The organism is Sulfurovum lithotrophicum (genome assembly GCF_000987835.1).
Lineage (GTDB): Bacteria > Campylobacterota > Campylobacteria > Campylobacterales > Sulfurovaceae > Sulfurovum > Sulfurovum lithotrophicum.
In genome coordinates this window covers 1-115,343 of record NZ_CP011308.1, presented here as the reverse complement: position 1 = coordinate 115,343, position 115,343 = coordinate 1, and the positions used below count along the sequence as shown (strand labels likewise).

The 115,343-nt window shown below is 45.2% G+C and carries 111 protein-coding genes, 5 tRNA genes and 3 rRNA genes (1 of these 119 running past the window's edge); 36 read left to right on the top strand and 83 right to left on the bottom strand.

Annotation, left to right across the window (positions count from 1 at the left end; genetic code table 11):
• Nucleotides 1-207 carry the 5' portion of a phosphoglycerate kinase gene (locus YH65_RS00595; RefSeq protein WP_046550179.1) on the bottom strand. It extends 990 nt beyond the left edge of the window, so 207 of the gene's 1,197 nt are visible here — the first part of the coding sequence; it begins with the start codon at nt 205-207; the stop codon falls past the left edge of the window.
• A 13-nt stretch (nt 208-220) separates the two neighbouring features.
• Nucleotides 221-1,216 (bottom strand): type I glyceraldehyde-3-phosphate dehydrogenase, encoded by a 996-nt coding sequence (gap, locus tag YH65_RS00590; RefSeq protein ID WP_046550178.1) that lies wholly within the window; start codon nt 1,214-1,216, stop codon nt 221-223.
• Nucleotides 1,217-1,289: 73 nt separating this feature from the next.
• Between gap and nadD the strand changes: the two genes are divergently transcribed.
• Both nadD and rsfS read left to right on the top strand, forming a co-directional pair.
• Entirely contained in the window at nt 1,290-1,856 is a 567-nt protein-coding gene (gene nadD, locus YH65_RS00585; protein ID WP_046550177.1) for a nicotinate (nicotinamide) nucleotide adenylyltransferase, read from the top strand.
• Entirely contained in the window at nt 1,853-2,200 is a 348-nt protein-coding gene (gene rsfS, locus YH65_RS00580) for a ribosome silencing factor (RefSeq protein WP_046550176.1), read from the top strand. The genes nadD and rsfS overlap by 4 nt, the downstream gene beginning before the upstream one ends.
• A 22-nt stretch (nt 2,201-2,222) precedes the next feature.
• Here the strand turns inward: rsfS and YH65_RS00575 are convergent, their stop codons facing one another.
• From YH65_RS00575 to YH65_RS00520, 10 genes are all read right to left on the bottom strand, one after another.
• Complete coding sequence (locus YH65_RS00575; RefSeq protein ID WP_012083980.1) at nt 2,223-2,567, bottom strand: hypothetical protein; 345 nt, start codon at nt 2,565-2,567, stop codon at nt 2,223-2,225.
• A gap of 21 nt (nt 2,568-2,588) precedes the next feature.
• Nucleotides 2,589-4,286, bottom strand: coding sequence for an arginine--tRNA ligase (argS, locus tag YH65_RS00570; protein ID WP_046550175.1), 1,698 nt, complete (start codon nt 4,284-4,286; stop codon nt 2,589-2,591).
• Between the two features lie 101 nt (nt 4,287-4,387).
• Nucleotides 4,388-4,615: a twin-arginine translocase TatA/TatE family subunit gene (locus YH65_RS00565; protein WP_046550174.1), complete on the bottom strand. Its 228-nt coding sequence runs from the start codon at nt 4,613-4,615 to the stop codon at nt 4,388-4,390.
• Between the two features lie 98 nt (nt 4,616-4,713).
• Nucleotides 4,714-5,325 carry a guanylate kinase gene (gmk, locus tag YH65_RS00560; protein ID WP_084721984.1) on the bottom strand — a complete coding sequence of 204 codons (612 nt, stop codon included), beginning with the start codon at nt 5,323-5,325 and terminating at the stop codon, nt 4,714-4,716.
• Nucleotides 5,325-6,203, bottom strand: a complete 879-nt coding sequence (locus YH65_RS11150) for a hypothetical protein (protein WP_052746032.1) — start codon at nt 6,201-6,203, stop codon at nt 5,325-5,327. Before YH65_RS11150 ends, gmk begins: the two co-directional genes overlap by 1 nt.
• Nucleotides 6,204-6,398: 195 nt before the next feature.
• Nucleotides 6,399-6,475 (bottom strand) — tRNA-Arg (locus YH65_RS00540).
• Between the two features lie 38 nt (nt 6,476-6,513).
• Entirely contained in the window at nt 6,514-7,215 is a 702-nt protein-coding gene (locus YH65_RS00535) for a uracil-DNA glycosylase family protein (RefSeq protein WP_046550169.1), read from the bottom strand.
• The gene (locus tag YH65_RS00530) at nt 7,205-7,525 is read right to left on the bottom strand and encodes a response regulator transcription factor (RefSeq protein WP_046550168.1); all 321 of its coding nucleotides are present in this window, start codon (nt 7,523-7,525) and stop codon (nt 7,205-7,207) included. Before YH65_RS00530 ends, YH65_RS00535 begins: the two co-directional genes overlap by 11 nt.
• On the bottom strand, nt 7,526-8,416 hold the full coding sequence (gene mqnP, locus YH65_RS00525) for a menaquinone biosynthesis prenyltransferase MqnP (protein ID WP_046550167.1): 891 nt from the start codon (nt 8,414-8,416) through the stop codon (nt 7,526-7,528).
• A 16-nt stretch (nt 8,417-8,432) separates the two neighbouring features.
• Nucleotides 8,433-8,990: a CDP-alcohol phosphatidyltransferase family protein gene (locus YH65_RS00520; protein ID WP_046550166.1), complete on the bottom strand. Its 558-nt coding sequence runs from the start codon at nt 8,988-8,990 to the stop codon at nt 8,433-8,435.
• Nucleotides 8,991-9,067: 77 nt separating this feature from the next.
• On the opposite strand from YH65_RS00520, the gene miaA reads away from it, so the two are divergent.
• Complete coding sequence (miaA, locus tag YH65_RS00515; RefSeq protein ID WP_046550165.1) at nt 9,068-9,964, top strand: tRNA (adenosine(37)-N6)-dimethylallyltransferase MiaA; 897 nt, start codon at nt 9,068-9,070, stop codon at nt 9,962-9,964.
• Nucleotides 9,965-10,022: 58 nt separating this feature from the next.
• Here the strand turns inward: miaA and nuoN are convergent, their stop codons facing one another.
• Genes nuoN through YH65_RS00440 form a run of 15 tightly spaced genes read right to left on the bottom strand, consistent with a single transcriptional unit; the run spans nt 10,023 to nt 27,738 of the window.
• Entirely contained in the window at nt 10,023-11,513 is a 1,491-nt protein-coding gene (gene nuoN / locus YH65_RS00510; RefSeq protein WP_046550164.1) for an NADH-quinone oxidoreductase subunit NuoN, read from the bottom strand.
• A complete protein-coding gene (locus YH65_RS00505) occupies nt 11,513-13,045 on the bottom strand; it encodes an NADH-quinone oxidoreductase subunit M (protein ID WP_046550163.1) in 1,533 nt (510 codons plus the stop codon). Before YH65_RS00505 ends, nuoN begins: the two co-directional genes overlap by 1 nt.
• A gap of 11 nt (nt 13,046-13,056) precedes the next feature.
• Complete coding sequence (nuoL, locus tag YH65_RS00500) at nt 13,057-14,952, bottom strand: NADH-quinone oxidoreductase subunit L (protein ID WP_046550162.1); 1,896 nt, start codon at nt 14,950-14,952, stop codon at nt 13,057-13,059.
• Nucleotides 14,953-14,954: 2 nt separating this feature from the next.
• Complete coding sequence (gene nuoK, locus YH65_RS00495; RefSeq protein WP_012083995.1) at nt 14,955-15,257, bottom strand: NADH-quinone oxidoreductase subunit NuoK; 303 nt, start codon at nt 15,255-15,257, stop codon at nt 14,955-14,957.
• A complete protein-coding gene (locus YH65_RS00490; protein WP_012083996.1) occupies nt 15,254-15,817 on the bottom strand; it encodes an NADH-quinone oxidoreductase subunit J in 564 nt (187 codons plus the stop codon). The genes nuoK and YH65_RS00490 overlap by 4 nt, the downstream gene beginning before the upstream one ends.
• An 11-nt stretch (nt 15,818-15,828) precedes the next feature.
• The gene (gene nuoI, locus YH65_RS00485) at nt 15,829-16,452 is read right to left on the bottom strand and encodes an NADH-quinone oxidoreductase subunit NuoI (protein ID WP_046550161.1); all 624 of its coding nucleotides are present in this window, start codon (nt 16,450-16,452) and stop codon (nt 15,829-15,831) included.
• Between the two features lie 9 nt (nt 16,453-16,461).
• On the bottom strand, nt 16,462-17,493 hold the full coding sequence (gene nuoH, locus YH65_RS00480) for an NADH-quinone oxidoreductase subunit NuoH (RefSeq protein ID WP_012083999.1): 1,032 nt from the start codon (nt 17,491-17,493) through the stop codon (nt 16,462-16,464).
• A gap of 1 nt (nt 17,494) precedes the next feature.
• The gene (locus YH65_RS00475; protein ID WP_046550160.1) at nt 17,495-19,957 is read right to left on the bottom strand and encodes an NADH-quinone oxidoreductase subunit G; all 2,463 of its coding nucleotides are present in this window, start codon (nt 19,955-19,957) and stop codon (nt 17,495-17,497) included.
• Between the two features lies 1 nt (nt 19,958).
• Nucleotides 19,959-22,217 (bottom strand): 2Fe-2S iron-sulfur cluster-binding protein, encoded by a 2,259-nt coding sequence (locus YH65_RS00470; RefSeq protein ID WP_245609201.1) that lies wholly within the window; start codon nt 22,215-22,217, stop codon nt 19,959-19,961.
• A 1-nt stretch (nt 22,218) separates the two neighbouring features.
• Nucleotides 22,219-24,228, bottom strand: coding sequence for an FAD-dependent oxidoreductase (locus tag YH65_RS00465; protein ID WP_046550159.1), 2,010 nt, complete (start codon nt 24,226-24,228; stop codon nt 22,219-22,221).
• On the bottom strand, nt 24,228-24,812 hold the full coding sequence (locus YH65_RS11600; protein WP_046550158.1) for an NADH-ubiquinone oxidoreductase subunit E family protein: 585 nt from the start codon (nt 24,810-24,812) through the stop codon (nt 24,228-24,230). Before YH65_RS11600 ends, YH65_RS00465 begins: the two co-directional genes overlap by 1 nt.
• A 12-nt stretch (nt 24,813-24,824) precedes the next feature.
• Nucleotides 24,825-26,054 (bottom strand): NADH dehydrogenase (quinone) subunit D, encoded by a 1,230-nt coding sequence (gene nuoD, locus YH65_RS00455; protein ID WP_046550157.1) that lies wholly within the window; start codon nt 26,052-26,054, stop codon nt 24,825-24,827.
• A gap of 9 nt (nt 26,055-26,063) precedes the next feature.
• Complete coding sequence (locus YH65_RS00450; RefSeq protein WP_046550156.1) at nt 26,064-26,849, bottom strand: NADH-quinone oxidoreductase subunit C; 786 nt, start codon at nt 26,847-26,849, stop codon at nt 26,064-26,066.
• Nucleotides 26,849-27,367 carry a NuoB/complex I 20 kDa subunit family protein gene (locus YH65_RS00445; RefSeq protein ID WP_012084008.1) on the bottom strand — a complete coding sequence of 173 codons (519 nt, stop codon included), beginning with the start codon at nt 27,365-27,367 and terminating at the stop codon, nt 26,849-26,851. Before YH65_RS00445 ends, YH65_RS00450 begins: the two co-directional genes overlap by 1 nt.
• Nucleotides 27,349-27,738 (bottom strand): NAD(P)H-quinone oxidoreductase subunit 3, encoded by a 390-nt coding sequence (locus YH65_RS00440; protein ID WP_012084010.1) that lies wholly within the window; start codon nt 27,736-27,738, stop codon nt 27,349-27,351. The genes YH65_RS00445 and YH65_RS00440 overlap by 19 nt, the downstream gene beginning before the upstream one ends.
• Before the next feature lie 195 nt (nt 27,739-27,933).
• Between YH65_RS00440 and YH65_RS00435 the strand changes: the two genes are divergently transcribed.
• Complete coding sequence (locus YH65_RS00435) at nt 27,934-28,338, top strand: rhodanese-like domain-containing protein (RefSeq protein WP_084721983.1); 405 nt, start codon at nt 27,934-27,936, stop codon at nt 28,336-28,338.
• An 80-nt stretch (nt 28,339-28,418) separates the two neighbouring features.
• Here YH65_RS00435 and YH65_RS00430 read toward each other — a convergent pair whose 3' ends face one another.
• A complete protein-coding gene (locus YH65_RS00430) occupies nt 28,419-29,594 on the bottom strand; it encodes a hypothetical protein (protein ID WP_046550155.1) in 1,176 nt (391 codons plus the stop codon).
• A gap of 213 nt (nt 29,595-29,807) precedes the next feature.
• Complete coding sequence (locus YH65_RS00425; protein ID WP_046550154.1) at nt 29,808-31,541, bottom strand: ATP-binding protein; 1,734 nt, start codon at nt 31,539-31,541, stop codon at nt 29,808-29,810.
• A 78-nt stretch (nt 31,542-31,619) separates the two neighbouring features.
• Here YH65_RS00425 and YH65_RS11140 point away from each other — a divergent pair, with 78 nt between their 5' ends.
• From YH65_RS11140 to YH65_RS00410, 3 genes are read left to right on the top strand one after another with little or no spacing between them, the layout of a single operon-like run.
• A complete protein-coding gene (locus YH65_RS11140; RefSeq protein WP_052746031.1) occupies nt 31,620-32,033 on the top strand; it encodes an Lcl C-terminal domain-containing protein in 414 nt (137 codons plus the stop codon).
• 3 nt (nt 32,034-32,036) lie between these two features.
• Entirely contained in the window at nt 32,037-33,863 is a 1,827-nt protein-coding gene (locus tag YH65_RS00415; RefSeq protein ID WP_046550153.1) for an HPr family phosphocarrier protein, read from the top strand.
• Nucleotides 33,856-35,244, top strand: coding sequence for a PTS transporter subunit EIIC (locus tag YH65_RS00410; protein WP_046550152.1), 1,389 nt, complete (start codon nt 33,856-33,858; stop codon nt 35,242-35,244). The genes YH65_RS00415 and YH65_RS00410 overlap by 8 nt, the downstream gene beginning before the upstream one ends.
• Before the next feature lie 120 nt (nt 35,245-35,364).
• Here the strand turns inward: YH65_RS00410 and YH65_RS00405 are convergent, their stop codons facing one another.
• The 7 genes from YH65_RS00405 to YH65_RS00375 form a co-directional block, all read right to left on the bottom strand.
• Nucleotides 35,365-35,835: a PTS sugar transporter subunit IIA gene (locus YH65_RS00405; protein ID WP_046550151.1), complete on the bottom strand. Its 471-nt coding sequence runs from the start codon at nt 35,833-35,835 to the stop codon at nt 35,365-35,367.
• A 2-nt stretch (nt 35,836-35,837) separates the two neighbouring features.
• A complete protein-coding gene (gene nagA, locus YH65_RS00400) occupies nt 35,838-36,962 on the bottom strand; it encodes an N-acetylglucosamine-6-phosphate deacetylase (RefSeq protein WP_046550150.1) in 1,125 nt (374 codons plus the stop codon).
• Nucleotides 36,963-38,510: a fatty acid--CoA ligase gene (locus YH65_RS00395; protein ID WP_046550149.1), complete on the bottom strand. Its 1,548-nt coding sequence runs from the start codon at nt 38,508-38,510 to the stop codon at nt 36,963-36,965.
• Nucleotide 38,511: 1 nt separating this feature from the next.
• Complete coding sequence (locus YH65_RS00390) at nt 38,512-39,732, bottom strand: OmpP1/FadL family transporter (RefSeq protein ID WP_046550148.1); 1,221 nt, start codon at nt 39,730-39,732, stop codon at nt 38,512-38,514.
• 10 nt (nt 39,733-39,742) lie between these two features.
• Nucleotides 39,743-40,996, bottom strand: coding sequence for an alpha/beta hydrolase family protein (locus YH65_RS00385; RefSeq protein WP_046550147.1), 1,254 nt, complete (start codon nt 40,994-40,996; stop codon nt 39,743-39,745).
• A gap of 85 nt (nt 40,997-41,081) precedes the next feature.
• On the bottom strand, nt 41,082-41,972 hold the full coding sequence (nfo, locus tag YH65_RS00380) for a deoxyribonuclease IV (protein ID WP_046550146.1): 891 nt from the start codon (nt 41,970-41,972) through the stop codon (nt 41,082-41,084).
• Nucleotides 41,969-42,454, bottom strand: coding sequence for a hypothetical protein (locus YH65_RS00375; protein ID WP_046550145.1), 486 nt, complete (start codon nt 42,452-42,454; stop codon nt 41,969-41,971). The genes nfo and YH65_RS00375 overlap by 4 nt, the downstream gene beginning before the upstream one ends.
• 87 nt (nt 42,455-42,541) lie before the next feature.
• Here YH65_RS00375 and YH65_RS00370 point away from each other — a divergent pair.
• Nucleotides 42,542-42,616, top strand: a tRNA-Glu gene (locus tag YH65_RS00370).
• Nucleotides 42,617-42,648: 32 nt separating this feature from the next.
• Nucleotides 42,649-42,723, top strand: a tRNA-Glu gene (locus YH65_RS00365).
• Nucleotides 42,724-42,785: 62 nt separating this feature from the next.
• Here YH65_RS00365 and YH65_RS11135 read toward each other — a convergent pair.
• The 7 genes from YH65_RS11135 to dnaG all read right to left on the bottom strand — a co-directional run bounded on the left by YH65_RS11135 (nt 42,786) and on the right by dnaG (nt 52,141).
• Nucleotides 42,786-46,214, bottom strand: coding sequence for a response regulator (locus tag YH65_RS11135; RefSeq protein WP_052746030.1), 3,429 nt, complete (start codon nt 46,212-46,214; stop codon nt 42,786-42,788).
• 20 nt (nt 46,215-46,234) lie between these two features.
• Nucleotides 46,235-47,122, bottom strand: coding sequence for a GGDEF domain-containing response regulator (locus YH65_RS00355; RefSeq protein ID WP_046550144.1), 888 nt, complete (start codon nt 47,120-47,122; stop codon nt 46,235-46,237).
• A 449-nt stretch (nt 47,123-47,571) separates the two neighbouring features.
• Entirely contained in the window at nt 47,572-49,575 is a 2,004-nt protein-coding gene (locus tag YH65_RS11130) for a trypsin-like peptidase domain-containing protein (protein WP_052746029.1), read from the bottom strand.
• 129 nt (nt 49,576-49,704) lie between these two features.
• Complete coding sequence (locus tag YH65_RS11450; RefSeq protein ID WP_154806451.1) at nt 49,705-49,866, bottom strand: hypothetical protein; 162 nt, start codon at nt 49,864-49,866, stop codon at nt 49,705-49,707.
• Nucleotides 49,867-49,988: 122 nt separating this feature from the next.
• A tRNA-Ala gene (locus tag YH65_RS00345) sits at nt 49,989-50,064 on the bottom strand.
• 62 nt (nt 50,065-50,126) lie between these two features.
• Entirely contained in the window at nt 50,127-50,408 is a 282-nt protein-coding gene (locus YH65_RS00340) for a peptidylprolyl isomerase (RefSeq protein WP_046550143.1), read from the bottom strand.
• An 80-nt stretch (nt 50,409-50,488) separates the two neighbouring features.
• Complete coding sequence (gene dnaG / locus YH65_RS00335; protein WP_046550142.1) at nt 50,489-52,141, bottom strand: DNA primase; 1,653 nt, start codon at nt 52,139-52,141, stop codon at nt 50,489-50,491.
• Nucleotides 52,142-52,265: 124 nt separating this feature from the next.
• On the opposite strand from dnaG, the gene YH65_RS00330 reads away from it, so the two are divergent.
• The 5 genes from YH65_RS00330 to YH65_RS00310 are packed head-to-tail and all read left to right on the top strand — an operon-like array spanning nt 52,266 to nt 56,821.
• A complete protein-coding gene (locus YH65_RS00330; protein WP_046550141.1) occupies nt 52,266-53,309 on the top strand; it encodes a tetratricopeptide repeat protein in 1,044 nt (347 codons plus the stop codon).
• On the top strand, nt 53,269-53,733 hold the full coding sequence (gene rnhA, locus YH65_RS00325; RefSeq protein ID WP_046550140.1) for a ribonuclease HI: 465 nt from the start codon (nt 53,269-53,271) through the stop codon (nt 53,731-53,733). The genes YH65_RS00330 and rnhA overlap by 41 nt, the downstream gene beginning before the upstream one ends.
• Nucleotides 53,730-54,401, top strand: a complete 672-nt coding sequence (rnc, locus tag YH65_RS00320; protein WP_046550139.1) for a ribonuclease III — start codon at nt 53,730-53,732, stop codon at nt 54,399-54,401. Before rnhA ends, rnc begins: the two co-directional genes overlap by 4 nt.
• 3 nt (nt 54,402-54,404) lie before the next feature.
• A complete protein-coding gene (gene aroC / locus YH65_RS00315; protein ID WP_046550138.1) occupies nt 54,405-55,496 on the top strand; it encodes a chorismate synthase in 1,092 nt (363 codons plus the stop codon).
• Nucleotides 55,493-56,821 (top strand): YdgA family protein, encoded by a 1,329-nt coding sequence (locus tag YH65_RS00310; protein WP_046550137.1) that lies wholly within the window; start codon nt 55,493-55,495, stop codon nt 56,819-56,821. Before aroC ends, YH65_RS00310 begins: the two co-directional genes overlap by 4 nt.
• On the opposite strand, the gene YH65_RS00305 is transcribed toward YH65_RS00310, so the two are convergent.
• The 7 genes from YH65_RS00305 to YH65_RS00275 form a co-directional block, all read right to left on the bottom strand.
• On the bottom strand, nt 56,818-57,384 hold the full coding sequence (locus YH65_RS00305) for a ribonuclease HII (protein WP_046550136.1): 567 nt from the start codon (nt 57,382-57,384) through the stop codon (nt 56,818-56,820). The genes YH65_RS00310 and YH65_RS00305 overlap by 4 nt on opposite strands.
• 127 nt (nt 57,385-57,511) lie before the next feature.
• Nucleotides 57,512-59,290, bottom strand: a complete 1,779-nt coding sequence (gene recQ, locus YH65_RS00300) for a DNA helicase RecQ (RefSeq protein ID WP_046550135.1) — start codon at nt 59,288-59,290, stop codon at nt 57,512-57,514.
• A 71-nt stretch (nt 59,291-59,361) separates the two neighbouring features.
• A complete protein-coding gene (locus tag YH65_RS00295; protein WP_046550134.1) occupies nt 59,362-60,048 on the bottom strand; it encodes a response regulator transcription factor in 687 nt (228 codons plus the stop codon).
• Nucleotides 60,049-60,227: 179 nt separating this feature from the next.
• On the bottom strand, nt 60,228-61,772 hold the full coding sequence (locus tag YH65_RS00290) for an inorganic phosphate transporter (protein WP_046550133.1): 1,545 nt from the start codon (nt 61,770-61,772) through the stop codon (nt 60,228-60,230).
• A 94-nt stretch (nt 61,773-61,866) separates the two neighbouring features.
• Nucleotides 61,867-63,018 (bottom strand): putative porin, encoded by a 1,152-nt coding sequence (locus tag YH65_RS00285; protein WP_046550132.1) that lies wholly within the window; start codon nt 63,016-63,018, stop codon nt 61,867-61,869.
• A 172-nt stretch (nt 63,019-63,190) separates the two neighbouring features.
• Nucleotides 63,191-64,528: a hypothetical protein gene (locus YH65_RS00280; protein ID WP_046550131.1), complete on the bottom strand. Its 1,338-nt coding sequence runs from the start codon at nt 64,526-64,528 to the stop codon at nt 63,191-63,193.
• A 122-nt stretch (nt 64,529-64,650) separates the two neighbouring features.
• Complete coding sequence (locus tag YH65_RS00275) at nt 64,651-65,184, bottom strand: ankyrin repeat domain-containing protein (protein WP_046550130.1); 534 nt, start codon at nt 65,182-65,184, stop codon at nt 64,651-64,653.
• Nucleotides 65,185-65,273: 89 nt separating this feature from the next.
• Here YH65_RS00275 and YH65_RS11680 point away from each other — a divergent pair, with 89 nt between their 5' ends.
• Nucleotides 65,274-65,402, top strand: coding sequence for a hypothetical protein (locus YH65_RS11680; RefSeq protein ID WP_281175040.1), 129 nt, complete (start codon nt 65,274-65,276; stop codon nt 65,400-65,402).
• A 13-nt stretch (nt 65,403-65,415) separates the two neighbouring features.
• On the opposite strand, the gene YH65_RS00270 is transcribed toward YH65_RS11680, so the two are convergent.
• From YH65_RS00270 to YH65_RS00260, 3 genes are all read right to left on the bottom strand, one after another.
• A complete protein-coding gene (locus tag YH65_RS00270) occupies nt 65,416-65,727 on the bottom strand; it encodes a YbaB/EbfC family nucleoid-associated protein (protein WP_046550129.1) in 312 nt (103 codons plus the stop codon).
• A gap of 3 nt (nt 65,728-65,730) precedes the next feature.
• Nucleotides 65,731-66,099, bottom strand: a complete 369-nt coding sequence (gene panD / locus YH65_RS00265; RefSeq protein WP_046550128.1) for an aspartate 1-decarboxylase — start codon at nt 66,097-66,099, stop codon at nt 65,731-65,733.
• A gap of 156 nt (nt 66,100-66,255) precedes the next feature.
• On the bottom strand, nt 66,256-66,633 hold the full coding sequence (locus YH65_RS00260) for a (2Fe-2S) ferredoxin domain-containing protein (RefSeq protein ID WP_046550127.1): 378 nt from the start codon (nt 66,631-66,633) through the stop codon (nt 66,256-66,258).
• Nucleotides 66,634-66,838: 205 nt separating this feature from the next.
• On the opposite strand from YH65_RS00260, the gene YH65_RS00255 reads away from it, so the two are divergent.
• The 4 genes from YH65_RS00255 to YH65_RS00240 are packed head-to-tail and all read left to right on the top strand — an operon-like array spanning nt 66,839 to nt 69,433.
• On the top strand, nt 66,839-67,447 hold the full coding sequence (locus YH65_RS00255; protein ID WP_046550126.1) for a hypothetical protein: 609 nt from the start codon (nt 66,839-66,841) through the stop codon (nt 67,445-67,447).
• 4 nt (nt 67,448-67,451) lie between these two features.
• Entirely contained in the window at nt 67,452-67,892 is a 441-nt protein-coding gene (locus YH65_RS00250) for a hemerythrin domain-containing protein (protein WP_012084060.1), read from the top strand.
• A 1-nt stretch (nt 67,893) separates the two neighbouring features.
• Nucleotides 67,894-68,154, top strand: coding sequence for a DUF2249 domain-containing protein (locus YH65_RS00245; protein ID WP_046550125.1), 261 nt, complete (start codon nt 67,894-67,896; stop codon nt 68,152-68,154).
• Nucleotides 68,147-69,433 (top strand): hypothetical protein, encoded by a 1,287-nt coding sequence (locus YH65_RS00240; protein WP_046550124.1) that lies wholly within the window; start codon nt 68,147-68,149, stop codon nt 69,431-69,433. The genes YH65_RS00245 and YH65_RS00240 overlap by 8 nt, the downstream gene beginning before the upstream one ends.
• Before the next feature lie 237 nt (nt 69,434-69,670).
• Here YH65_RS00240 and YH65_RS00235 read toward each other — a convergent pair whose 3' ends face one another.
• From YH65_RS00235 to YH65_RS00205, 7 genes are all read right to left on the bottom strand, one after another.
• A complete protein-coding gene (locus tag YH65_RS00235; RefSeq protein ID WP_046550123.1) occupies nt 69,671-70,969 on the bottom strand; it encodes a UDP-N-acetylmuramoyl-L-alanyl-D-glutamate--2,6-diaminopimelate ligase in 1,299 nt (432 codons plus the stop codon).
• Nucleotides 70,966-71,547 carry a hypothetical protein gene (locus YH65_RS00230; protein WP_046550122.1) on the bottom strand — a complete coding sequence of 194 codons (582 nt, stop codon included), beginning with the start codon at nt 71,545-71,547 and terminating at the stop codon, nt 70,966-70,968. Before YH65_RS00230 ends, YH65_RS00235 begins: the two co-directional genes overlap by 4 nt.
• A gap of 1 nt (nt 71,548) precedes the next feature.
• The gene (locus tag YH65_RS00225) at nt 71,549-71,827 is read right to left on the bottom strand and encodes a NifU family protein (RefSeq protein ID WP_046550121.1); all 279 of its coding nucleotides are present in this window, start codon (nt 71,825-71,827) and stop codon (nt 71,549-71,551) included.
• Between the two features lie 437 nt (nt 71,828-72,264).
• A 5S ribosomal RNA gene (rrf, locus tag YH65_RS00220) occupies nt 72,265-72,380 on the bottom strand.
• A gap of 166 nt (nt 72,381-72,546) precedes the next feature.
• Nucleotides 72,547-75,425: ribosomal RNA gene (locus YH65_RS00215) — 23S ribosomal RNA — on the bottom strand.
• Between the two features lie 437 nt (nt 75,426-75,862).
• Nucleotides 75,863-75,938, bottom strand: a tRNA-Ala gene (locus tag YH65_RS00210).
• A gap of 126 nt (nt 75,939-76,064) precedes the next feature.
• Nucleotides 76,065-77,575 (bottom strand): 16S ribosomal RNA (locus YH65_RS00205).
• The 16S, 23S and 5S rRNA genes sit together here with 1 tRNA gene alongside, the layout of an rRNA operon.
• Before the next feature lie 416 nt (nt 77,576-77,991).
• On the opposite strand from YH65_RS00205, the gene YH65_RS00200 reads away from it, so the two are divergent.
• Nucleotides 77,992-78,678, top strand: a complete 687-nt coding sequence (locus YH65_RS00200; RefSeq protein WP_046550120.1) for a Bax inhibitor-1/YccA family protein — start codon at nt 77,992-77,994, stop codon at nt 78,676-78,678.
• Between the two features lie 43 nt (nt 78,679-78,721).
• On the opposite strand, the gene YH65_RS00195 is transcribed toward YH65_RS00200, so the two are convergent.
• Nucleotides 78,722-79,474, bottom strand: coding sequence for a methyltransferase domain-containing protein (locus YH65_RS00195; protein ID WP_245609200.1), 753 nt, complete (start codon nt 79,472-79,474; stop codon nt 78,722-78,724).
• Between the two features lie 82 nt (nt 79,475-79,556).
• Here YH65_RS00195 and secG point away from each other — a divergent pair, with 82 nt between their 5' ends.
• The 3 genes from secG to pyrE all read left to right on the top strand — a co-directional run bounded on the left by secG (nt 79,557) and on the right by pyrE (nt 81,220).
• Nucleotides 79,557-79,907: a preprotein translocase subunit SecG gene (secG, locus tag YH65_RS00190; RefSeq protein ID WP_046550119.1), complete on the top strand. Its 351-nt coding sequence runs from the start codon at nt 79,557-79,559 to the stop codon at nt 79,905-79,907.
• 147 nt (nt 79,908-80,054) lie between these two features.
• On the top strand, nt 80,055-80,612 hold the full coding sequence (gene frr, locus YH65_RS00185) for a ribosome recycling factor (RefSeq protein ID WP_046550118.1): 558 nt from the start codon (nt 80,055-80,057) through the stop codon (nt 80,610-80,612).
• Between the two features lie 2 nt (nt 80,613-80,614).
• Nucleotides 80,615-81,220 carry an orotate phosphoribosyltransferase gene (gene pyrE, locus YH65_RS00180; RefSeq protein WP_046550117.1) on the top strand — a complete coding sequence of 202 codons (606 nt, stop codon included), beginning with the start codon at nt 80,615-80,617 and terminating at the stop codon, nt 81,218-81,220.
• A gap of 21 nt (nt 81,221-81,241) precedes the next feature.
• On the opposite strand, the gene YH65_RS00175 is transcribed toward pyrE, so the two are convergent.
• The 10 genes from YH65_RS00175 to YH65_RS00130 form a co-directional block, all read right to left on the bottom strand.
• Nucleotides 81,242-81,751, bottom strand: coding sequence for a PAS domain-containing protein (locus tag YH65_RS00175; RefSeq protein WP_052746027.1), 510 nt, complete (start codon nt 81,749-81,751; stop codon nt 81,242-81,244).
• Nucleotides 81,752-81,838: 87 nt separating this feature from the next.
• On the bottom strand, nt 81,839-84,172 hold the full coding sequence (locus YH65_RS00170) for an ATP-binding protein (RefSeq protein ID WP_046550116.1): 2,334 nt from the start codon (nt 84,170-84,172) through the stop codon (nt 81,839-81,841).
• Between the two features lie 53 nt (nt 84,173-84,225).
• Nucleotides 84,226-84,837: a type II secretion system protein gene (locus tag YH65_RS00165; protein ID WP_046550115.1), complete on the bottom strand. Its 612-nt coding sequence runs from the start codon at nt 84,835-84,837 to the stop codon at nt 84,226-84,228.
• Nucleotides 84,830-86,341 (bottom strand): GspE/PulE family protein, encoded by a 1,512-nt coding sequence (locus tag YH65_RS00160; protein WP_046550114.1) that lies wholly within the window; start codon nt 86,339-86,341, stop codon nt 84,830-84,832. Before YH65_RS00160 ends, YH65_RS00165 begins: the two co-directional genes overlap by 8 nt.
• Nucleotides 86,341-88,377: a type II secretion system secretin GspD gene (gene gspD, locus YH65_RS00155; RefSeq protein WP_046550113.1), complete on the bottom strand. Its 2,037-nt coding sequence runs from the start codon at nt 88,375-88,377 to the stop codon at nt 86,341-86,343. Before gspD ends, YH65_RS00160 begins: the two co-directional genes overlap by 1 nt.
• The gene (locus tag YH65_RS00150) at nt 88,364-89,206 is read right to left on the bottom strand and encodes a PDZ domain-containing protein (protein WP_046550112.1); all 843 of its coding nucleotides are present in this window, start codon (nt 89,204-89,206) and stop codon (nt 88,364-88,366) included. The genes gspD and YH65_RS00150 overlap by 14 nt, the downstream gene beginning before the upstream one ends.
• Nucleotides 89,190-89,705, bottom strand: coding sequence for a hypothetical protein (locus tag YH65_RS00145; RefSeq protein WP_046550111.1), 516 nt, complete (start codon nt 89,703-89,705; stop codon nt 89,190-89,192). The genes YH65_RS00150 and YH65_RS00145 overlap by 17 nt, the downstream gene beginning before the upstream one ends.
• Nucleotides 89,693-90,094, bottom strand: a complete 402-nt coding sequence (locus tag YH65_RS00140; RefSeq protein WP_046550110.1) for a hypothetical protein — start codon at nt 90,092-90,094, stop codon at nt 89,693-89,695. The genes YH65_RS00145 and YH65_RS00140 overlap by 13 nt, the downstream gene beginning before the upstream one ends.
• Nucleotides 90,091-91,023 carry a hypothetical protein gene (locus YH65_RS00135; RefSeq protein ID WP_046550109.1) on the bottom strand — a complete coding sequence of 311 codons (933 nt, stop codon included), beginning with the start codon at nt 91,021-91,023 and terminating at the stop codon, nt 90,091-90,093. Before YH65_RS00135 ends, YH65_RS00140 begins: the two co-directional genes overlap by 4 nt.
• Nucleotides 91,001-91,915: a hypothetical protein gene (locus YH65_RS00130; RefSeq protein WP_046550108.1), complete on the bottom strand. Its 915-nt coding sequence runs from the start codon at nt 91,913-91,915 to the stop codon at nt 91,001-91,003. The genes YH65_RS00135 and YH65_RS00130 overlap by 23 nt, the downstream gene beginning before the upstream one ends.
• Nucleotides 91,916-91,975: 60 nt before the next feature.
• Between YH65_RS00130 and gspG the strand changes: the two genes are divergently transcribed.
• From gspG to YH65_RS00115, 3 genes are read left to right on the top strand one after another with little or no spacing between them, the layout of a single operon-like run.
• On the top strand, nt 91,976-92,419 hold the full coding sequence (gene gspG, locus YH65_RS00125) for a type II secretion system major pseudopilin GspG (RefSeq protein ID WP_046550107.1): 444 nt from the start codon (nt 91,976-91,978) through the stop codon (nt 92,417-92,419).
• 8 nt (nt 92,420-92,427) lie between these two features.
• Nucleotides 92,428-92,976: a type II secretion system protein gene (locus tag YH65_RS00120; protein ID WP_046550106.1), complete on the top strand. Its 549-nt coding sequence runs from the start codon at nt 92,428-92,430 to the stop codon at nt 92,974-92,976.
• Nucleotides 92,973-93,401, top strand: a complete 429-nt coding sequence (locus YH65_RS00115; protein WP_046550105.1) for a prepilin-type N-terminal cleavage/methylation domain-containing protein — start codon at nt 92,973-92,975, stop codon at nt 93,399-93,401. Before YH65_RS00120 ends, YH65_RS00115 begins: the two co-directional genes overlap by 4 nt.
• Here YH65_RS00115 and YH65_RS00110 read toward each other — a convergent pair.
• On the bottom strand, nt 93,388-93,870 hold the full coding sequence (locus YH65_RS00110) for an exosortase/archaeosortase family protein (RefSeq protein ID WP_046550104.1): 483 nt from the start codon (nt 93,868-93,870) through the stop codon (nt 93,388-93,390). The two genes, YH65_RS00115 and YH65_RS00110, sit on opposite strands and share 14 nt — an antisense overlap.
• 75 nt (nt 93,871-93,945) lie before the next feature.
• Here YH65_RS00110 and YH65_RS00105 point away from each other — a divergent pair, with 75 nt between their 5' ends.
• Genes YH65_RS00105 through mobA form a run of 5 tightly spaced genes read left to right on the top strand, consistent with a single transcriptional unit; the run spans nt 93,946 to nt 98,157 of the window.
• Nucleotides 93,946-95,160, top strand: coding sequence for a type II secretion system F family protein (locus tag YH65_RS00105; protein WP_046550103.1), 1,215 nt, complete (start codon nt 93,946-93,948; stop codon nt 95,158-95,160).
• A 36-nt stretch (nt 95,161-95,196) separates the two neighbouring features.
• Nucleotides 95,197-95,979, top strand: a complete 783-nt coding sequence (locus tag YH65_RS00100) for a TIGR04219 family outer membrane beta-barrel protein (RefSeq protein WP_046550102.1) — start codon at nt 95,197-95,199, stop codon at nt 95,977-95,979.
• A complete protein-coding gene (locus YH65_RS00095; RefSeq protein ID WP_046550101.1) occupies nt 95,979-96,476 on the top strand; it encodes an RDD family protein in 498 nt (165 codons plus the stop codon). The genes YH65_RS00100 and YH65_RS00095 overlap by 1 nt, the downstream gene beginning before the upstream one ends.
• Complete coding sequence (locus YH65_RS00090; RefSeq protein ID WP_052746026.1) at nt 96,473-97,594, top strand: MFS transporter; 1,122 nt, start codon at nt 96,473-96,475, stop codon at nt 97,592-97,594. The genes YH65_RS00095 and YH65_RS00090 overlap by 4 nt, the downstream gene beginning before the upstream one ends.
• Nucleotides 97,591-98,157, top strand: a complete 567-nt coding sequence (gene mobA / locus YH65_RS00085; protein ID WP_046550100.1) for a molybdenum cofactor guanylyltransferase MobA — start codon at nt 97,591-97,593, stop codon at nt 98,155-98,157. Before YH65_RS00090 ends, mobA begins: the two co-directional genes overlap by 4 nt.
• Here the strand turns inward: mobA and YH65_RS00080 are convergent, their stop codons facing one another.
• Nucleotides 98,158-99,063, bottom strand: a complete 906-nt coding sequence (locus YH65_RS00080; RefSeq protein ID WP_046550099.1) for a LysR family transcriptional regulator — start codon at nt 99,061-99,063, stop codon at nt 98,158-98,160.
• Between the two features lie 123 nt (nt 99,064-99,186).
• Here YH65_RS00080 and YH65_RS00075 point away from each other — a divergent pair, with 123 nt between their 5' ends.
• On the top strand, nt 99,187-100,254 hold the full coding sequence (locus YH65_RS00075) for a YeiH family protein (RefSeq protein ID WP_046550098.1): 1,068 nt from the start codon (nt 99,187-99,189) through the stop codon (nt 100,252-100,254).
• Nucleotides 100,255-100,300: 46 nt separating this feature from the next.
• On the opposite strand, the gene YH65_RS00070 is transcribed toward YH65_RS00075, so the two are convergent.
• From YH65_RS00070 to tig, 4 genes are all read right to left on the bottom strand, one after another.
• A complete protein-coding gene (locus tag YH65_RS00070) occupies nt 100,301-101,887 on the bottom strand; it encodes a YifB family Mg chelatase-like AAA ATPase (RefSeq protein WP_084721981.1) in 1,587 nt (528 codons plus the stop codon).
• Between the two features lie 84 nt (nt 101,888-101,971).
• Nucleotides 101,972-102,493: a peptide deformylase gene (gene def, locus YH65_RS00065; RefSeq protein WP_046550097.1), complete on the bottom strand. Its 522-nt coding sequence runs from the start codon at nt 102,491-102,493 to the stop codon at nt 101,972-101,974.
• A gap of 8 nt (nt 102,494-102,501) precedes the next feature.
• Entirely contained in the window at nt 102,502-103,089 is a 588-nt protein-coding gene (gene clpP, locus YH65_RS00060; RefSeq protein WP_046550096.1) for an ATP-dependent Clp endopeptidase proteolytic subunit ClpP, read from the bottom strand.
• Nucleotides 103,090-103,208: 119 nt separating this feature from the next.
• A complete protein-coding gene (gene tig, locus YH65_RS00055; RefSeq protein WP_046550095.1) occupies nt 103,209-104,501 on the bottom strand; it encodes a trigger factor in 1,293 nt (430 codons plus the stop codon).
• 76 nt (nt 104,502-104,577) lie between these two features.
• On the opposite strand from tig, the gene YH65_RS00050 reads away from it, so the two are divergent.
• Both YH65_RS00050 and folE read left to right on the top strand, forming a co-directional pair.
• Nucleotides 104,578-105,540, top strand: a complete 963-nt coding sequence (locus tag YH65_RS00050; RefSeq protein WP_046550094.1) for an A/G-specific adenine glycosylase — start codon at nt 104,578-104,580, stop codon at nt 105,538-105,540.
• 43 nt (nt 105,541-105,583) lie between these two features.
• Entirely contained in the window at nt 105,584-106,162 is a 579-nt protein-coding gene (folE, locus tag YH65_RS00045; RefSeq protein WP_046550093.1) for a GTP cyclohydrolase I FolE, read from the top strand.
• A gap of 1 nt (nt 106,163) precedes the next feature.
• Here the strand turns inward: folE and YH65_RS00040 are convergent, their stop codons facing one another.
• Nucleotides 106,164-106,550 (bottom strand): SpoIIAA family protein, encoded by a 387-nt coding sequence (locus YH65_RS00040; protein ID WP_046550092.1) that lies wholly within the window; start codon nt 106,548-106,550, stop codon nt 106,164-106,166.
• Between the two features lie 314 nt (nt 106,551-106,864).
• Between YH65_RS00040 and YH65_RS00035 the strand changes: the two genes are divergently transcribed.
• Both YH65_RS00035 and YH65_RS00030 read left to right on the top strand, forming a co-directional pair.
• Nucleotides 106,865-108,067: a NifS family cysteine desulfurase gene (locus YH65_RS00035; RefSeq protein ID WP_046550091.1), complete on the top strand. Its 1,203-nt coding sequence runs from the start codon at nt 106,865-106,867 to the stop codon at nt 108,065-108,067.
• A gap of 83 nt (nt 108,068-108,150) precedes the next feature.
• Nucleotides 108,151-109,125 (top strand): iron-sulfur cluster assembly scaffold protein NifU, encoded by a 975-nt coding sequence (locus YH65_RS00030; RefSeq protein ID WP_046550090.1) that lies wholly within the window; start codon nt 108,151-108,153, stop codon nt 109,123-109,125.
• Nucleotides 109,126-109,258: 133 nt separating this feature from the next.
• Here the strand turns inward: YH65_RS00030 and YH65_RS00025 are convergent, their stop codons facing one another.
• The 5 genes from YH65_RS00025 to dnaA form a co-directional block, all read right to left on the bottom strand.
• The gene (locus YH65_RS00025) at nt 109,259-109,465 is read right to left on the bottom strand and encodes a hypothetical protein (protein WP_046550089.1); all 207 of its coding nucleotides are present in this window, start codon (nt 109,463-109,465) and stop codon (nt 109,259-109,261) included.
• A gap of 2 nt (nt 109,466-109,467) precedes the next feature.
• Complete coding sequence (gene recJ / locus YH65_RS00020; protein ID WP_046550088.1) at nt 109,468-111,051, bottom strand: single-stranded-DNA-specific exonuclease RecJ; 1,584 nt, start codon at nt 111,049-111,051, stop codon at nt 109,468-109,470.
• Entirely contained in the window at nt 111,052-112,683 is a 1,632-nt protein-coding gene (locus YH65_RS00015; RefSeq protein WP_046550087.1) for a CTP synthase, read from the bottom strand.
• 11 nt (nt 112,684-112,694) lie between these two features.
• Nucleotides 112,695-113,762 (bottom strand): DNA polymerase III subunit beta, encoded by a 1,068-nt coding sequence (dnaN, locus tag YH65_RS00010; protein WP_046550086.1) that lies wholly within the window; start codon nt 113,760-113,762, stop codon nt 112,695-112,697.
• 189 nt (nt 113,763-113,951) lie between these two features.
• Nucleotides 113,952-115,280, bottom strand: a complete 1,329-nt coding sequence (dnaA, locus tag YH65_RS00005; RefSeq protein ID WP_046550085.1) for a chromosomal replication initiator protein DnaA — start codon at nt 115,278-115,280, stop codon at nt 113,952-113,954.
• Nucleotides 115,281-115,343 lie beyond the last annotated feature (63 nt).

Below are 115,343 nucleotides of genomic sequence, written 5' to 3'. Positions count from 1 at the left end.
TTCATATTTTCCCGGTTCCGGTCGTTCATAATGGGAAGCAAGAATAATCTTGCATCCCCTGTCAATACAGTAGCGGATCGTATGCAGAGCAGAGCGGATACGTCTATCATCCGTAATATTTCCAAATTCATCTTTCGGTACGTTAAAGTCACAGCGTATAAATACTCTTTTCTCGTCAATCTCGATATCTTTGATTGTTCTTAGCATAAATTCCCCAATATTATTTTTTACTGATGTGTACAGCCATATCTACGAGTCTACAGGAATAGCCCCACTCATTGTCGTACCAGGAAAGTACTTTGACCATATTCCCGCCGATCACCTGAATGGTATCGAGTGCAACAACACTGCTGAGTTCCTCTCCGACAAAGTCCTGAGAAACCCTGTACTCTTCATCTACACCAAGGATGCCCTTATGCGAACCTTCGCTGGCTATTTTAAAGGCTGCCTTGACCTCATCAAGGATCACCTCTTCTCTTAGTGTTACGGTCAGGTCCACCATAGAAACATCGGGTGTCGGTACCCTGATCGCCTGTCCGTTGAGTTTACCCTCAAGGTTTGGCAGTACTTTGGATATTGCTTTGGCCGCACCTGTAGTAGTCGGCAGGATATTCACAGCACCTGCACGTCCCTTTCTCGGATCTTTCTTGTGTTTCGCATCGAGGATCGGCTGGGAGGAAGTATAGGAGTGAATGGTTGTCATCAGACCTTTCTGTATGCCAAAGGCATCGTCGAGAACTTTGGCGACCGGCGCCAGGCCGTTCGTGGTACAGCTTGCATTGGAAACCACAGCCTGCCCGTCATACTCGTCTGCATTGGCACCCAGTACGAATGTGGCCGTATCATCCTTCGCAGGTGCGGAGAAGAGCACTTTTTTGATCCCGTTATCGAGATAGGGCTGTACGCTCTCCTCTGTGAGGAATGCTCCTGTACACTCAAGCACGATCTCTGCACCGCAGGAAGCAAAATCGATCTTTTCAAGTTCACGTTCTGCAAAGATCTTTGCTTTTGTCGTTCCGATATTGACATAACCATCAGCAACTTTGACATCGCTGCGTTTTCCGTGGACAGAGTCAAATTTGAGATTGTACTCAAGCATATCTTCCGTACCGCTCGCATTCACGGCAACCAGCTCTATATCATTCCTGTCCGCAATGATTCGCGCTACACATCTGCCAATTCGTCCCAATCCGTTTATCGCTACTTTTATTGCCATTTCCCATCCTTAATTTTCATAGGGGTAAAACTATGTTAAAATTGCGTAATTTTACAGTAAATGAGGTTAGCATTTGGTTAATCAGTCCAAGCCTGAAGTTGCAATATTCGGGGGGAGTTTCGACCCGCCGCACAAAGGACATCAACAAATCATCCGGAAGGCTGTCCAGATTCTGGACATCGATAAACTTATTGTGCTTCCTGCCTACCTGAACCCTTTCAAGAACGTTTCTCTGGCAAGTCCGGAAAAACGCCTGGAGTGGTGCCATCAGCTTTTTGATGAGTTACCAGGGGTGGTCGTCGATGATTATGAGATCAGACAGAACAAAAGTGTACGAACCTCACAAAGTGTAAAACATTTCAATAATGCATACAGTGTAAAGTATCTTATTATCGGTTCTGACAACCTGTCAACATTGACAAAATGGCATGAATTCGAGTGGCTCAACGACCATATTACCTGGGTGATCGTTACAAGAAAAGGGCACCCCGTACAAACAGAGGGGCTCAAGTCCTGGAGAATTCTGGAAATAGATTTTCCGATCTCTTCTACCACGATAAGAGAGAAAAAAGACCTGCGCTATATTGACAGCAAAATAAAACAATCGGTCGAAAAGACCATAAAGGACAAAAAAGAATGACAACAGAAGAGAGAATAGATAATATCGTCAACGTACTCGATGAGAAAAAAGCTGAAGAGATAGAGGTTTTCAATCTCGAAGATGCGGACTATATTGCAAATTATGTGATCATTGCGAATTCACTCAACCCCAAACATACCATCGCACTTTTCGAGCACCTCAAAAAAGACCTGAAACCGTCGGGAGAGGCATTTCTTGCAAGCGACGTAAGTGATGACTGGGTCGTAGCAGATCTGGGGGATATTTTGATTCATATCATGATCCCGGAATACAGACAGCGTTATTCACTTGAAGCATTTTTAAATGAAATAGTAGAAAAACAGAAGAAGAACAAAGAATCATAACCTGATTTTATGGCATTTCCAATTAGAATATCTGTCTCCAGATATCTTCATAACGCGACCCGCCTATCAGAGAGAATAGCACGAAAGAGAGAGGCACGATCAGGGGAGAGAAGATGACCCACCAGATATACCGGTCTCGGAGGATATAATACATTATGCCTCCCCAGGAAAAGAAACCCAACACAATATTCAGTATTTTTAGGGGGAAGATGGCTATGGAGACACGGAAACCGACCCACAGGATATAAAGCATCACACTAAAGCTCACTACAGAAATAAAAAGTTTTTTTACATTCCTGTTTCTGTTGTATTTGACAATGATCATGACAAATGTTGCCAGGATCGCCAGTATGATCACTGCTTTCATTTTCTATCCTTTAAAGATTCCTTAGAGTTTATCTACTACCTCAATACCAAGTATATCCAAGCCCTGCTTAATGGTTTTTGCCGTCATATCCGCCAATGCGAGACGTGACTGTTTCGTTGCTTCATCAACGCCTTCTTTCAAGATGGGGTTCTGTTCGTAGAAACGCATAAAGAGTGTGACCAGTTCATACAGGTAAGTCGTGATCTGGTTGGGAGCGGCATCTTCCGCTGCTCTCTCAAGTACCTCTTCAAAACGAAGCAGCATCACACTCAAACGGTGCTCAAGCACATCGGTGATAACGATATCACCTTTGATCTCACCCCCGTAACGTCTGAAGATACTCTGTATACGTGCATAGGCATACTGCATATAAAGAGAGGTATTTCCCTCAAATGACAGCATCTTGTCCCAGTTGAAGATATAGTTCGATTCACGGTTGATGGAGAGGTCGGCATACTTCACCGCACCGATACCGATAGTCTTTGCCAGTTTTTCCACCTCTTCTTCCGAATAGTCATCTTTCTCTTTAATGGCCGCTTTGGCTTTGACCACCGCTTCATCCAAAAGGTCGATGAGCTTTACAGTTCCACCGTCACGTGTTTTGAACGGTTTGCCGCCTTTGTCCATCATGGTACCGAAAGCAACATGTTCAAGTTTGACATCTTCGGGTACAAAACCGGACATTTTGGCTACTTTGAAAATCTGCTTGAAGTGCTCACCCTGTCTGGCATCCACCACATAGGAGATACGTTTGGCACCCAGTATATTGGCTCTGTAGCGCAAGGCCGCAAGATCGGTCGTCGCGTAGAGGTACCCGCCATCTCCTTTCTGGACGATCACAGGGATTTCATCTTCCTCAAAAAAGACACATTGTGCCCCTTCACTCTCTCTCAGCCTGCCCTCTTTTGCAAGATCCGCTACCACTTCAGGAAGGTCTTCATTGTAAAAACTTTCTGCTTTGACATCTTCGCGTGTCAGCCTGACACAGAGCTTGTCATACACTTCTTCACAGTGCCCCAGGGAGATATCGATGAATTTCTGCCAGAGATTCAGACAGTGTTCGTCCCCGCTCTGGATCTTGACAACATATTCTCTTGCCTTATCGGCAAAAGCTTCATCCTCGTCAAAACGCTTCTTGGCATCCTTGTAAAACTGCTCCAGGTCTTTCAGGCTGCCTGAACCGTCTTCTCCCCTCTCTTCGAGATAGGCAATGAGCATACCGAACTGCGTTCCCCAGTCACCGATGTGGTTCTGGCGGATCACCTCATCACCAAGGAATTCCAGAAGATTCGCCAGTGTATCCCCGATGATCGTGGAACGCAGATGCCCTACATGCATCTGTTTTGCCATGTTCGGCCCGGAATAATCGACGACCACTTTGATGGGATTACTTGTCTTCTCGATACCCAGTCTCTCGTCGGCACGCGCTTTTTCACAAGCCTGTGCCACCCATGTATCATTCAGCCAGAGATTGATAAACCCGGGCCCTGCGATCTCCGCTTTGGCCACGATACCTGAAAAATCAAGATGCCCCATGATCTCAGAGGCGATCTCTCTCGGGTTCTTCCTCAGTTTTTTGGAAAGCGCCATGGCACCATTGAACTGATAGTCTCCAAATTCCGGCTTGGTCGCTTCCGAGACAGAAATGGGTTCCGCATCGATACCTGCTTTGTCAAAAGCTGCTTTGATGACTTTGTTAACTTCTTCTTTTAACTTCATAATAATTTCCGTAAATAGTGTGGGGTTGTAGATAGGTCAAGCAATAGATACTTGAGGGGAGATATCTGAACGCTCAGCACTGAATGCCAAGCGTTTTTTTATTAAGCGTTTTCGCTTTTTTTCTCTTCAGCCGCTGATTCGACTTTCGGCTCTTCTTTTTTGGTGATCTCTTTCACTTCTTCCTCTTCATCATCTTCTTTGATGGCTTTTTTGAAGTCTTTGATACCCTTACCCATTCCTTTTGCAAGGTCTGGAATTTTTTTCGCTCCGAATAGAAGTACGACGATCGCCAAAACGATCAACAACTCCGGCATACTTGGCATACCCATAGTTCATCCTTTATCTGCACCAAGGGTGCAATATTAAAATTTGAATAATTATACTTAAATTAGTTTAAGGGAACCTCTAATCATAGGTTCCCTTCATCTTATCCCAGCCACCGCTGTATGAATTTCTCCTCATCTTCCCTGCTCTGCTTGAGCCTCGCCGCTTTTGCGACAATAATGAATTTCTGTGCCGCCTCTTCCACTGTATCGTTTATGATCGTAAAATCATACTCGCCGACCGCACGGATCTCCTCTTTTGCATTCGCAATACGTCTGAGGATCACCTCTTCATCATCCGTACAGCGTGCCCGTAGCCTTGTTTCAAGTTCTTTCAGCGTAGGCGGCGTAATAAAGGCGGAAGTGGTGATATCGTCCATCTTCGCACGTACCAACCGGTGCCCCTGTATATCGATATCGAAAATGACCAACTTCCCCTGCTCCAGTGCCTGGTTAACCGGTTTGAGGGATGTACCGTAGTAATTGCCATGTACCTGGGCATACTCCAGAAAATTTCCCGCTTTGATGTCTTCTTCGAATTCCTTTTTACTGACAAAGAAATAGTCCACACCGTCCTGTTCCCCCATACGGGGGTCCCTTGTCGTCGTGGAAATGGAGAAATAATACTCCCCTATCTCATCGGATGCCGCATTGATGATCGTACTCTTACCTGCTCCGCTTGGGCCTGATAGAACCAGTATCGCGCCTTTCTGCATCAGTCTTGATCCTTTAGTTTCAATTTTACTTCGATCTCTTTGCCTTTGAGCAGTTTTTTTATTTTTTTGGGTTTGAGCTTTAAAAGTTCATCGGTAAACGCTTTCTGTATGGCAGCGAACTCATCTTTGCTGAAAGGCCCTGTCTCTACCCTTTTTTTCTTCTTTTTGGATTTTTTGCCGGTACCCAACGCCTCAACGATCTCCCCTTCCTCAACGATCTCCAGTCCATCCGCAATCAGTTGTGCCTTGATTGCGTTTACCTTTCGCTGTTCGACCACTTCATCCGGTAGTTCTTCTTCGGTCGGGAGGCTCTCCTCTTCTTCCTCCATATCTAACAGATTCTTGATCTTTTCGATCTCTTTACTGTCAAGAATATGCGGACTCTCAGGAAGAATCTCTTTTTTTGCCTCTTCCTGCGCCTCCTCCAACTCTTCTTCGATCTCTCCGCTTGAAAGCGGAAAGATCGATGGAACCTCATTCCCTTCAACTTCTCCGACAGGAATATCCTCTTCATTCTCCAAAGGAAAGATCACCGGTTCTTCCTCAACCTCCTGCTTCTCTTCCCTTACCTCTACACTCTGCATGACTTCCAGGATCTGAGAAGGAAGAAAAGGCTTTTTAAGTGTCATATCAAAACCATGAACACTCTCCTGCCCATAAGAGATAAATACCTTTTTCCCCATACTGCGATGATTTTCGATGAATTCTCTGACAGCGTCGGCATAAGAAGCATCATCCACAAAGGCCAGATCGTAGTCCTTATACTCTTCTATATCTTTAATATCCTTCACTTCATCCAGTTCAATATGCTCGTCACGTGTACACAAAGCAAAAAGCCTGGAGACAACAGGATTAAAATTGATAAGTAGGATTTTCACAGCAGGGACTCCAAAAAGTATAATAGTTTATTCTTATTGTAATATAATTTTGGTTATTTTCTGTATAAAGCCTGTGCAACACGGAAAGAAGCACGCTTCTTCTTAGTTGTGTGCAGATTTTGCTTGCTTTAAAGGAGGCGTACATCAGGTACGTCGAGTTTAAACAAGTGAAAGATGGATACAAATAAGAAGAAGTGGTACGCCCATCAGGATTCGAACCTGAGACCTTCGGTACCGCAAACCGATGCTCTATCCAGCTGAGCTATGAGCGCACATACATTGTAAGAGCAGAATTTTACCCAAAAAAACTTTATTTATCAAGTAGTCTCATCGGACCGAAAAGTGTCAGTGCTTTGGGATTGCTGATGAAAGTGTGGTTATAGGGATGTTCCAGCTCGATCGTTTCAAAGTTTTCAAGCGGTAAATGTTTTTGAAGCTCTTTGGCATGGGTTCCGAAAAGAATGAGCTTTGGCTGTTGGGCTTCAAGGGAAAGCAGGAGGCTCTGTACGAAAGGTCTCCAGGCTTTGACATGTTTTGTAGAGCTTTTTTTATCCGTAAAGATGAGTGCCGTGTTGAGAAGCAGTACGCCGTTCTTTTCAAAATTGATCCTGAGCTCTTTGACGGAGGAAATGAGCGGTGTTTTGTCAATAGCAGAAATAGCATCCTGGGAAAGGTCCTCCAGTATCAGGTCACCCCGGGCAACCAAAGCCATTTTGATGAAGTTACGCAGGCTTGTCGCACGATTCACCTCTTTGCTTAACCCTGTATCGGAGAATATCTCTTTTACCTTTGCATCGATGAAAGCATAGCCGCTGGCACTCTCTTTCCGGGGGTAGGGATCCTGACCGAAAAGGATATATTTTACCTTCTCCCTGGGCAGTGTCTTGAAGGCATTCAGGTAGTTTTCTCTGTTCGGGATATACCCGCTGTCTTTTTCAAGAAAAGAGCGATACGCCTCCTCAAGTTCTCCATACGCCTCCTGAAGAATCTTCTCCCAGCTGTTAGACGGCATGGTCTTTTTTGATCTTGTCGAATTTGATGATGAGCTCTATCTTGCTGATAGGGATACCGAGTTCATCAGCAATCTCTTCCCTGCTCTTCCCCTCTGCCAAAAGAGCCATTACTTCGTCATGCGCCGAAAGGTTCTCGATGACATCCTTGACTGCTACACGTGAAGCCTGAAGATTCTGTATCGTCGTATCTTTGACTTCCAGAATCTCCTGCAGCACCTTTTTCTCTTTCTTCAATTTGCTGTTCACAGTCAAAAGATAGAATACGATCAAAACCAGTGCAGCAATGATCCCTATTTCCATAGTACCCATTTATATTACCTCCAGGATGATAAAAAACAGAAAGACAAACCCCAGATACCCGTTCACGGTAAAAAAAGCCCTGTCGATCTTTGTAAAGTCTTTGTTGACAAGATAGTGCTCATATGTCAACATGACCGCAGCGAACAGTACCGCTGTCCCTGCCCAGATACCCAGATTCGCATTCACGATGAACAGAGCCCAGAAAAAGACGGCCAGTATATGAAATACTCTGGCGATCAGCATTGTTTTCTCTGCCCCCAACTTTGAAGGAATAGAGTGCAGATCGTTGGCTTTGTCGAATGCCATATCCTGCAGAGAATAGAGCAGATCGAAACCTGCTACCCAGAACATCACACCAACCGCGAGATAGACCGACCAAAGCGTGATCTCCCCGGAGACGGCCACCACACCTGCGATGGGTGCCAGGCCGAGGCTCACACCGAGTATGAGATGTGCCAGTGCAGAGAAACGTTTAAAGACGGTATAGGCTCCCAGTACCATCAGAATCGGTACAGAGAGTTCGAAAGCAAGTGCATTGATGAGATAGGCAACGCCGATAAAAATCAAGGCATTGATAACAATGAAAAGCAGCATCTGCCCGGTGGAAACCCGGCCGTCAACCGAAGGTCTGTTCTTTGTCCTTGGATTGAGTATGTCAATATCTCTGTCAAGATAGCGGTTGACACCCATAGCAAAGTTACGGGCACTCACCGCTGCCACTGTTCCGAGAAACAACAGTTTCCAGCCGAACCATCCCGACCCGCTGTCCAGATAGGAGGCGACCAGCATGGCAATAAAGATGAACGGTAGTGAGAACACGGAGTGCTTGAGCATCACCAGTTCGGAAAAATCATTCAGTTTTTCAAAAAAAACATTTCTTTTCAACTCTTCACTCTTCATTCTTCACTCTTCACTTTCATGGGTGTGGTATTTTCAACTGGCTGTTCAGTGACCAGGCGATCCCCACGACCAGCAGGGTAATTATGAAAACACTGGGTACGATATGGTAACTGAATAGCAGATAGAGTACCCAGAGCAGTATGGCACCAAGCGGTGTCGGCACACCTTCAAAATACTTTGCTACTTCACCTGCATCCACTTTCAGGTTGAATTCTACCAGTCTGCGCAGCCCCAGAATAATATAGGCAATGAAAACCAGCCCAACGATCAGTTCTTCCCATCCGCTCGTAAAACTGCCCTTCAATGAATAGAACAGCAGGAACGGCGGCATGACGACAAAAGAGATAAAATCGGCAAAGCTGTCCAATTGTATTCCGAATTCGGTCGAGAGCTCATATTTGCGCGCCAGCTTACCATCGATGATATCGCAGGCCCCTGCGATCCATGCCAGGATGATCGCTGTGAAAAAATCTTCCTTGACAATGAAATAAATGGCAATAACGCCCAGTGAAACATTCAAATAAGTCACTATATTGGCGATATTAAAACGATTATGCTTATCGAACAGATCCATGCACTCTCCAAGATATTAGTTTACAATTTTACCCTCTTCGTACTTAACACTTAGCCGTAACTTGTTATCATTGTAGAATGAATCATACTATCAGGCAACTTGCCCTTATCGGTCCTACAGCTTCAGGAAAGACCGCACTTGCCATCAAAGCAGCACAGGTTCTTGATGCCTACATTCTTTCCATCGACTCACTTTCAATATACAAAGAGATAAATATCGTCTCGGCCAAACCCACGATAGCGGAACGGCAGGGTGTCAAGCACTATGGCATTGACTTCATTGCACCAAATGAAGATTTTGATGTAACCACTTTCATTCGACTCTACGAAGATGTCCATGCCAGAGCAATGGCTGACAACAAGAACCTTGTGATCGTTGGAGGAACGAGTTTCTATCTCAAGATGCTTATGGAGGGTATCAGCAAACTTCCAAAGATATCGGAAGAGACAAAAAGAAGAACAACCGAAGCCATCAAAGATCTCCCAAAGAGTTATGAATGGCTCTCTACTCTTGACCTTGACTATATGCAGAAGATCTCATCAAGAGATCCTTACCGTATTGAAAAAGCACTGGATATCTATTTCGAAACAGGAATGACCCCTACAGAGTACTTCAAAACGTTCCCACCCAAACCTACCATACAGTCAGAACTACCCATATATCAGATCGAGACAGACAGGGAATTACTCAGAAAACGTATCGCACTGCGTACCCAAATAATGCTGGAAGACGGACTGATCGATGAGATATGTATGCTGGAAGAGAAATACACAAGAGCACCCAACTGTATGAAAGCCATTGGTATCAAGGAAACGCTTGCCTATCTGGACGGTATCTACGACAGAGAAATGCTCAAAGAGAAGATCACTGTCAATACAGCCCGACTGGCCAAACGTCAGACGACATTTAATAATTCTCAGTTCGATAATGTAATAAAAGGAAGTGTTTTGGAGTTGGAGGAAAAGTTATTGTAAGGTGCGTATCTACGCACCTCAAAATAGATAAGGTGGGTGAACCCACCCTACGCGTTTTTTAATATCCGGACGCAGATATCATATAATAGATATAGGATACAAGCGGTTGGACATAGAAGATTGCTGCAATTGTAGCTACTGCCGCAAACCCTACTACCACCATCAATGGCTTGGAAAGGTTATAGTAGACTGTATCGACATCTTTTACCGGATCTTTGAGGAACATATAAACCACAAGTTTCAGGTAATAGTATGCTGCAATAGCCGAGTTCAGACCCATCACGATTGCCAGCCAGACATACCCGGAGTTGACCGCTGCCTGCATGACATAGATCTTACCCCAGAATATAGAGAATGGCGGTACACCTGCCAATGAAAGCATGAAGATCGCCATGATCACTGCACCCATCGGCATGATCTTGATGAATCCTGCAAATTTCTCGTAGGGATGATCAAATCTGGCATTGAATCTTCTGCTCTTGTGACGTGACATCCAAAGCATCGTAAATGCCCCAAGGTTGGTGAACATAAAGAGTCCGTAGTAGAAGAATATCGCTGTCGTACCCTCTGTCGTGTCAAGTGCCAATGCCGCGATAATGAAACCGGCATGGGAGATGGATGAGTATGCAAGCATACGCTTAACATCTTCCTGTACCAGGGCCATTAGGTTCGACAGTGTCATGGTAAGGACTGCAAGTACCAGAATGACCACTCTGACCCACTCGACACCCAGATCGATATACATACCGAAAATTCTTATAGAGACGACAAATGCCGCTACTTTTGGTACTACGGACATATATCCTGCCAATGGAGCAGAGGCGCCCTCATAGACATCCGGTGCCCATGTATGGAACGGGAAGAGAGAGAGTTTGAAGGCAAACGCGACCAAAAGGAGGACGGAAGATCCAAAGATCGCGATCATCAGACCGGTCTCACCCATACGTACTGCAAGTACTTCTGCTACTCTGTAAAGTTCGATCGATCCTGTCAAAGCATAGATCACAGCTGAACCCATAGCAAAGAAGGCTGCAGCCAAGGCACCCATGGTAAAGTACTTCACGGCCGCTTCATAGGAGTTGCTTCTGTTATGCAGTGCAATAAGCGTATAAAGTGAAAGGGATGCCGTTTCAAGACCTACGAAAATCAGAATCAGGTTGTCACTTGCCACCATGAACTGGAATCCTGCAACCATAAAGAGGAAGAGTGCAAAGAACTCCGGATAGGAGTACTCGTGGAAACGCTTCGAGGTCAGTGCCAATGGTGTGAAGATGATCGAAGCTACGATAATCAAAAGCTGGGAAACGATGGAGACCCCATCTATCAGCATCACATCGAAGAAACCGCGTACATTGACATTGAGGCCGAGTGTTGCACCAAAATCGATCACCAGGATCAATATGGTCAACATCACATACAGTGACTTGTGAAGGTTCTTGTTGATAAGGTCAAGTATCAAAATGATCAAACCGCCGGCAATCGCGATGAGCATAGGTGCAAGCGTAATGAGATTAAGACTTTCCATACTTACATTAATAGGCTGTAACATTACTTAACCTCCCTTCCATTAGTTGATTCAGGCACTTTGATCATATCTTTTGCCTCCTGCGTTATCGCTTTTTCATCCATGAACGTCAACATCGCTTTGACAGAATTGTCGATCGGTGCAAGTATCGGTTTGGGATAGACACCCAGCCATACTACGATCAGTACCAATGGTACCAGTGACCATGTCTCTTTACTGTTAAGGTCTTTCAGTGATTTGTTCTCTTCGTTGGTCACCGGACCGAAAAAACTGCTTTTATAGACTGAGAGCATGTAGATCGCACCGATGATGATGGATGTCCCTGCCAATACTGTCAGCACAGGTGAAACCTGATAGAAACCGAGAAGAACAAGGAATTCACCGACGAATCCGATCGTCAACGGCAATCCAACAGAAGCCATCAGCATGATCCCGAAGATCACGGCATACTTTGGCATCACAGATGCCAAGCCGCCAAATTCGCTCATCAGCTTTGTATGTCTTCTGTCATAGATCACACCTACAAGCATGAACAGTGCACCCGACACGATACCGTGTGAGAGCATCTGGAACACAGAACCGCTGATACCTTCTGCGTTCATCGCAAATATACCGAGCATGATAATACCCATGTGTGAAACAGATGAGTATGCAATGACCTGTTTCATATCTTTCTGTGCATATGCCACCATCGCTGTATATATGATCATGATAATAGAAAGTGCTGCGATAGGCATGATCGAAAGTACAGATGCATCAGGGAACATTGGAAGTGAGAACCTCACAAAACCGTAGGTACCCATCTTCAAAAGTACTGCTGCAAGGATGACAGAACCGATGGTCGGCGCTTGACCATGCGCATACGGCAACCAGGTGTGGAACGGGAACATCGGTACTTTAATCGCAAAACCGACGAAGAAGGCTGCAAAGAGCCAAAGTTGGTAATTGACCGGAAGTACCAATGCGTACCAGTCAGTGATCGCAAAGCTCCATACCCCTGTCAGGTTATGGTACACGTACGCTACGAAAAGCATACCTACCAGCATGATCAGTGACCCCGTGAAGGTGTAGAGGAAGAACTTCACCGCCGCATAGACTCTGAGAGGCCCACCCCAGGCACCGATGATATAAAGCATCGGTACAAGTGACAGCTCCCAGAAGAGGTAGAATATGATCGCATCGAGTGCAACGAATACACCGACCATTGTCATCTCAAGGAAAAGGAGTGTGATGATCATATTTTTGATATTCTCCGTGATACTCATACTCATCATACCGATCAGCGTCATCAATGTTGCCATCAGGATAATGAAGAGAGAGATACCATCCACTCCAAGATAGTAAGAGATACCGAAATCAGGAATAATAGGGATCAGCTCAACGAACTGCATCCCAGCATTCGCCGTATCGAAGCTGAACCACAGCCAAACAGAGAGAAGGAACTCGATAGCTGCTACGGTGATACCGTACGCTCTCGCACTGTCCTTATCTACAACAAATCCCAACAATCCAGCGATCGCAGGAAAAAACACCAATATACTTAAAATATTTTCCATCTATCTTCTCCTTACACAAACATCGCTGAAATAACTGCGACTACCAAGAGTAACACAGCACCGACAGCCATCCAATTCAGATAGTTCGAAAGGTTACCAGTCTGCATCTTTCTTGAACTGTCACCACTCTTATAAAGGAACTTGGCAATACCGTCAACGCTGGCATCCACTATCTTCATATCCACATCTTTCCACATCATTTCCGAAAGCATTGCATACGGTTTTGTAATGACTGCTTCGTAGAGGTTCGGAATATAGTACTGGTTGGCAAGCAGTTTGTAGATGAAGCTGTTCTCAAGCTTCTCATCTCTTACAAGTCCTTTGTAATATTTCTTATACGCCAGTACGATACCGCCTACGGCAAAGACAAGAACGATCAATCCAAGGACCAGTGCCAGGTGATGCGTATGCTCACTCATATGATAGTCAGGCAGCAGTTTGGTCACGAAGTGTTCGAAACCTCCCATAAAGAAACCTGCGATCACCGCAAGAATAGCCAACGGAGACATTGCGATCAGTACAAATTTGTACATTTCATGCGGATGAATTCCGTATTTCTTATATCTCTCATCACCCTCAAAAGTCAGGAAGACCTGTCTAAAGCTATAGAAGGCTGTCATACCCGCTGTGACGACAAGGACAGCCCACAAAAAGAGTGTCCCCTCATTAAATGCCGTTTCGATAATGGCATCTTTGGAGAAGAAACCTGCAAAGAACGGGATACCCGCCAATGCCAATGAAGCGACACCCATATAGATATAAGTCCACTTCATCGTCTTTTTCAATCCACCCATCTTGAAGATGTCCAGTTCGTCATGCATCGCGTGCATAACGTTACCTGCCCCCAGGAAGAGCAGGGCTTTGAAGAAGGCGTGTGCTGCAAGGTGGAACAGTGCGATCCAATATGCACCGAGGCCTGCCGCTGCGAACATATAGCCAAGCTGTGAAAGCGTGGAGAAGGCGATAATTCGCTTCAAGTCTCTGTTGACCAATGCCATAGAAGCTGCGAAGATCGCGACGAAAGTACCCAATGCCGCGATAAAATAACTTACTTCCGGCGTCATGGAAAAGAGCGGGTTCGCTCTGATCACAAGGAAAACACCGGCCGTTACCATGGTTGCTGCGTGGATCAGTGCAGAGACCGGCGTAGGACCTTCCATCGCATCTGTTAACCAGGTGTGGAGCGGAAACTGTGCCGATTTACCCATTGCACCGATAAAGAGTGCGATCGCTGCCGCGTTCAGTACCGAACCGCTCAGATCAGGAAGTGCTGCAAATACGACATCATACTGCAGGCTGCCTACATTCCAATAAACGATGAAGAGCCCTATCAACATACCAAGGTCGGCGATACGGTTCATGATGAACGCTTCATTTGCTGCCCATGATGGGGAGATAGAAGGGTTCTCTTCTCTGGAAACGTCTTCTTTATGGTACCAGAAACCGATCAGCAACCATGAACAGACGCCCACACCTTCCCATCCGATAAAGAGTCCGGCAAAGTTGTCTGACATGACAAGAATCATCATGGAGAAAACGAATGCTGACAGGTATGAGAAGAATCTGTTGAAACTTTTGTCATGGTCCATATACCCAATAGAGTAGATATGAACGACCGTTGATACCAGTGTAACAACCGTCATCATGGTCACGGAGACTTGGTCAACCACGAAGCCGAACGGGATATGCAGGTCACCCGCGGAGATCCAGTCCATCATCGTAACATGTACTGGCATGCCTGTCGTTGCCACATAAAATGCCAATATGGCAGAGGCCAGGAATGAGGTAAAGAGCAGCAGTGATGCCACAACACCGACAAAGGTCTGTTTCGGGCTCATTCCGAAGAGCGCAGCGAACATTGAACTTACAAACGGAGCAAACAATGCTATATATACTAAAGTTTCCATCATTACCCCTTCATACTTGCAAGATCGTCAAGATCGAGACTGCCATATCTTTTGTACAGTACAATCAAGATACCAAGGCCCACAGCTACTTCACTTGCAGCAATCGCAATAATAAAGAATGCAAACATTTGGCCTGTCAGGTCATTGTAGTAGTGCGAGATCGCTGCAAATGCGATATTGACCGCATTGAGCATTACTTCAGTTGCGAAGAAAAGCATTAAAAGATTCCTTCTTCTCAATACACCCATCAACCCGATAGAGAAGATCAGTGCTGAGACGATAAGATAGTGAGATAAACCTATCATTTTGCATCCTTTTGTGTCAAGATTTCATCATCTACACTGGTGTCTTTAGTGAGACTCTGATCCATTTTTTTACCGGCAAGGATGATCCCTGCTATCATGGCTACAAGCAACATGACCGCTGCCACCTCGAACGGTACAAGGTACTTTGTGAAAAGTACGATACCGACATCCTGTGCATTACCCACACCTTCATGCATCGGGTAAAGTGCCTGGATCGATTCATTATAGATAGGTGCTGCGAACATCAACACCAGTGCCAATGCACTCAAACCGCCAAGTACAAAGATCAGTGCAGGATTGGTATTTTTTTCTTTGATATCTTTGGTCGCATCAAAGAACATCATCGCAAATGAATAAAGTGCCATGATCGCTCCTACATAGACAATAAGCTGGACCACACCAAGAAAATCCGCTCCAAGGATAAAGAAGAATCCCGAGATCAATACCATCCCCGCCGCAAGCGATGTCATGGCATAAAGTACGTTCTTGCTCATAACCGTGATAAGGAAAAGTCCTATTGTTAAAGCCGAAAATAGGTAAAAGGCTATTGTTTCATACATATCTGCTCCTCCTAATACGCAAGTGGCGTTTTTTTAATATTTTCATCAGCGTTGGGCGAAACGGCACCAAATCCGTCATATTCCTGCTGAAGGTTGAGCTTATCGATCGGGGTCAACATATCTTCAAAGAGAGAGAAACTCGCTCTCTGCTCTGAAGCAGTCTCATATCTCGGTCCGTGTACGATCGCCAGTTCCGGACACACCTCTGCACAATACCCACAGAAGATACAGCGCCCGAAGTTGATCGTGTATTCACTGACCTCTTTTCTCTGATTCTCATCATATCTCGTATCCATTGTGATACAGTTGGAGATACAGATCTTTTCACAGAGCCCACATCCAATACATCTGTAATGTCCGCTTTCAAGCAATCTGAGCATATCATGGATCGCTCTGTATCTTGGAGAGATCGGCAGCTTTTCAAACGGGTATTTCACCGTATGCATCTGTCCTCTAAAGAGGGCATTGATCATCTCACGCATCGTAACACCGAGACCGACAAGCAGCTCAAGCTTGAAGGTCCTGTTCACAACCTGTTTGAACTTATCCATGCCTGTCTTTGGACTTTCTCCAAGATCAAGCATTTTATAGTTCTGCGTACCTACGTTTCTGTTTTTAAATTGTTCTAAACCCATACCTGCTCCTTACACCATCATCACGATACCGGTGATCACTACGTTGATCACGGCGATCGGCATCAAAACTTTCCAACACAGCCACATCAACTGATCCGGTCTGACATGCGGCCATGCTGCTCTCACCCATAGCATCAGGAAGAAGAAGAATCCTACCTTCAGGATGATCGTCAACCAACCGATACCTACTTCACTGTATCCGCCAAGGAACACGACCGCCGCAATGATGGAGATCGTGATCATGTTGGCATATTCACCGATGAAGAACATACCCCATCTCATTCCCGAATATTCCGTTGCATATCCGGAAACGACTTCGGCTTCATGCTCCAGAAGGTCGAACGGTGTTCTGTTCGTTTCTGCAAATCCTGCAATAAGGAAAAGCACGAACGCTACAGGCTGCTGCCAAATGAGCCAGTGGCTGATACCTCCTGCCTGGGCATTGTTGAAATCAACGAATGAAAGCGATCCGACCAGCATGATCGGTGCCAAAATCGAAAGACCTGTCACAACTTCATAACTCAGAAACTGAATCGCCGTTCTTGCCGCACCGATGATACCCCATTTGTTCGCCTGTGCCATACCGGCAAGCAGGGGACCGTAAAGCCCCGCCGCCATCATACCGAGCACAAAAAGAATACCAATGTTCAGGTCTGCTGCAATGGACGGCACAAATACACCGCCGAGCACCGGTATCCACTCAGGGATCGTAAAGTCCGGGAATACCGGTACTGCCGCCAGTGCGATGAAAGCGGTTGCCGCAGTGATCGAAGGTGCTACCTTGAAGATCAGGCTATTCGCGTTCTGAGGTACGATATCTTCTTTGGTAAAGAGTTTGATACCGTCTGCCACCAGTTGAAGCAGTCCGTAGGGACCTACGTGCATAGGCCCGAGTCTTCTCTGCATGAATGCCAGTACCTTTCTTTCAATAAATGTACCGAAACCGGCAATCGCCGAGATCACTGCCAGAATAATGATGGCTTTGATGATGACACCGGCTGCCGTCACTTCCGGTAAATTTTGTACGAGTGTTGTTTCCATATTACACCTTTCTCATTGTTACTGTTTGATATCTGGCAGGGCCAAATAGCTCATACACGTTCTGCGCACTTTTGAAATCGGAAAGCTTTGTGATATCGCCGGTCATCTTCTCGTCTGCAATCACGTCAACAACGATACTTCCATTTTCAAATACCACTTCCACTTTCTCTCCAAGTGCTTCAGCCTTCTTGACACTTGCATACAGACCGAACGGTTCAAATATCTCATGTGCTTTATCTGAGAAGTCCGAGAACTGTCTGGCCGGGTTACATCGGTAAACAATCTCACCTTCAAGTGCCGCATTTTCATCGAACTTCTCTACAGAAGGTGTTTTGACCTTTCGGTTGGATGTCTTCAAGAGGTAGCCCCTGTTCTCCGTGCCGTCATTGAGGTAACCGTTGGGCAGTGCATCGAACTCTACTTTCTGGAATCCTTTTGAGGTTGGCAGTTTGACGGTCCAGTCGACCGTCAGGCTTTCACCGTCATCAATGAGTTCCGAAACAAGATCATTCAGCTCGTATCCGCCATACCCGACAGCTGCATTGGTCGGTACCACTCTCTTGGAAATGTTCGTGAAAGTCCCTTCCTGCTGATTCATCGCCGGCATATCAAGATCTCCGTCACCCAGTGCGGAGAGCCTGAAATCACCCGGCTCATTGTAACCGACAGTGAAACCTTCAGCCTCATCATCCAGGTCACAGATCAGTGCCACACCGAGTGCATTGGCTTTCGGCGGTGCCATGACCACATCGATGGAAGAGGTCTCTTCGATCAGTGCAATGAGTTTCGCGAGGTTCTCTGCTTTTTCATGATAGTAGAAATCTTCCCCGATCATCATGGAGAAGGATTCTTTCTTTTTCATCATCTTTTCAAAGGTATCTGTAAAGGTAGAGGAATCGCCACCGAGAAGGTCGACAAGACCGTTCTTCTCGACCGTGATCTCTTTCTCTACCATTTCAGGGACCTTTTTGGTGACCTCTTTGCTTTCCCCTGTCTCTTCATCGACAACAGTCTCGGTCACATCTTTCATGACCTTCTCTTTGATCGTCTTCGTTTCAGTCGACTTAAAGCCGGCAAGATACTCTTTGACCTCTTCCGGCAATTTCTCTTTGTCCGCAAAAAGATCGAGAACAAGGTAGAGCGCCGCTTCTTCCAGGCCAGGCTTGTGTGTGAAACACTCAACACTCTTACCAAAGCTTGGGATAAGCGTATCGCCTATCGGGTGGAAATAGAATCCCGCACCCTTATTCATCTTCTGGACATTGTTGAAGGCATACTTCATTCCGGGTGCATCATTTCTGAGTGCCGAGCCAAGGGCAATGACAAAGTCACTCTTCTTCATGATCGTATCGTTATCCGTTGTCCAGAATCTGTTGCCGGAGGCTTTCTGGTAGTATCCGAGGAATTTCTGGAAAGCACGTACTTCAGGGTTGTAGAGCTTCAGTCCCAACTTCTCTTTGAGTGTCTGAAGCATCAATGCCTCTTCATTCGTGATCACCGAGTTGAAACGTACGGTCTGTGCTTTTTTGAATGCTTCCAGCGCTTCAGCAAATGCTGTTTCATCTTTGGAGACATCGGCATTTTCAAAATCATAGGCAAAACGCGCCGCACCGTCAAGGGAAACATAGTTCCATTCGTTGGTCACACGGAAGATCTTCTCATTTCTGTCCTCAATGGAAGCCGGCTTCACTTCATAATAGATCTGGAACCCGTCAGAAGAATGTGCAGAGACTGCAGGAACTCTTTTCAGATCCCAGGCATTTGACTTGTACTGGAAGTCTCTGCTGACCAATGCACCGACAGGGCAGACCGCAGCACATTCACCACAATCCGAACAGTTCGTATATTCTGTTCCGTTACTCGGTGCGATGACGGACTTCTGGAGTTTGTTCCACATGGCATAGGCATCTTTAGGCATCGTATCCTTGAAACCTTTATCGAGTGCTTCTCCACCTCTTTTGACCGTCGTAAGCGCAGCATCACCGATCATATCTTTACACACGGTCGTACATCTTTCACACACGATACAAAGACCTGCATCGTAATGCAGTACGGAACTCCAGTTCTTCACTTCCCGTTTGGTATCCGGAATCATGTAGGATTGTGAATCTACACCCAGTTCAAGGGTATAGTTCTGAAGTTCACACTCCCCGCTCTTGTCACAGACACCACACTGAAGCGGGTGGTTCACGTCATAGACTTCCATGATCGCACGGCGTTCTTCCAGGATATTCGGCGTATCTACCGTGATCTCCATGCCTTCTTTGACTTTTGCGTTACATGCATATACCTGTTTTCCGTCGGCCTCTACGAGACAAAGACGACACGCCAGTGTCGGTGAACATCTTGTCAAGTAACAGATCGCGGGAATAAAAACATCGTTGGCACGTGCGGCGTTGAGGATGTATTCACCCTCCTGGACCGCGACTTCTCTACCATCGATTTTAATATTGACTGTACTCATATTAATTTCCTGCCCTTTCAAAATCTAGCCTCTTAAATCTATAAGAGGATACCAAAGCTCCACTTAATCCCATATCAAATGTAGGGTTAAGGGCAATGGTTCCTTTCATGGTTGTGTCGATCCTAAACAGACGATCGAAATTCACACCATCGATAGTGAACCGTATACGGTCACCGTCTTTCAGTTTGGTCGCCATAGCGAATTGCTGTGAGCCCAGAAGTACCGCTTCGTCTTCCAGCAGGGATGACTTAGCGGTAAATGCCGAGAACTGCTCTGTCGGATTACAGCTATAAACCACAGCTCCGTCATAGCCTTCCAGCTCTTCCACCTCTTCGAGGATTCTGCTGACAGAGACTTTTTTAGCCTTCAACAGATAGCCTCTATGCTCGTTACCAACACTGTCGAAGTAGTCGGGAAGCGCATCGAACTCGATGGCTTCAAACCCTTTCTCTTCCGGCAGTTCTTCAGTATACCCGATGGTATATTCCGCATCCAGCCCCAGTGCATTGGCAATATCGTTCAAAACATAGCCGCCATACGGAAGGGCCACATTCATCGGAACAACACGCTTGTCCACTGTGGTAATCGTGCCTTCCTGCTGATTCATCGCCGGCATATCAAGATCACCGTCACCCAAGGCGGAAAGGGTAAAGTCGGCAGGTATATTGTAACCAACCGTACTGCCTTCCGCCTCATCATCCAGGTCACAGATCAGTGAGAGTCCCATCGCATTGCCCGCCGGCGGTACACAGACTACATTGAAGCCTGCATACTGTTCAAACAGGGCAAGCAATTTGGCGATCTGCTCCGCTCTCGGATGTGCATAGAGGTCTGACCCGACCACCAGTGAGAAACCGCTCTTCTTGCGTAGTGATTTTTCAAGGGCTTCAAGTTCCTCTTCTCCCACATTGGTCTCGGCGGAAAGGTACCCGATATCGAGGTCATCCATAAACAACTTGACGGATTTTGGCAGGTCCGCTTCAGCCAGCAGTGCGGCTGTCAGCAGTGCGGCAACTCCCTCTTCACTTCCCACTTCATACTTGATGAACTGGGTCACGATATTCTGTATCTCTTTGTCTTCAAGCGGATGCATGTAAGCCACTCTCGCCTGGTGCCACTTACTCGCCATATTGATATGGTACTTCACCGTCGGAGTATCGTCATTGATGCGCGAACCGAATACGATCACTGCTTTGGATTCCGAAATGGCTTTGAGCGTACCGCCGTAGATATGTTTCCCGGTAATACTGCCATAAGCCTGCATGAACTTCTGATAGGCTCTTGCTGCCGGAGAGACAAGTTTGAAGCCAAGTTTTTCTTTGAGCTTTTGCACTATCAGTGCTTCCTCGTTGGAGGTTTGGTTCGAGAGCAGAACGGTACCGGCTTTCTTAAAAGCGTCAACCGCTTTTGCAAAAGCCTCTTTGTCTTTGGTCACACCCTCGTTGGCATAGTCGAAACCGAATCTGCCCGCACCGCAGAGATTGGTAAATTCAAACTCGTTGGTCACACGGTAGATCCTGTCATTCTTCACTTCATAATACATCTGGCATCCGCCGCCACAATGTGGGCATGCACTTGGGATCTTCGTCAATTCCCAGGCATTGGCCGTATATTTGAACTTGGTGCTGACCAGTGCCCCTACAGGACAGACTGCCGCCGCTTCTCCCAGAGAAGCGTAATTCTTCTCTTTTTTGGTATTTATAATGGTCGAACCGTATCCGCCGAACTTGATTTTGAGTGCTTCGTCTCCGGTGATCTCGGTCGAGACACGCACACACTTTTCACACATGATGCAGAGTGCAGGGTCATAGGAGACGTGCCCCCAGTTCTCTACCGGTCTGTTCTGGTCTCTTGCCGTAAAGTCCTGTGCTTCAAGGTTGAACTCCATGGTCTTATTCTGAAGGTCGCATTCACCGCTCTTGTCACAGACTCCGCACTCAAGCGGATGATTGACATTGTAGAGCTTCATGATACTCTGGCGCTCCTCGTAGAGAGCATCGTTATCGGTCGTGATGACCGCACCGTCCGTTGCTTTCTCCTGGCAGGAGAGGATCATCCCCTCCACGCCTTCAACCTCAACCACACACATACGGCATGAACCGATCGGAAGTACCTTTGTCAGGTAACACATGGTCGGGACATAGATATCATTCTCTCTGGCAATTTCCAGGATCGTCTTGCCAAAGGTGCTTTTGAACTCTTTTCCGTTGATAGTGACCGTGATCTCTTTTCCGGTATTCATAGAATTATGTACACTCATATCACACCGCCACCATTGAAATATAGTAACATCGCATGCATCTTTCCGCTTCTGCGATCGCCTCTTCCCCGGTAAATCCGAGATTGACCTCTTTGTTGTTGGTCCTTCTCTCATCTACTCCGAGTTTTTCACTCTCAGCTCTCGGAAGCCCCGGCATCCAGCCCGTAATCTTCTCTTTCTTGTCATAGACTTTGAGCCGGTTAAGGTGGTCTTCCATGATCTCGTCATCCGTCAGGGTACATTTATCCTCATAGATATAGCGGCTGATGACCGAAGCGGCACGGCGTGCCTGGCCTACGGCATTGACGATCGTCATTGGGCCGTACTCACAGTCGCCTGCGGCAAAAAGTCCCGGACGAGACGTCATGAAATCTTTACCGTTGGTCAAAATACTGTTCCAAGAGGTCATCTCGATATTCCACTCTTCAGGCAGAATCTGTGTATCAAGTGCCTGAGAGACCGCAGGGATCAGGTAGTCACATTCGATCTCGAAATCCCCACCTTCAATCTTAACAAGCTGTGCACGTCCGCCATTGGGATCTGGTACAAGCTCGAAACGGTTCACTTTGAGTTTCGTGATCTTCTCTCCGTCATCGAAAATCTCTTCGATCGCCGAGTGGAAGATGAACTCCACACCCTCTTCGACCGCTTCATGATACTCTTCATAGGTCGTGTTACGGATGATTGTCTTCTCATCACGACGGTAAAGCATGATCACTTTCTTGGCGCCTTCACGGATGGAACATCGCACGACGTCCATAGAGGTAAACCCACCACCGACACAGACAACGACCTTGTCTTTCAAGTCTTCGGAAGCCGGTGAACCAATCCCGTACTTATGCCAGAGGTTGACCTTGTCAAGCATCGAGATGGCACCCCAGTAACCACCCATTTTCGGGTTTTCGTTTGCAGCACGCACTTTTTTGGAAAGTCTCGCACCGAACCCGAGCAGTGTGGCATCATACTCGGCATCTATCTCTTTGAGACGCTCCGCATCCACTCTGTGGTTGTTGGTAATACTCACTGTCGGCATACTGAGAACCAGTTCGATATCTTTGTTGTACTTGTCTACAGGCATTCTGTACTCGGGTACACCCACGGCAACTTCACCGCCGTTAACGGGCAGTTCTTCAAAGATATCGACTTGTATCCCTTCGAGCGCCAGGTAGTATGCCGCTGTCAGACCTGCCGGTCCCGCTCCGATGATCGCAACTTTCTTACCGTCGTTCCTTGGAGGCTTTGGCTCCTGCGGATGCAGCCATTCAAGGTCATGGTCGGTTTCATAGTCCGCACCGAGACGCTTCAGTTCCATAATGGAGATAGGCTCATCGAGGTTTGCACGGCGACAGGCATCTTCACACGGATGGGGACAGACACGTCCGCAGGTGTGTGCCAGAGGCATCGTCTGTCTTGTGGCTGCCAGTGAATCGGTAAATACCATATCCCTTACACCCTCTATATAGGCCGGGATATCCACATGCGCCGGACACATATCCGTACACGGTGCGGTAACCTTGGCGATATAGTCTGTCTCTCCACCGTAATGTTTCGACGGGATCTGCGCATCGATACAGGTATCGAACTGCTCCTTATAGTACTCCATCAGATCGAGGATGGGTTTGGGAACTGTTTTCCCGATCTCACATTTGGATGTAGCCATCATGGTTTTGCTGATCTCTTTGAGATGGGCAATATCATCATGCGAACCTTCACCTCTGGCGATCTTGTCAAGCAGATCATAAAGAATTCTGCCGCCCCATCTACCCGGTGCACAACGTCCACAGGCTTCGGAATATTCCTGATACTGTGCCGCATACTTTGAAGCCAACTCCACCGCATCAATGTTCTCGTCAAAAATGGCAACGCCATCCCAGCCAATGAACGCTTTGGAGTTCTTCTCCCCGTGGTAGGTCTCAGGCAGTTTGAATTCGGATTGGCTCGACTCGTCATAGGGTTTACCGCGGTTGTCGATAAACTCGCCTCTCCAAGTTGAGAATACAATTCCAGACATTATTTAGCCTTTGGTTTTTTGGCAGTACTTCTTTTGGCTGCTGGTTTTTTCGCAGGCTGTTTTTTGGGTGCCGGTTTGCTTGCTTTTGCAGCAGCCTCTTTTGCAGCAGCCTCTTTTGCCGCTGTTTCTTCAGCTGCCTTTTTTTCGGCTTCCGCTTTTTCTGCCGCTGCTCTTTCCGCTTCAGCCTTAGCCTCTTCCGCCGCTTTTTTCTCTGCTTCGGCTTTTTCGGCTTCAGCTTTTGCTTTGGCTTCTTCTTCGGCTTTCAGCGCAGCTGCTTCTTCCGCCTCTTTGGCCGCTTTTTCTGCAGCTGCTTTGGCTGCTGCGATCTTCTCGGCACGCTCTTTTCTTGTTTCATCATCCACTTTTTTGACTACAACCGTCCAGTCCACTTCATTGAACTTCAGTGAGTTCATCAGGTCATGTCCCGTCTCTTTGATCACATCGGCAGACTTCTGGATAGAAGAGAAATCTCCTACTTCAAAAAGGAAGATACCTACTTCACCGACCTTCAGTCCTTTATCGATAAGTTCGACCATTCTGTCATAGAAATCGTCATGTAAATGTCTTAAATCATATCTTTTCATACGCTATTCTCCTTAACGGTCAACTTCACCGAATACGATATTGGTCGTACCAATGATCGTAACGACGTCAGCAATATATGTTCCTACAAGAATTTCCTGCAGCAGTCCTGTATGGAAAAAGCTTGGTGCTCTACACTTCAGTCTGTAGGCATACGGTTCACCCTCTGATTTAATGTAGAAACCAAGTTCTCCTTTGGGAGACTCGGTCGGTACATAGACTTCTCCTTTCGGCGGTCTCATACCCTGCGTGACGAGAACAAAGTGCTGCATCAGCGCATAGTTCTGTGTCATGATCTCCTCTTTTGGAGCAGAAAGATACTGTGGCGCATGTGCCATCAACTGCGGCTCACTCTCTTTGTACATAGAGACAAGCTGTCTGAGAATTCTTGTGGATTGGCGTGTCTCTTCCATATAGAGTCTGTAACGTCCGTAGGAGTCGCATCTGTCACTGACCGGAATATCAAAGTCAAGTTCACCGTAAAGCTCATACGGCTCCTCTTTTCTGATATCCCAGTTGACACCGGAACCTCTAAGCATTGGTCCGGTACAGCCCCATGAAAGCGCGTCTTCAGCAGAGATAACCCCTACATCTTCCAGACGCATCTTCCAGATACGGTTCTCTGTCAACAGTGCTTCATAAGTGTTTTTCACTTCATGGTCTACTTTGTCGCACCATGAGATCATTTTCTCTATCCAGCCGTTCGGAAGGTCAAGAGGTACACCACCGATACGTACGGCAGAGTGCGTCAGTCTGGCGCCACAGTAATCTTCCATCAAGTCCATACCGAACTCACGCTCACGGAATGCATAGAGGAAGACAGACATTGCACCGACATCCAGTGCATGTGTCGCAATAAAGAAGAGGTGGGAGATGATACGGTTGATCTCAAGCAGCATCGTTCTGATAACCTGCGCACGTCTCGGTGCTTCGATACCAAGCAGTTTCTCTACTGCCAGAGCATAGGCATAGTTATTTGACGTGGACGCGATGTAGTCGAGTCTGTCCGTGGTAGGAAGAAACTCGTTATAGGTCATGTTCTCCGCCATCTTTTCGATTCCTCTATGGAGATAACCGATATCCGGATAGGCTTTAACCACCTGTTCACCTTCAAGCTCAAGGACAAGCCTAAGCTGTCCGTGCGCCGAAGGGTGCTGAGGACCGAAGTTGATCACCATTGTGTTGTCATCGCGTTCAAAATTGAGGTTTTCAAAAAACGGTGTTAATTTATTTGGTTGTTGCATTCTCTCCCCTTATCTTCGCTCATCCAGCTGTTTGCCGGATTTTTTAGTGTAATCCACAAGGATCGTTTCACTGTACTCGATCGGATTCTCTTTTTCTCCCTCGGAAATATCTGCACCAAACGGTACTTCGTATCCAACTCTAGAGAAACGCTTCGTATCGTATCTGTCGATACGTGCGGGGTCTCTGTTCTCCGGTCCGATCACATCTCTGTACTCTTTCCCGAAGATCTTGTCGACTTCATACCAGGAAGCGAACTCGTCACCATGTAACGGATAGGTCTTCAAGAGAGGATGTCCTTCCCAGTCGTCCGGCATAAGGATACGCTTGAGGAACGGATGGTTGTTGACCTTGATACCGAACATATCGAACATTTCACGCTCTGCAAAGTTCGCAGACTTGAAAAGCGGTTGAATACTCTCGATCGCTTCATTTTCTTTAATACGCGTAGTCACTCTGACTCTTTTGGCTTCCGTAATATTCAGCAGCTGCCAGAAAAGCTCGAACTCGCCGTCCTGTGCCAGGTAATCAACCGCCGACTGTTCTGAGCACTGTGTATAGCCGCATGTCTCTTTAAGGGTTTTCATGACATCGAAATTGTCTGTTGCTTTAATGTGGATGACAAGCTGCCCGACAGCGACATAGGACTCTTTTGCTTTTCTACCCAGTGCTTTGACCACATCTGCAAAGTGGCTTCCCTCTTCCACTTCCGTCTGGGGTACACGCGGCGCGACCCAGTATCTGTCCGTATAGTATGATTTTTTCTGTACATTGTCTTTTGGAGTATATTTTCTCATTACACCAACCTCAAATTCTGTTTTGTATTGTTATTCATATTTGCAGACTCTCTTCTGATCTTCTTTTGAAGCATCATCAGTGCATACTGAAGCGTTTCGGGTCTTGGTGCACACCCCGGAAGGTAAATGTCCACAGGGATGATTCTGTCAACACCTTGCACGGTTGCATAAGTGTTGAACATACCGCCTGTGTTGGCACATGAACCCATAGAGATGACCCACTTGGGCTCTGTCATCTGGTCGTACAGTCTTCTTGCGAATTCAGAGTGCTTCTTTGAAAGTGTTCCCGCAAGGATCATCACGTCCGCCTGTCTCGGGGAAGCCCTGAAGATCGTACCCATACGGTCGAAGTCGTAACGTGATGCACCTGATGCCATCATTTCGATTGCACAACATGCGAGTCCGTATGTCAACGGCCAGAGGGAGTTTGAACGCCCCCAGTTTACCAATTTGTCTACCGAAGTCAATGCTATCGGCAAGCCTGCTGCTGAGGCGTAATTTACTTGATGCTGTGCCATTCAAGTGCTCCTTTCTTCCATGCATATACAAAACCGATTGCAAGTAGTACTATAAATAGTATCATCTCCGCAAATCCGAACCAGCCAAGCAGTTTAAAGTCGATCGCCCATGGGAACATAAAAATGATTTCCACATCGAACAGGATGAAAAGAAGTGCGATCAGGTAGAACTGCGCCGAGATAGTGTTCGGCTGCTTGGTGACTTCCGGCCCACACTCATAGATGGTGAGCTTTAGCTTTTCGGTATCGAGTTTGGCCAGTTTTCTACTGACGATACGTGCCAACATCAGTGTTGCAGGAAATGCAACGGCTGTCAGAGCAAATAGAACAAATACACCAAAATACGGGTGTTCTGTAATTACATGAGTCATGTTAATCCCTTTACTTTATTATCATGAGAATCGTCACGAGAGTATTCTCAGAATATCACTTTAATAGTATCCAAAAGAGTATTAAAGTAGTTGAGGCATATTTTTCTTTCCAAATTACGCGGGGAGGACTGTAACCATGTGAAACAAAAAAAGGGTAGAATGTCAAAAAAATTATATTTTTTATAAGGAAATGTTGTGAAAAAGCCTATGAACATACTCTATTGGGTCGCTATGATCGCCCTGGTTTTCTATTTTGCGTACACGAAAGGGTGGATACTGGCCAATTTTGACTCCATCACAGCTAAACAGGCCCAAACTCTGCTTTCAAACGATGACAATGTCACACTTCTGGATGTCAGGACCGTTCCGGAGTATAAAAGCGGTCACGTCAGAGGTGCCAAGCTCATTCCTCTGGACAAACTCGAAGCAAACCTGGACAAACTCAAATCCGACAAGAACAAAAAGATCATCGTCTACTGCCGCAGCGGAAGCCGAAGTGTCTCAGCATCACGCATACTGGAGAAACACGGCTTCGTACCGCTCAATGTGAAACAGGGGATGATCGGTCTGCTGGGGACCGACCTGGAGATCGTAAAATAAGATGATGATACTCTCCAAAGACAACACCCATATCATACAGAAATGTTGCGTTGGAGTTTAGAAACAGGGCGGATATATAACTATACAGACCCTGAACCTGGGATAAGTTGATCCCCAGGATTACCGGTAATGCTCTGATCAAGTGTATCAAAAAGATCTATCCATGCTGTGGGAAGCAGATCAAGCGGAAAATCCTCAGGAAGAGAATTCTTAATAATGAGTAATTTCTGCTTATCCAAAGTGTCTGCTCCTGTCAGGTCATTAATGACTTCCCATCCATCCTGCGTTTTTTCAAAACACAGCAAAAATACAGTATTGGTTAAATTTTCTTCCACAAAATGTGTATCATCCTTGTGGAAAATAGTGAATTCCAATGCACCGTATTTCATATTTGATTTATTCATCCTTATACTAAATCCTATAGGTCTTACCGGTGATTCATGGATATATTTAGCCAAAATAAAATCTTTAGCTGCACGAATCATTGGATTTTCTGCTATTTGTACTTTTTCTATAACCACAGGTTCAGGATGAGGAATATTAATGACTGGAGCAGGCGCAACCGGAACAGGAGGTATAACTATCGGCCTGATGCCTATTCTACAATCTCTTTTCCCTGCATTCCAGCCTCTGCGGTAATTGGTGAAACGGTTATAGGCCTTGACATTTTTCACCCACCTTCCACGTGCCGAACTGCATCCGTCTTTATAGCCTTTATTATAGGAATTCCAAACATTGGGAATAGGTTTTTTACATTTTTTGAATCCGGCATTCCAGCCTCTGCGGTAATTGGTGAAACGGTTATAGGCCTTGACATTTTTCACCCACCTTCCGCGTGCCGAACTGCATCCGTCTTTATACCCTTTATTATAGGAATTCCAAACATTGGGAATAGGTTTTTTACATTTTTTGAATCCGGCATTCCAGCCTCTGCGGTAATTGGTGAAACGGTTATAGGCCTTGACATTTTTCACCCACCTTCCGCGTGCCGAACTGCATCCGTCTTTATACCCTTTATTATAGGAATTCCAAACATTGGGAATAGGTTTTTTGCATTTTTTGAATCCAGTATTCCATCCCTTCCGGTATTGTATGTGATTATTATATGCTTGTTTATCTTTTCTAATAGTTCCCTGAGCTGTTAGACAGCCGTGCCTGTATCCTGCCTTATAATTATTGGGATAATTTTTAGCTTCTATTTCCGAAATCATAAAAATGAGTAAGACGATCATCAGAAAAAATTTAATTTTTTTCATTTTAAATTACCTTTTTAATTAGTATAAGTAATTAAAGTATAGTATTTTTTGATAAAAAAATCAAATTATTATGGCTTTCCCTATTTTGGGTTCTTTTAACTCAACTGCTCGACTTTTGTACATAAAGTTCTTTTTAATACCCTATATAACGTATTTTGCTTAAGTTTTCAGCCCACCATATTTTTTATTACGCCTCAAAGAACAAAACAAACTCTACACCTTGAACCCCATACTCTTGACTCCGTCGAAACTGCTGCCAAGCTCTTTTTCTATCTCTTCGAGGAAATCCCGGTTGGAAAAGACACTTTCTTCTCTGACAGCGACTTTGTAGGCAGTGTTGCGGATGACAAGGTTGATCTGTCCGCCGGTGAGTTCGTATTGTGCCAGTGCTTCGACATTGAAATCTTCCACATAGTCCGCTTTTTCGGGGAGCATGAACTGCCAGAGTCTCAGGCGCTGTTTTTTTCCGGGTTTCTTGAATTCTATCTTGTAGTTGAATCGTCTCGAGAAAGCTTTATCGATGTTCCCGAGAAGATTCGTGGTCGCAATGAGGATGCCTTCGAACTTCTCTATCTGCTCGAGGAAGATGTTCTGCATCTGGTTATGCATTTTGTCCGCGGAAGAGCCTGCTCCTTCGCTTCTGGAACTGAGGAACTGGTCGGCTTCGTTGAGCAGCAGTATGGGATCGACCTTCGCTTTTTTACTCAACTCCTTAAAGTCGTCGAAGATACGCCTGACATTCTTTTCACTCTCTCCTACATACATGGAGAGGATCTTCGAACAATCAAAAGAGAGAATAGGGCGTTTGAGCGTTTTGGCAAGGCTCATCGCGGTCATCGTTTTCCCCGTACCTGCAGCACCGTAGAAGATAATACGCGCATCGATACCTTTGCGCTTGTCCTTAATACCCCACTCTTTGAGTTTTTTGAAGACCTCTTTGTCAACCTGTTTGACAACATTGTTCAGAGTCTCTCTTGTTTTGGGGTGAAGCACGACATCATCGAGCGTCGTGGCAGGCTTGAGGTATTCGAAAAGCTCCTGCTCCTGCACCAGGGCATCGAGTTTCAGCTTGGTGACCTTCTTTTTTTTCTTGGGATGGATGATCCGCTGCATCACTTCTTCCTGCAGATAGAAAGAACGGCTCACGCCGCCGAACATATTGAGTATCTCTTCATAATCAATGATGTCTTCAGTGATGAGTTTCGCACCATCCTCAAGCAGGGCACGGTTCTTGATCTTCTCGTATTCATCGAAAGAGATTAGTTCTATAAGCGTGTTCATATCCCTGAACTGCCCCTCTCCGCCGCTGTATTCCTCTTTAAGCAGTGCAAGAAAAATGCGCTGTTCCTTTTCATCGAGTCCTTTCTCTTTGAAGAACTCCTCCACCACGATAGGCGTCTCTGTGATCTTCACGCGTTCCTGTATACGTGTTGTCAAGAGTGTCAACTTGTTCTTCAATCGGCCGATACTTAGGGAGTTATCCGTAAAGCCCTGTTTGAAGGTAGCGATCTTGTGCAGCAGAGCTACCATATCGAACTGGTCCTGAAGATACTCCAGATGGTCGGTGTAGGGTTTGATCTCGGGAAGGTAGATCTCCAGAGAGCCTTCTTCAAGGAGACGCAGAAGCGAGATACTCGGTGTCACCGATGTGTTGAGTATCTCTATCTGTGAGGTTTCATGCGCTTTGACCTGCCCGAAACTCATCTGGATGAACCAGCCCAGATCGAGCAGGTTCTTGACCAGTCCGAGTTTGCTCAGGTAAGCATGGCCTTTGTCCGGGAAGTTGTCCTGCAGCAGTTCAAGTACAGGCACCTCTTCTATGCCTTTGACATAGCGGCGGCAGACATACTGCACCAGTTCTGCTTCTCTCTTCGTACATTTTAAATGTGTGTAGATCGTTGTTTTTTCTACGTCTTTTGCTTCAATAAAATTGATAAGATATTTCAATCATCTTCCTATAGTTTTCTTTAAGTATAACAAATCTTTGATATACTCTTACTAATCAAGCTTACAGGAGGAAGAATCATGTCAAGAATTTTAATTACCCTTTTAGCGCTCTCAGCCTTTGCCTTGGCAGAGATAACCATAATCAAAGACCCGAAGACCAACCTGATGTGGGAAGACACCCCGCATGTCAGAGAAACCAAGATCAGACAGCCCCGTGCAAAAGAATATTGCAGCGAACTCAGACTGGGAGGATACAGTGACTGGCGACTTCCGACGATACACGAACTGCTTACGATCGTAGACTATAACCGTGTTTCACCTGCTATTCCCAAAGCATTTTCCTATATTGAAGATGAATCCTTTTACTGGACAAGTACCCGTGTGGCAGACGAGGACGATGCCTTCTGGGGCGTGAACTTCAAACGCGGTGCCAGCTCCAAAGCTTCTGAGTATTATGACCGCTATGTACGCTGTGTAAGGGATATTAAGTAAGCTATGTCCCTTTTTGACCGATTTTTTCCTAAAAGTCAGAGCAGTATACTGCACATTACCTCCCAAAATGGATTTCATCTCCGTCCTGCAGCACGTTTTGCGGCAGAAGCCAAAAAATTCAATGCTTCTATCGAAGCTGAAACGCGGGGAAAAAGTGTCAATGCAAAACAGGTCAATGCCCTTCTTTCACTCAACCTTGAAAGGGGGGACCATTTTGAATTGACCTGTAAGGGGAAAGATGCCAAAGAAGCCATCGAACAGCTCGAAGCATTCTTTCTTACCTTGATGGAAGACGACAGAGAGAATGAAAGTATAAAAAAAGAAGAGACCGAGTATGAAAGCCCTGTCATAGATGCAGAGATCATTTCAAGAGGCGTAGCCATCGCGCCTGCCTTCAGATACAAGGAGGAGACGGTCAAAAAAGAGTGTAATCTAAACTTTTCTGAAGCCCTTGCAAACAGCCTTGAAGAGCTTGAAACACTTTTCCGGACACATAAAGAGAATGACGATGCCTCTATCTATCTTGCACAAAAAGAGCTCTTGAGCACCATTGCGAATAATGTCGATTCCCTCGAAGAGTTCGAACTGACCATTGCAGAGGAGTCCGCCCACCTGGTCGGGAGCAAAATGGCAGCGAAGATCACCGACTACAAAGATATCCTGCAGCGCATGCGGAAACAGATGGGCATGGAGACAGAAATGATCCTGCCCGAAACTCCCTACGTTCTATTGGCAAAAGATCTTCTCCCCAGCCAGATAGAGCAGCTCAAAGGAAGCAAGGTCGAAGGGGTGATACTTAAAGAGACGACCCTCACCTCCCATACGGCCATTCTGCTTCGGGGAAGCGGTATTCCCTCCCTCATTGCCGACTACAGCCCGGTAGAAGAGAAAGGTGAGATCATCATGGATGCCAACAGCGGGCTCATCGTCATGGAGCCGACAACCAAAGATATTCAGAAAGCGAAAGAACGTCAGAAGAATAATCAGGTACAGAAAGATATTGCTTCACAGAAACGTTTTGAAAAGGCATTGACACGTACCCAGAAACAGATCAGAGTCTTTGCCAATGTGACTGACACCGTTTCTGCAGAAGCCGCCAAAGAAGAAGGTGCCGAAGGAATCGGTCTGCTGCGTACCGAGTTTCTCTTCAAAGAGAAACAGCCTACACTCGAAGAACAGGCCGATGCCTACAGGGAGATATTTGAACTTTTTGATGAGATCACGGTACGTACCCTCGATGTGGGAGGGGACAAAAAACTGCCCTACCTTAGCCTTCCCCATGAAGAGAACCCTTTTCTAGGCATCAGGGGGATCCGGCTTTTCAAAACGCATCCGCAGCTGATGGAAGAACAGCTTCTTGCCATCTTTCAGGCTGCGGAAGGTCGTTCTGTCAAAGTAATGTTCCCTATGGTCAGCTCGGTCGAAGAGTTCACAGAAGCCAAAACGTTTGCCTTGCAGGCGGCGCAGAAACACAATCTTGACATTTCCACCATTCTCTTTGGCGTTATGGTCGAAGTTCCTTCCGTGCTTTTTCTGATCGAAGAGTTCAACAAAGTCGTGGATTTTTATTCCATCGGCAGCAATGACCTGACACAGTACCTCTTTGCCGTGGAAAGAACTCACCCTTCACTCAAGGTCGATGAACATTCCCCTGTGGTTTACGATGCCATCAAAACCGTAGTCGAGCAGGCGACAAGACCGGTCAGTATCTGCGGCGAACTTGCCGCCGACCCCGAAGCTATCGGAAAGCTGCTGAAGATCGGCATAGAGATACTGAGCGTATCGCCCAAAAGCATTGCCGCGACCAAAGAGGAGATCAGACATGTTTAGTCTTTTACAAAAGATCGGTAAGGCGTTAATGACCCCTATTGCAGTGCTGCCAGTTGCGGCACTGCTGCTTCGCCTGGGATTTGGCGATATTTTTGACGGGCAGGCAGCCCTTGTCATGAAGAGTGCCGGAGAGACGGTCTTTGCCAACCTCGATCTGCTCTTCGGCATCGGGATCGCCTACGGCCTGGCAAAGAACAACGACGGTGCCGCCGCACTCTCGGGTGCCATCGGTGTACTCATCGCCAAAGCGGTTTACAGCAGTATTGACAGTAATGTCAACATGGGTGTCTTCGTGGGGATCATCATCGGTGTGATCGCAGGGGTGCTTTACAACCGATACCACGACATCAAACTACCTGAATTCCTCGGCTTTTTCGGCGGAAAACGTTTCGTTCCCATCATTACCTCCATTGCCGCCATAGCCGTGGGTGTACTGGCCGGATACTTCTGGCCCTATGTACAAAATGCCATCGATGCTTTTTCGAACATGATCATAGGACTTCAGGAATTCGGTACATTCCTTTACGGCGTACTGAACCGTCTGCTCATCCCTCTGGGACTGCACCACATCCTCAACTCCGTCTTCTGGTTCCAGCTTGGGGACTACACTTACATGAAGGACGGTGCGGAAGTGGTTGCCAACGGTGACCTGCACCGCTTCTTTGCGGGTGATCCGAGTGCCGGGGTCTATATGTCGGGCTTCTATGTGGTCATGATGTTCGGCCTGCCGGCCCTGGCCTATGCGATCTACCTCAACACACCGAAAGCGTACCGTGCCAAGGCCGCTGCTATTCTTGCCGGTGTGGCATTCACCTCATTTCTTACCGGTATCACCGAACCCCTGGAATTTCTTTTCCTCTTTGTCGCACCGCCACTTTTCCTCCTGCATGCCATACTCACCGGCCTGGCACTGGCAACGGCACAGCTTCTGAACATTCATGCCGGCTTCGGTTTTTCGGCAGGCTTCATCGACTACGTCATTAATTACAAACTGGGTACAAACGTATGGATGATCCTGCCTTTGGGTGCGGTCTTTGCCATCGTTTACTTTACTGCAAGCTACTATCTGATCAGGACTATGAAACTCAAGATACTCGAAACCGAACTCTCTGAAAGTAGTGAAACAGAGGGAAGTAGTACCTCAACGGAAGCGGAAGCATTCATTTCCGCACTGGGAGGGAAAGAGAATATCCTGAATACGGACGCCTGCATCACACGTCTGCGTATGAGTGTGAATGACAGTGCCAACCTGAAAGATGAGGATTTCACCAAACTGGGAGCCAAAGGAGTGATCCGCCCTGACAAGGGGTCGATACAGATCGTTCTGGGGACCAGGGCAGAGAAGGTGGCCGAGGCGATCAAAGAGGCGCTGAGAGTATAGGCGTTCTCTACTATCCCGGATTTTATTTCTTTTTCTTCGGGCTTTTCAATACAATAAAAAAAACGACAAGAATGGCAGCATAAACAATATAGCTGCTGATCTCATTATTGTTTGACGGCATTATATCACTTCCATAATGGCATCACCGGTAATGACCACATTGGTGTTTTTGTCAATAGCCTCATACTTACTCTCATCTGTGATCAGAATAGGGGTTACGATATCTTTGGCATGCGCTTTGATGTAATTGAGGTCTGCTTTAATAATGGGATCTCCCGCTTTGACCTCATCTCCCTCCTGGGCCAGGCGTTCAAAACCTTCTCCCTTGAGCGCTACCGTCTCCAAACCTATATGCACCATCACTTCCAGGTCCTGATCACTCTTGACCGAATAGGCATGGTTGGTTGAAAATATTTTTGAGACCACTCCGTCAATAGGTGCGGTAAAGATTTCTCCGACAGGGAGAATGGCAAGACCGTCTCCCGCCATCCTCTGTGAAAACACTTCATCATCAACACTTTCCAGTGTTAACAGCTGCCCATCCACAGGGGCAAACACATCTCTCTTTTTACGTTTAAAAAAACTGAACATTCTTATCCTTTATATTTCACTTCACCGTTCACGATTGTTGTTATGATACTGAAATCTTCATCAAAAATGACCATATCTGCATCATAACCGCTTTTGAGTTCGCCTTTTTTCAGACCGAGTTTCTCCGCAGGTATCTTTGTTACAGCATTGACCGCTTCGAGCAGTGTCATCCCTGCTGCCTCGGTCATATGTTTTAACGCATCGTTCATCTTCAGTACTGACCCCGCAAGCGTACCGTCATCCAATGTGGCTTTTCCCTCTTCCACTGCTACTCTTCTCCCGCCAAGATCGTAAATACCGTTTTTCATACAACCTGCACGCATCGCATCGGTGATCAGCACCAGTCTCTCACCCTTGACCCGGTGTACGAGTTTTAGTACGGAGGGGTGGGTATGCACCAGATCGGCAATGATATCACAGCTGACATTGCTGTCGAACACGGCACCGACAATGCCCGGTTTCCGATGATGATAAGGGTTCATTGCATTGAAGAGATGTGTGGCATGGGAGATGCCCCAGCCAAAACTCTCTTTGCTCTGCTCAAAGGTAGCATCGCTGTGTCCGATACTCAACACGATACGAGGATGGTGTTCCGAGAGATGCCTGATGAAGCTTTCGGCTCCCGGCATCTCAGGGGCAATCGTGATCATTCTGATCTGATCCAGATAGGGTGCGATGAGCTCAAGGCTGGGTTCGCAGATATACTGTTTGTCCTGCGCACCATGCTTTTCCGGATTTAGGAAAGGGCCTTCAAGATGCACGCCGAGTATCTTTGCTCCATCTATTGTTTCAGCATGTTCTTTGACATTCTGTAAAGCATTGTCAATAACCGGTTTTGACATAGTCATCGTCGTTGCAAGGAAAGAGGTCGTCCCTGTCTGAAGCAGGGTCGAAGAGATTGTCTGCAATGCTTCCGGCGTAGCATCCATAACATCGGCACCGCCTGAACCGTGTATGTGAATGTCTATGAAACCCGGACTGACATAGGCGCCTTTTGCATCGATGATCTCGACATCCTCATCCAAAGCCACATCAGAGAGGGATACGATCTTCTCGTCAAAGCATAGATGTATTCCCTCAACTATCCGGTCAGATGCTATGATCCTGGCATTGACAATAGCTTTCATTTAACGGCTCTCATCTCTGAGATTGTCCTTTAAAACACGTTTCAGTACTTTCCCCGTTGCATTTTTGGGCAGCTCCTCAATAATATGTATCTGTTTTGGAAGCTTGAAGTTCGCCAGGTGCTCGCGCATATGCTTTTTAAGCACTGTCTCATTAATGGACTCAATCCCCTCATCAAGCTCAAGATATGCCACCGGTATCTCACCGCTCTTCTCATCTCTCACCCCGATGACGGCGGAAGCCGCGATACCTTCGAAAGCATCAATGACCTCTTCGATCTCGCGCGGGTAGATATTGATCCCCTTAGAGATGATCAGGTCTTTTTTTCTGTCCACGATGAAAAGAAAACCTTCATCATCCAAATAACCCATATCTCCTGTCAATAGCCAGCCGTTGACAATGGTCTCCCTTGTCGCCTCCGGGCGGTTAAGATAGCCCTGCATGATATGGTCACCTTTGACGATGATATCGCCAATCTCCCCTGTAGGGAGTTCATTCATATCTTCATCTACGATCTTGATCTCATAGTCGTATGCCGCTGTACCCACGGAGCCAGCTTTCTGTTTCTCCAGCGTGTTGACACAGACGACTGGACTCGCTTCACTCAGCCCGTACCCCTCAAGCAGTTTGGCACGGGTGAATTTCTTTGCCATAGCGTTGAGTGTCTTGGGCTGCAAAGGTGCTGCACCAGAGATGAACACCCGGATATTGTTGAACCACATAAAGTACCAGGGCAGTTTTGCCTTGGCAAGTGCATTGTAAACAGAAGGAATTCCAAAAAAGAGTGTCACTCTCTTCATCAATGTCTGCCTAAAGACGTTGGTGAAAGGCTGAAGTGACTTGATGATCACGATACTTCCGCCCACATAGAGAGGCAGGATCACACCTACCGTAAAGGTAAAGGCATGGAACATTGGCAGAAAGACGATCACTCTGTCTTTATGTGTCACTTTGATCATTTTTCTGGAAAATTCAATGTTTGAAAGAAGGTTTTTGTTACTGAGCATTGCCCCTTTGGGCTTGCCTGTCGTACCTGATGTGTAGATAAGCACCGCTGTATCTTCCAGTCTCCTGGCAATATGCCTTACTTCTCCGCTATGTGTCAAAGCTTCGGTAAAGGCGAAGTTTTTCTCATCGCTTTGGGGAGATTCACCTTCCCAAAGGATGAAACGGCACTGTACAGGCCCGTTGGACTTTTTGACAATATGCTCATGTACAGTAGAGGCTACAAGCACCGTACTCTCACTGTCCTTGAGAATATAGCTAAGTTCATCTTCCTTGAGAAAGGTGTTGACAGGTACAATTATGGCACCTATTTTTGAAACCGCAAACACAGTATAGATAAATTCGGGAGAGTTACGCAGAAAAAGAGCAACCCGGTCACCCTCTCCAACACCATTAGCAGCAAAGAATGAGGCAAGTCGGTCTACATTTTCAAGCAATGCACCATAGGTGATCTTTCTGTCACCGTCAAAAAGTGCGACTTTTCGTTTGCGCTTCTGTGCCTGAGCTAACAGAAATTCATAAAAATTACTGTATGGATACTCCATTTTAAAACTCGTATGCTACGCCCACGGTCGTAAGGTAGGCTCCTCCTCCTGTAAAGCCACCACCGTTGGAGAGCACCATGTTTTCTGCAATTCCGGGAGCCAATGCGCGTGCATCTTTACCGTCATACAGGAATGCTGCACCCCAGGAAAGGGCATCTGTCTGTTGATAACGGAATCCCATGGAAAATATTGTTGCATCTGAATCCGGCAACTCGAAACCGATCGTTTTATCGGGAACCGGTGTTTCATCAATCGCAAGGCCCATCATCAGTGTGATCTTATCGAGTACAACGGTGGCTCCAAACCTGAACGTATTGGTATCTTTCCACTCTTTATCTATCGGTGCATTGAATGCACCATCCAGTATCGGGTTTGCTATGGGGCTGCCGTAGTTAAAGTCCAGTGTTTTATACTTCGACCAGTAGGTTCTTTCATAGACGGCTTCAAGTGTAAACGTATTGTTCCATGTTTTTGAAATAGCGATATTCAACGCCGCAGGGAGCGGGACGGTAACATCCGCATCATACTGCTTGCCTACACCGCCAAAATAAAGATTTGCCTGGCCCGATTCTTTCAGGTCAACGTTGGAGCGGTAAGTGATGGCAAGGTTGATGTCATTTGTCGGTTTGTACAGCATGGCAAGGTTATACCCGAATTCAATGGTATCTCCTTCCATCTCCCTCTTAAGCGGAGCACCTGCATCTGCACCATCACTGTTGACCACCCCTTCACTGTAAATAATTCGTACACCTCCGCCGATACTAAAATTATCGGTTACCTTGTAAGAGGCAGAAGGGTTTAACTCTACGATCTTAAGCGTAAACTCTTCGGCATACAGTTTCTGGAAAGGCGTGTTCCAGCGTTTGGTAAGTCCTCCCGGTGCAGTAAGACTCACACCCCATCTGAAATTTCCTATAGCATTAGCCACATAATGGGCATTGGGGATCCAGATGTTTTCTTCCTCTGACTCTCCACTGTAGGGGTCCATTAAGGTGTACTCATTTGAAGGAAGGTGGGCAAGGGTCACCCCCCCTTCCACATACTGTTTATCTACCATGAAACTCATAGCTGCAGGGTTGTAATAGTTTGTATCCGCACCAGTAGTATGCGCTACATAGGCAGCCCCCAGCGCCATAGAGTTGAGTGACTGCTCAGGGATCTTATATCCTGCTGCCGTCAAAAGTCCGCTTGTGATCACACTTAATGCTATGATTTTTTTCATTTTCATTCTCCTAGTATCCTATGGTTGCCGCTCTTGTTTGCGCAAAAATTCCTGCGGCTGCCTGGTAGGCATACGGTCCGCAATCTGAATGGTTTACCGGCTGGGGCAGGCCCAGTATCTGTTCAATGGACAACAAAGTAACACTGGCCGCGCCAAGATACTGCATCGTTCCTGCAGCCAACTGCGAAATTTCGTACGGTACAACATCGTCACCTTCACAATGAAGCAGCGTTACCGGTGTCTGTGGTGCCCATTTATATACTTCATTGTCTGCCAGTGCCACTTTGAACCAATTAGCCGAGTTGTTAAAGAAGTCGTTTACAAAAAGCGGATCGAAAAGTCCATCCGGTCCGGTCGTTTTTGTTGTCAATTCAGGATCGATTTCAGGACGGGCACGCTCTCCGTCAAAGAGATCATCTAATTTTGAAGCATAAGGCTCATTCACCATGGTATCGACCGGCTCATTATAGGTCAGTGCATAGGCATATGCGGTATATGCCATGAAAGACGGCACAGAAATTTCAGGTTGGCTCAATACACCCATACCGATCTGTTCAAGATCATACGGTCCAGACATTGGTGCGGCCATTGTAACGGACATGGTACCTTCACTCTCTATTTTCTGAAGTGTCGCCATTGCGGCATACCCACCTTCGCTATACCCTGTTAGATAGAGCTGTTCGTTCAATGGAATATTATTATTCTGGGCAAACTTCCTTGCTGCATTAATAAAATCAACTGTGGCATTGGCCAATGATTTTTTCAGTAAAAAAGGATGGTAGTGATCAAGTGAATCACCATACCCTATATAATCAGGCTGCAGTGTAGCAAATCCCATCATAGAAGAGAATATGACCGGAGATCCGTCAGGAGAACTGGTCTGTTCCGCTATCACTGTCGGCATCTCAAAGTTACCGAAACGTGTATCATGATCATCACATACAACTGACAGTCCTGCAGCTTTCATGGTATCCGGTATACCGGTAGGAATGACCATCAAACCCGATACCTCAACTTTTTCGCCCTGCTCATCAGTTGTCTCATAGGGAATCTTATATGCTTTGTAGCCAAAAACCGGTTTATCATAATCTGCAGGAATCACTCCATTATCTATCAGGTTTTGCTTGATAGATGCACCATCCAGATCGACAACCACCTCTCCGCCTGAAACCACCTCATTCTCAGGCTGATGCAGATCACTGCCACATCCCACAAACCAGAATACCGACACAGCCAGCAATACTTTCGAAATTTGACTTTTCATTTTTTCCTCCTTTTTTTGTCCACCTCACGCTGAACTTGATTTAAGGTCCCACGGGATCTTGAATCAAGTTCAGCGTGAGTTTTTTCTACTTCTCTACCAATGCATAGAGTGCTTTGATCTCTTCTGGCCATAATGACTCGTCAATGGTCTCCAGTATAAGCGGCATATCATCCATACGCGGATCGTTCATGATGAACCTGAAGGTATCCCAACCTATCTCTCCCTGTCCCAAAGAGGCATGCCTGTCCACTCTGGAGCCCAGTTTTGGCTTGGAGTCGTTGAGATGCATCCCCATCAGATATTTGAATCCTACGATACGTTCGAACGCATCCATCGTTTCATCATAGGCTTCTCTGGTACGCAGGTCGTACCCTGCCGTGAACGTATGGCAGGTATCGAGGCAGACACCTACCCTGCTTTTATCTGCCACTTTCTCTATAAGATGACCCAGATGCTCAAAGCGGTAACCAAGGTTGGAGCCCTGTCCTGCCGTATTTTCAATGACAAGCTTGACATTGGAGTCTTTGGTAGCTTCGATGGCCAGGTTCATGGACTCGGCAATGACATCCAAACAGTGCAGTTCCGCCTCCATCAGTTTTTCTTCGTACTGGGGGTCTTTTTTAGGAATTTTGACCAGATGCGATCCGGGGTGAAAGTTGAGCTTGTCTAGGCCAAGTTGCTCACAGCGCTCAAGCTCATCAATGAAAGCAGCTCTGGATTTTTCAAGTTTTTCGGCTTCGGGATGTCCCAGATTGATCAGATAGGAGTCATGGGGAAGGACATGCTTAGGCAGAATACCTGCTTTCTCCAGGTTCTCTTTGAATGCTTCTATACTTTTCGCTTCCAGGGGTTTGGCAACCCACTGTCTCTGGTTCTTTGTAAAGAGGGCAAAGGCTTTGGCCCCTATGGCCATGGCGTTTAGAGGGGCATTTTCCACTCCGCCGCTTGCACTGACATGTGCTCCTACGAACTTCATTGCTTGATCACCTTAATGAGAATTTCATTTATTGTATCACGGAAGACAATTTCATTATTTAAAACACTGTATTCGATGCTGTATTTACCAGGTTTTTTGATCTTTTGTGTAAAGCCGTTACTTTTTGTGCTTATCCCTGTATCATTAAATACTGTTTTTCCTCTAAAGATATTTTCTATGGTATCGGGAGGGTAGTTGCTATTTAGCACCTGTGCGTTAAAGGCATTTTTGGACAGACACTGCAGTTGGCTCATACAAACAGAATCTTTGGAGATTCTCAAACGCATCAACACCTGCCCGCTGCCGTATATTTCAACTTTCACACTACTTCGGTTCTCATAGACGAAACCCATGTCCGCATATTTTAAAGCAGGGGTTTTCAGTACGATGTAGGCACTGTTCGCTCTGTCGTACTCCGGCTCTGCACATCCTCCTAGCCCCCATAGCAGCAGTGCCGCTAGAAAATATTTCAAATATCTCATTCAAATTCCTGTTTTTTTATGAATTATATCCTACTTAAGAGTGATTTAAGCGGTCAATCTATATAATTTCGTCCACAAGTTGTAAATGGCCCCTTCGTCTAGCGGTTAGGATCCATGGTTTTCATCCATGTTACAGGAGTTCGAGTCTCCTAGGGGTCACCATTTGTATCTTGTAAAACTTTTTTTATTTTGTTGGCCCCTTCGTCTAGCGGTTAGGATCCATGGTTTTCATCCATGTTACAGGAGTTCGAGTCTCCTAGGGGTCACCAACTTCATCCATTTCATCATACTTTATTAGAAGACAAACCCTTAAAATAATAATAGCACTCATTTATCCATTCAGTAACGCTATAGCCTCTTTTAATTCAAATTCATCTATATAATATTTCACTTTCTCAAAGAGGGCTTGGTCTTCATTACTTAAAGAATACCCTTCTATCTCATCTATGACCGGCTCACATTTGGTAATTACTTTTGTCTCTATAGCCTCTTTTAATTTGGCAAACAAGTCATCTCTTTTTTCATCTGATATTTTTTCTTTACTGTATATCTCTTGCGTTCCCTCAGTCGGTAGTTTCTCTTTCAACTCATCAATTACCAATTTCAATTCCTGATAAAATTTTGGGAGTAAATGCTCATCTTGTGTTTCATCCAGTTCTTTTGCTATCAAATGAAGAGACATTGCACCAATATTTGAACTGAGTCCTTTGACTGTATGTGTAGCTCTTTTAAATGCATCAGCATCCATATCCTCCAGGACAATATCTTTATAGTTGGAAAGAAAATCATTCAATATTTTTAGATACAGTTTTTTATTTCCCGCTAAATGCTTCAACCCTGCAAGAGCATTTATATTTTGAAATGCCGGAACAGTGGTCTCATCTTTGCTTACATTCTCCTCTGCAGGTAAAATACCTTCTTGGTGCGAAGTACTTTTTCTGGAAATATATTTTAAAAGCACTTCATAGAGTTTTTCAACCTCAATAGGTTTGTTTAAATGTGCTTTCATCCCCAATAAAGCACTTTTTTCAACATCTTCTTTCATAGCATTCGCTGTGAGTGCAATGATCGGGATATTCTGGTCTATCTCTCTAATGATTTTTGTCGCTTCATACCCATCCATTACCGGCATCTGTATATCCATAAGTATCAGTTCATAATCATTGGCTTTAAACTGATCAACGGCTTCCTGCCCGTTGTTAACTGTCTCTATAATTATACCGCTGTTTTCCAACAGGCCTAAAATAATCTCCTGATTTGTACTGTTATCTTCAACAAGAAGTATTTTGCTTCCTTTGAGAGTATGTATCTCTTCTTCCAAAGAACTTTCTTGCATTTCAGACTGATACTTTATAGCAACATCATCCAAGAACAGCCCGCTCAATATATCATTAAGCATTGACGGATTGATCGGCTTTTGTAAAAATATGTCTATACCTGCATCTTTGGCATACTTGACAAGGCTCTCTTGCCTAAAGGCACTCACCATAATAACGGTTGGCGGAGATTTGAGCGCCAAACTCTTATCTTTGCTATAGATATCCTTGATAGACAGGGTCGTTTGTATACCATCAAGCTCTGGCATATTCCAGTCCATCAATATCAGATCATAATCCACATTATGTTCTTTTATCTTAGTCAGCGCCTCTTTTCCACTTAGTGCAGATTCTGCCTCAACACCATATTTTTTCAATACACTTCCCAGTATATCATGCCATGTTTGATTGTCATCAACTATAAGAACTTTTTTATCTTTAAATATTCTATATGTTTTTTGATCTCCCCGTTCCATAAGCTTAATCTCAAAGATAAAACTGCTTCCCTTGCCATATTCACTCTCTACCCAGATCTTACCATCCATCAGTTCGACCAGCTGTTTGGAGATGGTAAGCCCAAGACCTGTTCCCCCATATTTTCTAGTGGTGCTTCCATCTGCCTGAGTAAAAGCCTGAAAAAGGTTTTGCTGTTGTTCTTTGGTCAATCCGATCCCTGTATCTCTTATTTCAAACCTATATCTATTCTGCCTTACTTTTGTAACATATACGCCAACCTCACCCGACTGGGTAAACTTGATTGCATTGCCTACAAGATTGGTTAGAACCTGAGATATCCTTAAACTGTCCCCATAAAAGTTTTTCCCCATATCACTATCATAACTGACAATTAATTCAAGGTTTTTCTCATGTGCTTTAAATTCTATGATATTGATCACATTATCAAGTACTTGAAACAGATCGAAGTTTGCTTTTTCAATATTCAGTTTTCCTGCTTCTATTTTAGAGAAATCTAAAATATCATTAATGATATCAAGAAGTATCTTTGCCGAAGAGTCTATCTTTTTGATATAATTCCTCTGCTTTTCACTTAAATCCGTTTGCAATACCAAATGGCTCATCCCAGTAATTGCGTTCATAGGCGTTCTTATCTCGTGGGACATATTTGCCAGGAATTTACTCTTGGATTCTGTAGCTTGTTCAGCTCTGTCTTTTGCTATCTCCAGCTCTTTAGTCCGCTCTTCAATTTTTTTCTCTAAATCATTATTTAACACTTCCAGTTCACCTGAGGATACATTGATCAAATGTGACAATGCTTTGATCGTGCTGCTTTTATTTGAATACGATTTTTCATCACTCTCAAAAGTTATCTTTTTTTTCACTTCATCTGATTCACTTAATGCCAGTACCGTCATTGTTTGATTCAATAGCTCTTTTTTTAAAGAGCAGTAAAATTCTCCATAGGTAAAGAAGCCTGATGTAGGGGCAATGGCGTTAAACGGTTTTGTTTCAAGCTCTATCTGCTCAGGCATAAACCTTCGTCTTGCCATACAGGAATATATAAAAATGGATTCTATAGGCTTATCAACAATATTTTTAACATTTCGTTTTGCATGGCTTAATATAGCATCACTGTCACCATAACCAAACCTGACGATATCACCATTTTTTAGGTTGCCTGCGAACACTAAAGAGCCGTCAGGCTCACTGCTTAATACAGCTCTTGCGATATTGATGCCGTTTCTCCTGATAATCAGCGGGAATTCTATACCTACGGCAGGTAAAGCACTTGCAGTATCCTCCCCCAAATAGTAGGCATACGTATCATACGCCGTTTTATCATCTATGGTATACACACGGTTTCCGACAGCTTTTGTGATCGTTAAACTTTTGCCTATAGGGAGCCAATGAAAACTGTAATTTGTAAAAACATTTAAGAATTCAGAAGTGAGCCCAACACCTACAACACCGTTTTGAAGCACTTTATCTTTGGTAAACACAAACGTTTTATCAAAAGTAGCGTTGTCACCTGCGAGGCCGCCGGCTACGTTAACCTCTTTGCTTATGGAATTAATACCGTTTAGAAAATCCTCACCGTTCCCGCTCAGTCCGTCTATAAAAGAGATTATCACTTTTGTCTTGGGCTCATACAGGTCACGGGCAAGTTTGGCACCGCCTTCAAAATAGTTTTCAAAATCATTGGATATATAGGTTTTTAATGCTGTTTTTTCAAATATGGTGAAACTGATCACTGTTTGCATAGTTGAAACAAGTCCATCTTTGATCTCGCCATCCGTTGTGCTTCCTATAAGCGAGGCGTACGGCAGGGTAGTGCTGATGATAGTTGTAAGTTCAGTGATGAACACTTCACTGTTCTTGGATGTAAAAACCTGAATCAAAAGAGAGGAAGAATCTTTGATGTGATGCTCTTCTATGAATTCCAGTAGCGCTTGTTCGGATGTAAAATATGTATTGTATGTCTTCATTTTATCTTTCTTTCCCTCTTTTATATACGGACGACCCCTCTAAAACAAACCCTGTTTCTCCCTGTTTCCTTTGCATCATAAAGTGCTTCATCTGCCCTTTTTAAAAATGTATCTATTGTGTCAGAGGGGTACTTTTGTGCAATGCCGCTGCTGACAGTAAATTTAACCACACTTCCCTCATACATGTTTTCCAGGTTTTCTATGGCTACCCTTATCTCCTCAGCTTTTTCTTTCATCTCATCGAGTGAACCATTTTCCAGAAGGATCATAAACTCCTCCCCTCCCAACCTTCCAAAAACAGCTGTATCGGGTATGAGGTTAGAGATTGTCTGTGCCAGGCTTTTGATAACAATATCTCCAAAGGGATGCCCGTAGGTGTCATTGATATTTTTGAACCTATCAATATCTATCATCACTGCGAACAGATTCTCTATTTGTCTAAAAAGCACTTCACCCAGCTCAAAAAATTTTCTTCTGTTATAAATGCCTGTCATAGAGTCTCTTGTAGCCATGTATTCTAACATATGTAGTGTTTCACTTAGTTTCAGATGGGTATGTATCCTTGCAAGCAGTTCTTTGGGTTTAAAGGGTTTGGTAACATAGTCAACACCACCGACATCATATGCCTTTTCTATACTGTCTTCATCTGTTTTTGCCGTAATGAAAAGTATGGGAATGTCTTTTGTAGCTATTTGTGATTTTAAGATCTCACATACTTCATACCCGTCCATTTCAGGCATCATGATATCCAGCAAGATCAAATCTATGTCTTCTTCATTGACGATCTCCAGTGCAGCTTTCCCACTTTTTGCAGCCATAACATTGTAATTATCGCCTAAAAGACCGATCAATATGTGTATATTCTCTTTCGTATCATCTATGACCAAGATAGTCTGCTTTTCATCCATGATTGCTCCTTCAATTTAGCGCAATTATGTATTTGATCCCGGCATAATCAATCTTAGCCATGGGTCACATATATAGAACCGCTAAAAATCCTATATATCATTCATATTAAGACTATTAGTTTAGCTCTTTTACTCTGGAATGTATGTAGGAATAATCCTACTACCGGTTACATGGTCGGTTAAAAAATTATGGAGAAATATTTTGTATGAACTGGAGATAAAAGAATTTTTAAAACATTGATTACATATCATATCTAATAAGTAAGAGATGGTGGAGACTATCTCCACCTAATTATTACCACAAGTAACGTATTTTCCTATGCTCATGAATAGTTATATATTAAATGACTACTATTTTATTTGTAGCATTGCATTTTTGTAATCTTCAGAATGATTATATTGTGAAAACTGTAACACCTATTTATAAAATAATAATTTAACGCTTATCTCTATTGATAACAAATAACCTTCACAATACCATCTTTTGCTTCATCTGCAATATCAGCTACATCTTTTTTATCTTTGGACATAGATACACCGTAATTTATATTATTAATATCCAAGAACATTTGAGCCACATTAGATTTTATTGCCAAATTGACATTCTGTTCTCTCTTTAATCTTGCAACTACAACACCTACTACATTGCCACTTTTGTCTAATAATGCTCCTCCACTATTTCCAGGCTGCACAGGAGCAGTTAGTTGCATATTAGTTGTATCATTAACTAACCCAGTCAATGCACTCACATTACCTGTTGTTACTTTAATCCCACTACCAAGAAGGTATCCCAGAGGATAGCCGATCACAACAATATCGTCACCAATACGAATACCTTGGCCAGCTCTAAAATTCAGAAAACTGCTATTTGCTTTATCTGCTTCAAGTATTGCCAGGTCATTGATAGAATCCTTTGCTTTTATTTTAGCTGTAGACCTATACCCCATTCTAATAAGTTCGATACCTTTACAATTTTTAACTACATGATTATTTGTTAGGACTGTAAATTTATCAACGAAAAAACCTGTCCCTATATATCTTTGTGAAGATTCCGTTTTCTCCCCATCTAATTTATTTTCTATTTCTTTATCCTCTTTAAGTGGATCATAGCTTTGGGCAATGGCAATTTGTTGAGGAGTCATTTTTGTTTCAAGTTTATTCATAGATTCTTTACCAATACCCATTTTATTGTTAGTTGCAGCAATATTGTACCAAGCATAAGCCTTTATATAATTTCTTTTAACACCATGACCCTGTTCATACATAATTGCAATAAAAAGTTGAGCTGCAACATAATTTTGCTTAGCTGCTTTTATACGCCATTGAAAGGCTTTCTTATAGTTTCTTTTGGTTCCTGTTCCATTTATATACATAGCCCCAAGTATATACTGAGCATCAGCATCCCCTTGTTTAGCTCCTTTCATGGCCCACTTAAAAGCTTCTTTTTCGTCTTTTTTAACTGCCTTATCAAAAATATACATTTGTCCTACTTGACCTTGAGCATAAGCATTTCCTTTCTTTGCAGCTTTCATATACCATTTGAATGCTTTTTTGTAATCTTTTTCAACACCTTCTCCATAGTAGTACATATATCCAAGATGTGCTTGAGTATAAGCATTTCCTTGCTTTGCAGCTTTCATATACCACTTGAAGGCTTCTTTGTAATCTTTTTCAACACCTTCTCCAGAATAATACATATCTCCAAGATGTGCTTGAGCATAAGTATTTCCTTGCTTTGCAGCTTTCATATACCATTTGAATGCTTTTTTGTAATCTTTTTCCACACCTTCTCCATAGTAGTACATTTCGCCTAAATCATTTTGTGCTTGAGGATTATTTTGCTTTGCAGCTTTCATATACCATTTGAATGCTTTTTTGTAATCTTTTTCAACACCTTCTCCATAGTAGTACATTTCGCCTAAATCATTTTGTGCTTGAGATACATTTTGCTCGGCTGATTTCTTATACCAATATATTGCTTTTTTATAATCCTGTTTAAGTCCTTTATCGCCATCTCTATATATCATTCCTAATGCACCCTGGGCTACTGAAGAACCTTGTTTGGCAGCAACCATCAACCATTTTAGAGATTCTTTTTGATTCTTTTTAGTACCTACACCCTTATGATACATACGTATAAGTTCGTACTGTGAGAGAGTATTATTTTGCTCAGCTGACCTTTTGTACCATTCAAAAGCTTTTTTGTACTCTTTCATCTTATGGTACACTCTACCTAACTGATAGCTATATCTCGGTTCATTAGGGAAATCTTTAACCGCTTGAGTACAGGCTTTTCTTGCTTTAACTACATCAATCTTTTCAAAATTAACACCAATAACACCAGTAGGATTTGACTTATCCTTTGGATTAGCTGCCAAAACATCACAGGCATTAGGGGTATTTGAGAATAGTACGCTAAGCATTATCAATAGTAATAGTATTATTTTTTTCATTTTTAATCCAATTAATTTATTAGCATGATTAAATTATACAATCATTTTGAATAAATTATGGTGGTATTACTAATGGTACTAAATATATTTTTTGCTGCTTCCTTTTAAAAGTTAAATTGATTATATTAACTACACATACTTTCTGCTTATCAAGCCAATGTTTTCATCTGAAGCATCATAAAATACTCTTCCATCTTCATAGAAAAAATTACCCTCCTTATCTTTGGTTCGTATTTTGTGATCATCAGTCGTATAAACTCCATCTTGTAAAGAAACCTCATCACTACTCATATTACTACTATTTAAGCTTAGATTACTACCATACATATTAAACTAAGTAGACTATAATAATGCTTTAAACGTCGTATATAAGGGGATTATGTAGTATATATTGATGATATTAGATTGTAGATTGGTGGAGACTATCGGGATCGAACCGACGACCTCTTCGCTGCCAGCGAAGCGCTCTCCCAGCTGAGCTAAGCCCCCAAAGATTAGGTGAAAAGGATTTTAGCATAAGATGGATAAAACATTACCCATCTTATGATAATTTATGAACGTTCTGTAATTTCAAGCAGGTGATAGCCAAACTGTGTCTTAACCGGGCCGTGTACCACACCAACTTCATCGTTGAAAACCACTTTGTCGAATTCCGGCACCATCTGTCCTTGCGAGAAGGTACCGAGTTCACCGCCTCTTGCACCTGATGGACAGGTAGAGAACTCTTTCGCTGCTGCTTCGAATGTGGTCTCACCTGAGTTGATCTTCTCTTTGAGTTCTTTACAGAACGCTTCGTCGTTTACCAGAATATGTCTTGCACTTGCTGTTGCCATTGTTTTTCCTTTGGAATATAGTTAAGTTGAAATAGTATGACAATAATGCTTTGAGTCAAAGCGTAATTTGACAAATCACTTTAATTGCCTTCAAATGCGACCAGTTCTCCACGCTTGAGTCGTGGGATTATATCAGTTTTTATTTTACGTATCAAAAAACTCTTCTTCTCAAAAGGTATGGTCTGGTCTGCCACGATATTTTTGAGTTTCATATCGTAGTGCTTGATCAAAAAGTTCCGTAGCACCCCCTGAAGTTCTGCTTCGTCCATTATCTGGAAGGTATCGTCTACGGCCAGTCCCATCAAATGCGGATGCTCCTTCTCCCCGCTGATCAGTGCCGAGAACATGGCGGCATAACCGCCGAACATATTGACATCGATGACATCGAGTACCGAATCGATCAGTTCGGGTTTTTCCAGCAGTGTTTTCAGTATGCTCAACTGTGCCACGTCATCTCTTTTTTGAGAAAAACTCTCTTTGGCGCGGTTTGGCTGTGTCTGCTTTCCGAACAGTGCAGGAGAAACCCCCAACAGTGTCGCTGTCATAGGAATGTAGGCATCCTTTATGATCTGGCTCAAGCCATCAAGGAACTGTTTGGCAGCCCCGAATGCCGCCTCTTTTGCACGAGGATCGTGCAGGTTGTAGGCATAGATGGTCTGTTCCAATACAAAAGGAATGAGCGGCTTGGCTTCACGCAGCAGTTTGGCGACCGCTTCGCTCTGCCCTTTGGCGATGAGATCGGCCGGGTCCTGCCCGTCGGGAAAAAGAACCACACCACCGTCAAAGCCCGAAACACTCAGCATCTGTGCTGCCTTCAATGCTGCAGCTACTCCTGCCTTGTCTCCGTCATACGCAAGAATAACTTTGGGATCACCTTTTCTGAGCAGAGGCAGGTGCTCTGCCGTCAGTGCCGTACCCAGAGTAGCGACGGCTTCGGTAAAACCTGCCTGATGGAACATCACGACATCGAGGTAGCCCTCACAGACGATCAGCTTTTTATTTTTGTAAATGCTCTCTTTTGCCAGGTCGTAGCCGTAAAGCAGTCTGGATTTGTTGAAGAGTTTGGTCTGCGGTGAATTGATATACTTTGCCGGATGGTTGGTAATAGTACGTCCTCCAAAACCGACAGCCCCGCCGCTGGTAGAGTATATGGGAAAAGTGATACGTTCCACCAGACGCGCATAATACCTTCCGCCCTCACCCTGTGCCAGAATGCCCGCTTCCACCGCTTTGGGAAGCGGCAACAGTGCAGAGTTTAGAAAATGGATCACGGAGTTGCCGTCGGGGACATACCCGATACCGAAACGCTCTATGGAACTCTGTGCGATCCCCCTGTCGAGAAGATATTGTTTAGCCGTGGGGTTGTTTTCCAGATTCTTGACATACCAGGCCTGTATGGTCTCGAGTACTCGTTTGGCATCGGAGTAGTCCGAAGACCCCTTGGTATAGTTGAGCGAAAAATTGTACATCGATGCCAGTTTTTCGATTGCTTCGGGGTAGGAAAGCTTCTCCAGTTCCATCACGAACTTGATGCTGTCTCCGCCTACGCCGCAGCCAAAACAGTGGTATATCTGCTTGCTGGGGCTCACGACAAAAGAGGGGGTCTTCTCACCATGAAAAGGGCAGTTCGCTTTATAGTTAGCCCCGGCTTTTTTCAATTCAATGAAGTTCCCTATCACATCAACGATATCGATACTGTTCTTGAGGGATTCTATGGAGGCATTATCGATCATAATGCATCCATTCTTGCCAAGGACGAAGCTTCAGTGAGAGGAAAAAAAGGTAAGCGTTATCTATCATAGTGGTATTATATCTAATTTGATATAATCCAAGGACTAAACAGGCTAAAGGAACTTCTTGGAAACGATATTGCCGGCATACAACGATCCGCTGTTCAGCATTCTGCTAATCATTGTCATCGCACTGATCATCTCTGTTGTCACCTATGCCTGGGGGCTCTACAAGCAGCAGAAGGAGGAGGGGAACCTCCTGAAATTCCTTGACAAGTTCGACAGTTCCGAATGTGCTCTCGATACGGACGATATGCCTTTCGAGGGACATATGCTCAAGCCGCTTACGCTTCTTGCCAAAGCCTTTGAAAATTCGGGTGAATACCACAAGGCGATCAGCATCTATCTCTACGTCACGAGGCATATCGACGATGACTTTACCAAAATGGAACTGATGGAGAGACTGGGGAATACTTACCTGCATGCCGGTTTCCTCGAGCGCGCCAGGTCGATCTATACGGAAATACTCCGCAAACGTCCCCGCAACACCAAAGTGCTTTACGAACTCGGGGTTGTCTATGAAATGATGCACAAATACGACAAGGCACAGGAGATCATCGAGCCACTCAATACCCTGGGGAAAGATACGCATACGCTCAGCAAATTTCTTGAACTTTCCGCACTGACGTCTAACAAGATGCTCGGTACCGACGAGAAGGTAGCAGCGCTGAAAAAGATCCTTGCTGAGGAGCCAAAACTCTACCGTCAGATCGTAGATACTCTCCTGAAACTTGACACGACCGAAGCCTGGAAGATCATCGATCCTGAACGGATCAAGGAGACGATAGACATCCTTTGGTTCTTACCGAATTCACAAGTCGATTTGGATATAATCACATCCGATGAGAGGCTCAGTACTCTCTACTACGCCAAAGGATATCTGCAGAAGCCCTTGCTCCATAGCGGTATCTTCGCAGTGGATATGCTGGCAACGGCAAGAGAGAACGGATTTGAGGAGGGGGACCTTCTTTTCTCCTATCTCTGCAAAAAATGTAAACAGAGCTTCCCCGTATCGTTCAAAAGATGTCCAAACTGTATGGCGATAAACTCTGTGGAAGTGGAGGAAAAGATTGCAAAAGCAAGCCCGAAAACAGATTACTCTCTACTCTGACGGTTCGAGCCTCGGCAACCCGGGACCGGGCGGGTATGGCGGCATACTGGAGTACAAAGGCTCACGCAAAGAGTACTTTGGCGGAGAAGAAGAGACAACGAACAACCGTATGGAACTTCGCGGGGTCATCGAAGGACTGAAACTGCTCAAGGAGCCCTGTGATGTGGAGGTGGTCTCCGACAGCTCTTATGTGGTCAAAGCTATCAATGAATGGCTGGAGAGCTGGATAAGAAGGGACTTCAAGAAAGTCAAAAACGTTGATCTCTGGAAAGCGTATATTGAAGCTGCCGCACCCCACCATGTTCATGGTACCTGGGTACGGGGGCATGACGGGCATCCCGAAAATGAACGCTGTGATGAACTGGCACGGAACGAAGCGGAACGCATCAAGGCTACAAAACTCAAAAAAGGAACGAAACAATGAACGACTACAGTCAGCTTGAAAAAAGACTGAACTATACATTCAGGGACAAGCAGTTGATTATTGAGGCTTTGACACACAAAAGTTACAAGAAGCCTTACAATAATGAGCGGCTTGAATTTTTGGGAGATGCAGTCCTCGACCTCATCGTAGGCGAGTACCTTTTCAAAAAATTTCCCAAGTCGGATGAAGGAATTCTCTCCAAGATCAGAGCTTCACTTGTCAATGAAAGCGGGTTTACACTTCTGGCACGAAAGATCGACCTGGGCTCTTACATTTTCCTTTCTCTCGCGGAAGAGAACAACAATGGAAGAGACAAGCCGTCGCTGCTCTCCAATGCCTTTGAAGCGGTTATAGGAGCCGTCTATCTGGAAGCCGGCCTCGATACGGCTAAAACGATTTCCATCAAACTGCTGGAAGAGTGTCATCCCAAAATAGACCTGCAAAGCCTGTCAAAAGACTACAAGACTGCTTTACAGGAGTTGACACAGGCGACACACGGCGTGACACCAAGTTATGAGATGCTCGGTTCTTCGGGCCCCGACCACAAAAAAGAGTTCGAGATCGCTGTCATCCTTGACAATGAAACCATCGCGTCAGCCAAAGGCAAAAGCAAAAAAGACGCGCAGCAGAAAGCGGCGAAAATTGCCTTAGAGAAACTGAAAGGATAGACAGTGAATACCTTTGGAAAGAGACTGACACTCACCACCTTTGGCGAGTCCCACGGGAAAGCGATCGGATGCATACTTGACGGTGTGCCTGCCGGGCTCCATATAGATGAAGCCTTCATCCAGTCTGACCTCGACAGACGCAAACCGGGGAAAAGCAAACTGGAGACCGGACGCAAGGAAGACGACAAGATCGAAATACTCTCCGGTGTCTTCGAAGGCCTGAGTACCGGTACGCCTATTGCGATGATCATCTTCAACACCAATCAGAAATCCAAAGATTATGACAATGTCAAAGACCTGTTCCGCCCCGGACATGCCGATTTCACCTATTTTCACAAATACGGACTGAGAGACTATCGCGGCGGCGGGAGAAGTTCGGCCAGAGAGACTGCTGCACGTGTGGCAGGAGGAGCAATCGCAAAACTGATGCTCAAAGAGCTGGGTGTGGAGATACAGAGCGGACTGTGTGAAGTGGACGGTATCAAAGGGAATGTACAGGATTTTGAGTATGCCAAAAGTTCCAAACTCTATGCGCTTGACCCTGCTGTTGAAGCAGCACAGGAGAAAGCGATACTGACAGCCAAAGAGAACCATGATTCTGTAGGCGGTGTGGTACTGACCACGGCAACCGGTGTGCCTGTCGGCCTTGGCGAACCGCTCTACTACAAACTCGATGCCGTGTTGGCAGAGGCGATGATGGGGATCAATGCCGCCAAAGCCGTTGAGATCGGTGACGGTATTGCCAGTACCCATCTCAAAGGTTCACAGAATAATGACGAGATCACGCTTCAGGGATTCAAGAGCAACCATTCCGGCGGTACGCTCGGCGGTATCAGCAACGGTGATACACTCATCGTCAAGACCCATTTCAAACCGACCCCTTCCATTTTCCGGGAACAGCAGACCATCACGACACACAATGAAGAGGTGACCTGCAATCTCAAAGGGCGGCATGACCCCTGTGTCGCCATACGCGGTGCCGTGGTCTGCGAAGCGATGATGGCACTTACCCTTGCCGATATGGCCCTGCTCAACATGGGCAGGAAGATGGATCACCTTAAAGCGATCTATCCCGAAACAAAGAAATCAGTATGAAAAAACTCGCTTTTGGTCTTGTCGGACTCGTTCTGATCGCAGTGGTCTATTATTTTACGAACGGATCTGCACAGATCATCAGGCAGGCAAAGCAGCAGCTCAACAACGAATTGAGCACACTGCAGCAGAGCGGTTTCTCCGTCAAAGAGAGAAAAAGTGAAAAGAAAAAAGATCACTTCATCGTCTCTTTCGATAACCCCGAAAAGATCGTACAGTACCTGAACGCACAGGGTGCCCAGATGCGCATAGAAGATGCCAAGGCCATCAAAGGCCTGCAAGTTGGCGTAGATGCCGCATACCTCCCGGACAGTTACAGCGCAGTCTCTCTTGACCTCTACCCCGTTACTCTGCCCGAAAGCATGAGGAAAGAGCTGGGAGAGGAAGACAAAAAGCTGGTCAATCATCTCAGAGGTATGCTTGCCAAAAAGGCACTGCTGCTTCATATTGATTTCAACAAAATGCTCTCGGGTTTCAAAGGCTATATCAAAGATATCAATGAAACCATTGAAGAGGATGGTGAAAAAGCAACTATTGCAGCCAAAGGGATGACTTTTGAAGGAGAGAGCAAAGAGGAGAAGATCAGTCAGTTTTCCCAGAAGATCGCGTTGCTCTCTCTTGATGCCGGCAAAGCGCTTCAGGTCAAAGTCTCTGACATCGACGGTGGCTATATCCGTACAGGTACCACACCCTACGATATCACTTCACGCTACCGCACCGGGTCCATTGCCGTTCATATGGAACCGCAACTTTCACTACAGATCAAAAATATTGAGAATGAAACAAAAAACAGCGTCAACCAGGGCTTGCTCAAAAGCATTGTGACCACCAAAGCCGAAACGGTGGAGATCAATCAGGCACAAAAAAAATATACGATCGAGAAGAGCCGGTTTGACTTTACCGCTGAGAACCTCGATGTTGCTGCGCTTGAAGCATTACAGAAGACCGAGCCTGAAGATGAAGCACATATCAATCAACTCACCCAGCATCTGCTTTCAAAAGGCATTGTCCTGACATTGAACAAATTTTCTGCCAAAAAGATCACAGAGAATGGAAAAAACCTGAACGGCTTCGATATGAACGGTACAGTCAGTATTGCCAAATCATTCGATATGAATGCCGTCTCCCAAAACCCTCTTCTTGCACTCGATGCGATCGATATCAGGACACATATTTCCGTCTCCGACGAACTCTATGCCCTCATTATCCAGGACCCAAGAGCGATGATCATGATGATGATGGTTCCGCCTGCGACCAAAGAGGGAAAGAAAATATACGATATCGTTTTTGTGAAAGGAAAAATAACTGTGAACGGAATCTCTTTCTAAAAGAGTGTCGGTTCGTCCAGTCCTTTCACCCGAAAGGTCTTTCGGTGTATTTCACACCTGCCATACTTCACTAAAGCCTCGATATGCGATCGGGTACCGTAACCTTTGTGCTTCTCAAACCCATACTCGGGATAGACTCTAGCCATTTCTATCATCTCTCTGTCGCGTGTTACCTTTGCCAGAATACTTGCAGCCGAAACTTCAGGGACCTTGTCGTCCGCCTTGACCATCGTACTAACATTATCCACGCCGAAAGTGCTGTTGCCATCGAAGAGATATTCACATCCGTCAAGTGCTTTCTGTATGGACTGTAAACCCTTTTGTAAACACTTCGAGATGCCAAAGCCGTCCACTTCCTTTGCCGAAAATGAAACAATGTGATACTCGGCATTTTCGATCACAAGCATGTAAAGTACCTCACGTCTCTTTTCAGTCAGTTTCTTTGAATCCATCAACCCCTCTACCTCACCTGTCAACACCACACCGGCTATCACAAGTGAACCAGCAAGCGGTCCTCTGCCTGCTTCATCAATGCCGCAGAGGGGTTTTGTTTCATTTTGCATTTTATCTCCAAATTTGTGTTTATATTATTGGTGTTCTCCCATGACAACACCGATTATCCAAACATTAAAAGACATTTCATAATCGTATGCCAATTCAAGGTTTTTGGTGTTGTGAGGGCACAACACCCTACACTGTCAATAACTCCAAAAATGCCTCTCCGTACCTCTCGAACTTCACTTCTCCTATGCCATGCACCTCCAGCATCTCACCTTTCGTTTGCGGTTGTTTATTGCTAAGGTCTTTGAGTGTTTTGTCCGAAAAGACGATGTAGGGAGGTATACCCTTCTCCGATGCGATCTGTGTACGCAGTTCTCTGAGCCTGTCATACACTTCGGCATCATAGTCGTCAAAATAGGTGACCTTGCGTTTTGGCTTGGCCTTTTGGACTGCCAGGCGTTCTTTTTTCAACTCGATGCTGTGTGCACCCTTGATGACCTCAACACCAAAGTTCGTCAATCTGTAAACCTTGAACTCACCTATTTCTACCGCACCGAGCTCCAGAAGCTTGTCTCCGATGGTCATCCACTGTGCCTTGCTGTATTCCTCTCCTATGCCATAGACCGAAAGAGTATCGTGCCCGTTCTGAAGCACTCGCTGTTCCCTGCTTCCTCTGAGCACATCGATCACATAATGCAGTCCAAACTTCTGTTCGGTACGCAGGATAGTCGAAAGCAGCATCCGTGCAGCCGTCGTAATGTCAATCTTTTCACTCTGTGTTGTCGTACAGTTGTCACATTTCGTTCCGCAGACTTCGATACGATCGTCAAAATAGGCGGCGATACTCTGGTGACGGCAGTTCTCCGAATTGGCAAAACGTACCATACTGTCAAGTTTGTTGAAAGCATGCTGCTTGTAGGGTGTTTCGGGAAGGTCCTCTATGAACATCTTCTGCTGTACGATATCCTGTGCGGAGAACAGCAGCAGGGTTTCCGCTTCAAGACCGTCCCTGCCTGCACGTCCGATCTCCTGGTAGAAATTCTCCAGTGTTTTAGGCAGTGTCATATGCACCACGAAACGGATGTTGCTTTTGTCAATCCCCATACCGAATGCAATGGTCGCAACGACGACCTGCACCCTGTCAGCCACAAAATCACTATAGGTCGCATGCTTTTCCTCTGTGGGTAGACCGGCATGGTACGCCCTTGCCTCTATACCCTTATTCTGCAGGAAATGGGCCACCGATTCGGTCGATTTTCTTGAGAGGGTATAAATGATCCCGGACTCCCCTTCATGCGACTTCAGGAATTCCAGCAGCTGTTCACGCCCGTCTTTGATTCGGTGTCTGGAGTGGATGGTCAGGTTTTCACGAAAGAGAGAACCTCTGACACGCTTGGGGTTCTGCAAACCAAGATTTGATGCTATATCCTCTTCCACCGCCTTGGTCGCTGTAGCTGTGAATGCAGCAATAGGTGTCGTAGCAAACTGCTCTTTGAGCAGCGAAAGCCGCCGGTAATTCTCCCTGAACTCATGCCCCCATTCACTCACGCAATGCGCTTCGTCGATGACAAAAAAGTTGATGTCAAGCTGATGCAGCATATTGAGGAAATAGGCATTGGTCAAACGTTCCGGCGCGACATAAAGCAGTTTTATCTTTCCACGATGCAGCTGTCCCTCTATCTGCCGGCTTTCTTCCATGTCCTGCATACTTGAGAGCATGGCAGCGGGAATGCCGTTGGCACGCAACGCGACCACCTGGTCATGCATCAGCGCCAAAAGAGGAGAGACCACGACCGTCACACCCTCCATAAGAAGTGTGGGAAGCTGGTAGCAGAGTGATTTTCCCCCTCCCGTGGGAAGGATCATCAGCACATCCTCTCTGTTCAAAATAGCATCCACTACCTCTTCCTGCAGCGGCCTGAAAGCCTTGTGTCCAAAATAGTCTTCGAGTGTTTTCAGTTTATTCATGATGGCAGTGTAACGTCTTCCTTTTCAGTGAAGTAGAAAATATGGCAAAATGACATATTTTTTGTATCATTCTAATAAAATTTGTATCCCACACCCCATACCGGATGAAAATAGTTCTCTTCATTCTCAGGGTCTATCTTGTTCTTCAGCCGATTGATGGCGACATTGACCGCATTGTCATTGACACCTTCCCCCTCCTGACCCCAGGCTTCCTCTCTGAGGAAATCACGCGTCAGAGGCTTGTCTATATATTTCAAAAATGTATGCAGAAGATTAAACTCAAGATTGGTCAATGCTACGGCTGCTTTATTAACAAACAGTTTCTTCTGTGTAAAGTCCATGGTCAACGTTTTGTATTTGATGCGATCCTGCCGCTGCAGTGCACCGGTACGACGGAGCAAAGCTTTGATGCGCAATACCAACTCTCTGGGCTTGAACGGTTTACAGATATAGTCATCCCCCCCGGCCATAAAGCCCTCTTCCAGCTCGAACTCCTGGTCTTTTGCGGTAAGGAAGATAACCGGTATATCATAGCCTGTACTCCGGAGATGGGCAACAAACTCGCTTCCCTCCATTCCGGGAAGATTCCGGTCCACCAGCATCAATGCAGGTGTCTCTTCTTCGAGAAACTGCTCTACATTGTCCGTTGAGAGAAAACCCGTCACTGCATATCCCTCTTTGGCAAGGTGATACTCTATGAGTTCCAGAATATCCTCTTCATCTTCGATCACAACGATCTCTATGCGTTCTTCATCCATTGGCTGCTCCAACCCCTCGTTTGTCCATGCTTATTTGCACGCAATGACCTGTAAAAGGATCATTGTGATCCATTTATCTAATTATAGTCAAAAAGTATTAGGAGTTTGAAAAAGAAAGAGAAAATCATGCGGTGTTTTTACAGGAAAAGTGTAAAAACACCATTGCGATACAAGGCAGGTCAGGCCGCAAACCCTTTTATCACATAAAAGATGATCGCAGAGAGGAAGGCAGCCGCAGGCACGGTAATGACCCATGCGGCAATGATCTTCTTGACCATACCTCGCTTGACGTAAGTCTCACGAAGAGAACGTTTAATACTTTTTACTTTTTTCTTCTGTCTTTTCTGTGCCTCAATGAGCTCAACCTGTTTTTTGTAATCCTCTTCACTTTTCAGGGCATCGAGCTCTGCCTTGATTGCATCGAGCTTTTCTACTTCTATTTGCAATTTTTTCTGCTTTTCGTCCATATTCTTGCTATCAAGCCATTCGCGAAGGAAACCTACGCCAAACACTGCACCTACTGCAATATGGGTAGAGGAGACCGGCAATCCAAGTTGTGATGCGATAATGACTGTGATCGCTGCGGCCATCATAATGGAAAAGGCTCTCATCTCGTCAAGTTCGGTGATCTCCGAACCGACTGTTCTAATCAGTCTCGGACCGTAAAGTGCCAGACCGATCGAGATACCCACACCACCTACGACCATGACCCACAACGGAATGGCTGCTTTTGTTGCTATCGCTGCATGTGTCAATGCATCATACACTGCTGCCAGCGGTCCAACAGCATTGGCAACGTCGTTCGCACCGTGTGCAAAACTGAGGAAGATCGCAGAGAAGACAAGCGGAATACCAAACAAAATGTTTATATCGGCTCTGTTCTCACCCAGTCCGTTCTCTACTTTTTTAAGTACTCTTGGTTTAACCATTACATAGGTGATGAACCCACCAATAAGGCCAATGATCAATGCCGCCATAAATGTCGGTTTTTTTGTCTGAGGCAAAAAGCTCAACATATCCGTAAGGTCTCTCCATACATGTTTAAGCCCTTTGAGTGTCAAATAGGTCAGAAATGCTCCAGCCATGATAGCTACAAGGACAGGTACCACTTTTTTAGCTGCAGTACGCATATCTTTCTGATAAAGGATCTGTGACTTGATAATATAGAGGAAGATCGCGGCGATCACACCGCCAAGTACAGGTGAAATAACCCATGATACCGCGATCTTGCCCATGGTTCCCCATGAGACGATCGCAAAACCACCCGCTGCGATACCACCACCAAGCACACCACCAACAATGGAGTGTGTCGTAGAGACCGGTGCCTTGAGCCATGTTGCAAGATTCAGCCAGAGTGCTGCAGCAAGCAGTGCTGCAGACATAGCATATACAAACAGCATGGGGTCACCACCGAATGCCGCCGGATCGATGATCCCCTTTTTGATGGTACCGACGACGTCACCGCCTGCGACCAGCGCACCCATTGCTTCGAAGATCGCCGCGATGATAATGACGCCGCCCATGGTGATCGCACCCGAACCGAAAGCCGGCCCAACATTGTTCGCTACGTCATTCGCACCGATATTCATTGCCATATAGGCACCAAATACTGCTGCAAGTACCATAAATCCTGCATTCCCACCATGCCCCATGATACTGCTGGCATAGTAAGCCACTGCAACAGCAAAACCTACACCAAGCAGAAGTCTGATCGTATTGTTCATTGTTATCCCCTGAAATATAAAATTTTCGGGAGTATAGTAAAAAAGTATTACAATTTTGTTACCAAAATGTAATCAAATAAATTGAGTGATATTTTTAAAACTTGATAATGGCGTCCAATTGTACGCGCTCATAGTCTGCCTCTTCTCCTGTTTTGCTTTTGCTTGCAAAAAGTGTATCGAAGAAGAAGTTACCAGCGAGATACAGGTTTTTACCCATTTTGTACTTTGCTCTAATTGCAGAACCTTTAGCAGCAGTACCTCCACCAAAGTTATCGGAGTCAGAGTATGCACCAAATGTTGCATCTTCTTCAATATCTGTATACGAGTATTTCACTTGCCAGTCACCGACATGTTTAACTTTACCTAACTGAACACCCAGATCATACCCAAAGTTATTGTCGTCTGCACCAAAGTTGTATACAACGCCTGCTGCAACTTTAAACGGCATACCAAACAGGTCTTTAAACTGCAGTTCACCAAATCCCTCTACAATGTGGTAATCATTGACATATCGCCCATCTACTACGGTATTGCCTTTACTTTTGCCAAAAAGCGTTGTGTTTCCTTTTAATCCATCATAATAATAGATACCCGCACCCAAATTAAGTTTTGCAAAGTCCAATTTTGTTTTGTGCACATATTGCGCCAAATAGAGGTTAACATCATCCTCGGCAACCGCTTTTTCTTCCAGGGTCGGGCGGTTCACACCTGCAGTAATGATCTTTGTATCATCTTCATAGTGGTAGTTCAACCCGTTCATTGAAACATCGTTATCCCAAACAAGTTGTGACTTGATAGGTCTGTACATCATGTATGGTTGTCTCCCTACTTTGAAAGTAGAATTACCCGACTTGTAAGCCAAACCTAAAACGTTAAATCTAAGTGACTGAAAAAAGTAGTCACTCAAAGGCTCGTCATCATGAAATGTCTGGTTTCCTGAAGTCGGGTTTGCAAAACCAGATCTCATACCTACTTCAAAATGTAGTTCCTCTGTAAGATCAACCACTGCACCGATTCTTAGACGATACCTGTTCCTATACGTATTATCTTTGTCATCTCTTTCTATACTCTCATATCTTAATCTTAGATCACCTTTGAAATGAAATCTATCTAAAATCTCTTTTTCAGCATGCGTTATTGTGTCATTCGCTTTTTTTTCTGCTATACGTTCATGCGGATGCAGAACATCTGAAGCAGCCATTGACACTGTCGCCATTGCGGCCATTGATAATACAATTTTCTTCATCTATTTTTTCCTTGGTTTGAATTATGGAGGAAGTATAGATAAAAATGGTTACAAAACTGTTACCGATTTATAAGATTTGGAAGGAGAGGATGTCCCACAGAAAGATAGTGGGTACACGCTGTTTTAGAAGTTCGTGGATCCCATGCTAAGGCAGCATAGGAAAAGAAAGGAATTACCACTTTACATCAGCAGTAAAAAGGACTCTTTGTGTTTCATTGTCTATAGCCACTGTTCGCGTATCAGTATCATCCTCGTAGTTCAGAATGAACTCTACATTTTTGTTCCATGTGTAGGCGAGACCGGTAATCCATGTTTCTCTCTCTTCACCACTGTCGAGATCCCATTTATCATATCTACCAATGATATTCCAATCATCAAGGCTCTCATCAAAGGTCAACATTCTCAACTCGCCGTTCACAGAAAAACCATCACCCTTGAATGCCGGGCTTGCTTTGGTTGACTTCAAGTAGTTTCCTGCTATGAGGAATTCAGGCTGGTTGTACACGGCATTAAAGCCGTACCAGACGAAATCACCATCAAACTCTCCTGTATCGGGATTGAATTCACCCTTTTTCATCAAATCACTATTGTACTGTCCATAAAAAGAAACATCTGCATACTGGTTGTGCTTATGTACGTGTTTTTCCCCTGTCCCAAGCAGATTTGCTGTCAGTCTCCACTCAAAACTTAAACCACTGGTATCGTCTTTATCCAGAAGCCCATGATACCCTTCTCCATTAAATAGGCCGATTTCAGATGAGAAGTATTCCGTTTTTGTCTTGAAGTTCACACCAAGGTCGGAGGAGTTGGTAAAGTCGGCATCCTGTTTTTTCTCAACGAACGTTTTTGAAATAGATCTGTACAACCATCCGTGGTGTTCTTCATAGTCGATCCACGGTCTGTGTGCCTGTCCAAGCTCTACGCCGGTGTAAGGAAGAATATCATTGATGTAAAGATATGCATACTTCAGACGTACTTCCCAGTCTCCGGTATTACCGCCTTTTACAATATCCCCATTATTGACATCTTTGCCGTTGCCTACCTGATGTGTATCAAGTGTTACTCTCATATAGCTCTTCGGATCATCGAACAAATATGCCTTGACCTGGATATAGTTTCTTCTTGTTTCGAAGTCATCGTAACTATTTGATTCTCCTGTCAAGTGGTTTTCATTTTTACCATGTACAAATCCAAGATAATGCCTACCAGAAAACTTGAGCTTGGATGCCTTGGCAAATACAGGTGTAGACTTTTCAAACTTCTCTACAACAGCATCCGTTCTCTCCTGTTTCTCGGATGGCGTTGCTTTGGCCATAGAAGTTTTCTTTTTAGTGGACTTCTTTTTGACTTCAGATTTAAGCTGTTTATTCTCAGCCTCGAGTTTGGCAAGACGCTTGTTCATCTGTGTCATCATTGCTTTAAGTTCAGTAATATCTGTTGCACTGTCCGCCAATGCACCAGTAGTCGCAATAGCAGAAATAGTCACCAGTGAAAGTATGGTTTTTTTCATAGTTTATCTTCCTTGTTTAGTTTAAGATGGCGGAAGTATAGAAAAAAATAGTTACAGAATGGTTACAGGGGAGAGAAGGGAAAATAATAGGAAAAAAGCGTTACTCATCTAAGGGAAGACGGTCATCCCTCTTCAGGATAGAGATTATGTCTGCCACCTCTTTTGGTAAGGTATTCGACCACGCCTTTCTGTCCGAGTTTGCGGGCATAGTCTTTTGCGCTCATCCCGGAGGCATCAGTTGCATTAATGTCTGCCCCCTCATCCAGAAGCATCTGTATCATTTCTGTATCATTGAAACAGGCTGCCAACTGTAGAGGAAGTATCCCACTTCGCCTTGCAGTAGTGTTGATATCTATCCCTTGGTCCATACAGAACTTTACAAGGTCTTTGCGTTTGAATTTAATCGCCATATCCAGAGCCGAGATGCCGTCACTGTCTGTACTGTGGATATCGACACCGTTCTCAAGCAGAAACTCTATCAGCTCCAGAGAAGCATATTTTCTGATGGCATAGAACAATGGACTGATCTCGTCATACTCCTCCAGATCGTACTCTTCTCCTATCAGGATCGGTTTATTGAGATCTACGCCTTCTTCAAGCAGACTTTTAAGTGTAGCGATGGAATCATTTTCGATCGCCTGCGTTACTTTATTCATATCTTATTCCTTTGTTACCTTTTGGTAACCACTATACTCTATGATTCTATGTTTCACAAAAGAGACAAATTCATCATAGGGAGCGACAGATGCACATAAGTAAAACATTGAAAAAGATCATCAAAAAAGATGGCGGCCACTCATTGAGCAGCAGAACAGTAAACAAACTGAAATCTTCAAAAGAGTTCAGCTATCTTGTAGACATAAAGCGGGCATAAATCAAACTGTCAACTATGAACCGAAAGGGTTCATCCCACCCATCATCCCCATCGCCTGAGATTTCTTGTTATCCTCTATCATCTTGTTCACATCATTCATCGCTGAGATCAGAAGTATCTGTAATGACTCTTTGTCTTCCAAAAGAGAATCATCTATATTCATATCGATCACTTCACCTGCACCGTTCGCAGTCACTTCGATAAGACCACCCCCGGCTTTCGCAGTGAACTCAATATTCTTCGCCTGCTCCTGGAGCTCTTTTGCTTTCTCCTGCATCTGCTCCATCATCTTTCCCATTTTACCGAGATCCATTCCTTCAAACATCTGCTACTCCAATCCCTCAAATTCCTGGGCAATGCCATTGTCCTCATCCAGGATCACGATCTTGGGACTGTGACTGTCCGCCTCTTCTTCAGTCATTGTCGCATAGGCGATAATGATGATCTTGTCGCCTTTATGTACTTTTCTTGCCGCTGCCCCGTTAAGACAGATATCGCCTTTGCCTCTCTCTCCCGAGATGATATAGGTGGAGAATCTCTCTCCATTGTTGATATTGACGATATCGATCTTCTGCCCGACACGCATACTCGCTGCATCCAGCAGATTCTGGTCAATGGTAATGGAACCGACATAATTAAGATTTGCATCTGTTACAGTCGCTCTATGTAGTTTAGAATAAAGCATTGTAATGTTCATAATCATTCCTGTCTAATTAAATTGTTGGGATTATACCAAAATCCTACGCATATCTCTAAATATATTATACAGTAATTGTGAAGAAATCGAGAAGCGATATGGGGAAACACTCCCTTCCGCTGTATCACACCGGAAGGAGTACATAAAAGTCGCGTATTAACGGGCCATCTGTGACGGAGGTATCGGCTCACCCCAAAACTCGTCAGGGATCACATATTCTTCTACAACATTCCCGCCGATGATATGCTCATCGATGATCCTGTCTATCTTCTCTTTTGTCAAGCCGACATACATCGTATGCCCCGGCTCTACAAGCATGACCGGCCCCTGCTGGCAGCGATTCAGACAGCCTGTCTGGATCGGCTGAACAGTCCCGATGATACCTTTCATCATCAGCTGCTGTGCCAAATGCTGGAAAAGCTGCTGAGACTCAGGGTCGTTCTGGCTGACACAGCTTGGTTTCGGCATCCCCGGAGGTGCCGACTGCTGACATTTGAATATATAGAACGCTGGTTGTGGTACACCTTGCATCATAGTGGATCCTTTTTATATAATTTTTCTCCTTGTGCAGAAGCGAAGCTCCTACCCAATTCCTTTCACTAAAGCTTTGCCTTTGGGGCTCAGAATTAGTTTAATTAGGAGTATTTTACTCTGATTTACTTAATTCTTGATAAATATCAATAGAAGCAAACTCTTTTTTTCCTATAATACAATCAATATACAAAGGGGACAAAAACCAATGAAATATCCTGATTTTTTTGACAAAGTAGAACCGATACAGCTGCAGGACCCACTGAGTGATTTTCTCGGTGCCTTTGAGAATGGCGAGATGGAGATCACCTATCTGGACTGCGTCAAACTTGCAGGGCACTCATGCCCAACGGTCGCCGGTGCCTATCTCATAGCAAAAAAGGGGCTGGAAGCACTTTATGGAGACAGCCTCCCACAGAGAGGGTCCATCCATGTCTCCATGAGGGACGGGGAAGCCGAAGGAGTGACCGGTGTGATCTGCAATGTCATCTCATTTATTGCAGGAGCGAACGGTGTTGGCGGTTTCAAAGGTATCGGCGGACATTTTTCCAGAGACAATCTTGTAAGTTATAATGTACCAATGGAAGGCGAAGTCAAGCTGACACGACTGAACAATGACTCAAGTATTACACTTACCTATAGTGCCTCTATGGTACCGGCAGATCCAAACATGCAGCCGCTTATGGGGAAATCTCTTCAGGGGCTGGCTTCCGCTGGTGAGAGAAAAGAGTTTGGAAGACTCTGGCAGACCCGCGTAGAGAAGATCCTTCTCAACAAAGAACTCTGGGATCAGATGATCACCATCACGAAAGGATAAAACAATGATTATTTCACAATTCATGACACAGGAACATAGAGACTGCGATACAGAATTTGCTGCAGCCGAGCAGGCAGCAGCAAACGGGAATTGGGCGGAAGCCGAAGAGAAGTTCATGGTATTCGCCAATGATACCCTCCGACATTTCAAGAGAGAGGAAGAGGAACTTTTTCCTGCTTTTGAAGCACAGACCGGAAGCTCTGAAGGACCGACACAGGTAATGCGTTACGAACATGAACAAGTTAAGGGACTCATTGGGAAGCTGGCGGAAGCAGTGGAGTCCCAAGATAAAGATACCTATCTCTCTCTGTGTGAATCTATGATGATCCTTTTGCAACAGCACAACATGAAAGAAGAGCAGATGCTCTATGCCATGTGTGACAGGGTCCTGCCTCCGGAACTTAAAACCGAGACACTCGACAAGATGAAAGCGGTAGAGCTCTAAAATGTCCGAATTCACAAAGATCGACCTGGATGCCAGAGCACTGGAGCACCCAAAACCGTTGGAACAGGCTATCAGGGCACTCAGAGAACTTAATGATGAAAATTACCTTTACATGCTTCATCGCAAAAACCCCATTCCTTTCATAGACCTTGCCAGCGAACAGGGGTTCCAGACACTCAGCAGAGAAGATGAAACAGGGAACTGGCATATTCTGGTAGCCAAAAACCCTTCCGTTACACTGGAGGAGCTGCTGCGTGTTTAACCAGAACGGACTCTCCCTCGATCAGGCACCCCCGATCTCGGTTGTATTCCGTTTTTTCTTTTCAGGTGCACTGTTTGGTATCCTCGCAGGTATCCTGATACTGATCTTCGGGACTTCCATATTTGATGCACATACTACCCAGGCTGTCATCCTCACGCACACCTTGACACTTGGGGTGATGCTCTCTTTCATGTTTGCAGCCCTTTTCCAAATGCTCCCCGTCATCGCAGGAGTCAAACTCACTTCTCCTGTACAAAAAGCCAACTGGCTTCAATATCCTTTCACGATCGGTGTCATCACCCTTCTTTTAGCATTTCAGACTTCTCTGTCCTGGCTTTACGGACTTGCATCGCTTTTCCTGGGCGGAAGCATCTTTTATATCGTTGCTGTCATGCTAAAGAATCTCTTTGAGCTGGTACATCACAGTGCTTCATCCAAAGGTATGGTCATAGCACTTCTTGCGCTTGCTGTTGTCGTGATCTTGGCTCTCTATATGACCGCCACACTCTCCGGAACTATCAACGGTACCTACTTTAGTCAAATGAAAGAGGGACACTACTCCTTTGGACTTTTCGGATGGATCACCCTGCTGATCATTTCCATCTCCTTCCAGGTCATAGAAATGTTCTATGTTACCCCATCCTATCCGAAAGTGGTCAGTTATTATCTGCCTACAGTACTTTTTAGCCTGCTTGTTGTCACATTCATCGTTGGGCTTTTCATCCCTGCAACATGGATCATAACAGATATTCTGCTTGCCATACTGTTAAGCAGCTACGCCCTATTGACGCTGAAACGGTTGACACAGAAAAAACGCCCTCTCTCCGATGCCACTGTCTGGTTCTGGAGGATCGGACTGACTTCGCTCATCGTTTCTATGTTCCTTATGATCATAACACTGTTTACGACAATCAGCCTGCTTCAAACAGCCAGCTATCTCTTCTTTACTTTTTTTGCCCTCAGTATCGTCTTTGCCATGTTCTACAAGATCATCCCCTTCCTGACATGGTTCCACCTCAATTCACAGGGCTACTTTACTGCACCCATGATGCACGAGGTCATACACCCAAAAACTGCCAATAAGCATCTCTACATCCATTTGGCAACACTTGTCACCTTTCTGTTGTCAACCTTCCTTACACCCTTCATCTATTTTGCCGGGCTATTGACCATACTCTCCTTCGGATGGATGAGCTACCAGATCATTCATGCATGGAAACTTTACAGACATACGCAGGAGACTGGGGAGAAGTTTGAGATGAAAATAGCAGAGGGATAAAGCGTTTAGCGTTTAGCGTTTAGCGTTTAGCGTTTAGCGTTTAGCGTTTAGCGTTTAGCGTTTAGCGTTTATACGCAAAATTTTGACACATTTCTATATGCTTTGTCAATCTATTTTGCAGCGTGTAGGGTGCGTAGTCACACACCTTTTGTAAAGCCTTTAGGCGGAAAATTTTACCATATGCTAATTTTATTGTGAGGTGCGTAATTACGCACCCTACGCGGCAAACCTGAAAAATTACCCTTGTCGTTCAGCAAGCAGTTCCCGAACGACTTCTCTGTCATCGAAATGATGCTTTACCCCTTTGATCTCCTGATAATCCTCATCACCCTTGCCAAGGATCAAAAGTACTTCATTAGGCTCAAGAGCCTCCAGGGCCATTTTTATCGCTAGCCGTCTGTCCGGTGTGGCGGTGACATTCTCTTTACCATGTAGGCCTACCAGAATATCTTCCAATATCATTTCAGGGACTTCATCACGCGGATTATCGGATGTCACATAGATCTTATTGGCGTATCTTCCGGCTGCGGCACCCATGAGAGGACGTTTCTCTTTGTCACGGTTCCCGCCTGCACCAAATACCACCGAAATATCTCTGTCTTTCATGGACTCCAGTACTGCATGGATACCGTCATGTGTATGGGCAAAATCAACAATGACAAGAGGATCACGGCTGACCACTTCCATCCGCCCCGCTACACCAGCGAAGTTCTCAACCACATCACATATCTCCTGAATAGGCCTCTTGGTAAGCAGGTGTACTGAACCGATCGCCGCCATAAGGTTGAAGAGGTTGAAAAGCCCCATCATCGGTGAATGGAAGGTTGCTTCTTCCTGCATATACTTGATCCCCGCTGTAATACCGTGCAGCAGGGAAAATGCCTGCACTTTATAGGTTGCCGGTTCATCGACACCGTAACTGTAAGCATTCTTCGGGTTATAGGTGATATTATTGATATCATCCTTATTGAGCAATTTCATCGTGTCATCAGCAAAGAAAAGACTTTTGACACGTCTGTATTCCTCCACTGTTCCATGATAATCCAAATGGTCACTGGTGACATTCGTATGCACTTTCAGCGCAAAAGTGATCCCTTCTATACGCTTCTGATCAATCGCATGAGAGCTTACTTCCATAATGAAATAGTTACATCCCATATCCATTGTCTGTTTCATGTTGTACAGTGTTTCAAGAATGGACGGCGTTGTCATACTTTTCTCTTCTATACGCTTCTCTTCGGCGAAAAGCCCCCGTGTTCCCTGGAGGGCAGGTTTCTTATCAAGATCAAGTAGAAAAGAGTAGATCGCTGCAGTAACTGTCGTCTTTCCGTTCGTTCCGGTTACACCCACCACTTTCATAGCATCCAGTCCCCAGAAAGCCATTAATTCATCCGGGGTAATGGAAGCAGGTTTACTCTCAAGTTTTTCACAATAGGGTCTATTTTGGGAGGTCAGGAGAAAAAGAGTCTCTTCATCCAACAACATCGTATTATCAGTGAGGTAACTGTACCCTTCTTTGTCAAAGTCAATTTTCACTTTTTCATTCCCTGCACAACATTATAGAGTGCCAGCACTTCCTGGTCATTACCAAAAAGGCTTGCAGTCGCATCAAGGTATCCCAATGCCATTTCATCAAATCCTTCATCAGCAAGCTTAGTCACAAAATCGATGAACTCATCTTTATCCGTGATCACCACTTTTGTAGAGAACATAATATCTTCAAAGGCCTGTCTAAAATTGCCTCTGCTCTCAACCAATCTGAGGAAATCACTATATCTGATACCATCACCATACTCGATCTGTTCTTCTTCTGGTACATCAAGCAATTCGTAAATACTTTCTTTCGTTGTATCCAGAGAGTTGATGAGCGAGTGTATGATCTCTACTGCATTCTTCTTTTCTTCTTTGATCATCTGATAATAATCGAACAGTGCCTGTGCCTCTTCTCCACTCTCGTCTCCGAGATCGCTCAGGTAGGCACCGACTTTTGCTTCATCCAGAGAAGGGTAATCCTTCAGGATCAGACCGTATGATCTCAAAGCTTTTGCATAGTTCCCCTGAAGGAATTCCTTCTCGGCACGTTGTAATAATATTTCTTGACTTACTTTGCTCATTTTATCCTAATTGATCCAGTTTATCTTCCCATCCCTGAGGTACACTCATCACAGTGATCTCGGGATGTATCAATGTCTTCAGCTGTCTTTCTACACCGAACTTGATGGTGGTCCCGGCACTGCCGCAGCCTACACAGGCTCCCTGCAGCTGCACATATACCACACCGTCTTTAATAGCGATCAATTCAATATCACCGCCATCAAGTTTTATGGAAGGCCTTACCTTCTCAATAACATCTTTAACAGCCGGTTCCAACTCTTCATCTGTAAAAGGGATCAATGTTTCTCCTTATATTCTATCGGCCTGCTTTAGCATGCTTCTATTATTATAGTTATTATAACAAAATCATAGTAAAAGGCTTTTGGCCTTACTATCTGCTAAAGTTTATACACTAAAAGTGTTGTTTTGTCAATGTATTTAGAGGGTTTTCACACATTTTCATAAAATATAAGAGCCCGAAATAAAAAACAAGGAATTTACAATGAAGTAAAAGAGGAGGTGGGCTCTTCAAAAGACAGCCAAGGGGAGGATCAAGAGATAAAAACAAGGAAGCTCTACCATATTTCGGACAAGGAGTAAAACAAAAATCTCTTGAAAGGATTGACTACCTTTTCTAAATAGTATGATAGTGCATTAGAGTAAATGAATAGTAAAATTTCTATTGATAGTTGATTAATATTTATGAAACTGAAGAGAAGAAGTCATTGAAAAACTCAAAGTGGCAGCGACCTACATTCCCACAGACGTAGCCTGCAGTATTATCGGCGATGGGAGGCTTGACTTCCAGGTTCGGAATGGAGCTGGGTATGACCCTCCCTCTAGCCCCACCACTAAGAGAAGTAAATACACTGATTTGTGTACTTAATTCTCTTTGCTTATGGAAAGCTTGAGAAGCTTAGTATTGTTAAGAGCCTATCGAATGTTGTTTTTGGTAATTACAACTTTAAGAAATACATCTTGTAAGTTTGCACTTAGCAAGGTAGTACCTATTGAAGAATAAAGTAAATACAAACGATCTATTAGTACTGGTCAGCTAAATGACTTTCATCACTTACACACCCAGCCTATCAACGCAGTAGTCTTCTGCGGATCTTCAGGGATGATTCATCTTGGAGTTGGCTTCCCGCTTAGATGCTTTCAGCGGTTATCACATCCGAACATAGCTACCCAGCGATGCCCTTGGCAGGACAACTGGTACACCAGTGGTTCGTTCACCCCGGTCCTCTCGTACTAGGGGCAACTCTCCTCAATCATCCAACGCCCACGGCAGATAGGGACCGAACTGTCTCACGACGTTCTGAACCCAGCTCGCGTACCGCTTTAAATGGCGAACAGCCATACCCTTGGGACCTGCTTCAGCCCCAGGATGCGATGAGCCGACATCGAGGTGCCAAACCTCCCCGTCGATGTGAGCTCTTGGGGGAGATCAGCCTGTTATCCCCGGCGTACCTTTTATCCTTTGAGCGATGGCCCTTCCACACAGAACCACCGGATCACTATGACCGACTTTCGTCTCTGCTCGACATGTACGTCTCGCAGTTAAGCTGGCTTGTACCATTATACTCTGCTGTCGATTTCCAACCGACATGAGCCAACCTTTGTAAGCCTCCGTTACTTTTTAGGAGGCGACCGCCCCAGTCAAACTACCCACCAGACATTGTCCTCCGCCGGGATAACCGGCGCAAGTTAGCAATCAGAATATATAAGGGTGGTATCTCAAGGATGGCTCCGCTGCAGCTAGCGCCACAGCATCAAAGCCTCCCACCTATCCTGCACAAATATATCCCAATTGCAGTGTCAAGCTATAGTAAAGGTGCACGGGGTCTTTCCGTCTTGCCGCGGGTAGGAGGAATTTTCACCTCCACTACAATTTCACTGGATCCCTGGTTGAGACAGCTCCCATCTCGTTACGCCATTCATGCAGGTCGGTATTTAACCGACAAGGAATTTCGCTACCTTAGGACCGTTATAGTTACGGCCGCCGTTTACTTGGGCTTCGATCAAGAGCTTCGTTCCGAAGAACTAACCCCATCAATTAACCTTCAAGCACCGGGCAGGCGTCACACCTTATACATCCTCTTGCGAGTTAGCAAAGTGCTGTGTTTTTGATAAACAGTCGGGAGGGACTCTTTGTTGCAACCTCTTTGGCTTTCGGACGCGAAGTCCTATACCAAAGGAGGCACACCTTATTCCGAAGTTACGGTGCTAGTTTGCAGAGTTCCTTAACCAGGGTTCTTCCACGCGCCTTAGAATACTCATCTCACCCACCTGTGTCGGTTTACGGTACGGGCAACTATTAATACACTTAGAGGCTTTTCTTGGCACGACGGTATCAACGATTCTGGCTTTACTCCGAAGAGCGCAGCCAGCCTGTCAGGTCTCGAAAACAGCCGGCGGATTTTCCTATCCGGCTTATCTACACCCTTCGAGCCACTATTCCATCAGTGACCTCGTTTAACCCTATGCGTCCCCCCTTCGTACTAAACTAATAGTTGGTATCGGAATATTAACCGATTTGCCATCGCCTACCCCTTTCGGACTCAGCTTAGGACCCGACTAACCCTACATTGACGAGCATCGTGTAGGAACCCTTGGGTTTACGGCGAACGGGATTCTCACCCGTTTTATCGCTACTCATGCCTGCATGCTCACTTCTAGCCGCTCCACCACTCCTTACCGGTATGGCTTCAATGCTGACTAGAACGCTCTCCTACCACTTGAACTATTGTTCAAATCTACAGCTTCGGTGTCTATTTTAGCCCCGTTATATTTTCGGCGCAGAATCGCTAGACCAGTGAGCTGTTACGCTTTCTTTAAAGGATGGCTGCTTCTAAGCCAACCTCCTGGTTGTCTAAGCAACTCCACATCCTTTTCCACTTAAATAGAACTTTGGGACCTTAGCTGGTAGTCTGGGCTGTTTCCCTTTCGACGGTGGATTTTATCACCCATCGCCTGACTGCCATGAATTCACATGAGGTATTCGGAGTTTGACTGGGTTTGGTACCTTGGTATAGGCCCTAGCCCAATCAGTGCTCTACCCCCTCATGTTTCGAACATGACGCTATACCTAAATATATTTCGGAGAGAACCAGCTATCACTAAGTTTGATTGGCCTTTCACCCCTATCCACAGGTCATCGGAGAAGTTTTAAACCTTCACCCGTTCGGTCCTCCACTAGCTCTTACACCAGCTTCAACCTGCCCATGGATAGATCACTTAGTTTCGGGTCTACAGCAACTAACTTGGCGCCCTATTCAGACTCGCTTTCGCTACGGCTTCTCGTTTGATTAACCTTGCTAGTCACCATAACTCGCAGGCTCATTATGCAAAAGGCAGTCCATCACCCTGTATAAAACATAGGGCTCTGAATGATTGTAGGCAGATGGTTTCAGGTTCTATTTCACTCCGCTTGCCGCGGTTCTTTTCACCTTTCCCTCACGGTACTGGTTCACTATCGATCCTGGAGTAGTATTTAGCCTTGGAAGGTGGTCCTCCCATTTTCAGTCAGGGTTACACGTGTCCCGACCTACTCGAATAGTCCATGGTTAGTTTTCGTTTACGGGACTTTCACCCTCTACGGTCAAGCATTCCAGCTTATTCTACTAACACCCCACAGAGTTTAGGGCTAATCCCATTTCGCTCGCCGCTACTTTGGGAATCTCGGTTGATTTCTTTTCCTGCAGGTACTGAGATGTTTCACTTCCCTGCGTTCGCTCTCCTAAGAGTGACATGACTCACGCCATGCCGGGTTGCCCCATTCGGAAACCCGGGGATCAAAGCTTCTTGGCAGCTCCCCCCGGCTTATCGCAGCCTAGTACGTCCTTCATCGCCTCTCCTGGTCTAGGCATCCACCATCTGCCCTTAGATTAATTTGACTTAATTCTAAGGTACTACCTTATTAAATGCAAAATGAACTGTTTGTGTCTTACCACTTTGGTTCGTTTTTGGTTGTTTAATAAGTTTGAAGATTCTTACATCTTCTTTTTTATTGAGTTTCTTGCACATGAAAGATATCATTATCAAAGAATAAATTCTTTTCAAACAATATGTTTATGTTAAATTGTAATTGTTCTGTAAAATTTGACTTGATCTCTTAAATAAATAATCAATCGCGTCTCGTTTTGCAACATTACGTTAGACTCTTAACAATAATAAGTTAAATAACTTTAGGTGTAAAACCTAATATAAATACTCTTGAAATGAATATTTATATTAAGTTTTTTCTTCCACATGATTTCGAGTGGAAAGTGCTTTGGTAGTTTACGAAGCGTACTAAAGTACGTGTGTAAGCTATCAAAGTGCTTTACGCCGAAATGGTGGAGAATAACGGGATCGAACCGATGACCTCCTGCGTGCAAAGCAGGCGCTCTCCCAGCTGAGCTAATTCCCCAAATTAAGTCAAAGATCCCAATGATCTTTATCAACCAAACATAAGCTACTGAACAAACAGTGCAAACAAACCATCGTCTTATCGATTGTGATGATACTCTGTGAGGAAATATCATCTATACTCTTGAAAGGAGGTGATCCAACCGCAGGTTCTCCTACGGTTACCTTGTTACGACTTCACCCCAGTCGCTGATCCCACCGTGGAGGGTAGCCAGTTTAGCTTCCCCGCTTCGGGTGAAATCAACTCCCATGGTGTGACGGGCGGTGAGTACAAGACCCGGGAACGTATTCACCGTAGCATAGCTGATCTACGATTACTAGTGATTCCAGCTTCATGTAGTCGAGTTGCAGACTACAATCCGAACTGAGAACAGGTTTATAGATTTGCTCCACCTCGCGGTATCGCGTCTCATTGTCCTGCCCATTGTAGCACGTGTGTTGCCCTAGCCGTAAGGGCCATGATGACTTGACGTCGTCCTCACCTTCCTCCTCCTTGCGAAGGCAGTCTCACTAGAGTCCTCGGCCGAACCGTTAGTAACTAGTGACGAGGGTTGCGCTCGTTGCGGGACTTAACCCAACATCTCACGACACGAGCTGACGACAGCCGTGCAGCACCTGTTTTCGAGCTCCCGAAGGCACTCCCGTATCTCTACAGGATTCTCTCAATGTCAAGGCTAGGTAAGGTTCTTCGCGTATCTTCGAATTAAACCACATGCTCCACCACTTGTGCGGGTCCCCGTCTATTCCTTTGAGTTTTAATCTTGCGACCGTACTCCCCAGGCGGAATGTTTAATGCGTTAGCTGCATCACCGAAGACACTAGGCCTCCGACGACTAACATTCATCGTTTAGGGCGTGGACTACCAGGGTATCTAATCCTGTTTGCTCCCCACGCTTTCGCGCCTCAGCGTCAGTACTGTTCCAGAAGATCGCCTTCGCTTTTGGTATTCCTAGTTATCTCTACGGATTTTACCCCTACACAACTAATTCCATCTTCCCCTCCCAGACTCTAGCCTAATAGTTTTGGATGCAGTTCTATGGTTGAGCCATAGGCTTTCACATCCAACTTAAAAGGCCGCCTGCGCGCGCTTTACGCCCAGTGATTCCGAGTAACGCTTGCACCCTCCGTATTACCGCGGCTGCTGGCACGGAGTTAGCCGGTGCTTATTCATATGGTACCGTCATTATCTTCCCATATAAAAGGAGTTTACACACCGAAATGCGTCATCCTCCACGCGGCGTTGCTGCATCAGAGTTTCCTCCATTGTGCAATATTCCCCACTGCTGCCTCCCGTAGGAGTCTGGACCGTGTCTCAGTTCCAGTGTGGCTGATCATCCTCTCAGACCAGCTAGGCGTCATTGGCTTGGTAGGCTCTTACCCCACCAACTACCTGATACCATATAATCTTATCCCTTGGCGAAAAAACGTTTCCCAACTATGATTAACATAGAAGGAGTATGAGGTATTAATCACCGTTTCCAGTGGCTATCCCTCTCCAAGGGGCAAATTAACTATACATTACTCACCCGTCCGCCACTTAGCTGACACTCTAGCAAGCTAGAGCCGTTCTCGTTCGACTTGCATGTGTTAAGCACGCCGCCAGCGTTCACTCTGAGCCAGGATCAAACTCTCCATTAAAAATAGAATGGTTTGAACCATTGTCAGAATCACTTAAGTTATTTCTACTTAAGTTAATTCATATCACTTTTTTGTTAAAAAGTGCAAAAATTAAATCTCAAATAGACGTTGATTTGTTTACTTATATTTGGTTGTCAAAGATCACTCAATAACACTCTTTCTAGCAACTCGCTAGCTCTCCATGTGTTGTTGGACGCGTATTATAGCACCGAATCCCTTCCTTGTCAAGGGTTTTTGCGAAATATTTTGAAATTTATCGGTTTTTTTATATAGCTTACATTATTATATATTAGAATCACTCTTTTCAGCAGTTATATTTGGGGTTGACGTAAAAACAAACTGATTAACCTTAGATTAATCTCCTGCGACTATACTTGCAACACATTTATAAATCACATTTAATAAAAGGAAACAATATGGCTTTATATGACAGAGATTATGCCTCCGCACAGGCTGGATATGTACAGGAAGGTGCATCGGTCAGCTTTATGAAGAAGACCTATCAGCTCTTGGCAGCAAGTATGATCGCGGCGGCAGCTGGTGCCTATGTGACAATGCCTTATGCAGAGGCAATCATGCAGTTCAAATGGTTCATCTTTGGAGCGGAACTGCTTGTCCTCTTTTTCGGACTGAGCATGACAAGAAGCAAGCCAGGCCTTAACCTTGCAATGCTCTTCCTCTTCACCTTTCTCACAGGGGTATCTTTGGTGCCACTTTTGGCTTCGCTCATCGGTATGGGTAACGGTGCGGTCATTGGGAATGCATTCCTTATGACATCTGTTCTCTTCGGAGCGCTCAGTCTCTTTGCGATCAACAGCAAGTCCGACTACTCAAGCTGGGGTAAACCATTGTTCATTACACTGATCGTCGTGATCATCGCGTCACTGGTGAACTACTTCCTACTTCAGAGCCCTATGATGCACATTGTTATCACTGCGGGGATCCTGCTTCTGTTCTCACTGTTCACGATCTATGATACGCAGAACATTGCGAACGGCGCATATGATTCGCCGGTCGATGCAGCGGTATCGCTTTACATTGACTTCCTGAATATGTTCGTAACACTTTTACAGCTGCTTGGCATATTCGGGAATGACGACTAGGGTTTCATTCTCTTTCTCTTTGGTGCTGTGAGGACACAGCACCCTACCTCTTTGCTTCCACAAACAAGACTTCAAACTCGAGATAATCCAGCGGATAATTTTTCATCAGCGCTTTTGTCTCTTTGTATCCCAACTTCTTTTCTCCCCCGCTGACACCACTTTTTTTAATGTAACGAAACATCTCATGCACAGAATCGAAATGCAGTTTGTACTGGCGCAGTTCATATTTGGCATCATAATACTTTTCCATCAGCGCTTTGAGCCGTTCCGTACTATGTATCGGGGAATCAATACCTGCACTCTGATGCAGTGTCTTGAATGTATTGGATGTAAAGATGGCGAAATATGCCCGGGGGGCAAGTTGGGAGAGCTTGGAGAAAGTAGCTTCCGGATCTGTGCTCCACTGAAGCGCGGAAGAAGAAAGCAGAAGTGTATCTTCATTTTTCTCCAAAGGATCCAAGGTCTCTAGAGAGTTGAAATCTGCACAGACTTTTTCTACAGACTGTTCATTCGGATGAATATTTAACATTTCCAAAGAGGAGTCCAGTGCAATAAAACGTTCAAAAGAAATATGTTCAGAGAGAAGGTTATGGTAGACTTTACCACTTCCCGCACCGATATCGATGATCGTTCCATAATTCTTTTCAGACAGTTTTGAGACTAGGGTCTTTGCTACTTCAGACTGTATGATATTGTACCGGTCATACGCTTTGGCAAAACGCGAAAACTCTTTGATCGCGCCTGATATCCCTGTCTCTTTTCTCTCCAAAACTGCTCCAATGTTACTATTTATCACTATTTCAATATAGTTTGGGTATAATCGCCGAAATTATACCCAAATTTGATTTGGGCTACTCATAAACAGTAAAGAGGCATCAATGACATCAACACTATTAATCGTACAAATTGTACTGGCGATCGCTATTACGATCGCTATACTTCTACAAAAAAGTTCAAGTATCGGACTGGGTGCATACAGTGGAAGTAACGAATCTGTATTTGGAGCGAAAGGACCAACAGGTTTCCTTGCGAAGCTGACTTTCTCCCTTGCTTTCCTTTTCATCATCAACACATTGGCACTCGGCTATCTTTACACTTCACAGAACAGCGCTTCTGTCGTAGACAAGATCACACCGAAGAACAATGCCGTTGTTCCTGCAGCACCTGCCGCCACAGCACCGGAAAAATCTTCTGCGCCTGCGGCACCGAAAGCAGCAGATACAAAATAGTATCCAGCATGAATAGGTCGAGATAAAGATATCCCGACTTATATCTTCACATATTATTTCTTCACCTCCCCCTCCCTTAAAACACACATTCACCTTCAAAGGTAAAAAAAGGTAAAATTCATTCAAATAATCCTCCAGGAGAGAATCATGGTCAATGAAATTTTTGAACACACCAAAGAACATATGAATAAAAGTCTCGAAGCACTGAAACGTGACTTCGCATCATTGCGAACAGGGAAGGTCACTACCAATATCGTCGACAATATCAAGGTCGATTACTATGGAACACCTACACCGCTGAACCAGGTGGGAAGTGTCATCGCTACGGATGCAACAACTATCAGCATCACACCATGGGAAAAGAACCTCCTCAGTGACATTGAAAGAGCCATTCAGGAAGCAAATATCGGTGTGAACCCGAATAACGACGGTGACTTCATCAAACTTTTCTTCCCGCCAATGACAAGCGAACAGAGACAGGAGATCGTCAAGCAGGCAAAGGCCATGGCGGAAAATGCCAGAGTGGCTATTAGAAACATTCGTAAAGATGCGAACAACAAGATCAAAAAACTTGAAAAGGACAAAGAGATCTCCGAGGATGAGTCCAAAAGAGCACATGATGAGATCCAGAAGATCACAGATGACCACATTGGTATGGTCGATGAGCTCTTCAAAGCAAAAGAAGCAGATATCCTAAAGGTATAGTGATGAATGTCGAACAGGTATACAAAGATGCCAATGCTCTTCTGGAAGGGCACTTTCTTCTTGCCAGCGGTAACCATTCCAGCCGTTATCTTCAGAGTGCGAAGGTACTGGAATATCCTCAAAAAGCATCACTACTCACTGATGCACTTGCAAAAATGATTCGAGAGAACGGGATCGAAGTCGATACGGTCTGTGCTCCCGCTCTGGGCGGAGTGATCGCCGGCTATGAACTGGCACGCTCTCTGGGTGTCCGTTCCATCTTCGTTGAGAAGAAAGAGGGCGGGATGGAACTCCGGCGCGGATTTGAGGTATCCCCGGGTGAAAAGATCATCATCTGCGAAGATATCATCACCACAGGCGGTTCTGCACTCAAGGCAGCAGAAGCCATTGAAGCACTGGGTGCCAAAGTGGTCGCTTTCGCTTCCCTTGCGAACAGAGGGTTCTGTAAACGTGTCGGCGGGAAAAACGAAGCCAAAAGTGAATGTAAGCTTCCCAAAGATGTACCGTTTTTCGCTCTGGAGGATTTTACTTTTGAAATGTACGCTCCCGAAGAGTGCCCTATGTGCAAAGAAGGAAGCACTGCTATTAAACCGGGCAGTAAAGGGTAATATGTTTTCTGTCTGCACTTCTTAGAAAGCGCAGGCACTTTCTCCAAGATAGACTTCACCGCAGAATTGGCCTTTCACGGTCTCTTCTCCCGCAGCCCTCATCATTTCATACTCTTTTTTTACCTCTCCAAGCTTGGAAGTATCCATCTCTCTTCGTGTTGCCATATAACCAATTATCTTACCCATCTCGTTAATCTTCGGCTGTATGAGAAGCTCTGTCCAGTAGGAAATCCCCTTTTTATTTACATTCTGCACCAAGCCGCTCCAGGTCTTGCCTTCATCAGTCAGCCTGCAGGCATCCTTGAAAATGCCTGCAGGCATATCGGGATGTAAATGCATACAGTGGGGCGAACCAATCATCTCTTCTTTGCTGTAGCCACTTGTTTCCACAAATCTTCTGTTGGCATAGGTAATGATCCTGTCGCTGTCCGTTTCCAAAACGAGCGCTTTCCCAGTATAGATATACTCTTCATTTTGAGGCTCTTCCCTCTCTATTGCTTCTCCTGTTTTACTGTTTATATATACTGACACCGGTCATTCCTTATTTATTATTGACTATATCCATTGATTAATTTTGATTATATACAAAATTTTGTTAAATTTCTCTTTATTCTAAATTTACGATACTCTCCAAACAACAGCACATCTCTCTACATCAATATCCGTTCGTCTCGGTTTGATCTTAAATGTTTCAACTTCACAGTTGCCTATATCATATTTTTCACTGAGCTTCTCGATCTTCTCTTCAAGCTCATCATTGAGCGTATCGATATCATCCTGAACTTTAGCAACTCTCTCTTCTGCACGGCTCATCTCTCCACGCTCTTTGAGTATACGCCCTCCCTTGCTGATGGTGCGCCCTATTTTGGTCGGGCTTGTCTTCCCAAAGAGTGCACCCAGTACAGCAATACCCATATCAATCATCGATGAAGTAGAGTCAGAGGACTCCTTAGCCACCCTCTCCTGTGCACGGAGCAGTCTCTCTTGCAGTACTTTTTCTTTGGAGGCATAGCGTGTCTTTAGTTTTTCAATCTCCTCCTCTTTTTTCTGCTGTAGCAGATCCTGTACCCTGACAATAAAGTCCGAGCGCGATTCTCCAGGTCTGGATTCGAGCTTCGGTGATCTGCAGCGATAAAGATCCAGCCCCTCTTCCTGATAGAGGTACGCTTTCAGCTCCCGAATGGCATACTTAAGCCCTTTGTCCTCAAGTATCATTTTCGGCAGGTCATAATACTGTGCATTTTTGGGTGCGATATGCGGCAGACGCGTAAAATCCACTTCTTCTTCTCTGGCCTCTTCCCAGGAAATCTGCTGCTGTTTGGCATCGAGCTCCAGACTAAGCATACACTCCCTCTCTTCGTCAATACCTCTACTCTGGTTGAAAAAGTGTACTTTGGCTTTTGCAGCAAGGGTAGGAATAAAAATATTCTGCCCGGAGGGGTCCGGCTCATAATACTGAGGTATGGAAGCATTTACGTTTTGAAAAGAGCCCAGAGTATCATTCTTTCTTCCCAGCCTCTCAAAGCTCTGTTTTTGAATCTCCTGCCCGGCTTTCTGTCTTTCCATCAATGCAGCAATCTCATCTCTCTTGAGCGGTCCTTTGAGATAGCTCAGCACCCATCGTGTTGTGAAGAGGCGAATGTCGTCAAGATGCGCACTTTTAAGGAAAAAAGTCCTTTTTTTCAGGTTCGCCAGCAATGTTTTGATCTCACCTTTCTCAAAACGCGAACCGATCTTCCCTCCCAGTCCGTCTATGACACGTTCAATATCCTGCGTGGTCTGCAGCCTGCCAATGAACCAGGTTCCGATATTGGAGAGTCCTTTATAATCAAGGTCAACAGGGTTCTGTGTACTGAGTACCACGCCCACACCAAAGGCACGTGCCTGTTTGAGCATCAGTAGCATGGGCTCCTTGCTTGGCGGGTTCTTGGTCGGAGGAAAGTAACCGAATATCTCATCCATGTAAAGGAGTGTTTTTAGTGTTGAAGTCCCACTCTGTCTGCGCATCCAGGCAATGTATTTGTTCAGGAACAGTGTTACGAAGAACATACGCTCATCATCGTTAAGATGTGCAATGGAGAATATGGCAATCTTTGCTTTACCGTTCTCATCATACAGCAGTTTCTGGATATCGAGATCATCCCCCTGCAGCCAGAGAGAGAAACTGGGACTTGCCAGAAGCGCATTGAACTTGGTTGCCAGTTTGAAACGTGTCTCCTGCGGGTAGTAATCATCAAGCAGCAGAACACCGATCTTTTTAAATGGAGGCTTAAGTATCCTGCCGATGATAGTCTCGATACCCAGGTCCTCTTTGCTTAACCAGGCCTGTGTAATGATCTGTGTCAGAAGGATATACTCTTTGGAGTCAAGCGGATCGGCAGTGATTCCGATGAGGGAGAGCAGTGAAGTCGTAGTACTCTTGAGGTAGGCAGTGAAGCTATCACTCTCCTCCATGATCTGGGCAGGCGGGGCCTCAAGGGATGACATAATATTGATGGCTACACCGGCCGAGGAACCGGGGGTATAGATGGTCTTCGGTACAGCATGAAATCTTTCGACACGCGAGACATCCTGCCCAAAACTCTGAATTCCCTCTTTCCACATCGTTGCGATCTTCTGTGCATATTCGGCAGGGTCCGCTTCCTTGGAAAGTGCTTCATCCCTTACCCAGGGTTCAAAGGTTTTGACAGAAAAGGAGGGGTCGCTCAGACAGAGGTCTCCCATATCCCCTTTGGGATCTATGATGATCGAAGGGATATTGTCAATAGCCGCTTCTTCAATGATACCCACACCCAGTCCCGTTTTACCGGAACCGGTCATACCGATGATCGCGGCATGTGTCGTGAAGTTCTTGTTCTTCAGAAGCGTCAGTGCCTCAACAGGCTCCATCGTCTCTTTGTCAACATCTTTTCCCAGGTAGAACAGTCCCAGTTTCTCATAGATCTCTTTCATGCATCATCCTCTTGTGTGATATGAGGATTATTGTAACAGATTTACTTAAAAAATTATATCGGCGGTGGAGTCTTACCGGGAGACTTTGTTCCGTTGGTTTCCTGATTTCCGGGTGGACGCTTTTTCTTAACCGCTTTCTTGGCGGCCATTTTCTTTTTTTTCTGAGGCTTTGTGACACCCTGCACCATAAAAGAGATAGGCTCTTTTTTTGCCTGTTGGATCAGTACAAGCACTTTGTCCATACTGTGATAGACATCGAAAACTTCAAGGTCTTTCATGACTAGGTCAGCTTCCACCCTATCATCCACCCGTAGAGGCAAAAGATAGCCGTTACCCTCCACCCTGAGAAGCGCATGGTCCTTTTTCATCACGATCCAGCATACTTTGGCACTGGGCAGTTCATAGAGCGAATTACGGGTCTGCTCTATACACAACCTGCTGAAGTCATCTTTTTTAATGCTCAGGTTTCCATCCGAACTCAAAATATCAAGATAAAGTATTTCCGTAGCTTTGCTGATCTTTTTGGCCTTCTCCACATAGTCGAAAAGATGCTTGTTGGAGTCTTTGAGGAGTTCAACACTCTGGTAGAGTGCAGGAAGTATAAGCCCAAGAAGCGCAATGGAGATAAGTACCTCCAAAAGGGTAAAGGCGCTTCTTCTACCCATCCATGAGTCCGACACGGATCGCTTCTTCATAACTGGTCTCACCGGCAAGCAGCATCTCTTTGAGCTTGTCTGAAATGGTCTTCATACCGTTCTGCTTCATCACTTCACGCACCTGATGGTCATTGAAGCCGTCCTTCATCATCTCTTTGACCGTGTCGTCAATGATAAAGAGTTCTCCGATCGCCTGCCTGCCTTTGTAACCGGTAAAGTCACACTCTTTGCAGCCTACGGCCCTGAAATAGAGTTTATCCGCAGGAACATCGATCTCTTCGGCTATGGCAGGAGGCAGCAGCGCTTCTTCCTTGCAGTGGACACAAAGCTTTCGTGTCAGCCTCTGTGCCAGCACACCGAGGAGTGTTGCCGAGATCAGGAAATTCTCTATCCCCATATCCATCAGACGGCTCAGAGAAGAGGTAGAGTCGTTCGTATGCAGTGTAGAAAGAAGCAGGTGTCCCGTCAGTGCCGAACGCAGTGCAATATCTGCCGTTTCCGAATCACGGATCTCTCCTACCATGATGATGTCGGGGTCCTGTCTCAGAATTGAACGCAGGCCTGCTGCAAAGGTCAGCCCTACTTTGGTGTTGACCTGTATCTGGCTGATATTGTTTGCATTGTACTCTACCGGGTCTTCTACGGTAATAATATTCTTATCCGGGGTGGAAATATGCTGTAAACATGCATGAAGCGTTGTCGATTTACCCGAACCCGTAGGACCGGTCACCAGTATCATTCCATGGGCATGATTGAGCAGTTTATAGAGATTTTTTGTCACTTCTTCCTGAAAGCCCAGAGATTCAAGCGTCGGAATATGTTCACTTTGTGCCAAAATACGCATTACGACCCGTTCACCATAATAGGTAGGGAGAATGGAGACCCTGACGTCAAGTGTTTTTCCCGAAATAGAAATCTGTGTACGCCCATCCTGTGGGACACGTTTCTCGGAGATATCAAGACTTGAGATAACTTTGATACGGTTGATCACCAGCCCTATAATGCTTTTGTCCAGGTCCAAATGCTTTTTAAGCGCTCCGTCAATACGCAGACGTACGTCTCCTTTTCTCTCACCGCTCTCTATGTGGATATCACTCGCACCCTTCTTGATGGCCTGAAAGAAAAGCGAGTTAACCAGCTTAATGATGGGAGCGGACTCTTCACTTGAAAGAAGATCCTGGGAATTTCGGATGAAATCGAGAAGATCGCTCTCCGCCTCGATGAGCTCTTCGGAAGTCGTGGACATCTCTTCGAAGTCCGAACCGGTCTGGATCTCGAGAAATTTATTTTTGAGACGGACAAAACTCTCGGTATCTACCATAATAACCGGATAGTCGACTGGCAGCTTGGCAAGGTAGTTCAGGGCATCGGCCACTGTCTCCTGCTGAACTACGCAACTGTCAACACCTTCGATTGTACTGAAAAGCAAAGAGTGCTTCAGTGCAAGCTTGTGGTTGATGCACTCTTCCCATAACGGCTCAAGATTGACATCCTGCAGTTTAGGGAATTGCATCAGAACTCCTCCTCGGCCTGGTTGAGAATATAAAGGTTACTGACATGCCCACTGTTTGAATGGCTTGAAGCAGATACTTCAGGAATCTGCCGAGGTTCTGCTGCAAATGTTTTTGTACTGTCGCTGCGCTGCTTACCTTTGTTTTTTTCCAATGCCGATTCTACCAGCCTGTTGTAGCGTATCTGCACCTCTTCAAGCTCTGAGAGCATCTCCTTGAGCTTTTGTAAATCACCGCTTTTTCTCACAATGTAAGGTGTCAGGTAGATCACAACATTCTGCTCCCGCTCAACATTATTTGTATGGGTAAAAAGTGCTTCTCCAAGTATGGGGATATCTCCAAGAAAAGGTACTTTACTGATGCTTTTACCTCCCGTCCTTTTAATAAGCCCTCCAAGAATGATCATTTCTCCGTTTTTGACTATGGCATTGGTCTTGACTGTTCTTTTTGTTGTGGTAGGTCTGTCTGCCGCCTGCTCTGAAGAAGGGTCAATATCTTCAAGTATTGTTTCTACTTCCAGTGTTACCTGGTTGTTGCTGGAGAGTCTCGGTTTGACTTTGAGCGTCAGTCCAATATCTTCACGTGAATAATTATTGATAACATTGGAAACTGCCGTAGTGGACTGCTGTGCCTGAGTGAGGATGGACCTTGTCTGTCCTACATAGATCTCAGCTTCTTTATTGTTCGTACAGAGTATCGAGGGTTCACTTAAAAGACGTGCCGCTCCATTTTTTTCCAAAAGATCAAGCGCTGCACCCAAAGCGAAAGCCTTATCCGTTGAATCAAATTTGAAGGCAGGATTGTTTTCCTGTATTACATTTCCGTTGGCATCTGTATAGGTTGTTGTATTGTTTGTGTTCAGGAACCCCAAAAGTGACGGAGACATCTGCAATGCGCCGGCACCCATATTTCCCGCAAGCGTGAAGAGCCCTGAAGAGGTAATCGTCCCTCCATTCATTCCGTATTTCATACCGATCTGCTCAGCCATATCCTTGTTGATCTCCACGATCTTTGCCTTGACATAGACCTGTACTTTGGGAATATCGATCTTGCGTACCGTTTCACGAATATTACGCATCTGCTCTCCCGTAGCAAGGACAATGAGGGCATTTCGTTCAACATCAGAGACCACCATCGCCTTGCTAGGTGGCTTGCCTCCCTTTTGGGGCTTTTTCATTGACATATTGTTCATCTGGGAGATCAACTTACTCATGATCTTCTCCATCTCCTCGACGTTGGAGTTCTTCAGGCGGAGCACATACATCTTCTGCATCTGGTCATCTCCCTTACGGTCAAGCTGCTTGATGTACTTGATCATACGCCGGTTATTGTCTTCTTTTCCTACAAGAATGAGAGAGTTGGTCGCCTCATCCTTGAAGATGTCCACCTTCTCGCTCTCGATGGTCTGGGGGAAGATCTTTTTAGCCATATTCTGAGCATTGGAAAATACCTCTTTGACGCTGGCATTCTTCAACTTAATGACCACGGAACGTTTGATGCCTCTTTTCTCAATCGCTTTGATGATCTTCGAGATCGACTGCAGTGTTCGGGGAGTAGAAGTAATGGCAAGGACATTGTTCTCCTTAAAGGAGATCACCTTATCGTTCTTGTGCAGTAAAGGTTTTATCTTGGCGCGGATGACTGCCGCATTGGAGTTCTTCAGGGGGAACATGACTGTTTTCATCGTCTCCCCTTCTATGGAAGAACTCACATCGAGCCCCTCACCGGCCGCAGTGGAACCCTTGACTACTTTGTAGAAGTCTCCCTGATCGATCAGTGTCAGCCCTTTACTGCCCAGAATGGAGTTCGCCAAAGGGATCAGCGAGGACTTTTTGATCGGCTTGGTCGTTACAAAATTGATCTTGCCCTTCAGATCGGTATCGATAAGGATATTCTTGTGTGTGATCTTCGAAACCATTTCAATGAAATCCTTGACCGAAAGATCACGGAAGTTGACATTGACCGTCTCCTCGTCTGACGCCTGCAGAGCAATCGTAAAGACCAGCAGCATTCCCAAAAGTATTTTAGTTAATTTCATATTCCAACTCCATTTCTTCTTTTCCTCGCTGAATGACCAGCGTAAGGTTTTCGGCATCACCGATATTTTTATAGACATTGAATGCGGCATTGTAGCTGCTTATCTCCTGTCCGTTGATAGATTTGATGATATCTCCGCGCCGTACCCCAAGCTTGGCAAAAGGTGAGCCTCGTCTCACAAAGGTGATCTTGAAGCCTTTAAGGGTATTGCCTTTTTTGACCTCCGTAATACCGATGTTCTTGTAGATGTCATCCATATTTTTTGCGTAGTGCTCTAACAGAGATTTGTCGACGATCTTGTGGTCACCCGCATCGACGATCTCACCCTGGGGGGCATTCCCGCTGCTGCTCTGTCTGGGAGTAGCCGGTTTATATGTCGGCCTTATGCTTCCCGAGCCGGAACCCTTTTTGCCTTTAGTCAGGTCGATCCTGTAATTTTTACCGTTCTTGCTGAACATAGCATAGGTACTTCCCGCTCCTTCAAGCGTAAAGCCATTGATCCTTTCCCCTCGTTCAAGCACTTTTGTCTTCCGCTTGTACATAACCGTGACCACAGTAGCATCGGGAGCATTGTAGACAGCAAGAAGCTTGATATCTTTGATATTTCCCACCGGTATTTTCTTTACCACCTTTTTGGGAGCGGGTGCTTTGTTAGAAGAGAGTCCAACCCTGTAGTATAGGGGTTTAATCCCTGCCTCTTCAGCCTGATTGACCCCTGCAGTCGGAAGGAACTTCATCTCCACCGCCAGCCACATCAGTTTGACTATAAGTACTGCGACAAGAAGTTTGAGCAGCCATTGCATTGTCTGGGGTTTAAAAAGACGTTTCATAATACCATCCCTTCTCTCCCTTTCTAAGCTGACGCTTCCATATACCGGTACCATTAATCTCCATGAAATCAAGATGGACCTTTCGCTGTATCAGGTCTACATCACCCGAAAAATCTCCAAAAGCACCCTTACCGGCAACCTCCATATGTCCGGGCTTCCAGATGGCGTGGGAGAGTCTGGCTTCATCCAGTCTGGTAGGCAGTATACTTTTTAGGGAATCATCCACTACAATCTCCTCCAGCGTCACACTGCTGTAAAAGAACAGAGAGAAGAAGCTGGCATGTTTGATATGGATCAGGTCTATCCCCTTGACATAAACGATGGCATCATCGATATTCAGCGTGAAAAGGCCTTCATTAAGTCTGCCTTCATTCACCTTAATTCCCTGCATTGCAAGCTCCTGTTCGACCTTGTAATAGAGATTTCGCTTGGGCATGAAGAGGACAAAGGCGAACCAGATGACAAAGAGGATCATCCCTGTTTTTTTTACCACTTGCATTTGCACTCCACATTATAGTTTTCACCCGACCTGGCAATATCCAGTTCTGTAATCTGTACAGCAAGGCTCGTCATCTTTGTCATCAGCCTGTTCAGCTCTTTGGCACTGAGATCTTTGTATCTGGCGGTCAATTTCTTGCCTTTTTTGCTCCAAGTCACTTTTGGCTGAGGTACGATGCTTTTCAGTTTGTCGGTCTTTTTGGAGAGTCCCTTGTCACCCCATATTCTTTTCAGTGCGATGATCTCCTTGAATTCTCTTATTTCCTGCTGCATCGCAAAGAGCTGTTCCGCCTGTGAAGAGATCTGGGTATTTTTATAGAAAAAAGCTATCAGCATTACAAAGAGAGAAATGCCCACGATCAGTTCATATCTGTATATTCTCAGGTTCATACCTTCCCCTCAACAGTCACGATATTACTGCCTTTGGTACTTGTTACGTTGAGACGGGACTTTTTAGCCATCTCTTTTACCTTGTTGGCCACCTTGTCGTCCACGCAGGAGAAGAGCGCTTTAAACCGCTTCTCGTCCATGTGGTAGGAGGTCAGCGTCACACCCTTGAAGATCATGGAGGAAAGCATTTTAACTGTCTCTCTCTTTTTGCGTTCCTTACTATCGATCGTTCTGTATTTGAGAGCAATACTCTCTCTTTGCATTTGACTCTGCAGTGCCGGGTAGGATTCGAGAAGCTCCTGCATCTCCTGCTTCTGGGATTCAAGACTGCGGCTGTACTGCCATCCCTCTATGAAGAAGACCACTGCAAAGATAGAGAAGACGACCGTCAGAACAATCGCCTCTTTTTTACCGATCAACGAAGTATGGGCACCCTCTAGTGTTACACCGGACGATGGAGTGAAACTCATATCGAACTGAGTGGTTTGCAAATCTGCGGCAAGTATCCCTTTGGGGACAAGCGTAACCGTTCCATCAATCGTCATCAGGGCCTCTTTATCGCTCAGGATCACAGGTTTCTCAAGGGCTTCTGCAGCTTGTTGTGCGAAAAAAACCTTGGAGAGATGCTCAGCAGAGATGCCTTTGGAAAGAAGAAATTCCCTGATCTCTTCGGGATCATAGGCGATGAACACCCAGTTTTCCTTCTCTTTGAAAACAAAATACTCGTAGCTTCCCTTCTCGTCCAGCAATCCATCGAAAAGCGAAGGTGCGATCTTTCTGGCCTGGTAGAGATACTTGACGGGTAACGCCTCTTTTCTCATCGTGTAGAACTGCGGCGTGAGCATGACATTTACGCTGTGGTCGAGAGAGAGAGGTTTCATCCCCCTGTGTACCAGTAACATCTCTTTATTGCTTCCCGTTAAATTCAAAATCTTTCACCTCTCCCTCACTGTCTATGAACGTAAATGCGAAGCGCCCGTCCTCATAAGCATACTGTACGCTGCACTTTGCCTCTTCAACAAACTTCTGTGCATAGAGTTTGTCGTTATACTCCTCGCCCATATTGGAGACAAAATCCTTCAGATTCATGCCACCTTCGACCCATTCGTCTTTTACGCTTTCAAGATCGATATCGAACAATATCGCAATAAGCTCAGCAGACAAATAGTTCCCATCCACCAGCTCACCACTGTCACCAAATACAAAATATTTCTCCCAAGGGACCAGTGCAACTTTCCGGTCATCCGTTTCAAACTGATACTGCTGCAGAATATGTCTAAACTGTTTAGACGATATAATACCATTTTTTTGCAAAAGTCTGTTGTTTTCTTTGGCAATGAAGGACTTTTTACCCTGCATCTCTTCGAGCAACATTTCCTCAAGCCTGCCCGCATCTTCAAGGTCATAGTCTTGGACAATATTCTCAAAGAGCTTTCGGGCCGCGTCATAATGCACCCTCATCTTCGGATCATCCTCTTTACCCAGCCAGTTAATATTAATACCATTCGCTCTGGGACGGCACTGCAGCTGTACATCAAACCTGCCGTCCGGGGATCGCAGCGGTACAGGCATCTGATAGAGGGTGGTGTAGAGCACTTTCTTCTCTTTGAAATCCCCAATGATCTTCCTGATATCCATATAGTAGAGATCAGCCTGGACCAGGGCCTTGGTGGCTGCAGCATCTTTCCTTACCGTGTCAAAGTAGGAGAGAAGTACCCCTGTCAGTGCGATGAGTACTGCCAGTACCGAGAGGGTGATGAGCAGAGCAAAGCCTTTCCTCTCTGCTGTGTTGCTGGTACTGTGATACTTGGGTTTATCCATCTAAAAGCTCTATTAAAGTAAAATTATCAGATATTATACCAAAGCAAACTAAGGAAAGATATGCATACAGAACCATCATTAAACCCTACACTCAGAGCCGGTTTCTCTCTGATCGAACTTCTCATTGTCATTGTAATACTCGGCGGGCTTGTGGCCGTTGTGGCCCCTGGGCTAATGGATTCTGCCGATCAGGCCAAAAGAGATACCGTATGCCTCAAGATGAACGACATAGGCAAAAGGCTAGATATGTTCAAACTCGACAACGGTGTCTACCCTGATACAGAAGAGGGTCTTGAAGCGCTCTTGAGCAACCCTGATGCAGAAAAGTATCCCAACTACCGGGCAAAACCCTATCTGAAAAAATTACCGAAAGATTCATGGAAAACACCATTCGTCTACATTAAAAAAGGGGATGAATTCGAACTAGTCAGCTTTGCTGCAGACAGGAAAGAGGGAGGAGAAGAAAATAACAAAGATATTCGCTTTTCAGAGTGTAACAAATAATCCGACACATGCTCTTCTCTTCACGCAAAATCATACGAAGCGCTTTCTCCCTGATTGAACTACTTGTGGTTATTATGATCATCTCCATTGTCTATTTTCTTGGATTCAACGGCATAGAGATGAATAAGAGCAAACCCAAAGCATTGACCGTGCTCAATCTGAAAACGACCATTCAGAACTCTGAACTTTTCAGCGGTGAAGCAACACTGATCTGTGTTAACCGCTGCAAGAACTGTTACCTGCGTACAAATATCTCCTCTCCTTTTGAAGCCTACGAGAACAAAGTCGATCTTGCAGGGACCAAAACCTATACTCTGGATTCACAGGAGTCGCTGCTACAGCTTGAAGACAGGCGATACCAGGACAAGAAGATCTGTCTTGAGATGAACTTTTACAGGAATGGCAGCTCCACACAGTTGATACTGGAGAACCGACACGGTATCTATTTCCTTCCTGCATTTTTCGGTGAGCCCCAAAAAGTTGACTCGCTGGAAGAAGCCAGAGAGCTTTGGCTCAAAAACAGCAGGCTGGCTGCGGGAAGTGGAGACTTCTATTGAAAACTTTATCCCCTGCAAGGACTTTGCGTCCGGCTTTTACCATTATAGAGATACTTGTCTCCGTGATCATTATTTCTATTTCCATCGTCTATGTACTTAAAGTGCACAGCCAGAACCATGAGCAGATCGTTTATATCACAGAAAGGAACAAACTCTCGCTACAGGACTCTCTCTTTCTTGCAGATAACGCACTGCGTTACCACAAAGAAAAAAAAGATGCCTATGAAGTGCTGCGGCCCTATTTCAAGATCGATGATTTTAAAAGCAGGGAGATACTCAAAAAAGCCCAGAGAGAGTATTTCATTCCCGAAGTGCTCAACCTGACACCAAAAGAGGGTTTCGGTCCTGCCGCGACCGTACAAGAGATCAAGCTCAAAGACAAATATTCTTCTGCCTATTTCCGATTCAAGATCAGTACCTTTTAAGCCGGTCGGTCCTGATAAACGTTATGAAAAGTCCCAGTCCCACAATGAGCAGAATAGCGTTGCCCACAATATCGTGAGACCAATGAAAATTGCCTCTTCCACCCTCAGACTCGACAAAATATACCACCATTAGAATACGTGCCACATTCACCGGTAAATAGACCAGATAGCCGATAATCAGCCATAGGGTTTTGTGCCGCAGCCCGGTAGGATACGCCAAAATGGATGCGGCAAGGAAAAAGAAAGGGATAAGCCCGTTACAGGCCTGGTTGATGATAATCTTGTAGTGCGGGTTGATCATGATATCAATACCCTGAAGCTGCCCAGCTTTCAAAAAAAGTGAGAGCAGCTTGAGCGTCAAACCACTCTGCATCTGATTGAGATAAAGCGAAACAGGTAAAGTAGGAAGATAGAGAAAAACGAACAGCAGTGCCAGAAAAAGGAAATAGAGTGCTATAAATCGTTTCATCCCTAACTATAGCAACATACAGCTAAAAAAGTTATAATACAACCATTATAAAAACAGGCAAGGACAGGCAGAGAAATGCTCTTCAAGTACAAAGGTTTCGACAAGTCGGGGAAGCGGGTCAAAGGAACAGTAACTGCCGGCACCACCGAAGAAGCGGGACAGAAGCTTCGTACACAGAACATCTATTATGAATCCCTCACGCCTACCAAGGAGTTTTCTCTTGACGCCTTTGCCAAAAGAGAGATGCCCGGAGAAATGCTGGCCACCTTTTCGAGAGAACTCTCCTCCTACCTCAACTCCGGTATGACCATTCTGACCGCTATTCGCCTACTGGAGAATCAACACGAAAATGAGAAAAAATACGTTTCTTTCCTCAACTCTGTCAGAACGATGATCGACGAGGGTAAATCCCTCTATCATGCCCTCAACACGCAGAAGGTCTATGCCATGCCTGAATTCTTCGTGCAAAGTCTCAACATTGCGGGACAGAGTGGAAAGATGGTGGAAGTCCTCACCAATATGGGAAACTTCTTTTCTGCACAGAACAAGGTCAAAAAACAGGTCAAAGGAGCCATGGTCTACCCTACGGTTATCTTCACGGTGGCCATTGCGATGACCTCTTTCCTCATCGCATTCGTTGTCCCCAAGATCACTGGTATCTTTGAAGATACAGACCAGAAACTTCCACCCATTACACAGTTCGTACTGAACATCAGTGATTTTCTTACCCACTACTATATCCATCTTGTCATAAGCATCGTACTCGTCATTGCACTCTTCAAGCTCGCTTACAGCAAACTGTACTCGTTTCACCGTTTTTGGGATGGGCTGCTGCTGAAAGTACCTGTCTTGGGCTCACTGATCCAAAACCATGAACTCGGACGTTTCTCATACATCCTCTCGTTGATGCTCGATTCGGGTGTTGCCTATGCACAGGCAGTTAAACTGGCAACCGCCTCATTTGCAAACTACAAGCTCAAGGAACTTTTTGAAACTGCTTCGGTCAAGGTACTGGAAGGAAACAAACTCTCCAATGCGCTGCAAATGTCAAAAGGAGTGAAACTCAAACGGAACTTCCTACAGTCTTTGGCACTGGGGGAAGAGTCGAGTGAGGTCGCCAACATTCTGAATAACATTTCAAAACTCTATGCCGAAGAGAATGAGGAGAGGCTCAAACTGCTTCTCGGACTGCTCGAACCACTGATGATGCTTTTGATCGGTGCCATTGTCGGGGTAATCGTTTCAGCGATGCTTCTGCCTATATTTACAATGACCCAAGGTATAAAATAGTATGATTCCATCAAATAAAAATAATAAGGGAACCTGATGATAAAAAAATTTGTACTTGCCTCTCTACTTGCTTCAACTGTACTCTATGCTGATATGGCCGGAGGAGAGATATCTATCGGTATGTACAGCCACTCTCCAAGCGGATACGCCTCCTATACTGAGCCATATACAGGCTTGGGACTGGGCACATCAGCTGACGTGGAAGATACTTTGCACTGGGACAGTAATGAGAATGTTTTTCTCAAAGCTTATATAGAGCATCCTGTGCCGATACTCCCTAATATCAAACTTGCCTATACACAACTCTCCCATGAAGGAAAAGGGGAAGTCGGTGATTTCACCTGGGGCGGTATCAATATTCCAACACTCGGGACCATTGAAAACAACCTCGATATCAGCAAATACGATCTTACACTCTATTATGAGCTTCTCGACAACTGGGTAGAAGCTGATATAGGTGTCACTTTGGGTTACATTGACGGGAATATTGCTGTAACCGCTCTGACAGGAATCGGGCCTACGTCTATTTCTACTACTGAAAATACAGATTTTTCCTTCTTTATGCCTACACTCTACGGTAAAGCCAGATTCAACATCCCCAATACGGACCTGAGCCTGCAATTTGAGGGCGATATTTTCAGCTATGATGATACGACCTATTACAACTATGAACTCAGCGCCCGATACACATTCAGCATGGGACTGGGTATCGAAGCAGGATACAAGGCCCAGCATCTTGACAGCAGTGACCTGATAGATGGACTTGTCGTAGACATGGACTTCAATGGTCCCTATGCCGCTGTTGTGTGGGATTTCTAATGGCAAAAAAACGCTTTCGTGACATCAAGCAGGGCAAAGCGGCGATGTCTCCTGTCAAAAAAGACTCCATACCAAAATTAAAGCGTAACTATGCCTCGAAAACCAGTAAACTCAAAGCTTTCCTGACAGATGCTTTCATGCTGGTCATGCCTCTCATGTATATTGTATTCTACCTGGTTATGGGAGGACGTGAAGGTTTTGCAGAGCATAAAGCTTTGGGCTGGCTCTATATTCTGGTGCCGTTGGTCATCGTGCAGACTGCTTTCATGTACAAGACAGGACAAACTCCCGGCTACCGTGCTTACGACCTGACGCTCATCGATGAGAGTACGGGAGAGAAACCCTCTCTCTTCATCATATTCTTCAGGAACGCGGCAGCGATACTTTCACTCTTCACTATCTTTGGCTGGGTCATGATGTTCTTTAGAAAAGACAGCAAGACCCTGCATGACCTTCTAAGCCATACCGCGGTGATCATCAAACCTGCAGACAAATGATCCAGATCAAACACTTCGGTATGCTCCCTCCCTTTCTTGGCGCCTACTACTTTTTCTACTTTGCGCTGGTCGGCGTCTATGTGATCTTCATGCCCAAAGTGCTTGTGGATCTCGGTTACACCGCCATGCAGGTCGGTATTGTTTATGCTGCTGCACCTTTCATGAGATTCCTGCTTCCTTTTATCTTCAAACATTACCTGAAACTGACACCAAAAGTCTATCTTTTTTCTCTGTTTTTCTCATTTGTTGCCACACTGATCTTTCTGGGAACGGTCAGAAACTTTGAGCTCTACCTGATTGCCAATCTTCTTTTTGGTGCCGCTATGGGTGTTTCCCTTCCTTATGTAGAGACTATCGCTCTGGCTTCATTGACCAAAACCTCCTATGGAAAGGTCCGTCTCTGGGGATCTATCGGTTTCATGGCTATCGCACTCTGGCTGGGAAAAGTACTGGAAGCCCCTTTCGAAGCACTCTATTATCTCAGCATCATGACTTTTTTAACACTCGTTTTCGGACTGATACTGGCCAAATACGACAGCACTTCCCATGATCAGGCAGATGATGATGCCTCCTTTTCACTCTCCAGATACTGGGCATTCTGGGTCTCTGTTTTTCTGATGCAGATGGGCTTTGGCGGATTTTACAATTTCTTCACTATCTATGAAACCTCTCATGGCATCTCACTTGAAATGACCAGCTGGATGTGGAGTTTCGGGGTGGTCTGTGAAATCATTATGCTCTATTTTCAGGGACCACTGCTGCAGAGGAACCTGCTCAATATCCTGCAGTTCGCCATCCTCGTCACTTCCCTGCGCTGGCTGATCCTCTACCTCTTCCCCGAATCTGTTGTATGGACCTTCGCCTCACAATCTTTGCATGCAGTGTCATTCGCACTCTACCATACTGCCTCAATCACCTATGTCTTTTCACTCTATAGCCAGAAAAAACTGGCACAGCAGTTCTTCCTTGGCATCGCTTTTGGACTTGGTGGCTCGGTAGGTGCGGTCCTTTCCGGACAAATTTACGGGGAAAAGATGTTCCTCATCGAAGCACTGATCACTTTTATGGCATTTATTGTATTATGGATCCACCAAAAACGAAAAGAGTCGATCGTATGAAATGCAAAATCCCCGCCGTAATCTTTGCAGGAGGTAAAAGTTCGCGTATGGGTCGGGACAAAGCCCTGCTTCCCTTTGCCGATTACAATTCGCTGGCACAATACCAGTACGTACGCCTGCAGGGTCTCTTTGAAAAAGTCTATATTTCTACCAAAGAGGACAAATTCGACTTCAGGGCGGAACTGATCTATGACAGATATGACGTAAGTTCCCCTCTTGCCGGTATCCTTTCCATTTTCGAGACACTTGATGCAGATGAGATATTTATATTGAGTGTCGATGCACCTTTTGTAGACGAAAATGTAATCGAAAAATTATTCGAAGAGAATAAAGAAGGTACAGATGCTGTGATCGCTCAGAGTCCTGACGGCCTGCAGCCTCTCTGCGGTGTTTACAAACGGTCCCTGCTTCCTTTGGCCAAGACGCATTTTCAAGAGAATAGGCACCGGCTTACACAGTTACTGAAAGAAGCAAAGAGTAAATTCGTAGCATTTAAAGATAATGATCCATTTACCAACCTGAACCATCCCCATGAATATGAAAAGGCGCTCAAGGAGATTTGATCACTTAAGCCGCTGCTCCTCATCGAGCATCTGCATCATCAGCTTTCTGGAAAAGAAAAGGAATTTCTCGAACAGTGTACTGTGGTACTTGTCCTTGTGGTATATCATAAGAAAATCCCGTTTACAGTCAAAGTTCTTGATCGGCACAGGGAATAGTTTTCCTTCGCGGATCTCATTCCTTACCGAGATCTTGGAGATACAGGTAAAACATTCCCGGTTCATCAGAATACTCTTAATTGACTCCGTATGTCCAAGTTCAAAGAAGATATTCAGGTTGTCGACCTTGTCTTTGATGTAGTTGAGAAAAACCTCTCTGGTCCCTGAGCCCTCTTCCCTGAGTACCCATCGCATATCGGCAAGTTCATCGATATAACAGGGTTTTGCCAGCTCTTTATTTGCGGTGACCACTACCAGTTCATCCACACCGATCTTCTCTTTAATGATCTCCGGGCCATCCACCAACCCTTCCACAAAAGCGACATCGATCGTTCCAGTCTTGATCATTTCAACGATCTCTTTGGTATTTCCTTCTTTGAGCGTGATCTTGACATCAGGATAGGAGCTCATATAGCTGCAGATGATCGAAGGCATCAAATAATCCACGATCGTGGTACTCGCTCCGACACGGATCATTCCTTTGTTCTCCGAATTCTTGAACTCATACTCGATATCCGAGAGTTTTTTGAAGATCGGATCGATCTCTTTGTACAATGCACGCCCCACTTCGTTGAGCACGAGCTTTTTGTTGATCCTGTCAAAAACAGGACGTCCCAATATGTTCTCCATCTCCTTGATAGACATAGAAATAGCCGACTGGCTCAGGTTCATTTCTTTGGCAACATTGGTCAGATGCCCGGAAGCGACCACATTGAGAAATATTTCCATCTGTCTGAGTGTTAATTTCATCTTCTCTCTTTTGTTCTAAAAGATTTATTATCTTTCTGTATTATATTGATTTGCATATTGTATCAGAATTATAGTAGAATTCCAAAATAGTTATCAATATTTTTGAACAAAAAAAGGATCAAAATGGCTTTTTCTCCTGAAAATCGTAAGGGTACCCTGAGCGGTATCCTGTTTGTCGCCATATTCGCTGCGGCAGCAACCTACATCGCCAGTCTCGGACCGGTCAAGGCACTGGGACTTTCCCCTCTCGTTATCGGTATCGTCATGGGTATCTTTTATGCCAATACCCTGCATAACCAGACACCTGTCGAATGGCATGGCGGCATTACATTCTCGGCAAAAAAGATCCTTCGTTTTGCCATCGTGCTTTACGGTTTCCGTCTGACTTTCCAGGAGATCATTGCCGTCGGCCCGGATGGATTCTTCGTCTCCCTGACCATGCTGACGACTACCCTTATTTTTGGTTCCTGGCTGGGATACAAGGTCTTTGGTATGGAAAAAGATACTTCCATCCTGACAGCATCCGGAGCTGCCGTATGTGGAGCTGCTGCCGTTCTGGCAACAGAACCTGTACTGAAAGCTGAAGAATATAAAACTGCCGTTGCGGTATCCATGGTCGTGCTCTTCGGTACGATCTCCATGTTCCTCTACCCAGTGCTCTATACCGGTATTATCGAACATGCGACAGGTTTCCTGCATATGACGGCAAGAGAATTCGGTATCTATACAGGCGGTACTATCCATGAAGTGGCACAGGTAGTCGCGGTCCCCGCCTCTGTGCCCGGCTCTCCAAAAGAGATGGCCGATGCAGCCGTGATCGTCAAAATGACCCGTGTCATTATGATCGCACCTATGCTCATCATACTTGGTCTCTATCTTGCCTGGGATGCGAAAAGAAGCGGCGGAGAGCACAGCGGAAAAACAAAACTTGTCATTCCATGGTTTGCAGTCTACTTCATTATGGTCGCCGGTTTCAACTCGCTACACCTGCTTCCACAAAACCTTGTTGACATCATCAACCAGATCGATACCTTCCTGCTTACCATGGCAATGACTGCACTCGGTATGGGGACGATCTTTGCCAAGTTCAAAGGGCTTGGGCTAGCACCGGTCTATACAGCACTGGGCATGTTCGCCTGGCTCGTGATTGGCGGATTTGTCGTCACTAAAGTGATCGTAGAAGTGTTCTAAAACACGTAGGGTGCGTAATCACGCACCCTACACCTGCTACATCATCCTATTTCCGGCGTCTGTAACTCAGCGCTTCAAGTATATCTTTCTTCTCTATCTTCTCATGCCCATTGATATCGGCTATGGTGCGTCCTATTTTTTTTACTGATGCAATACTTCTATGCGAGAGCCCAAATTTACTGATAGCACCTTCAAGTATCTTTCCTGCCGCCTCGTTCAGCAGACAATAACGTTCTATCTCATCCTCAGCCAGTTTTCCATTCAATCTCTGCTGTCCCCGCTCCTTCTGCTTCTTGAATGCCTCAATGACCACTTCATGCATCGCTTTGGAAGTAACATCACCTTTGTCATCAGCATCAACCTCCTGCATTACCACAAAGAGATCGATACGGTCAAGAAAAGGATCGGAGAGTCTGTTCTGGTAGCGTTTGATCTCCACCTCGGAACATCGACAGGCTTTTGTCTTGGAAAGCAGGTTCCCACAGGGGCAGGGATTCTGTGCCGCAACAAACATGATATCCGCCTGGTACTCTATCTTTGCATTGACTCTGGCTATGTGTACCTTCTTGTCCTGCAGGGGTTCCCTCATCGCTTCAAGTACGTTTTTGGAAAAGTGGGGGATCTCATCGAAAAAAAGTATACCGTAATTGGCCAAGGCCACTTCACCGATCTTTGCCTGTCCGGAACCGCCTCCAAAAATAGAAGCAGAGGTAGCAGTATGGTGCGGAGATCGCATAGGGCGTATCGCTTTAAAGTTGGGGGTCTGTCCGTCGAGGAACTGATGTTTTGCGATGGAAAGCAATTCTTCTTCATACAGTGGAGGCAGTATGTCTTTCAATCGTTTGGCGATCATACTTTTACCGCAGCCGGGATTACCTTCCATAAAGAAGTTGTGCATGCCTGCAGCCGCGATCATCGCAGCCCGCTTGGCAACCATCTGCCCTTTGACTTCGGCAAAATCACTCTCGTATCGCTCTTCGTAAAAATAGTCTATACCGGCTATCTCAATACTTTTGGCATCATAGGAGAACTGTTCGACATTGGCTTTGAACTCACCCATTTTCAGCAGAGAAATAGCTTCGGAAAGTGTTTCTACAGCGATGAAATCTACTCCGGAAATATGGCACAGATAGCTTATGGATTCTTTGGGAACGATCGCCCTTTTGATAAGCCCCTGCTCTTTGAGTGAAAGAATCAGAGGGAAGAGCATGGAAGAACTCTTCACACGGCCGTCCAGTCCCAGCTCTCCAAAGACAAAAAGCCCCTCTTCCTCAAAAGCCTTTTTGTTCAGTGCGACAAGCAGGGCAAGAGAGAGATCAAAATGGGTGCCGTTCTTCTTGATATCGCTTGGTGAAAGATTGATCGTTATTTTTAAAGGAGGAAACACAAATTCGTTGGTAAGCAGTGCGGACTTGACACGCTCTTTCGCCTCCTGAATATCACTGGAAGCCAGACCGACCACGGAAAAACCGGGCAATCCCTTTGTAAATGTAGCTTCAACTTCTATCACCTTTGCATTCACACCCTCCAGTGTAGCACAAGTCAGGTGATTGACAATGGCCGGCTGTTTCTCTTTAACTTTGACTTTTCCCGTTTTTGGTGGAAGATTACCACTATGCGTTTTTGCATTCATAGTGACAGTGTGACATAAAGAGGCACTGGAGATTTAAAATATGTCATATTGTCATATTTTTGATTTTATGTTGACCAGGGGCTATTATGCCTTCTGTCTTTTAGCCCACTCTTTTTCAAATTTCTTTCTTTTCAGGAAAGAAAGTTTTTCTATAAACACTTTCCCGTCGAGATGGTCGATCTCATGCTGCATCGCAATGGCGAGAAAATCGTCATCTTCTATAATATGTTTTTCGCCGTGTCTGTCATAGTACTCTACTCTGACATGTTTAGCACGTTCCACATCTTCATAGACACCTGGGACGGAGAGGCAACCCTCCTGGAACTTCTCTTTTCCATCTATCTCAATGATAACGGGATTGATCATTTCAAGTGTATTCTCTTTAGGCTGGTCATGTTCCCCCTCCTCTTTTTCCAGAGGTACATTGATAATGAGCGCACGCAGATCGACCCCTACCTGAATGGCAGCCAGTCCTACACCGTTTCTGGCAACCATCGTATCGTACATATCGTCCAGCAGTTCATGCAGGGAAGCATCGAAAGTCTCAACCTCTCTGGATACCTTTTTCAGACGTTTGTCCGGATAAATGACTATCTCTCTGATCATGAAAGACCCTAATTGAACGATTTGGTAAGCACTTTGTCAATGAGCCCGTACTCAACCGCTTCTTTGGATGACATAAAGTTATCCCTTTCGGTATCTTTTTCTATTCTTTTGGCTGTTTTGCCTGTCTTCTCCGCCATAATCTCATTGAGCGTATCTTTGAGTCTCTGTATCTCTTGCGCCTGGATCTGGATGTCTGTCGATTGTCCCTGCGCTCCGCCTGAAGGCTGGTGGATCATGATACGTGCATGCGGCAGGGCATAACGCTTCCCTTTGGTCCCGGACGCAAGCAGAAAAGCACCCATGGAAGCTGCCTGCCCTATACAGATCGTAACGATATCGGGTTTGATATAGTTCATCGTATCAAACATACTAAGTCCAGATGTGATCACACCGCCCGGAGAGTTGATATAGAAGTAGATATCTTTATCAGGATCCTGTGCTTCAAGGAAAAGCAGCTGCGCCACAATGGAAGAAGCAACCTGATCATTTACCTCGCCGCTCAGCATAATAATACGGTCTTTCAGGAGACGTGAATAGATATCGTACGATCTTTCACCCCTGCCGGTCTGTTCTACAACATATGGAATATAGCTCATTTTTTACCTTTTAGTATTTTAATATATAGTTAAATGGATTGTTTACCCGGTCTACTCAACTCAAATATACATTAAAAAAGTTAATGGATATAAGGTGCGTATCTACGCACCCTACAGGATTATTTTTCTTCCAAGCCCAAAAGCTTGCCAAAGAGTTTGTCTTCGATCATTCCCATTTTCACTGCCGGAAGAAGATTATTCTCCTGGTAGTACTTGATGACCTGCTGTGGATCCTGTCCGCTCATCATCGCTTCGTAGTAGATCGCCTGTGATACTTCCTGGTCATCCACATTTACTTCCTCTTTTTTTGCAAGAGCATCCACGATAAATGTCGCTTTGACTGAGTTTTCAGCCTCTTTTCTTACCTCTTCACGGAGTGCTTCAACTTTTTCAGGATTCTCTTTGAATTCATTGATTTCCTCTTCACTCATCTCTCTTGCTTTGGCATTGATCTTCGCATCGATCTCCTGCTCAACGATGTTGTTCGGAAGCGCGAAATCAAAGTGTGCTACCAGTGCTTCAATGAGCTTTGGCTTGAGTTCTTCATTATAAAGTTTAGAGACTTTTTCTCTTTCAATCTGCTCTTTGAGCTTCTCTTTGAGTGTATCGAGTGTCGCTTTTTCATCCTGAAGCAGTTTCTGCGCCAGTTCATCATTCAGCTCGGCAGGTACCTGCTCCTGAATTTCGTGAAGCTTGACTTTGAATGTAGCTTCTTTTCCTGCCAGGTCTGCTGACTGGTATTCTTCCGGGAAAGTCACAACGATATCTTTTTCTTCATCATACTTCATACCAATGATCTGCTCTTCAAAGCCCGGGATGAACTGTCCCGAACCGATCTTGAGGCTGAACTTCTCCGCTTTGCCGCCTTCGAATGGCTCATCGTCAATGAATCCTTCAAAATCGATGACCACCATGTCGCCGTCTCTTACCATTCTCTTTCTTTTGATCTTCTCGTAAGGCGCCTGCTGTGCAGCGACCTCTTCGAGTTTCTCTTCTATCTCTTGCTCCGTGACTTCCGGTTTTTCAAAAGCAGGCACCGCCTTCTCATACCCTTCAGCTTCAACAGTCGGTCTCAAAGAGATCTCCATTTCCACTTCGATACCGTTATCATTTTTATCATACTTCTTGAAGATCGGTTCACCGAGAATATCTGCTGCATTGATGCCGGCTTCTTTCACCCCAAGATCAATAAGTGATCTGAGCGCATCACCCTCGGCATCCTGCTGAAGCTTCTCTCCATGCAGCTTTTTTACAACATGCGGAGGTACCTTTCCTTTTCTGAAACCGTCGACTTTCATTTGCTTTCCGGCTTCTTTTGCAAGTCTGTCGATATTCGCTTCAACTACCTTGTTCTCAATGTTGCCCTGAACCGCCACATTGGCATCGTCAATCTTCTTTGCTGTCACTTTCACTACAATCCTTTAGTATATAAATTGCGTGATTTTATCTAAAATTTGATAAAAAACGAATATAGGCTATAATCCGCCCATGAATCCGACTCTAAAAAGCACTCACACAAAGATACAAGAATGGTATAAAACAAAAGGAAGAACCGATCTTCCCTGGCGTTCCACCTCCGATCCCTACCACATTTACCTCAGTGAGGTCATGCTGCAGCAGACCCAGGTGAAAACCGTGCTTGAGCGCTATTATTTTCCTTTTCTTGAAGCGTTTCCCACCATGCATTCACTGGGCAGTGCAGCTCTGGATGATGTACTGAAACAGTGGGAGGGGCTTGGCTATTACAACCGGGCTAAGAACCTGCACAAAACTGCCGGACTTATAGAGGAAATTCCTGACAGTATCGACAGACTCATGGCACTGCCAGGTATAGGAAAAAATACGGCACATGCCATTGCCGCTTTTGCTTTTGGCCAGCCTGTACCCGTCATGGAAGCCAACGTCAAACGTATTCTCTGCCGTCTGCACAGGCTTCGTACTCCTGATGAGAAGAGACTCTGGAAAATCGCCTATTCTATGGTCGATAAAGAAAATCCTTTTGATTACAATCAGGCGATGATGGATATCGGTGCGACGCTCTGCCTGCCCAAAGATCCCAAATGCAATCGCTGTCCTCTTGAAAATATCTGCAAAGGAAAAAACAATCCTGAGTACTATCCACTCAAGAAGAAGAAAACTGTACCGGTACGGGAAGAGAACATTGTCATCTACCTCGACGACGATAGGCTTTCCCTGCAGCAGAGAAGCGGAAAGTTCCTGCACGGGCTCTGGGGATTTGAAAGTGTCGAAATACCTCCCTGCGCAGCCGAATACATTGGAGAGGTATCTCATGCCTATACCCATTTCAAACTAAAGTGCAGAGTTTATCTCTACTTTGAAAGCAGCCCTGAACAGGAATATTATTTCACACCGGAGAAGATAGGAAAACTGGCGATCTCGAAGGTGGATGAGAAGATTGTTAACTTGTATTTGGATACAATTGTAAAATAAAAAATAAATCTACCCTATCCCAAAAAATATAATGGAATACATAATGAACAAAGAAAAAGAATTTGAAGAGGCTGTCACTAAGGTACTGGAACTTTTGGGGGAGGACCCACAGCGCGAGGGTCTGCTCAAAACACCCGCCCGTGTGGCAAAAGCCCTGAAATTCCTGACCGAAGGGTATCAGCAAGACCCTGAAGAGATCCTCAACCAGGCACTTTTCAGTACCAGCAACGATGAAATGGTCCTTGTGCGTGACATCGAGTTCTACTCTATGTGCGAGCACCATATGTTGCCTATTATCGGGCGGGCCCATGTAGCTTACATCCCTGACGGCAAGGTGGTCGGCCTTTCGAAGATCCCCCGTATCGTCAATGTCTATGCCAGACGCCTGCAGATACAGGAGCAGATGACAGAACAGATCGCCGATGCCATTCTTAGTACCATCAAACCCAAAGGTGTGGCCGTCGTGGTCCATGCCCGCCATATGTGCATGGAGATGCGTGGCGTACAGAAGATCAACTCTACTACCGTCAGCTCTGCGCTACGCGGCCTCTTTAAAAGTGATGAACGTACCCGTAACGAGTTCTACAACCTCATCAACACGCCCACACCTTCCAATTTCTGATCTACTTCATCAGCCAGGTGAGCGCTTCACCTCGCTTCAGGAAGAATTTTGATTTTCCTTTCATCATATGGCTCATCATTGCCGTTGACTGCTCTTCCCATTTTTTGTTCCCTACAATAGCCATTTTGTCAAATTTGTTACGATGCTTGATACCGAATTTGAAATCATCCCAGGCAGCCAGCATTTCCCAGCCTTTGAATTTTCTCATATCAACCAGAAGGTCTATTTCTAACCCTTTGGCCTCTTTGAGTGCTTTGTCTATCATAGGTACAAATACCTTGTAATCTTCATGTGTCAGTTTGCCGATCATGGCCAGTTCTATGAAAAGTCTTTTCTTGCTTCGTTTGATCGCAACCGATATACCGTGTTCTTTGATCGTTGTTGCCATTTTTTCTCCTTTAAATATGTACATTATTTATTATATCATATTCACATTTACCAAAAATCAATCACAATTTACCTAAATAGGAGTATAATCCTCCTCTTTAACTGCTTTTTTATGTTAAATTAAGAAAATATACGTAATATGCAGAAAACTTTAATTAGGACTAAATTACTCCTAATTAAAAATGAAACTCGTTTTCATATATAAAAAACAAGATTCCTCCTATGAACTATCGCACTCAGACACCTGAGCCAAGGGCGAAGCTTCATTCAGGGGAATTTAAAAGGAACCCGTTCCTTTTAAAGGAGAAAGCCACAATGAAAGTCTATTTGGACAACAATGCCACAACGATCGTTGATCCGCATGTATTTGCGGAGATGGAGCCCTACTTCGTACAGCGCTACGGAAACCCAAACTCGCTGCACCTTTTTGCCAGCGAAACACATCCGGCGCTCAAAGATGCCATGGAAAAGATCTATGCAGGTATCCATGCGCCCAAAGAGGACAGTGTCGTTATCACTTCCTGCGCGACAGAGAGCAACAACTGGGTACTGAAAAGTATCTACTTCGAACAGATCCTTACCGGGAAGAAGAACCATATCATCATTTCTGAAGTGGAACATCCTTCAGTGATCGCTACGGCAAAGTTCATCGAAAGTATGGGATGCAAGGTAACGTACCTTCCCATAAACCATGAAGGTATCATCGATGCTCAGACTGTGAGAGATACAATCACCGATAAGACAGCCCTTGTATCGGTCATGTGGGCGAATAATGAGACAGGAGCGATCTTTCCTGTTGAAGAGATCGGAGAGATCTGTGCCGAGCACAATGTGCCTTTTCATACGGATGCCGTACAGGCTATAGGCAAACTGCCGGTAGATGTCCAGACCTTCAATGTAGATTACCTGACATTTTCTGCACACAAGTTCCATGGCCCCAAAGGAGTCGGCGCGCTCTACATCAAAAAAGGTAAAGAACTGATACCACTGCTTCACGGCGGTTCACAAATGGGCGGTTACCGTTCGGGAACACTTAACGTACCGGGAATCGTCGGTATGGGTAAAGCGATGGAACAGGCAGTCGATTCACTCGATTACGAGATGGAAGATGTCAGAGAAATGAGAGATACTTTCGAAGACGAGCTGCTCAAGATTGAAGACACTTTTGTGGTCACACCAAGAGAAAAAAGAACACCCAACACCATCCTGATCTCGTTCAGAGGTATCGAGGGTGAATCCATGCTCTGGGACCTCAACCGTGCAGGTATTGGTGCGAGTACAGGATCTGCCTGTGCTTCCGAGGACCTTGAAGCCAACTCAGTCATGGAAGCTATCGGTGCAGCCGAAGACCTTGCACACACAGCGATCCGTTTTTCACTCAGCCGTTATACGACGCAGGAAGAACTGGACTATACGCTTGACGTGGTCAGAAAAGCTGTTGAGAGACTCAGAGGTATCTCAAGTACCTACTCGTATGCGCCGGAAGGTCACGAAAGCGGTCTGGATGCACATCATTAGAGTTAAGAGTTAAGAGTTAAGAACGATGGCAAAGCTTGCAGCATTTGTCAAGAAAAGAAAGAAGATTATATAAAGGAAAAAATATGGGAATGGATAGTTTGATAGGCGGTACCATCTGGGATGAGTACAGTCAAAAAGTAACGGATCTTATGAACAACCCTCAAAATATGGGTGAGATCACGGAAGAAGAGGCTGAAGCGATGGGTGCCAAACTCATCGTTGCAGACTTCGGTGCCGAAAGCTGCGGTGATGCCGTACGTCTCTACTGGGCTGTAGACCCAAAAACAGACAAGATCCTCAAGTCAAAGTTCAAGAGTTTCGGCTGTGGTACAGCAATTGCCTCTTCTGATACAATGGCAGAACTCTGTAAGGGAAAGACCGTTGATGAAGCAGTAAAGATCACCAACATCGATGTGGAAAAAGCGATGCGTGACACACCCGATACTCCTGCCGTACCGCCTCAAAAGATGCACTGTTCGGTCATGGCTTACGATGTCATCAAAAAAGCGGCTGCACAGTATAAAGGTGTAGACATGGAGAGCTTCGAAGAGGAGGTCATCGTGTGTGAATGTGCACGCGTATCACTCTCTACACTCAGAGAAGTGATCCGCCTGAATGACCTGACAACGGTCGAAGAGATCACAGACTACACCAAAGCGGGTGCCTTCTGTAAATCATGTATCAGACCCGGCGGACACGAAGAAAAGGATATCTATCTTGTGGATCTTCTTGAAGAGTATGAAAAAGAAAAAATGTCAGCGGCTGCCACCCTTGGAAACGAAGGCGGAGCAACAGGAACATTTAAAGATATGACCATCGTCCAGAAGATCAAAGCGGTCGATAAGACCGTAGATGAAAACATCCGCCAGATGCTCATTATGGACGGCGGGGATATGGAAATCCTTGACATCAAGGACAACGGAGAGAACATCGACATCTACATCAGATACCTTGGTGCCTGTAATGGATGTGCAAGTGCCAGTACAGGTACACTTTTTGCCATCGAGAACATCCTCAAAGAGAAACTCGATCCAAATATCAGAGTACTTCCTATCTAATCCCTCCCCCTTTTTTTTCTTTCACTCCCATACTAAAAGTGGGAGTGTATGCTCTAATATCATGGTTTAAATATACTTTCTTATCATACTCTATGTTCCAATGCTCAATGAGGGACAAAATGTGAGACAAAACCTACCTTTTCAAGAACCTCACAATACCGCGTATAATCACGAACAGCAGGTAGACGGCCAGTGTAATGACAAGAGGGTGCAGACCGAACCAGCCCTGTGTGAGCAGTGATTCAATATGTTCCATCGGGTGGTCTATGCACTCTTTGAAGTGCATACCCAGTGCCAACACCAGAAAAATGGCTATAAATATCTTCAACTCTTTTTTCATGTTTATCTTCTCTTTATTTTGTCTATCATCAGCTGCAGGGTCACGTTCCCTCTGAAACGGTTCTCATTGACCGTATAGGTGATGCTCACCCTCTCTCCCGTTTCAAAATGCTCTTTGGTCTTGAATTTCACTCCCGGCATGATGATCCCCTCCTGTGAGAAAGAGAAACGCAGATGCTCTCCCTCTTTGCCCATCGTGTCTGCCTGCAGTATCTCTACATCACTGCTTATGAACTTGGGTCTGGTGTTTCCGTGGCCGTAGGGTTCATATTTTTGCATCATCTCCGTCAGTGCAAAAGAGATCTCCGAAAAATGCAGCTCCCCGACAATTTCGGGATCGATCTCCTCTTTCACATAATTACCCTGGCGGTAGGATTCCTGGACCTTCTCTCTGAAGCTTTCAAAATGCGTTTCGTGCAGACTGAGACCAATGGCCGCTTTGTGCCCTCCGAACTTCTCCAGATCTTCCCTGCAGCCGTTTACTATGCCAAAGAGGTCACACTCTCCGTAGCTTCTGCCGCTGCCTTTGAGTATCCCTTCCTCGTTCCTGCTCAGAATGATAGAGGGCTTTTCACAGACACGTGCCACCCTGGCCGCAACAATGCCCACAACACCCTCGTGCCATCCTTCTCCTGCTACGATGATCACCTCATCTTCCCAATCCGCTTTCTGCAGGGCCTTTCGGGTGATATCCTCTTCCGTCGCTTTTCGCTCTGTATTGAATCCTATCAAACGTTCAAGCCTGACCTTCGCATCGTAAATGTTGGTAGAGGTCAGGAAGTCCACGGCATGGGAGGCATCCTCCATGCGTCCGGCGGCATTGAGTATGGGTGCAAAAGAAAAAGCAATATCTTCCGAGCTCAGCTCTTCCTTCTGGATATGTTCCATAAAAGCCTTTATGGCAGGCCTGCTGCTTTGGGACAGTGCTTTGATACCACGTTCCACCATCGCTCTGTTGATGTGCCACAGCGGCATGACATCTGCAATGATCGCAATGGCTGCCAGTTCCATATAAGGCATCATATTGATCTTCAGACCCAGCGCATTCTTCAGAGAAGCGATCAGATACCAGGCGATCTGTGCACCGCATACCTCTTCGTAGGGAAAAGAACATGCTTCCTGCTTCTGGTCGATAATAGCATAGGCTTCGGGCACTTCGGGTGCGAGCATATGGTGATCGGTAATGATCAGTTCTATCCCCTCTTCTTTGCAGAGCTGTGCCGCATAGACCGCAGAAATACCGTTGTCCACCGTAATGGCGAGGTCCGTACCTTTGATACGGGGAATAATATTGGCCGAGAGGCCGTAGCCGTCCCTGAAACGGTTGGGTATGATCCATTCCACAGGGTAATCGATCTCGTCGAAAAAAAGTTTCATCAGCGTCGTGGAAGTCACACCGTCCACGTCATAGTCACCGATGATGGTGATCTTCTCTCTGTTTTCTATGGCCCTGACGATGCGCTCCGTCGCTCTGTCCATATCTTTGAAGGTGGAAGGATGGGGGAGGTCTTTTAAAGAGAGGAATCCCTCTTTAAAACGTTTTTGCAAAACTGCATCCAACGCTTCAAGCGTTACAGATGGATACATCTATTTTCTGTTTTGCATGGAAGCCTGCACAAATGCTAGAATGGAAGGGTTGACATTCTGCAGTCTTGACGTGAATTCAGGGTGGAACTGTACACCGAGGAACCAGGGATGGTCCACGACTTCCACCGCTTCGATAAGACCGTGCGATTCACCGGTAATATCCATACCGTTGGCTTCGAGTGCCTCTCTGTATTTCGGATTGGCTTCGTAGCGGTGTCTGTGTCTCTCATAGATCACCGGTGCGTCATAAGCTTTTCTGAGGTTCGATCCCTCTTTGGTTTCGCACTCGTATTCGCCCAGTCTGAGCGTACCGCCCATCGGCGAAGTGGTCGTTCGAATCTGCTTGGCACCCGCAGCATCGATGAACTCATCGATCAGATAGATCACAGGATCCGGTGTCTCTTCATTGAACTCGACCGAATTCGCCTCTTTGAGTCCCAGTACGTTTCTGGCAAATTCCACCATGGAAAGCTGCATACCAAGACAGATACCCAAAAATGGTATTTTCTCTTCACGTGCATACTGAATGGAAAGGATCTTTCCTTCCACGCCACGCTCACCGAAGCCACCGGCGACCAATATACCGTCACAATCGTTCAGGTACTTCGCCGCACCATCTTCCTCGACCTTTTCACTGTCCACCCATTTGATGTTCACACGACTGTCGAGATGTGCACCCGCATGGATCAGGGCCTCTGTCAATGATTTGTAGGATTCTTTGAGGTCAAGGTATTTACCTACAAAAGCAATCTTCACTTCCTCTGAAGGCATGATGATTTTATGTACCAGATCAGTCCACTCATCCATCTTCGGCTGACAGTTTTCAAGCTCCAGCTGTTTGCAGATCGGTGTCAAAATATCCTGACGTAGGAAATTCAACGGTACCTGGTAAATAGTTGCCGCATCCTCCGCTACAATGACGGAATCTTCATCCACATCACAACTGTAGGCAATCTTCCTCTTGATATCGCTGCTGACCGGTACTTCTGCACGCAGCACCAGCATATGCGGTGCAATACCGATACGTCTGAGTTCCTGTACCGAGTGCTGTGTCGGCTTGGTCTTGAGCTCACCTGCCGCTTTGATGTAGGGAAGAAGTGTTACATGCACATTGATTACGGTCTTTTTACCCAATTCATGTTTCATCTGGCGGATTGTCTCAAGAAAAGGAAGCCCTTCGATATCCCCTGTCGTACCGCCAAGCTCTACGATGAGGATATCTTTCCCTTCGCCTGCGCGTACGATACGTTCTTTGATCTCATTGACAATATGGGGTACGACCTGGATCGTTTTACCGAGATATTTACCTTTACGCTCATTTTCGATGACCGTTTTGTAGACAAGACCCGTTGTAAAGTTGTTGTTCTGTGTCAAAGAGGTATCGAGGAATCTTTCATAATGTCCAAGGTCAAGGTCTGTTTCCGCACCATCTTTGGTTACAAAAACTTCACCGTGCTCAAGGGGTGACATTGTTCCGGGATCCACATTGATATAGGGATCGAGTTTGAGTACACCTACTCTCTGTCCGGTATGTTTGAGCAATGTTCCTATACTTGCTGCTGTGATCCCTTTACCCAGAGAACTCAGTACACCGCCTGTTACAAAAATATATTTTGTTGTTTTATCACTCATCCATATTTTCCTTATGCAACGATCGGCATGATGATCGTAATGAAATTTTCGTCTTTCACAATGAAAGGTAGGGAAGGTTCATTAAATTCAAGCAGAAACTCATTTTTATCGATTTGTGAAATGAAATCAAGTATATATCTACTGTTAAAAGAGAGTTCGTATTTTTCATTCAGTCCGGTCTCGATCTCGATCTCCGTTTTGGCTTCCACATTGTCAGCACTGAGTGAATTGAAGATGATCGCATCCGAAAGCAGTGTCATTTTGATCTCCTGGGAGATTGTCGTGATCATTTTGATCGAATCGATCATCTCTTTTTTAGGCAGTGTAATAGAGTGTTTGACCGTTGTGGGGATAATTCTTTGGTAATCAGGGAATTTCCCGTTGATCAGCCTTGTATAGAAGAAGTAGTTCTCATTGGTGATGATCAGATTGGTTTCGTCATAATAGATATCTATCTGGTCAAGGAAAAGTTTCTGAATTTCCAAGATCGCTTTTTTAGGTACGATCAGGGAAAGTTCTTCACTGTTATTCCCGGGGATGCTTGCAATAGCCAGTCTTCTTGTATCGGTACCGACAAGATCTGTAGAGTCATGTTTGATATTGATAAGGGCACCGTTGAGCTCAAATTTAGGGTTGTTCGTATCAATAGCGGGTGATATTTTTTTGAGGTTTTGGATCAGACTGAGTGAATCAAGCGTGATCTGTGGTTTTTCATCAACAGATGGAAAAGTAGGGTAAGCACTGGGATCAAAGGTTGGCAGTTTGAATTTTGAATGCTTCTGTTTGACAATGAGTGTATTGTCAAGTATCTCCATGGTAATTTCGTCATCTTTTAATATTCTGATAATATCGAGCAGTTTTTTACCATTGGCGGTAAAAGAACCTTCCGATTCGATCAGTATATGATCGGTTATTATTTGAAGACCTATTTCGCTGTCAGTCGCTTTGATGATACATTTGTCATTCTGAGAAGAGAACAGTATGTGTGAGGTGATTTGACTTGCATCTTTTTTTTCCAAAAAAGGCTGTAGGTTGATGAGGATCGATTCGATAATCTGTTTTTGAGCTCTTATCTTCATAGATTTCCCTTATTTTTAATAAATTTAGTACGTAGTAGTAGTTTGACATGAATATGTGAAAAACCGCTGTACTGCCTGTCTGAACGTTGTTTTTTACTGTGTAGCTCCTTCGGGGAACATTCACATTTTTTCACTTATAAAATTATATCTTTTTTTTATTCAAGTTTTATTACCTATTTACTGCGCTTTCTACTCTTTGTTCGTGTCGGTATTGATTTTGTTGGAGAGTTCTTCGAGAAGGACTTTGAAATTCTCGTCATTGTCGATGATCTCGTTGATCTTTTTCATGGCGTGTGAAATGGCAGTATGGTCTTTCATTCCAAAATAAAGTGCGATCTGAGGCATGGAATTGGGGGTGAGGTTTCTGGCCAGATAGATGGCGGTTCTTCTTGCATTGACGACATTCTTTGTTCGTTTTTTTGATTTGATATCGGAAGGTTTTATGTTCAGTTCTCTTGAGACGATCTTGACGATATCGTCGATTGTGACATTTTCTTTTTTCTCTTTGAGCTGGTCTTTGATGGCATTTTGTGCAAAATCAAGCGTGATTTCCTGGTTCAACATGGAGGAAAGAGCATTAAGTTTGATGATAGTCCCTTCTATTTCGCGGATGTTGTCTCCCATATGTGTGGCGATGAAGTTGATGATCTCATGATTGAGGTCTATTCCGTCGAGTTCACATTTTTTCTGTATGATGGCGATCTTCGTCTCCAGTCCCGGAGGCTGAATATCCGCCATAAGTCCCCATTCAAAACGGCTTCTCAGTCTGTCAACAAGACCGGCGATCTTGTTGGGCTGGCGGTCGGAAGTGATAACGATCTGTTTGTTGGCATTGTAGAGTTCGTTAAAAGTGTGGAAGAATTCTTCCTGGGTCTGCTCCTTTCTGCTGAGGAACTGTATGTCGTCTATCAGCAGCAGGTCGCACTCTCTGAACTTTTCTCTGAAGCGGTCCATCGTTTGAGAGCGCAGATGTGAGGTAAAGGAGTTCATGAACTGTTCGAGCGTGGTATAGATAACGGTTTTTCCCAGTGCAATGTGATAATTTCCTATAGCCTGCAGTAGGTGGGTCTTCCCAAGGCCGACGCCGCCATAGAGGAAAAGCGGGTTGTAGAGCTGTCCCGGTTTTTCCGCTACCGATTTAGCCGTGGTATAGGCGAACTGGTTGGAAGGCCCTACGATGAAACTCTCAAAAGTGAGTGAAGGGTTCAGGTATGTACTTTTGCTCTGCTGTTTTTCACTACTCTGCTTGGCAGTGGTTTTGACTGTTTTTTCCGTCTGTTTTCCCACGGTGATCTCTATGTCCGGTTTGACTTCGTTCTGCAACTCAAAAAGGTGTGCCAGTTTCTCACTGTATTTAGTCTTTATCCATTTGGCAACGAGCATATTAGGCGCATTAAAGTAGATGATATTGCTTCTGGAACGGCGTGTATCATAGACCAGTTTCTTGATATAGCGTTCATATTCCGTTTCAGTGATCTCTTTTTTAAGTTCAAAGAGTACTTTTTGTCCAATATTCATTCCAGGTATCCTTCTTTTCACATTGTATATATTGTTTCTTTCCAATATGTGAATAACTTTCGG

Coding starts and splice junctions, on each gene's coding strand:
- gap (WP_046550178.1), bottom strand. CDS start 1,216: ATGGCAATAAAAGTAGCGATAAACGGATTGGGACGAATTGGCAGATGT.
- rsfS (WP_046550176.1), top strand. CDS start 1,853: ATGACAACAGAAGAGAGAATAGATAATATCGTCAACGTACTCGATGAG.
- YH65_RS00575 (WP_012083980.1), bottom strand. CDS start 2,567: ATGAAAGCAGTGATCATACTGGCGATCCTGGCAACATTTGTCATGATC.
- argS (WP_046550175.1), bottom strand. CDS start 4,286: ATGAAGTTAAAAGAAGAAGTTAACAAAGTCATCAAAGCAGCTTTTGAC.
- YH65_RS00565 (WP_046550174.1), bottom strand. CDS start 4,615: ATGGGTATGCCAAGTATGCCGGAGTTGTTGATCGTTTTGGCGATCGTC.
- gmk (WP_084721984.1), bottom strand. CDS start 5,325: ATGCAGAAAGGCGCGATACTGGTTCTATCAGGCCCAAGCGGAGCAGGT.
- YH65_RS00535 (WP_046550169.1), bottom strand. CDS start 7,215: ATGCCGTCTAACAGCTGGGAGAAGATTCTTCAGGAGGCGTATGGAGAA.
- YH65_RS00530 (WP_046550168.1), bottom strand. CDS start 7,525: ATGGGTACTATGGAAATAGGGATCATTGCTGCACTGGTTTTGATCGTA.
- mqnP (WP_046550167.1), bottom strand. CDS start 8,416: ATGAAGAGTGAAGAGTTGAAAAGAAATGTTTTTTTTGAAAAACTGAAT.
- YH65_RS00520 (WP_046550166.1), bottom strand. CDS start 8,990: ATGGATCTGTTCGATAAGCATAATCGTTTTAATATCGCCAATATAGTG.
- miaA (WP_046550165.1), top strand. CDS start 9,068: ATGAATCATACTATCAGGCAACTTGCCCTTATCGGTCCTACAGCTTCA.
- nuoN (WP_046550164.1), bottom strand. CDS start 11,513: ATGTTACAGCCTATTAATGTAAGTATGGAAAGTCTTAATCTCATTACG.
- YH65_RS00505 (WP_046550163.1), bottom strand. CDS start 13,045: ATGGAAAATATTTTAAGTATATTGGTGTTTTTTCCTGCGATCGCTGGA.
- nuoL (WP_046550162.1), bottom strand. CDS start 14,952: ATGGAAACTTTAGTATATATAGCATTGTTTGCTCCGTTTGTAAGTTCA.
- nuoK (WP_012083995.1), bottom strand. CDS start 15,257: ATGATAGGTTTATCTCACTATCTTATCGTCTCAGCACTGATCTTCTCT.
- YH65_RS00490 (WP_012083996.1), bottom strand. CDS start 15,817: ATGTATGAAACAATAGCCTTTTACCTATTTTCGGCTTTAACAATAGGA.
- nuoI (WP_046550161.1), bottom strand. CDS start 16,452: ATGGGTTTAGAACAATTTAAAAACAGAAACGTAGGTACGCAGAACTAT.
- nuoH (WP_012083999.1), bottom strand. CDS start 17,493: ATGGAAACAACACTCGTACAAAATTTACCGGAAGTGACGGCAGCCGGT.
- YH65_RS00475 (WP_046550160.1), bottom strand. CDS start 19,957: ATGAGTACAGTCAATATTAAAATCGATGGTAGAGAAGTCGCGGTCCAG.
- YH65_RS00470 (WP_245609201.1), bottom strand. CDS start 22,217: ATGAGTGTACATAATTCTATGAATACCGGAAAAGAGATCACGGTCACT.
- YH65_RS00465 (WP_046550159.1), bottom strand. CDS start 24,228: ATGTCTGGAATTGTATTCTCAACTTGGAGAGGCGAGTTTATCGACAAC.
- YH65_RS11600 (WP_046550158.1), bottom strand. CDS start 24,812: ATGAAAAGATATGATTTAAGACATTTACATGACGATTTCTATGACAGA.
- nuoD (WP_046550157.1), bottom strand. CDS start 26,054: ATGCAACAACCAAATAAATTAACACCGTTTTTTGAAAACCTCAATTTT.
- YH65_RS00450 (WP_046550156.1), bottom strand. CDS start 26,849: ATGAGAAAATATACTCCAAAAGACAATGTACAGAAAAAATCATACTAT.
- YH65_RS00445 (WP_012084008.1), bottom strand. CDS start 27,367: ATGGCACAGCATCAAGTAAATTACGCCTCAGCAGCAGGCTTGCCGATA.
- YH65_RS00440 (WP_012084010.1), bottom strand. CDS start 27,738: ATGACTCATGTAATTACAGAACACCCGTATTTTGGTGTATTTGTTCTA.
- YH65_RS00430 (WP_046550155.1), bottom strand. CDS start 29,594: ATGAAAAAAATTAAATTTTTTCTGATGATCGTCTTACTCATTTTTATG.
- YH65_RS11140 (WP_052746031.1), top strand. CDS start 31,620: ATGTCAAGAATTTTAATTACCCTTTTAGCGCTCTCAGCCTTTGCCTTG.
- YH65_RS00415 (WP_046550153.1), top strand. CDS start 32,037: ATGTCCCTTTTTGACCGATTTTTTCCTAAAAGTCAGAGCAGTATACTG.
- YH65_RS00410 (WP_046550152.1), top strand. CDS start 33,856: ATGTTTAGTCTTTTACAAAAGATCGGTAAGGCGTTAATGACCCCTATT.
- YH65_RS00405 (WP_046550151.1), bottom strand. CDS start 35,835: ATGTTCAGTTTTTTTAAACGTAAAAAGAGAGATGTGTTTGCCCCTGTG.
- nagA (WP_046550150.1), bottom strand. CDS start 36,962: ATGAAAGCTATTGTCAATGCCAGGATCATAGCATCTGACCGGATAGTT.
- YH65_RS00395 (WP_046550149.1), bottom strand. CDS start 38,510: ATGGAGTATCCATACAGTAATTTTTATGAATTTCTGTTAGCTCAGGCA.
- YH65_RS00390 (WP_046550148.1), bottom strand. CDS start 39,732: ATGAAAAAAATCATAGCATTAAGTGTGATCACAAGCGGACTTTTGACG.
- YH65_RS00385 (WP_046550147.1), bottom strand. CDS start 40,996: ATGAAAAGTCAAATTTCGAAAGTATTGCTGGCTGTGTCGGTATTCTGG.
- nfo (WP_046550146.1), bottom strand. CDS start 41,972: ATGAAGTTCGTAGGAGCACATGTCAGTGCAAGCGGCGGAGTGGAAAAT.
- YH65_RS00375 (WP_046550145.1), bottom strand. CDS start 42,454: ATGAGATATTTGAAATATTTTCTAGCGGCACTGCTGCTATGGGGGCTA.
- YH65_RS11135 (WP_052746030.1), bottom strand. CDS start 46,214: ATGAAGACATACAATACATATTTTACATCCGAACAAGCGCTACTGGAA.
- YH65_RS00355 (WP_046550144.1), bottom strand. CDS start 47,122: ATGGATGAAAAGCAGACTATCTTGGTCATAGATGATACGAAAGAGAAT.
- YH65_RS11130 (WP_052746029.1), bottom strand. CDS start 49,575: ATGAAAAAAATAATACTATTACTATTGATAATGCTTAGCGTACTATTC.
- YH65_RS11450 (WP_154806451.1), bottom strand. CDS start 49,866: ATGAGTAGTGATGAGGTTTCTTTACAAGATGGAGTTTATACGACTGAT.
- YH65_RS00340 (WP_046550143.1), bottom strand. CDS start 50,408: ATGGCAACAGCAAGTGCAAGACATATTCTGGTAAACGACGAAGCGTTC.
- dnaG (WP_046550142.1), bottom strand. CDS start 52,141: ATGATCGATAATGCCTCCATAGAATCCCTCAAGAACAGTATCGATATC.
- rnc (WP_046550139.1), top strand. CDS start 53,730: ATGAACGACTACAGTCAGCTTGAAAAAAGACTGAACTATACATTCAGG.
- YH65_RS00310 (WP_046550137.1), top strand. CDS start 55,493: ATGAAAAAACTCGCTTTTGGTCTTGTCGGACTCGTTCTGATCGCAGTG.
- YH65_RS00305 (WP_046550136.1), bottom strand. CDS start 57,384: ATGCAAAATGAAACAAAACCCCTCTGCGGCATTGATGAAGCAGGCAGA.
- recQ (WP_046550135.1), bottom strand. CDS start 59,290: ATGAATAAACTGAAAACACTCGAAGACTATTTTGGACACAAGGCTTTC.
- YH65_RS00295 (WP_046550134.1), bottom strand. CDS start 60,048: ATGGATGAAGAACGCATAGAGATCGTTGTGATCGAAGATGAAGAGGAT.
- YH65_RS00290 (WP_046550133.1), bottom strand. CDS start 61,772: ATGAACAATACGATCAGACTTCTGCTTGGTGTAGGTTTTGCTGTTGCA.
- YH65_RS00285 (WP_046550132.1), bottom strand. CDS start 63,018: ATGAAGAAAATTGTATTATCAATGGCCGCAATGGCGACAGTGTCAATG.
- YH65_RS00280 (WP_046550131.1), bottom strand. CDS start 64,528: ATGAAAAAAACCATACTTTCACTGGTGACTATTTCTGCTATTGCGACT.
- YH65_RS00275 (WP_046550130.1), bottom strand. CDS start 65,184: ATGAATAAAGTAACGCAGGCGATCGAAAATGATTCCATCGCTACACTT.
- YH65_RS11680 (WP_281175040.1), top strand. CDS start 65,274: ATGCACATAAGTAAAACATTGAAAAAGATCATCAAAAAAGATGGCGGC.
- YH65_RS00270 (WP_046550129.1), bottom strand. CDS start 65,727: ATGTTTGAAGGAATGGATCTCGGTAAAATGGGAAAGATGATGGAGCAG.
- panD (WP_046550128.1), bottom strand. CDS start 66,099: ATGAACATTACAATGCTTTATTCTAAACTACATAGAGCGACTGTAACA.
- YH65_RS00260 (WP_046550127.1), bottom strand. CDS start 66,633: ATGATGCAAGGTGTACCACAACCAGCGTTCTATATATTCAAATGTCAG.
- YH65_RS00255 (WP_046550126.1), top strand. CDS start 66,839: ATGAAATATCCTGATTTTTTTGACAAAGTAGAACCGATACAGCTGCAG.
- YH65_RS00250 (WP_012084060.1), top strand. CDS start 67,452: ATGATTATTTCACAATTCATGACACAGGAACATAGAGACTGCGATACA.
- YH65_RS00245 (WP_046550125.1), top strand. CDS start 67,894: ATGTCCGAATTCACAAAGATCGACCTGGATGCCAGAGCACTGGAGCAC.
- YH65_RS00230 (WP_046550122.1), bottom strand. CDS start 71,547: ATGAGCAAAGTAAGTCAAGAAATATTATTACAACGTGCCGAGAAGGAA.
- YH65_RS00200 (WP_046550120.1), top strand. CDS start 77,992: ATGGCTTTATATGACAGAGATTATGCCTCCGCACAGGCTGGATATGTA.
- secG (WP_046550119.1), top strand. CDS start 79,557: ATGACATCAACACTATTAATCGTACAAATTGTACTGGCGATCGCTATT.
- frr (WP_046550118.1), top strand. CDS start 80,055: ATGGTCAATGAAATTTTTGAACACACCAAAGAACATATGAATAAAAGT.
- pyrE (WP_046550117.1), top strand. CDS start 80,615: ATGAATGTCGAACAGGTATACAAAGATGCCAATGCTCTTCTGGAAGGG.
- YH65_RS00170 (WP_046550116.1), bottom strand. CDS start 84,172: ATGAAAGAGATCTATGAGAAACTGGGACTGTTCTACCTGGGAAAAGAT.
- YH65_RS00165 (WP_046550115.1), bottom strand. CDS start 84,837: ATGGGTAGAAGAAGCGCCTTTACCCTTTTGGAGGTACTTATCTCCATT.
- YH65_RS00160 (WP_046550114.1), bottom strand. CDS start 86,341: ATGCAATTCCCTAAACTGCAGGATGTCAATCTTGAGCCGTTATGGGAA.
- gspD (WP_046550113.1), bottom strand. CDS start 88,377: ATGAAATTAACTAAAATACTTTTGGGAATGCTGCTGGTCTTTACGATT.
- YH65_RS00150 (WP_046550112.1), bottom strand. CDS start 89,206: ATGAAACGTCTTTTTAAACCCCAGACAATGCAATGGCTGCTCAAACTT.
- YH65_RS00145 (WP_046550111.1), bottom strand. CDS start 89,705: ATGCAAGTGGTAAAAAAAACAGGGATGATCCTCTTTGTCATCTGGTTC.
- YH65_RS00140 (WP_046550110.1), bottom strand. CDS start 90,094: ATGAACCTGAGAATATACAGATATGAACTGATCGTGGGCATTTCTCTC.
- YH65_RS00130 (WP_046550108.1), bottom strand. CDS start 91,915: ATGGATAAACCCAAGTATCACAGTACCAGCAACACAGCAGAGAGGAAA.
- gspG (WP_046550107.1), top strand. CDS start 91,976: ATGCATACAGAACCATCATTAAACCCTACACTCAGAGCCGGTTTCTCT.
- YH65_RS00120 (WP_046550106.1), top strand. CDS start 92,428: ATGCTCTTCTCTTCACGCAAAATCATACGAAGCGCTTTCTCCCTGATT.
- YH65_RS00110 (WP_046550104.1), bottom strand. CDS start 93,870: ATGAAACGATTTATAGCACTCTATTTCCTTTTTCTGGCACTGCTGTTC.
- YH65_RS00105 (WP_046550103.1), top strand. CDS start 93,946: ATGCTCTTCAAGTACAAAGGTTTCGACAAGTCGGGGAAGCGGGTCAAA.
- YH65_RS00100 (WP_046550102.1), top strand. CDS start 95,197: ATGATAAAAAAATTTGTACTTGCCTCTCTACTTGCTTCAACTGTACTC.
- YH65_RS00095 (WP_046550101.1), top strand. CDS start 95,979: ATGGCAAAAAAACGCTTTCGTGACATCAAGCAGGGCAAAGCGGCGATG.
- YH65_RS00090 (WP_052746026.1), top strand. CDS start 96,473: ATGATCCAGATCAAACACTTCGGTATGCTCCCTCCCTTTCTTGGCGCC.
- mobA (WP_046550100.1), top strand. CDS start 97,591: ATGAAATGCAAAATCCCCGCCGTAATCTTTGCAGGAGGTAAAAGTTCG.
- YH65_RS00080 (WP_046550099.1), bottom strand. CDS start 99,063: ATGAAATTAACACTCAGACAGATGGAAATATTTCTCAATGTGGTCGCT.
- YH65_RS00075 (WP_046550098.1), top strand. CDS start 99,187: ATGGCTTTTTCTCCTGAAAATCGTAAGGGTACCCTGAGCGGTATCCTG.
- YH65_RS00070 (WP_084721981.1), bottom strand. CDS start 101,887: ATGAATGCAAAAACGCATAGTGGTAATCTTCCACCAAAAACGGGAAAA.
- def (WP_046550097.1), bottom strand. CDS start 102,493: ATGATCAGAGAGATAGTCATTTATCCGGACAAACGTCTGAAAAAGGTA.
- clpP (WP_046550096.1), bottom strand. CDS start 103,089: ATGAGCTATATTCCATATGTTGTAGAACAGACCGGCAGGGGTGAAAGA.
- YH65_RS00050 (WP_046550094.1), top strand. CDS start 104,578: ATGAATCCGACTCTAAAAAGCACTCACACAAAGATACAAGAATGGTAT.
- folE (WP_046550093.1), top strand. CDS start 105,584: ATGAACAAAGAAAAAGAATTTGAAGAGGCTGTCACTAAGGTACTGGAA.
- YH65_RS00040 (WP_046550092.1), bottom strand. CDS start 106,550: ATGGCAACAACGATCAAAGAACACGGTATATCGGTTGCGATCAAACGA.
- YH65_RS00035 (WP_046550091.1), top strand. CDS start 106,865: ATGAAAGTCTATTTGGACAACAATGCCACAACGATCGTTGATCCGCAT.
- YH65_RS00030 (WP_046550090.1), top strand. CDS start 108,151: ATGGGAATGGATAGTTTGATAGGCGGTACCATCTGGGATGAGTACAGT.
- YH65_RS00025 (WP_046550089.1), bottom strand. CDS start 109,465: ATGAAAAAAGAGTTGAAGATATTTATAGCCATTTTTCTGGTGTTGGCA.
- recJ (WP_046550088.1), bottom strand. CDS start 111,051: ATGTATCCATCTGTAACGCTTGAAGCGTTGGATGCAGTTTTGCAAAAA.
- YH65_RS00015 (WP_046550087.1), bottom strand. CDS start 112,683: ATGAGTGATAAAACAACAAAATATATTTTTGTAACAGGCGGTGTACTG.
- dnaN (WP_046550086.1), bottom strand. CDS start 113,762: ATGAAGATAAGAGCTCAAAAACAGATTATCGAATCGATCCTCATCAAC.
- dnaA (WP_046550085.1), bottom strand. CDS start 115,280: ATGAATATTGGACAAAAAGTACTCTTTGAACTTAAAAAAGAGATCACT.